91 protein-coding genes, 4 tRNA genes, 1 rRNA gene and 2 pseudogenes are annotated in these 101,070 nt (G+C 37.0%); 33 read left to right on the forward strand and 65 right to left on the reverse strand.

Features of this window, described 5'->3' with window-relative positions:
* Nucleotides 1-827 precede the first annotated feature (827 nt).
* A pseudogene (locus LRP83_RS13570) lies at nt 828-1,457 on the forward strand (YitT family protein); the annotation flags it as partial.
* 322 nt (nt 1,458-1,779) lie between these two features.
* Here the strand turns inward: LRP83_RS13570 and LRP83_RS13575 are convergent.
* Entirely contained in the window at nt 1,780-2,946 is a 1,167-nt protein-coding gene (locus LRP83_RS13575; RefSeq protein WP_230497242.1) for a TraB/GumN family protein, read from the reverse strand.
* 369 nt (nt 2,947-3,315) lie between these two features.
* Between LRP83_RS13575 and LRP83_RS13580 the strand changes: the two genes are divergently transcribed.
* From LRP83_RS13580 to LRP83_RS13590, 3 genes are all read left to right on the forward strand, one after another.
* Nucleotides 3,316-4,578, forward strand: a complete 1,263-nt coding sequence (locus tag LRP83_RS13580; protein ID WP_230497243.1) for an MDR family MFS transporter — start codon at nt 3,316-3,318, stop codon at nt 4,576-4,578.
* Between the two features lie 123 nt (nt 4,579-4,701).
* Nucleotides 4,702-6,297, forward strand: coding sequence for a serine hydrolase domain-containing protein (locus LRP83_RS13585; protein ID WP_230497244.1), 1,596 nt, complete (start codon nt 4,702-4,704; stop codon nt 6,295-6,297).
* 198 nt (nt 6,298-6,495) lie between these two features.
* Entirely contained in the window at nt 6,496-7,110 is a 615-nt protein-coding gene (locus tag LRP83_RS13590; protein WP_230497245.1) for a LysE family translocator, read from the forward strand.
* Between the two features lie 441 nt (nt 7,111-7,551).
* On the opposite strand, the gene LRP83_RS13595 is transcribed toward LRP83_RS13590, so the two are convergent.
* Nucleotides 7,552-8,601, reverse strand: a complete 1,050-nt coding sequence (locus tag LRP83_RS13595; protein WP_230497246.1) for an LLM class flavin-dependent oxidoreductase — start codon at nt 8,599-8,601, stop codon at nt 7,552-7,554.
* A gap of 208 nt (nt 8,602-8,809) precedes the next feature.
* On the opposite strand from LRP83_RS13595, the gene sleB reads away from it, so the two are divergent.
* Nucleotides 8,810-9,529 (forward strand): spore cortex-lytic enzyme, encoded by a 720-nt coding sequence (sleB, locus tag LRP83_RS13600; RefSeq protein ID WP_230497247.1) that lies wholly within the window; start codon nt 8,810-8,812, stop codon nt 9,527-9,529.
* A 411-nt stretch (nt 9,530-9,940) separates the two neighbouring features.
* On the opposite strand, the gene LRP83_RS13605 is transcribed toward sleB, so the two are convergent.
* On the reverse strand, nt 9,941-11,200 hold the full coding sequence (locus LRP83_RS13605; RefSeq protein WP_230497248.1) for a DUF445 domain-containing protein: 1,260 nt from the start codon (nt 11,198-11,200) through the stop codon (nt 9,941-9,943).
* A gap of 74 nt (nt 11,201-11,274) precedes the next feature.
* Complete coding sequence (locus LRP83_RS13610; RefSeq protein WP_230497249.1) at nt 11,275-12,303, reverse strand: acyltransferase; 1,029 nt, start codon at nt 12,301-12,303, stop codon at nt 11,275-11,277.
* Nucleotides 12,304-12,839: 536 nt separating this feature from the next.
* Here LRP83_RS13610 and LRP83_RS13615 point away from each other — a divergent pair.
* The 4 genes from LRP83_RS13615 (at nt 12,840) to ahpF (ending at nt 16,533) form a co-directional block, all read left to right on the forward strand.
* Nucleotides 12,840-13,571, forward strand: a complete 732-nt coding sequence (locus LRP83_RS13615) for a LysM peptidoglycan-binding and 3D domain-containing protein (RefSeq protein ID WP_230497250.1) — start codon at nt 12,840-12,842, stop codon at nt 13,569-13,571.
* Nucleotides 13,572-13,771: 200 nt separating this feature from the next.
* Nucleotides 13,772-14,191, forward strand: a complete 420-nt coding sequence (locus LRP83_RS13620; protein WP_230497251.1) for a cupredoxin domain-containing protein — start codon at nt 13,772-13,774, stop codon at nt 14,189-14,191.
* A 234-nt stretch (nt 14,192-14,425) separates the two neighbouring features.
* A complete protein-coding gene (gene ahpC, locus LRP83_RS13625; protein ID WP_230497252.1) occupies nt 14,426-14,989 on the forward strand; it encodes an alkyl hydroperoxide reductase subunit C in 564 nt (187 codons plus the stop codon).
* A 14-nt stretch (nt 14,990-15,003) separates the two neighbouring features.
* The gene (gene ahpF, locus LRP83_RS13630) at nt 15,004-16,533 is read left to right on the forward strand and encodes an alkyl hydroperoxide reductase subunit F (protein ID WP_230497253.1); all 1,530 of its coding nucleotides are present in this window, start codon (nt 15,004-15,006) and stop codon (nt 16,531-16,533) included.
* A 73-nt stretch (nt 16,534-16,606) separates the two neighbouring features.
* On the opposite strand, the gene LRP83_RS13635 is transcribed toward ahpF, so the two are convergent.
* Nucleotides 16,607-17,086, reverse strand: coding sequence for a methylated-DNA--[protein]-cysteine S-methyltransferase (locus LRP83_RS13635; protein WP_230497254.1), 480 nt, complete (start codon nt 17,084-17,086; stop codon nt 16,607-16,609).
* 233 nt (nt 17,087-17,319) lie between these two features.
* Between LRP83_RS13635 and LRP83_RS13640 the strand changes: the two genes are divergently transcribed.
* A complete protein-coding gene (locus LRP83_RS13640) occupies nt 17,320-18,363 on the forward strand; it encodes a F0F1 ATP synthase subunit beta (RefSeq protein ID WP_230497255.1) in 1,044 nt (347 codons plus the stop codon).
* A 70-nt stretch (nt 18,364-18,433) separates the two neighbouring features.
* Here the strand turns inward: LRP83_RS13640 and LRP83_RS13645 are convergent, their stop codons facing one another.
* The 12 genes from LRP83_RS13645 to LRP83_RS13700 form a co-directional block, all read right to left on the reverse strand.
* Nucleotides 18,434-19,903, reverse strand: a complete 1,470-nt coding sequence (locus LRP83_RS13645) for a multicopper oxidase family protein (protein ID WP_230497256.1) — start codon at nt 19,901-19,903, stop codon at nt 18,434-18,436.
* 199 nt (nt 19,904-20,102) lie between these two features.
* Nucleotides 20,103-20,810 carry an ABC transporter ATP-binding protein gene (locus tag LRP83_RS13650; RefSeq protein WP_230497327.1) on the reverse strand — a complete coding sequence of 236 codons (708 nt, stop codon included), beginning with the start codon at nt 20,808-20,810 and terminating at the stop codon, nt 20,103-20,105.
* Entirely contained in the window at nt 20,803-21,591 is a 789-nt protein-coding gene (locus LRP83_RS13655) for an ABC transporter ATP-binding protein (protein ID WP_230497257.1), read from the reverse strand. Before LRP83_RS13655 ends, LRP83_RS13650 begins: the two co-directional genes overlap by 8 nt.
* A gap of 1 nt (nt 21,592) precedes the next feature.
* Complete coding sequence (locus tag LRP83_RS13660) at nt 21,593-22,537, reverse strand: branched-chain amino acid ABC transporter permease (RefSeq protein ID WP_230497258.1); 945 nt, start codon at nt 22,535-22,537, stop codon at nt 21,593-21,595.
* 12 nt (nt 22,538-22,549) lie between these two features.
* Nucleotides 22,550-23,425, reverse strand: a complete 876-nt coding sequence (locus LRP83_RS13665; RefSeq protein ID WP_230497259.1) for a branched-chain amino acid ABC transporter permease — start codon at nt 23,423-23,425, stop codon at nt 22,550-22,552.
* Between the two features lie 79 nt (nt 23,426-23,504).
* Nucleotides 23,505-24,680 carry an ABC transporter substrate-binding protein gene (locus tag LRP83_RS13670; protein ID WP_230497260.1) on the reverse strand — a complete coding sequence of 392 codons (1,176 nt, stop codon included), beginning with the start codon at nt 24,678-24,680 and terminating at the stop codon, nt 23,505-23,507.
* Between the two features lie 481 nt (nt 24,681-25,161).
* The gene (locus tag LRP83_RS13675) at nt 25,162-26,268 is read right to left on the reverse strand and encodes an alanine racemase (RefSeq protein WP_230497261.1); all 1,107 of its coding nucleotides are present in this window, start codon (nt 26,266-26,268) and stop codon (nt 25,162-25,164) included.
* 31 nt (nt 26,269-26,299) lie between these two features.
* The gene (locus LRP83_RS13680; RefSeq protein WP_230497262.1) at nt 26,300-27,406 is read right to left on the reverse strand and encodes a threonine synthase; all 1,107 of its coding nucleotides are present in this window, start codon (nt 27,404-27,406) and stop codon (nt 26,300-26,302) included.
* 1 nt (nt 27,407) lies between these two features.
* Nucleotides 27,408-27,800, reverse strand: coding sequence for a RidA family protein (locus tag LRP83_RS13685; RefSeq protein ID WP_230497263.1), 393 nt, complete (start codon nt 27,798-27,800; stop codon nt 27,408-27,410).
* Between the two features lie 35 nt (nt 27,801-27,835).
* Nucleotides 27,836-28,876, reverse strand: coding sequence for a threonine aldolase family protein (locus LRP83_RS13690; protein ID WP_230497264.1), 1,041 nt, complete (start codon nt 28,874-28,876; stop codon nt 27,836-27,838).
* 76 nt (nt 28,877-28,952) lie between these two features.
* Complete coding sequence (locus LRP83_RS13695) at nt 28,953-30,014, reverse strand: alanine racemase (RefSeq protein WP_230497265.1); 1,062 nt, start codon at nt 30,012-30,014, stop codon at nt 28,953-28,955.
* 28 nt (nt 30,015-30,042) lie between these two features.
* Complete coding sequence (locus tag LRP83_RS13700; RefSeq protein WP_230497266.1) at nt 30,043-31,296, reverse strand: dicarboxylate/amino acid:cation symporter; 1,254 nt, start codon at nt 31,294-31,296, stop codon at nt 30,043-30,045.
* Nucleotides 31,297-31,650: 354 nt separating this feature from the next.
* Here LRP83_RS13700 and LRP83_RS13705 point away from each other — a divergent pair, with 354 nt between their 5' ends.
* Nucleotides 31,651-33,549 carry a sigma 54-interacting transcriptional regulator gene (locus LRP83_RS13705; RefSeq protein ID WP_230497267.1) on the forward strand — a complete coding sequence of 633 codons (1,899 nt, stop codon included), beginning with the start codon at nt 31,651-31,653 and terminating at the stop codon, nt 33,547-33,549.
* Between the two features lie 76 nt (nt 33,550-33,625).
* Here LRP83_RS13705 and LRP83_RS13710 read toward each other — a convergent pair whose 3' ends face one another.
* The 5 genes from LRP83_RS13710 to LRP83_RS13730 all read right to left on the reverse strand — a co-directional run bounded on the left by LRP83_RS13710 (nt 33,626) and on the right by LRP83_RS13730 (nt 39,328).
* The gene (locus LRP83_RS13710; protein WP_230497268.1) at nt 33,626-34,423 is read right to left on the reverse strand and encodes a fumarylacetoacetate hydrolase family protein; all 798 of its coding nucleotides are present in this window, start codon (nt 34,421-34,423) and stop codon (nt 33,626-33,628) included.
* Between the two features lie 137 nt (nt 34,424-34,560).
* Nucleotides 34,561-35,853, reverse strand: coding sequence for a CitMHS family transporter (locus LRP83_RS13715; protein ID WP_230497269.1), 1,293 nt, complete (start codon nt 35,851-35,853; stop codon nt 34,561-34,563).
* A gap of 162 nt (nt 35,854-36,015) precedes the next feature.
* Nucleotides 36,016-36,699 carry a response regulator gene (locus LRP83_RS13720; RefSeq protein ID WP_290369556.1) on the reverse strand — a complete coding sequence of 228 codons (684 nt, stop codon included), beginning with the start codon at nt 36,697-36,699 and terminating at the stop codon, nt 36,016-36,018.
* Complete coding sequence (locus LRP83_RS13725) at nt 36,692-38,299, reverse strand: ATP-binding protein (protein ID WP_230497270.1); 1,608 nt, start codon at nt 38,297-38,299, stop codon at nt 36,692-36,694. The genes LRP83_RS13720 and LRP83_RS13725 overlap by 8 nt, the downstream gene beginning before the upstream one ends.
* Before the next feature lie 135 nt (nt 38,300-38,434).
* Nucleotides 38,435-39,328 carry a LysR family transcriptional regulator gene (locus tag LRP83_RS13730; RefSeq protein WP_230497271.1) on the reverse strand — a complete coding sequence of 298 codons (894 nt, stop codon included), beginning with the start codon at nt 39,326-39,328 and terminating at the stop codon, nt 38,435-38,437.
* Between the two features lie 218 nt (nt 39,329-39,546).
* Here LRP83_RS13730 and LRP83_RS13735 point away from each other — a divergent pair, with 218 nt between their 5' ends.
* Nucleotides 39,547-39,705: a hypothetical protein gene (locus tag LRP83_RS13735; RefSeq protein ID WP_230497272.1), complete on the forward strand. Its 159-nt coding sequence runs from the start codon at nt 39,547-39,549 to the stop codon at nt 39,703-39,705.
* 146 nt (nt 39,706-39,851) lie between these two features.
* Here LRP83_RS13735 and LRP83_RS13740 read toward each other — a convergent pair whose 3' ends face one another.
* From LRP83_RS13740 to LRP83_RS13755, 4 genes are read right to left on the reverse strand one after another with little or no spacing between them, the layout of a single operon-like run.
* Entirely contained in the window at nt 39,852-40,844 is a 993-nt protein-coding gene (locus LRP83_RS13740; RefSeq protein ID WP_230497273.1) for an SPFH domain-containing protein, read from the reverse strand.
* 20 nt (nt 40,845-40,864) lie between these two features.
* Entirely contained in the window at nt 40,865-41,737 is an 873-nt protein-coding gene (locus LRP83_RS13745) for a TPM domain-containing protein (RefSeq protein ID WP_230497274.1), read from the reverse strand.
* The gene (locus LRP83_RS13750) at nt 41,734-42,762 is read right to left on the reverse strand and encodes a TFIIB-type zinc ribbon-containing protein (protein ID WP_230497329.1); all 1,029 of its coding nucleotides are present in this window, start codon (nt 42,760-42,762) and stop codon (nt 41,734-41,736) included. The genes LRP83_RS13745 and LRP83_RS13750 overlap by 4 nt, the downstream gene beginning before the upstream one ends.
* 44 nt (nt 42,763-42,806) lie before the next feature.
* Nucleotides 42,807-43,229, reverse strand: a complete 423-nt coding sequence (locus LRP83_RS13755; protein ID WP_230497275.1) for a PspA/IM30 family protein — start codon at nt 43,227-43,229, stop codon at nt 42,807-42,809.
* A gap of 402 nt (nt 43,230-43,631) precedes the next feature.
* Between LRP83_RS13755 and LRP83_RS13760 the strand changes: the two genes are divergently transcribed.
* Nucleotides 43,632-44,123 (forward strand): hypothetical protein, encoded by a 492-nt coding sequence (locus LRP83_RS13760; protein ID WP_230497276.1) that lies wholly within the window; start codon nt 43,632-43,634, stop codon nt 44,121-44,123.
* A gap of 87 nt (nt 44,124-44,210) precedes the next feature.
* The gene (locus tag LRP83_RS13765; protein WP_230497277.1) at nt 44,211-44,519 is read left to right on the forward strand and encodes a hypothetical protein; all 309 of its coding nucleotides are present in this window, start codon (nt 44,211-44,213) and stop codon (nt 44,517-44,519) included.
* Nucleotides 44,520-44,633: 114 nt separating this feature from the next.
* On the opposite strand, the gene LRP83_RS13770 is transcribed toward LRP83_RS13765, so the two are convergent.
* Together LRP83_RS13770 and LRP83_RS13775 are read right to left on the reverse strand one after the other, a co-directional pair.
* Nucleotides 44,634-45,830, reverse strand: coding sequence for a class I SAM-dependent rRNA methyltransferase (locus tag LRP83_RS13770; protein WP_230497278.1), 1,197 nt, complete (start codon nt 45,828-45,830; stop codon nt 44,634-44,636).
* Between the two features lie 423 nt (nt 45,831-46,253).
* Nucleotides 46,254-47,183, reverse strand: coding sequence for a selenium metabolism-associated LysR family transcriptional regulator (locus LRP83_RS13775; protein ID WP_230497279.1), 930 nt, complete (start codon nt 47,181-47,183; stop codon nt 46,254-46,256).
* A 113-nt stretch (nt 47,184-47,296) separates the two neighbouring features.
* Here LRP83_RS13775 and LRP83_RS13780 point away from each other — a divergent pair, with 113 nt between their 5' ends.
* From LRP83_RS13780 to LRP83_RS13800, 5 genes are read left to right on the forward strand one after another with little or no spacing between them, the layout of a single operon-like run.
* Complete coding sequence (locus LRP83_RS13780) at nt 47,297-47,533, forward strand: sulfurtransferase TusA family protein (protein ID WP_230497280.1); 237 nt, start codon at nt 47,297-47,299, stop codon at nt 47,531-47,533.
* A gap of 34 nt (nt 47,534-47,567) precedes the next feature.
* Nucleotides 47,568-47,930, forward strand: a complete 363-nt coding sequence (locus tag LRP83_RS13785) for a DsrE family protein (RefSeq protein ID WP_230497281.1) — start codon at nt 47,568-47,570, stop codon at nt 47,928-47,930.
* 14 nt (nt 47,931-47,944) lie between these two features.
* Nucleotides 47,945-48,658, forward strand: a complete 714-nt coding sequence (locus LRP83_RS13790) for a sulfurtransferase TusA family protein (RefSeq protein ID WP_230497282.1) — start codon at nt 47,945-47,947, stop codon at nt 48,656-48,658.
* 17 nt (nt 48,659-48,675) lie between these two features.
* Complete coding sequence (locus tag LRP83_RS13795; RefSeq protein WP_230497283.1) at nt 48,676-49,848, forward strand: cobalamin-independent methionine synthase II family protein; 1,173 nt, start codon at nt 48,676-48,678, stop codon at nt 49,846-49,848.
* Between the two features lie 23 nt (nt 49,849-49,871).
* On the forward strand, nt 49,872-50,324 hold the full coding sequence (locus LRP83_RS13800; RefSeq protein WP_230497284.1) for an OsmC family protein: 453 nt from the start codon (nt 49,872-49,874) through the stop codon (nt 50,322-50,324).
* A 136-nt stretch (nt 50,325-50,460) separates the two neighbouring features.
* On the opposite strand, the gene LRP83_RS13805 is transcribed toward LRP83_RS13800, so the two are convergent.
* Entirely contained in the window at nt 50,461-50,994 is a 534-nt protein-coding gene (locus LRP83_RS13805; RefSeq protein WP_230497285.1) for an NUDIX hydrolase, read from the reverse strand.
* Nucleotides 50,995-51,206: 212 nt separating this feature from the next.
* Here LRP83_RS13805 and LRP83_RS13810 point away from each other — a divergent pair, with 212 nt between their 5' ends.
* The 4 genes from LRP83_RS13810 to LRP83_RS13825 all read left to right on the forward strand — a co-directional run bounded on the left by LRP83_RS13810 (nt 51,207) and on the right by LRP83_RS13825 (nt 54,262).
* Nucleotides 51,207-51,686 (forward strand): PAS domain-containing protein, encoded by a 480-nt coding sequence (locus LRP83_RS13810; RefSeq protein WP_230497286.1) that lies wholly within the window; start codon nt 51,207-51,209, stop codon nt 51,684-51,686.
* 441 nt (nt 51,687-52,127) lie between these two features.
* Complete coding sequence (locus LRP83_RS13815; RefSeq protein WP_230497287.1) at nt 52,128-52,625, forward strand: RNA polymerase sigma factor; 498 nt, start codon at nt 52,128-52,130, stop codon at nt 52,623-52,625.
* A complete protein-coding gene (locus LRP83_RS13820; RefSeq protein ID WP_230497288.1) occupies nt 52,618-53,574 on the forward strand; it encodes an anti sigma factor C-terminal domain-containing protein in 957 nt (318 codons plus the stop codon). Before LRP83_RS13815 ends, LRP83_RS13820 begins: the two co-directional genes overlap by 8 nt.
* A gap of 118 nt (nt 53,575-53,692) precedes the next feature.
* Nucleotides 53,693-54,262, forward strand: a complete 570-nt coding sequence (locus LRP83_RS13825; protein ID WP_230497289.1) for an acetylglutamate kinase — start codon at nt 53,693-53,695, stop codon at nt 54,260-54,262.
* A gap of 163 nt (nt 54,263-54,425) precedes the next feature.
* Here LRP83_RS13825 and rlmH read toward each other — a convergent pair whose 3' ends face one another.
* From rlmH to LRP83_RS13950, 25 genes are all read right to left on the reverse strand, one after another.
* The gene (gene rlmH, locus LRP83_RS13830; RefSeq protein WP_230497290.1) at nt 54,426-54,905 is read right to left on the reverse strand and encodes a 23S rRNA (pseudouridine(1915)-N(3))-methyltransferase RlmH; all 480 of its coding nucleotides are present in this window, start codon (nt 54,903-54,905) and stop codon (nt 54,426-54,428) included.
* Between the two features lie 97 nt (nt 54,906-55,002).
* Nucleotides 55,003-55,158 (reverse strand): CxxH/CxxC protein, encoded by a 156-nt coding sequence (locus tag LRP83_RS13835; RefSeq protein WP_230497291.1) that lies wholly within the window; start codon nt 55,156-55,158, stop codon nt 55,003-55,005.
* 176 nt (nt 55,159-55,334) lie between these two features.
* The gene (locus tag LRP83_RS13840) at nt 55,335-56,558 is read right to left on the reverse strand and encodes a S1C family serine protease (protein ID WP_230497292.1); all 1,224 of its coding nucleotides are present in this window, start codon (nt 56,556-56,558) and stop codon (nt 55,335-55,337) included.
* Nucleotides 56,559-56,814: 256 nt separating this feature from the next.
* Entirely contained in the window at nt 56,815-57,609 is a 795-nt protein-coding gene (locus LRP83_RS13845; RefSeq protein WP_230497293.1) for an MBL fold metallo-hydrolase, read from the reverse strand.
* A 9-nt stretch (nt 57,610-57,618) separates the two neighbouring features.
* Nucleotides 57,619-58,413: a two-component system regulatory protein YycI gene (locus LRP83_RS13850; RefSeq protein WP_230497294.1), complete on the reverse strand. Its 795-nt coding sequence runs from the start codon at nt 58,411-58,413 to the stop codon at nt 57,619-57,621.
* A complete protein-coding gene (locus LRP83_RS13855) occupies nt 58,400-59,722 on the reverse strand; it encodes a YycH family regulatory protein (protein WP_230497295.1) in 1,323 nt (440 codons plus the stop codon). The genes LRP83_RS13850 and LRP83_RS13855 overlap by 14 nt, the downstream gene beginning before the upstream one ends.
* Nucleotides 59,719-61,545, reverse strand: a complete 1,827-nt coding sequence (walK, locus tag LRP83_RS13860) for a cell wall metabolism sensor histidine kinase WalK (protein ID WP_230497296.1) — start codon at nt 61,543-61,545, stop codon at nt 59,719-59,721. Before walK ends, LRP83_RS13855 begins: the two co-directional genes overlap by 4 nt.
* Before the next feature lie 8 nt (nt 61,546-61,553).
* A complete protein-coding gene (gene yycF / locus LRP83_RS13865) occupies nt 61,554-62,261 on the reverse strand; it encodes a response regulator YycF (RefSeq protein ID WP_230497297.1) in 708 nt (235 codons plus the stop codon).
* Nucleotides 62,262-62,445: 184 nt separating this feature from the next.
* Nucleotides 62,446-63,909 (reverse strand): M23 family metallopeptidase, encoded by a 1,464-nt coding sequence (locus LRP83_RS13870; protein WP_230497298.1) that lies wholly within the window; start codon nt 63,907-63,909, stop codon nt 62,446-62,448.
* Between the two features lie 492 nt (nt 63,910-64,401).
* A tRNA-Phe gene (locus LRP83_RS13875) sits at nt 64,402-64,474 on the reverse strand.
* A 318-nt stretch (nt 64,475-64,792) separates the two neighbouring features.
* Nucleotides 64,793-64,869 (reverse strand) — tRNA-Asp (locus LRP83_RS13880).
* 21 nt (nt 64,870-64,890) lie between these two features.
* Nucleotides 64,891-64,965: transfer RNA gene (locus LRP83_RS13885), tRNA-Glu, on the reverse strand.
* Between the two features lie 14 nt (nt 64,966-64,979).
* Nucleotides 64,980-65,052 (reverse strand) — tRNA-Lys (locus LRP83_RS13890).
* A 167-nt stretch (nt 65,053-65,219) separates the two neighbouring features.
* Entirely contained in the window at nt 65,220-66,512 is a 1,293-nt protein-coding gene (purA, locus tag LRP83_RS13895) for an adenylosuccinate synthase (protein WP_230497299.1), read from the reverse strand.
* Nucleotides 66,513-66,915: 403 nt separating this feature from the next.
* Entirely contained in the window at nt 66,916-68,268 is a 1,353-nt protein-coding gene (dnaB, locus tag LRP83_RS13900) for a replicative DNA helicase (protein ID WP_230497300.1), read from the reverse strand.
* 181 nt (nt 68,269-68,449) lie between these two features.
* The gene (gene rplI / locus LRP83_RS13905) at nt 68,450-68,899 is read right to left on the reverse strand and encodes a 50S ribosomal protein L9 (RefSeq protein WP_230497301.1); all 450 of its coding nucleotides are present in this window, start codon (nt 68,897-68,899) and stop codon (nt 68,450-68,452) included.
* Nucleotides 68,896-70,869 carry a DHH family phosphoesterase gene (locus tag LRP83_RS13910; protein WP_230497302.1) on the reverse strand — a complete coding sequence of 658 codons (1,974 nt, stop codon included), beginning with the start codon at nt 70,867-70,869 and terminating at the stop codon, nt 68,896-68,898. The genes rplI and LRP83_RS13910 overlap by 4 nt, the downstream gene beginning before the upstream one ends.
* A gap of 11 nt (nt 70,870-70,880) precedes the next feature.
* Complete coding sequence (locus tag LRP83_RS13915) at nt 70,881-71,825, reverse strand: YybS family protein (RefSeq protein WP_230497303.1); 945 nt, start codon at nt 71,823-71,825, stop codon at nt 70,881-70,883.
* A 125-nt stretch (nt 71,826-71,950) separates the two neighbouring features.
* On the reverse strand, nt 71,951-72,193 hold the full coding sequence (gene rpsR, locus LRP83_RS13920) for a 30S ribosomal protein S18 (protein WP_230497304.1): 243 nt from the start codon (nt 72,191-72,193) through the stop codon (nt 71,951-71,953).
* Nucleotides 72,194-72,241: 48 nt separating this feature from the next.
* The gene (ssb, locus tag LRP83_RS13925; protein ID WP_230497305.1) at nt 72,242-72,754 is read right to left on the reverse strand and encodes a single-stranded DNA-binding protein; all 513 of its coding nucleotides are present in this window, start codon (nt 72,752-72,754) and stop codon (nt 72,242-72,244) included.
* Between the two features lie 71 nt (nt 72,755-72,825).
* Entirely contained in the window at nt 72,826-73,113 is a 288-nt protein-coding gene (rpsF, locus tag LRP83_RS13930; protein ID WP_230497306.1) for a 30S ribosomal protein S6, read from the reverse strand.
* Nucleotides 73,114-73,318: 205 nt separating this feature from the next.
* Nucleotides 73,319-74,419, reverse strand: coding sequence for a redox-regulated ATPase YchF (gene ychF, locus LRP83_RS13935; RefSeq protein ID WP_230497307.1), 1,101 nt, complete (start codon nt 74,417-74,419; stop codon nt 73,319-73,321).
* Between the two features lie 259 nt (nt 74,420-74,678).
* Nucleotides 74,679-76,667, reverse strand: coding sequence for a molybdopterin-dependent oxidoreductase (locus LRP83_RS13940; protein ID WP_230497308.1), 1,989 nt, complete (start codon nt 76,665-76,667; stop codon nt 74,679-74,681).
* 74 nt (nt 76,668-76,741) lie between these two features.
* Nucleotides 76,742-76,939, reverse strand: coding sequence for a DUF951 domain-containing protein (locus tag LRP83_RS13945; RefSeq protein WP_230497309.1), 198 nt, complete (start codon nt 76,937-76,939; stop codon nt 76,742-76,744).
* Between the two features lie 226 nt (nt 76,940-77,165).
* The gene (locus LRP83_RS13950; protein WP_435531357.1) at nt 77,166-77,999 is read right to left on the reverse strand and encodes a mechanosensitive ion channel family protein; all 834 of its coding nucleotides are present in this window, start codon (nt 77,997-77,999) and stop codon (nt 77,166-77,168) included.
* A gap of 216 nt (nt 78,000-78,215) precedes the next feature.
* On the opposite strand from LRP83_RS13950, the gene yyaC reads away from it, so the two are divergent.
* Nucleotides 78,216-78,833 (forward strand): spore protease YyaC, encoded by a 618-nt coding sequence (gene yyaC, locus LRP83_RS13955; RefSeq protein WP_230497310.1) that lies wholly within the window; start codon nt 78,216-78,218, stop codon nt 78,831-78,833.
* A gap of 121 nt (nt 78,834-78,954) precedes the next feature.
* Nucleotides 78,955-80,136, forward strand: coding sequence for a NupC/NupG family nucleoside CNT transporter (locus LRP83_RS13960; protein ID WP_230497311.1), 1,182 nt, complete (start codon nt 78,955-78,957; stop codon nt 80,134-80,136).
* 67 nt (nt 80,137-80,203) lie between these two features.
* On the opposite strand, the gene LRP83_RS13965 is transcribed toward LRP83_RS13960, so the two are convergent.
* From LRP83_RS13965 to rpmH, 11 genes are all read right to left on the reverse strand, one after another.
* Nucleotides 80,204-80,911, reverse strand: a complete 708-nt coding sequence (locus LRP83_RS13965; protein WP_230497312.1) for a DUF554 domain-containing protein — start codon at nt 80,909-80,911, stop codon at nt 80,204-80,206.
* A 154-nt stretch (nt 80,912-81,065) separates the two neighbouring features.
* Nucleotides 81,066-81,920 carry a ParB/RepB/Spo0J family partition protein gene (locus LRP83_RS13970; RefSeq protein ID WP_230497313.1) on the reverse strand — a complete coding sequence of 285 codons (855 nt, stop codon included), beginning with the start codon at nt 81,918-81,920 and terminating at the stop codon, nt 81,066-81,068.
* Entirely contained in the window at nt 81,913-82,674 is a 762-nt protein-coding gene (locus tag LRP83_RS13975; protein WP_230497314.1) for a ParA family protein, read from the reverse strand. The genes LRP83_RS13970 and LRP83_RS13975 overlap by 8 nt, the downstream gene beginning before the upstream one ends.
* A 235-nt stretch (nt 82,675-82,909) precedes the next feature.
* Nucleotides 82,910-83,821, reverse strand: coding sequence for a nucleoid occlusion protein (gene noc / locus LRP83_RS13980; protein WP_230497315.1), 912 nt, complete (start codon nt 83,819-83,821; stop codon nt 82,910-82,912).
* Nucleotides 83,822-83,976: 155 nt separating this feature from the next.
* On the reverse strand, nt 83,977-84,693 hold the full coding sequence (rsmG, locus tag LRP83_RS13985; RefSeq protein ID WP_230497316.1) for a 16S rRNA (guanine(527)-N(7))-methyltransferase RsmG: 717 nt from the start codon (nt 84,691-84,693) through the stop codon (nt 83,977-83,979).
* 24 nt (nt 84,694-84,717) lie between these two features.
* Nucleotides 84,718-86,601: a tRNA uridine-5-carboxymethylaminomethyl(34) synthesis enzyme MnmG gene (gene mnmG, locus LRP83_RS13990; RefSeq protein WP_230497317.1), complete on the reverse strand. Its 1,884-nt coding sequence runs from the start codon at nt 86,599-86,601 to the stop codon at nt 84,718-84,720.
* 18 nt (nt 86,602-86,619) lie between these two features.
* Nucleotides 86,620-88,005 (reverse strand): tRNA uridine-5-carboxymethylaminomethyl(34) synthesis GTPase MnmE, encoded by a 1,386-nt coding sequence (mnmE, locus tag LRP83_RS13995; protein ID WP_230497318.1) that lies wholly within the window; start codon nt 88,003-88,005, stop codon nt 86,620-86,622.
* Between the two features lie 258 nt (nt 88,006-88,263).
* Entirely contained in the window at nt 88,264-88,884 is a 621-nt protein-coding gene (gene jag, locus LRP83_RS14000; RefSeq protein ID WP_230497319.1) for an RNA-binding cell elongation regulator Jag/EloR, read from the reverse strand.
* Nucleotides 88,881-89,660, reverse strand: coding sequence for a YidC family membrane integrase SpoIIIJ (gene spoIIIJ, locus LRP83_RS14005; protein WP_230497320.1), 780 nt, complete (start codon nt 89,658-89,660; stop codon nt 88,881-88,883). The genes jag and spoIIIJ overlap by 4 nt, the downstream gene beginning before the upstream one ends.
* A 124-nt stretch (nt 89,661-89,784) precedes the next feature.
* A complete protein-coding gene (gene rnpA, locus LRP83_RS14010) occupies nt 89,785-90,174 on the reverse strand; it encodes a ribonuclease P protein component (protein ID WP_230497321.1) in 390 nt (129 codons plus the stop codon).
* Nucleotides 90,175-90,376: 202 nt separating this feature from the next.
* A complete protein-coding gene (gene rpmH, locus LRP83_RS14015; RefSeq protein ID WP_007084526.1) occupies nt 90,377-90,511 on the reverse strand; it encodes a 50S ribosomal protein L34 in 135 nt (44 codons plus the stop codon).
* 858 nt (nt 90,512-91,369) lie between these two features.
* On the opposite strand from rpmH, the gene dnaA reads away from it, so the two are divergent.
* From dnaA to LRP83_RS14055, 8 genes and pseudogenes are all read left to right on the forward strand, one after another.
* Nucleotides 91,370-92,716 (forward strand): chromosomal replication initiator protein DnaA, encoded by a 1,347-nt coding sequence (gene dnaA / locus LRP83_RS14020; RefSeq protein ID WP_230497322.1) that lies wholly within the window; start codon nt 91,370-91,372, stop codon nt 92,714-92,716.
* A 233-nt stretch (nt 92,717-92,949) separates the two neighbouring features.
* A complete protein-coding gene (gene dnaN / locus LRP83_RS14025; protein WP_230497323.1) occupies nt 92,950-94,086 on the forward strand; it encodes a DNA polymerase III subunit beta in 1,137 nt (378 codons plus the stop codon).
* Nucleotides 94,087-94,256: 170 nt separating this feature from the next.
* Nucleotides 94,257-94,472, forward strand: coding sequence for a S4 domain-containing protein YaaA (gene yaaA, locus LRP83_RS14030; RefSeq protein WP_230497324.1), 216 nt, complete (start codon nt 94,257-94,259; stop codon nt 94,470-94,472).
* A gap of 14 nt (nt 94,473-94,486) precedes the next feature.
* Nucleotides 94,487-95,589: pseudogene (gene recF, locus LRP83_RS14035) on the forward strand (DNA replication/repair protein RecF).
* A 12-nt stretch (nt 95,590-95,601) separates the two neighbouring features.
* On the forward strand, nt 95,602-95,847 hold the full coding sequence (gene remB, locus LRP83_RS14040; protein ID WP_230497325.1) for an extracellular matrix regulator RemB: 246 nt from the start codon (nt 95,602-95,604) through the stop codon (nt 95,845-95,847).
* Nucleotides 95,848-95,917: 70 nt separating this feature from the next.
* Nucleotides 95,918-97,846: a DNA topoisomerase (ATP-hydrolyzing) subunit B gene (gene gyrB / locus LRP83_RS14045; protein WP_435531358.1), complete on the forward strand. Its 1,929-nt coding sequence runs from the start codon at nt 95,918-95,920 to the stop codon at nt 97,844-97,846.
* Nucleotides 97,847-98,176: 330 nt separating this feature from the next.
* Entirely contained in the window at nt 98,177-100,702 is a 2,526-nt protein-coding gene (gyrA, locus tag LRP83_RS14050; protein WP_230497326.1) for a DNA gyrase subunit A, read from the forward strand.
* Nucleotides 100,703-101,001: 299 nt separating this feature from the next.
* Nucleotides 101,002-101,070, forward strand: a 16S ribosomal RNA gene (locus LRP83_RS14055); the annotation flags it as partial.

The following is a 101,070-nucleotide window of genomic DNA, read 5'->3' on the forward strand; positions in this document are numbered from 1 at the left end:
TCATCAACTGTTTCACATTGACTAGCTAATTCCCTAATTGTCATATCCCAAAATTTTTGCATAATTGATCATCTCCTTAATTGGCAAGTATAACCATTTACACAAAATTTTAGACGTTCTCGCGATATGCGCGGAAAAGGCAGGGATATGTGCGGGATAATCAGCGATATGCGCGGAAAAGGCAGGGATATGTGCGGGATAATCAGCGATATGCGCGGAAAAGGCAGAGATATGTGCGGGATAGGCGGCGATCATCAATTGTTCACTATAATTACCCGCCACATTTCCAATATTAATCCCATCACCGTAAAGGTAACCACATGATATCCCGCATTAGTAAAAATCCTCTATTTATCTCATCTTACCCAGAAATCAATGCCAATAGGAGTTCTCAAATGGTACGTATATCACATAGCCAAATAACGAGTTCATATATTTTCATCACGCCTTGTATTAATATTGAAATTCAATTCATACAATTGTAACAACCTGTCCATTTAAGAAAGGGAAGCGATTGGATGCCTTCAATACTAAGTAGAAATGAAAAGTTTTATGTTTTTACCAATTTTATATTTTTATATATCAATGTCCTAATCACATTCAGTTTGATCTACCTGTTATTAGATATCTTTCAGTTAGGTCCGTTAATCAATCGCTTTTCAATAAATGACCCTACCATATTACTTTCTGATAAATTACTAAATTCCTTACATTTAAGTGCAAAAACCTTATTTTCAGATAGCTATAGTTACATTATTCCATTTGGCTGGTCTCGCGTGGTTGCCTTTATTGAAGGAACAGTAGGGTTTATTCTGCCCGCTTTTATGATGCTTAAGTTCCTCCCGTTAGGAAATGTAAAACTAGAGCGAAACAAGCCATCGAGCTTGATCTTCAAGCTTCTTTTACGTTCCCTTTTTGTAACTATAGGTGCTCTATTTGTTTCTCTAGCGTTAGAGATTTTCTTAGTGCCAAATAAGATTATTGATGGGGGAATTGTTGGGATCTCGATAATGATGTCATTTTTAACAGGCATAAAATTAGAATTATTTCTATTGATCTTAAATCTGCCATTCCTTTATCTTGGATATAAGCAAATCGGTAAGAACTTCGTGGTGACAACGTTATTTGGGATCAGCATGTTATCGGTAGGGACACTAATTCTTTATAATGTACCTGTACCCACAGATAATCCGCTTCTTGCCTCACTGTTTGGAGGAATCTTTTTAGGAGTTGGGGTAGGAATGGTCATTCGACATGGTGGGTCGTTAGATGGGACAGAAATTTTAGGGATTTTAATTAATAAAAGATCCCCTTTTTCAGTCGGAACGATTGTCATGTTTTTAAATGTATTTATCTTTAGTACAGCAGGGTTTGTGTTCGGTTGGGATAAAGCTCTTTATTCCTTATTTGCCTACTACATTGCTTCTGTGATGATGGATATCACGATAAAAAGGTTTCATTAAAATTCAACTTCCCATTGGAGGATGCAAATGCTATGAAGGACAGTTTCGTTTAATTCCCACACGAGTCCGTCCTTCATCAAGCTTATGAAGGACAGTTTACTTCTTTCTCACACGACTTTTGTCCTTCATCGAGCTTGTGAAGGACATTTTACTCTTTCCCACATGAGTTTTGTCCTTCATCAAGCTTGTGAAGGACAGTTTGTTTGCTGGTACACCCTTTTTTGACCCTTATAATAGGAATCTTCCACCTTACCTAAATAAAAATGCACACGAGAACTTCTCTCGTGTGCATTACATTACCCATGTGTAATCTCGTTTACAAATTATGGAAGAACAAACGAATCACGTCAGCGCCACCTATCAACGTACCAAGTGATCCCCCTATGTTTGTCAGTACGACCATTAACAGAACCCGCGTCACTTTATTACGCCAAAAGCCTTTAATGGAAAAAACATCTTCAGATAACGTTTCAAAGTCACGCACGCTCGGACGATCAAAATAAGCTTGAACAATCCCCGATACCCAACCGGCTGCAAGCAGTGGATGTAAGGCCGTAATCGGTGCCGCTAATAGGGCAGACAAAATTGCAAGTGGATGACCAAAGGCTAGTGCAGCTCCAATTGCTGCCGATATTCCAGTCCAGAGTATCCAGCTAATCGCTTGATCCATCCCTGCAGATGGATTAAGGAAAAAGGTAGCCACTATAATGGCAACGATAAGCCCTGGAATCACCCAACCAAGGACTTTCGGTGCCTTAGACTTTGGCTTCGTTTTATTTAAAGCTTGTAAATCATGTTCCTTGTGTATTTCTTTTGTGATCCCTGGTACATGCGCTGCACCAAGTACTGCTACAATCTTCTCACCAGGAGCTTCTTTAATTTTTTGAGCTAAGTATTGGTCTCGTTCATCAATTAATGGTTTCTTAAGTTTTGGAAATGCCTCAGAAATTTCAGCAAGCATTGCATTTAGCGTATCCTTTGATTTCATTTTCTCAAGCTCTTCTTCTGAAATCGATTCTTTATTGAAAATACTATAAATAATCGATGTCAGAAGCTGACCTTTCCCCCATAAACCAACATTACTCCATATCCGGGAAAAAGTTATTTGGATATTTCGGTCAGCTAACACAAGCTCAGCACCCGTTTCTTTCGCCGACTCAATACCTTGAATCATTTCTTGACCCGGCTTTGTATCAAGCTGCTTCGCTAAACGGTTTTGAAACGAAGAAATCGCCAAATTCATTAATAGCAAGCTTGCCTTTTTATCTTTTATGACCTTAAAAATATCCTGTTCCTTCCACTTGTTGCCTTCCATAATCGACTTATAGCGTTGTTCATCCAATTCGATGCAAACCGAATCAGGACGCTCCCGTTCAATAACTTCTTTTACCTGCTCAGCACTTTGTTTCGAAACGTGAGCGGTACCAATTAAGATGAATTCCTTACCATCCAAATGAATTCTTGTTATATTCTCTTCTGTCATAATCTACTTCCTTTAGAAAACATATTTTCAATTACATTCTTTATAAAAAAAGGCAATACTGAAAAATCAGCTTGCCTCTTTTTTTGTCTATTTAAAATTATACACTTTTAGTCGTTCATTTTCAGTCTTTTTCTTTTCGAATAATTCATGTATTTCCACTTAATTACAATAAATGATTATTTTCAAACAAAAAAAGACACATTCAGTGTCACATACAAAAAAAGTCATCGTTCAAACAAGGGGTAGCATTTCCCGCCCCTCATATTATTAGTATAAAACAAAGAATATTATAAGTCTATTTATTTTTTGAATTATCTTATAATATTACATTACTTGGCCGAGAAACTAATAAAAGGAGGATTTTCAAGCTTGAAAATTCTATCATGGGATCTTAATCTTAAAGTCAGACTAGTTGGTGAGGCGCTCTACAATACATTATTTTGGATGTACTTTCCGTTTTTGACCTTGTACTTTAGCAAAACATTTGGAATAACCATTGCAGGTTTACTGATGTCCATTCCACCACTGATTGGAATCGTCGGAAGTCTTCTTGGAGGCTACCTTTCCGATCACTTAGGCCGCCGTGCAACTATGTTATATGGCGCACTTATGCAAACAGGAATGTTCGCCTTATTTGCCTTATCGATATCAGATTGGGTCGATTATGTTGCCTATATCGGGATTAGCCTAGGAGGAGCTATTTATCATCCTGCCAGCAATGCTATGGTAGCAGACCTTACACCGGAGAAGGATCGAAGAAAGGTTTTCGCCACCTTTGTTACTGCGATGAATATTGGATGTGTATTTGGGCCCTTGCTTGGCTCTGTTTTTTTCTTTCAATATCGGAGTGAACTGCTTTGGACTTGTACATTTGTTACCCTGATCTATTTCATTGCTATCCTACTTTTGATTCGGGAGACTGTACCCGAATCAGCTAGAAAACCAGACCACTCTACTAGATTAAGCTCCATCTTTAAGGAACAATGGAAAAACTATCGGGTTATCTTTTTCGATAAAGTCTTTGCTCTATATATCCTAGCTGGTATTTTTGTCACGATAGCGTTCCGTCAATTGAATATGTATTTGGCCATTTATGTGGAAGATTATGTCCCTGCCCAAACACTATTCTCTTGGAAGGATTGGTCCTTTGAGCTTAGCAGTATGGAGGTGTTCGGCTGGATTATGGGCTTGAATGGGCTTATGTTCGTTCTTTGTGTTATCCCTGTAACCAAATGGTTTGAACATTGGAGTGACCGTAATAGTCTCATTCTTTCTTCCTTCCTCTTTGGACTTGGCATGTTTTTAGTCGGACTAACGACGAATGTGTGGTTATTATTTGGATTCGTGATCATTTTCACGATTGGAGAGATTTTGAATGGGCCGGTTTCAAGTAGCTTTGTAAGCAAGTATGCACCTGAGGATGCTAGAGGCCAGTATATGGGAGCGTCAAATCTGCAGTTCTCAATCGGACGTTTCTTTTCACCATTGACCCTTATTCTTTCTACTTGGTTACCAGCAGTAGGAGTATTCGGATTCATCTTTCTATGTACTTTAATCAGTATCCTTATTTATCTGAAATTATTCCAAAACATCCCTAATATGAAACAGCTTGAGAAAAAAGCCATTCAGTGAACATTCCCCCATTATTAAAATGGAAAAATATGTGTATAATATAAAAAGTAGAAGTTATAGTATTACTTCTACTCTTTCCAAGGTTTAGTAACTACGAACATTTATAGAAGGAGCTCTAGTTATATGAAAGGTTTATTAGAAAATATTAATCAGATAATCCATCAATCTATGAAAATAAATAACATTCCTGGAGCAGCAGTTGCTGTTATTAAAAACAATGAGGTTATTTTATCTAAAGGGTATGGTCGTACTACTGTTGAGGAATGGGGAGTTCCAATTCGTTCTAATACACTTTTCCGTATTGCATCTGTAAGTAAACTTCTTACTGGGACTGTTTTGATGATGTTAGTGGAAAAAGATCTTATCGATTTGGATAAACCCGTTCAATATTATGTTCCTTGGTTTACAGCAGAGGACCAAAGGCTTTCTAAGTTTATTACGATTCGTATGCTATTGTCTCATTCATCTGGTCTACCAACCGGCGGTGACATAAGCATCCATTACATGGAATCTGGATTGGATCATTACATGAAGGAAGTTGTACCAACATTACCTATACTTTTTCACCCAGGTACTGCTTATTCCTATGGCAACCATGCGCTAAATATCGCGGGGTACATTGCAGAGCATGTAACCAATAAGTCATTTTCTTCACTTATGCAGGAAATGCTTTTCGACCCTTTAGGAATGTCTCAAACAACTTATAATCCGTTAAGAGCTATGACCTATCCATTGGCTTTACCTCATGATAAAGACATTAATGGCAATCTAACCGTATCACATCAATTCTATGATCACTCGGCAAGTTATCCGTCTTATTATGCCTTTTCTTCGATACAGGATCTTATCCATTTCGCAAAGATCCATCTCCAAGAAGGCTTTTATTCAAACAAACAAATTCTTAGTTCATCTTTGGTTAAAGAGATGAGAAATCAGCAGAGTAGATGGTACACCTTAAATGACGCTGGTTGCGGGATCACTTTTTTTCAAGAAAAAAAAGATGGTGTCGAACGTTTCTGGCATTATGGGCAATATAGCCATCAGTATTCAAGTCAGTTTATTCTTGTTCCAGAAAAGGGAATTGCCGTTATTGCATTGGCGAATGGGGAAAATATCTTCCAAGCTGGATATGAGATTATTGACGAGTTACTAAAGGAAGAAAGTAATGATGAGATGGGTTTAATAGACGTAACCCATTCAGACAAACTTTATTATCCTATATTTGAAGGCTCATATTTACATAGCTATTACGGACTGTTTGAACTCTATGAATGTTCAGGAAAAGCATATATGAAGCACAATGAACAGTCATTTGAATTAATACAGCATAGCAAAGATACTTATATTGCTAAGGACGATAGCGATAAAGCCCAATTCACTGTTGGTTTTCCAACCTATGAGGCAGATCAAACCATTAAATCTATCGTTGTAAACAGCAAGGCATGCCCGGAATTCAAACAGGGATACATACAGAACCCCACTGATTGGCAAAATTGGGTTGGCATTTTCAGTGATGGAAGAGAAACATATGAAACTTTTATACAAGGTGAGTCTTTCATCATCAGGGACCATCAAATGAGTACCAATTTGATTGCTCGGGCAATTGAAAAGAATTTATTTCTAACCAAGGAGTTCGGTCTAATCCGTTTTATAGAGATAAAAGGAATTGTTAACTTAGAATTTGACTATGCATGGCGTTACCCTAAAAAAATTCAGTAAGAAGTCTAAAGTACACAGGTTTCTCTTGATTAATTGTGCACTTTAGCTATTACTTATGTTAAAGGGATTGAAGCCCTCTTTACAATTGCTGTATGGTTGCAACGTGAGCACGAATTTTTATTATCATTCATTTAGTGACAGTGGTTGAAAATGATAGTGTTAAAGCAGCTTTTTTTAGTAGGAAAGGAAGTGTTGTTCGTGGGAACTTTTATTGTCGTTGTACTTCTGTTATTCCTAATCCCAGGTCCTGCTGTTTTTTTAACCATTTCTCAAACTATTAAAGGTGGCAAGAAGAATGGAATTGTAACAGGATTGGGAATAGCAGTTGGGGACTTGCTACATACTTGTGCTTCCGTTCTTGGACTATCGGCTATTTTAATGACATCGGCCCTTGCTTTTGAAATCGTTAAATATCTAGGGGCAGCCTACTTAATTTATTTAGGCATTAGTACTTTAATTGATAAATCTAAAAAGGTTGAGAAGCCAATTGGGAAGAATGTAAAGACCAATGGTTCATTTCATCAGGCTTTGTTGATTGAATTACTAAACCCTAAAACTTCATTATTTTTCTTAGCTTTTCTACCCCAATTTGTACAGAATAACAGCACTCCCGTGACCATTCAGCTTTTATTACTTGGGTTAACATTTGTATTAATGAGTATAATCTATACTACCATCCTAGTATTTCTAACCAGCACACTAGGTAACAAGTTAATCATTAAATCTACCCAAAGTACAAAATGGCTTGAGAAAGTAGTCGGTATCGTGTACATTGGTTTGGGATTAAAGTTAGCTTTACAAACACAAGAATAACCTTAATTGGGATGTCAATTATTAGGACATTTCTTAGTAACCAGGGGTATTTAAAATAAGCGGAGGTTTTTCGGTTAAACTGCCAAATAGGGCTTGGTTCGGGGATATAAGCGGAGTTTTTCCGGTTAAGCAAAGCGAAATGATCCATTATGACGTTTTTTGAGTAAATAGCCGGAATCCTTCCGTCTATATAAGCTATTTTTCAGTGTTATTTCGTAATTAAGGGAAATTTCTCCGCTTATTTATCACCACGTGCTGACTCCCTTCTCTTGTTCCTTGAGGATTCGCTCTTTAGTGTCAAAAGAACCCATCATAACTAAAAAAGGCGTGTCAAATCTGTTGTCAGATTGCACGCCTTTTTCATTGCCATTTATAAGATATGCGCCTCAAAACGGAACGGTTTACGCCATTAGATGGGAGGGTTCTTCGTATTAAAAGTCCTTACTGTTCCGCTTCCCACCGTGCAATTTCCTCGCGAACCCGTGGAGCTACTTCTTTACCCAACAGTTCAATGGCTTTCATAACATCTTCATGAGGCATGGAACCCACTGGTACATGCAGCATAAAGCGTGTAATTCCAACATTCTTACGAAGATGGATGATCTTCTCAGCAACATATTCTGAATCACCTACATACAGCGCTCCTTCAAAACTACGTGCTTGATCGAAGCTAGCACGGTCATACGGACCCCATCCACGTTCTTTACCAAGTACATTCATGACTTGTTGGGTAGGGGGGAAAAATTTATCTGCTGCTGTTTGGCTGTCTTCTGCAATAAAACCGTGAGAATGTGAGGCAATCGGCAGTTTGGAAATATCATGGCCTGCTTGAGCTGCGGCTCTCTTATAAAGCTGAACTAACGGTGCAAACTGGACCGGACGTCCACCGATAATCGCCAACACAAGCGGTAGTCCCAGCATACCTGCCCGAATGACAGATTGTGTGTTACCTCCGCTTCCAATCCATACAGGTAAAGGGTCCTGAACGGGACGCGGATAGACGCCTAGATTGTGAATCGCTGGACGATGCTTACCACTCCAAGTCACTTTTTCGGATTTTTGTAATGTTAATAATAAGTCGAGCTTCTCATCGAAAAGTTCATCATAATCTCTCAAATCATACCCAAATAACGGAAACGATTCGATAAAAGAACCTCGACCAGCCATGATTTCTGCCCTTCCATTTGAAATTCCATCAAGTGTAGCAAAATCTTGAAATACTCGTACTGGATCAGCAGAAGACAGCACTGTTACAGCACTTGTTAGCCGAATTCGTTTCGTTTGGGATGCAGCAGCAGCCAATACTAGTGCTGGAGAAGAGGCTGCAAAATCCTCACGATGGTGTTCTCCGACACCAAAAACATCTAACCCAACTTGATCAGCTAGAACAATTTCTTCCACTACCTCACGAAGTCGCTGTGCATGACTAATTACTTCACCTGTTTGAACATCTGGTGTAGTTTCTACAAACGTACTTATACCTATTTCCACTAAGTATTCCTCCTATCTCACATCCATTTTTAACACGACAGACGTAATCTTTTGAAAGTTAATATCTCTATATTGAAGCTTCCTACAATCTTTTTCAAGTTTCCAGTACTTTAGTCACCAGTTAAATATATGGCCTTGTTTTTCACATAATTAGTTAATAAATAGAAGATTATAAAAGAATACTATCATTTTCATAGGGAGGTACTTCATGAAGAGGAAAGCACTTTCAATGATTATCCTCATTACTATTACCCTTTCTGTTTTGTTTGTAGCCAACGGCGGACAAAATACAGAAGTACAAGCATTTTCAAATCAAGTGCTTCGCCAAGGCTCTGTAGGGGAAGATGTCATTGAGCTGCAATCACGTCTAACTTATAATGGCTACTTTAAAAGTAAGATTGACGGTGTATTTGGCTGGAATACATATTGGGCTGTACGAAATTTCCAATATCAATTTGGACTTCCTGTCGATGGAATTGTAGGTGCTAAAACAAAGGCCATGCTTGTGAGAGCAACAAAATATGTAAAGCCAGGTACATCAGGTAGTACCGGTACCACTGTACCAAGCGGATACTCTCAAAATGATATCCAACTAATGGCAAGAGCTGTATACGGTGAAGCGCGTGGTGAATCCTATACAGGTCAAGTGGCGATTGCCGCAGTTATTTTAAACCGTATTCAAAGTGCTTCATTTCCAAATACGATTGCAGGCGTTATTTATGAACCAGGTGCATTTACAGCAGTTGCAGATGGTCAGATTAATTTGACACCAAACGAAACGGCAAAGAAAGCCGTGATAGATGCCATAAATGGATGGGATCCTACCGGTAATGCTATTTATTATTTCAACCCTGCTACCGCCACTAATAAGTGGATATGGAGTCGACCACAGATTAAACAAATCGGAAAACATATATTTTGCAAATAAAAGGAAAGGACTAAGGCGATTTGCTCTTTCCAAATCACCTCAGTCCTTCCTAGTAAGAAAATATTCCTAGAGTTATATTTCATTAAGGATAATCATGATAATACTAGAATAAGCTAGAAATCTCCTCTATAATCAGGTAATTTGACCTTCTAACCAATTTCCTTCTTATATTATAATTAGGTAAAATACCAATGTTTCCGAAGGTGAGGGGTCAAAAATCATCAATGAAGAAGTAATTTATGAAGGTAAACTCTATACTGTCTATTATAAATACGATTCTGGATACTTGGAAATAAAGGAAAACGAAGGACTATTTTCAATAAAATTAGTGCATCAAAGAGAGGTCACATTCAAATAAAAGCCCTTCTAATTGAGAAGGGCTTTTATTATTTTCTTATTTAAGCCATTACCTTACACAATTGCTTGGAAAATCGTTAAGACTATTCCAATAAAGAAACCACAAATCGCTCCATTTACTCGTATCCACTGTAAATCCTTACCGATATTGTTTTCCATTAAATCGATAAGCGTTTCGTTATCTAATTTTTCCAGGTTTTCTTTAACTAGAATACCAATTTTGGCATGGTTATGATCGATAAAATGGAAAATTTGTTTTTGAATCCAATTTTCAATGCTGTCGATTTTTTCAGGCGTCTCTTCCATTTTATCTAAAAGATTTCTAATAAATGAAAGCACATACCTATCAATAAATTCTGCATCTTCGGTAAGAAGAAGTAGTTTACTTTGAAGCTGCTCTAAAATCCTTGTAATTTGTTCGGCAGGGCTCCAATTATTAATTAGCGACTCTTTCCAATCATTGATTGCCGCTAACAGCTCTTCTCTATCTTGCACACTTACTAACTCTTTGCGAATTCGCGTAAGAATCAGATGGCGATAGGGATTATCACTTTCTTGTAAGAGGACGATTCTTTTCAGGATAAAGGGTTGAAGGAGATTACCAAGCTTTTCAGCGTTTATTAAATTGCTGAAGGAATTAATCGCCATCTTTAAAAAGCCATCTGCTTCTGTATTATCTAGCAATTGTTTCGCCATAATACCGATTTTCACCTTTGTTTCTTCTTTTTCCATCCACTTTTCAGTCTCTACTAGAACATAATCCAAAGCTTTTTCATCTAATTTTTTATTGATAACTTGATGAACCATCGACTCCAGAAAACCTGTCACGTTTATAGAACGTATATTTCTCTTTAACTCTTTTTCTATAAATGGGGTTAACTTTTCTAGATTAGCCTGGCTTACTGCCTCAAATAACAGCGAACCTATTGCCTTATTTAGACTATTTGTCGATAATTCCTTCTTAGCGATTTGCAATAATTTGTCCGTAAATTTTATCTGTTTAATTTTTCCCTGAATGCTCTCTTTCGTCAGCCAATCATTTTCAAGCATCGAAATTAAAGCCCGAATCATACGATTTCGATTTTTTGGAAGTAATGCCGTATGAGGAATTGGAATACCAAGAGGGTGGCGAAATAGGGCTGTAACAGCAAACCAGTCTGCCAGTCCACCTACAAGTCCAGCCTCAAAACCTCCTTGTAATAGTCGGCCAATGAAATGGTCCTGAAAAAAAGTAGTGATGAGAAATCCTGCACCCATAACCACTAATGAAATCTTTGCAAAATACTTTGATTTTCTTTCTCGTTTTTTCATCATAACTTCCCTCAAATAGTAATTTTGGATAACTTTACCTTAACATAACAGAATACAAGGCTACCTGCAATTAAGCGCTATATGACCTTCTTAATTATCGGTATGATGGAAATGATATATGACAGAATAAGGCAAATTACAAAAACCGTCATCCCTATAAGTGGTATTGTAATAAGTAAATGATCATTGTATAAAAAGTTAAAATGAGTGTTTCTCATAGAGATACCTAAAAAATACGGATGGATTAAATAAACGCCAAAGGTTAATGAACTGATTTTTGTTAGTACCTTTGTATTTTTCATTTTGAAATTACAATTGTATTTAAAAAATATAAAAATCGCGATGGACATCAATAATACATTAGGAGAATTATACGTATAAAAGATGGGAAAGAAAGTACCACCTTGCTCTTGGGTATAATAATAAGTCCCATAGAAGGTAATAAAATAGCTTAACAAGCCTAAAACATAAATCAGCAGCCTTTCCATCCTTGAAAAATCTTTAGTGAATAGCACATAGCCTAGTAAAAAATATCCTAAATAAATTCCAAATGGGCCAAAAAAGTTAATTTTTAATAACGGAATTATACCATTCAAAAAGGGAAATAAAGAACAAAAGAAAAACCATACGAGAAGAACAAATAGATTAATCTTTTGGGAAGAATGTTTCACAAATAAAATTAATACGGGCGAAAATAGATAAACCGCAATCATGGCATAAAAAAACCACAAATGCCCAGCAATCGCATTGTTGGCAAATTTAAGGATAAATTGCGTAATATCAAAGCCTTTATTATTAATATAAAAATAAATGACACTAAACACCAAAAAGGGAATTAGTATTTTATCAAATCTCTTTTTCAGAAAAAAGGTTAAATCAAATTCCCTTTTCGAATTCAAGAGAAGTGCACCACTGATCATAAAGAAAATAGGCACACACCATCTTGTAGCGCTATCAATTAAGTTTCCATGCATAAATAGAGTCATTTCACCCTCAGCCATTTTTTTGAGTAGTGGTGCAGCAGCATGCAGGACGATGACAGCAAAGGCAGCAAAAACCCTTAAAAAATCCATATAAATGATTTGTTCCTTTACATTCTCTTTCATAAAAAACCCCTCAAATTGGGATTCAATCTGTATATTCTACATTGTCTTCCTTTTAGAAATACTATACCGACTGAATCCATTTATAAATAATAATCTACTTATATTCTACCATAAATTTCTATTTTAACTCCATGTTGATAATGTACGTATTTTTATTATATTTCAAGTTCGTAAAGAGAGAAATATGCGTCAAGGACCGAAAAGTTCTTAGACATATTTGTTATTGAAAAAAAGGCAAACATTTAATTCTTAAAAAATACTGGTAACAATGTTAGAAATTACAATTTTAAAAGCATAAGATTCTTATTTAGTAACATTCATGTAATGTATAGGTGTTACACTTCAAAGGTCATACTACTGGACTTCAGGCGTTTTAAGTAGGATTACTAGGACGATATTCTTCAATAGATTAGAAATATTATCGCAATATAATTGCCATTAATGTAACCGAACTAACATCTCCCTGTTCTTTGTTTCACAAAATTCCATGTTACGATTATGAAAATTAGCAACCAAAGAACATGGAGGGTAAAAGAATGCTTAAGAAAATACAAACATTACTAGCAGTTGCTGTACTCTCAGGAACTGTAAGTGCTAATGCACAGGCTGCAACTGTCACAGTAAAAGAAGGGGATACCTTATCTGAACTATCTAGCCTACATAATACTTCTGTAACAGAGATTAAGAAATTAAATCAGCTTACTTCTGATGTGATTAAGCCTGGTGAAGTTTTAGAGCTTGAACAGAAAAAGGTTTATACGGTTAAACAAGGTGACACTATCTGGAACATCGCCAAAGATCACCAAGTTAGCGTAAAACAAATGAAGAAGTGGAATAAATTAAACTCCAACATTATTCGTCCAGGAAAAAAACTATTAATCTTTGATGATATTTCGAAAGAAACTTTAACAATAAAGCCATCCTCTACAACGGTTAAAAAAGTATCAACGCCAAAAGTGCAAACACCTAAGAAAAGCACAAAGGTGATAACTGTAAAAGCCACAGCGTATACAGCATCGTGTAAGGGCTGTACAGGTATAACGAAAACGGGATTTAACCTAAAAGCGAATCCGAATAAAAAGATTATCGCGGTTGATCCGTCTGTCATACCGCTTGGTACTATAGTGCATGTAGAAGGCTATGGAAAAGCTATCGCGGCAGATATAGGTGGAGCAATTAAAGGCAAACGAATTGATGTCTTTATTCCCACAAAAAAAGCTGCCATTAATTTTGGTGTAAAACGTTTGAAAGTAACTATATTAAACTAGATTATCAATCTGAGAAACACTGTAATCCTTATGAATCATGGGTTGCGGTGTTTTTTTATTTTTTTACGCAATCACCAATTACACAAACTTTTCATTACTTTCCTTGATTTGGGTCAAGGAAAGTAATGATGGATATCTTTAAGATAAAGGAGCAGAAGAAATTTTCAAATAAAATATTCAATATAAAGGAGATTAATACAATGAAAAAATTTGGCTTTCTTTTATTAACAGGTGCTTTAACATTAGGCTTAGCAGCTTGTGGAGGAGCAGAGGAAGAAGCAACTACAAAAGAAGTTAGTGAAGAAACATCTGCCGGGCAAAATGAAGCAGTTGAAGCAACAGGGGATGTACAAGAATTCACAATCAATGCATCTAACTGGGAATTCTCTTCAGATAAAGAATTGGTTGTAAAAAAGGGAACAGCGGTCAAAATTAATTTAGTGAATAAAGAAGGCATGCATACAATTAGTAATGAAGATTTAGGAATTAACTTAACTGCAGACGCTCCAGCTGAATTCACAGCTGATACAACAGGTGAATACGAATTAATTTGTTCAACCATTTGTGGCGCTATGGAAGACCATGAAGCAATGAAAGTGACACTAAAAATAGTAGACTAGTAAACTAGGGGTTAAACCAATCAACTTCAGCTAGCCATTTCCTTCCTAAAATTGATCCATTTCTCTAGGAAGGAAATTGCTAGTTTTTTTTGTCTTGATAGAGTTTGTGCAAAACCGTTGACAAAACAATTGGTTTTATATAATAATAAACATTGTATTAGAATTATTATAATTTAATTATTAATATTTGTTGTGATTCATTCTCACAACCTACTTTTAAGGAGGAAATTACTAATGTCATTAATAGGAAAAGAAATTAAACCATTCACTGCAAAAGCGTATCAAAACGGAGATTTCATCACTGTTTCAGACGAAAACCTCAAAGGTAAATGGAGTGTAGTTTGCTTCTACCCAGCAGACTTTACATTTGTTTGCCCTACTGAATTAGAAGATTTACAAAACGAGTATGCAACGCTAAAGGATCTTGGTGTTGAAGTATATTCGGTTTCTACCGATACTCATTTCACACACAAAGCATGGCATGACACTTCAGAAACAATCGGTAAAATTGAATATATTATGATTGGCGATCCTTCACAAAAGATTTCTCGTAACTTTGATGTACTTGATGAAGAAGAAGGTCTTGCACAACGCGGTACTTTCATCATTGACCCAGACGGTGTCGTTCAAGCGATGGAAATCAATGCAGACGGTATCGGCCGTGATGCAAGCATAATTGTAAATAAAATTAAAGCAGCACAATATGTTCGCAACAATCCAGGTGAAGTTTGCCCAGCTAAATGGCAAGAAGGTTCTGCAACACTTAAGCCAAGTCTTGACCTTGTAGGAAAAATTTAAGGAGTAGGATAAAAATGTTACTAGATGCAGATATAAAAGCACAATTATCCCAGTATCTTCAATTGATGGAGGGCGATGTCCTTCTCAAAGTTAGTGCAGGAACCGATAGCGTATCTCGTGAAATGTTGCTTTTAGTAGACGAACTAGCGAGTATGTCATCTAACATTAAGGTTGAGAAAACAGAGCTAGAAAGAACACCAAGCTTTAGTGTGAATCGTATCGGCGAAGACACTGGAGTAACGTTTGCTGGTATTCCTCTAGGACACGAATTCACTTCATTAGTATTAGCTCTCTTGCAGGTTAGCGGAAGAGCGCCAAAGGTAGAGCAAAAGGTAATCGATCAAATTAAAGCGATTAAAGGTGAATATCACTTTGAATCTTATATCAGCTTAAGCTGCCATAACTGCCCTGATGTTGTACAAGCTCTGAACTTAATGAGCATTCTTAATCCTGGTATTTCTCATACAATGATTGATGGGGCTGCTTTTAAAGACGAGGTTGAAAGCAAGAACATCTTGGCAGTCCCAACTGTTTTTCTAAATGGAGAAAGCTTTGGCAGTGGTCGGATGACAATTGAGGAAATCCTTACAAAAATGGGTTCTGGTACAGATGCATCCGAGCTTTCTGATAAAGAACCATTCGATGTGCTTGTTGTAGGTGGCGGACCAGCTGGTGCAAGTGCAGCCATTTATGCTGCACGTAAAGGCATTCGTACAGGTATTGTTGCTGAACGCTTTGGCGGCCAAGTGATGGATACTATGGGTATCGAGAACTTTATTAGTATGAAATATACAGAAGGTCCGAAGCTTGTAGCAAGTCTTGAAGAACATGTAAAAGAATATGGCGTTGATGTAATGAATTTACAGCGTGCCAATCGTTTAGAAAAAAAGGAATTCATCGAGCTTGAACTTGAAAACGGTGCTGTTTTAAAGAGTAAAACTGTTATTCTTTCAACAGGTGCCCGCTGGCGTAATGTTGGCGTCCCAGGCGAAGCGGAGTTCAAGAACAAAGGTGTGGCATACTGCCCACATTGTGATGGTCCACTGTTTTCTGGAAAACACGTAGCCGTTATTGGCGGCGGTAATTCTGGTGTTGAAGCAGCCATTGATCTTGCTGGTATTGTGAAACATGTAACGGTTCTTGAATTTATGCCTGAACTGAAGGCTGATGCTGTACTTCAAGATCGTCTAAACAGTCTTCCTAATGTAACAGTCCTAAAGAACGTTCAAACAAAAGAAATCACTGGCACTGACAAAGTAAATGGTATTTCTTACATTGACCGTCAAACTGAGGAGGTTCACCACATTGAACTGCAGGGTGTATTTGTTCAAATCGGCCTTGTACCAAACACAGATTGGTTAGGCGACACACTTGAACGTACTCGATTTGGTGAAATCATAGTAGACAAGCATGGTGCTACGAACATTCCTGGAGTGTTTGCTGCAGGAGACTGTACAGATAGTGCTTATAAGCAAATCATTATTTCTATGGGATCAGGTGCTACTGCTGCCTTAGGTGCCTTTGATTATCTAATTAGAAATTAATGGACAATGGACATACAGTTATAAAAATGAAAGCTGAAACGATTTCTCATCGTTTCAGCTTTTTACATTCCTTTTAGCTATCTTTTTTTAGATGTGATCTTTCGTGCTGAAGCAGCCATTCTTTTCTCCAAAGTCCTCCTGCATAGCCTGTTAATTTTCCATTTGAACCAATAATTCGGTGACAAGGAATAACGATACTTAACTTGTTTTTACCGTTTGCACTTCCTACTGCTCTAATCGCTTTTTCATTCCCAATAGAAACAGCAATATCTTTATAGGATCCCGTTTTCGCATACGGTACTTTTGTTAAAGCGTTCCATACCTCTTTTTGAAAAGCTGTTCCTTCAAAGAAAAAAGGAAATGAAAATTCATGTCGAACCCCTTTAAAATATTCATCCAACTGATTATAGCAATCCACTAATACCTGATCCGTTTTATCATTCCTACTATTTACTGGTTTATCATGTTCAGCGAACATAATGGAATAAATGGCTTTATTTGTACCCACAATTTCCAAAACTCCAATTGGTGAATCGTAATCTAATTTTTGCATATCAGTAGCTCCCTATTTAGGTTTTTATTCACTTCTGTTTAAAGTTTTCTAAACCATCTCTATTTTCATTATAAGGTTCTAAGCTGTGAATGGAAATATGTTTTAAAAGTAGCCATTTCGTTACTTGCGATAACAAAAAATGTACATACGTAAAAATAATTACTCTATAGAGTAACAAATTATTGCTTTCTAGCGTAACATATATTACCATATAGAGTAAGGAGGCGGAAATATTGGAAAATTTGAGATTAAATGTTTCGCTTTTACGAAGAAGAGTACCCAATCTTACAAGTGCAGCTAAATCCATTGGCTTACGTCCTGCAACTGTTTCCAATCTTTGTACAGGAAAAATTCCAATCGGTCGTTCTGAAGTCCGAACTTTAGTTGCTCTTGCATCATTAGCCCAATGTAGTTTAGATGAGTTGATTTTGAAAGGAGAGACGGTGGAGATGATTGAAACAAAAGTAAAAACATTAGACTTATTTGCACCCATTGCAAAAGGGGGAACAGTTGGTTTAGTAGCTCGTCCTGGAATGGGCCAGCTCGTCGTGCTAGGTGAGATGTTCTACAGACTTAAGCAAGAAGGCTATTCCATCCTTTTACTAAAGCCAGAGGCTAATCATCCTGAATTGAATGACATCATTGATCATGTAGATGTAGTGGTAGATTCTATCGAAAAGGCATTAGAACAAACGGTTGTTTTAGGAAAGAAGACTGACGTTATTTTCACAGCTGATCGTTCTCATGTTTTAACAGGTGAAATTTATAAACTTCAAGAGCAATTACAAGATGAAGCTATTAAACCAGTCACTACCTTCCTTCTTGATTTAAAAGGGGAAGTGGTCGATGAAGACCTTCCATATGGGCCATTAGAAACATTATGGCATTTTGACATGGATCTCGCAGCAAGACACCGTTACCCTGCCGTAAACCCAATCTATTCGACTTCCTCCGTATTGGAAGGCGCTCATCTAGATCAAAACCATTTATTTATTCAACAGAGAGCCCAAAAACTGTTACGCCGCTATCGAGAACTTCGCTCTTTAGTCAATGTGAGAGGGTTAGATGCGATTCCTTCAACTGAATTAGAAACTTATAACAGAGGAGAACGGTTAGAAGCCTATCTCACTCAGCCGTTTTATGTCGCAGAGCCTTACACCGGAAAAAAGGGTGAATCAGTAGAACTAAAAGATACCTTACATGATGTTCGAAAAATATTAGACGGAGTCATGGATTCTGAGGATATAAAAGTACTAGATTTTATCGGTAAGCTTTGATAAAGATTTAGAGGCATACTATGGGACAAATTTTAGGTGACTATCTCTCGAGATAGTCACCTAAATGTTATTAATGATGATTATGAGTTCCAGAACTATCTTTAGGCAGTTCCATTGGTACTTGTGATTCTGTACCAGGTTCAACAAGTAAAAATTGCCCCATCATACCATCATCTTCATGCCTTAAAAGATGACAGTGATACATGAGCGGGTGATTAGGGTCCGAATAGTCCCCAAATTCGACTGCAATTCTAACTCTTCCTCCATTAGGAATAAATACTGTATCCTTTCTTCCTCTTTCATACTCTGAAGGCTCCTTACCGTTTATGTCCAATATGCGAAATGCCGCATTATGAATATGGAAGTTATGAGACCAGCCAAAATTATTAATTTCCCATATCTCTCGGGTACCCGCTGGCACAACTTCATCAATTCGATACATATCCATCTTTTTTCCATTAATATCGGACTCCATCGATAGCTTAAACTGACGTACCATAGCATCCTTTGGTGCATCTATTGGTGGTACAGTAGAAAGTTGCCCGTCTATTGCAGTTGAAGCTGTCAATTTAGAGGCTGCAACTATTTTCAACAGATCGAATTCACCATTCTCAATACCAGCTCCACCATTGAAACTGTGAAGGATCGTTTCCTCTCCTGGCTTAAATTCAACAACAATCTCTGCACGTTCTCCAGGACTCAACATAACACGATCTAATGTGACTGGCTCTTGCAGGATTCCAGCATCATTTGCTACAAGCTGAAACGAACGATCATCCGTAAATCCAAAATGGTAAGCCCTTGCATTTGAACCATTAAGCAAACGAAAGCGAATTTGGCTAGCTGTTACTTTTAGAAAAGGGTCATACGTTCCGTTAACAAGGATCTCATCGCCAAGCGTACCAAAGGTCGTCTGATTGTCCTCTGATAACTGACCATCTCTAGTAAACAACTTATCTTGTACTATAAGAGGGATATCATTTACACCATAATCAGAAGGTAATTTTTTCGAATCTTCATCATCAATAATAAACATCCCTGCAAGACCACGATAAACATGTCGTACTGTGCTACCGTGTAGGTGAGGGTGATACCAGGTAGTTGCAGAAGGTTGGTTTATGGTCCAATTGGGTTTCCACGTTTCTCCTGCTTCAATCATTTGATGCGGTCCTCCATCCATCACTGCTGGTAATAACATTCCATGCCAGTGTAGGGTTGAGACTTCAGATAAATGATTTACGACATTAAAGGCTACTTGGTCGCCTTTTGAAACCCTGACTGTTGGACCGAGGTAGGAGCCATTAATTCCCCAAGTATCCGTCTTTTTCCCAGGTAAAAATTCAGTTTCTCCTGATTGCATCGTTAATGTAAACTGTTTCGCTCCATCACTTCCAATAGTAGGTTCTAGAAGTTCTGGGATGTTTAATGGATTTTCAAAATCTAACTTCCCTACATTTGTTACGGTTTTATCCCCACAACCTGTCAATCCTAAAATGAGTAATAAAAATAGCATCAGAATAAATTTATTATATGATTTCAATTCCTGACCATCTCTCTTTTATATGAAATATACGCCTTAACCAGTTTAAATCCTACAAATCAATGATAAACACAATATACTAAAATATCAATAAAGCAAACTTTGGTAACTTGGTTTGAGGCATTTACTCTTAAACATGCACTTTAATCAAAAAATAAAAAAACCCCGCTAGAGATTGATTACTCTAACGGGATTTTTACTAATGCCCTCCAAGGTAGGCCTTTTTGATTTGTTCACTTGATTGAAGCTCTGAAGCTGACCCAGAAACTACTACTTTTCCTGTTTCAATCACGTATGCCCGGTCAGCAATGGATAAGGCCATATTAGCATTTTGTTCAACAAGCAAAATGGTCGTTCCTTCACGATTGATTTTTTCAATAATTTGAAAAATATTTTTAACCATAAGAGGGGCTAAGCCCATTGATGGTTCATCCAACAAAAGAAGCTTTGGTTTTGCCATAATCGCTCTTCCCATCGCTAGCATTTGTTGTTCTCCACCAGAAAGCGTACCAGATATTTGCTTCCTACGTTCTTGAAGTCTAGGAAAAAGCTCATATACATGTTCCATATCTTTTCGAATTTCTTTTGTGTTTTTTCTTAAATAGGCACCTAACTCTAAATTTTCTTCTACTGACATGTTCGCGAACACTCTGCGTCCCTCAGGAACATGAGAAATTCCGGTTTTAACAATGGATTGAGGAGCCTTACCTGAAATAGAACCATCCAAATAGTGTATCGTTCCTGACTTTGGCTTTAGTAAACCGGAGAGGGTTTTAAGAAGCGTGCTTTTCCCAGCCCCATTTGCTCCAATCAAGGTGACGATTTCCCCTTCCTTAACTTCGAGAGAAACCCCTTTTAAAGCTTGTATATTACCGTAATAAACATTAATATCATCTACTTTAAGCATGGTCACTATGAACCTCCTCTCCTAAGTATGCTTCGATTACTTTAGGATTATTTCGGATTTCTTCCGGTGTACCGTTCGCAATCTGTTGTCCATGGTCTAAAACATAAATTCTTTCACAAATTCCCATAACCAATTGCATATCATGTTCAATTAATAATATCGTTAAATTGAATTGATTCCGGATAAAGGCGATTAACTCCATCAATTCGTGTGTTTCTTGAGGATTCATCCCCGCTGCCGGTTCATCAAGTAATAATAACTTCGGCCCAGCTGCCAAGGCACGAGCAATTTCTAACCTTCTCTGTTGACCATACGGTAAGTTTTTTGCCTTTTCATCTTTAAACCGATCTAATTGGAAAATTTTCAAAAACTCAAGCGATTTTTCTTCCATCTCCTTTTCCCCAGCGAAATGGGAAGGAAGCCGTAAAATCGAACTGATAATCGAATGTTTAGCTAAGGAATGATAGGCCACTTTTACATTATCCAACACAGATAATTCGTTAAAAAGTCGTATGTTTTGAAAGGTACGGCTAATACCTTTCCGGGTAACTTGGTAGGGTGCAAGTCCATTTAACCGCTCACCATTAAAGGAAATATCTCCCTCTGTAGGAACATAAACTCCTGTTAATAGATTAAAACTAGTCGTTTTTCCAGCCCCGTTTGGCCCAATCAGACCAATGAGCTCTCCCTGATTGATTTCCATATTAAAGCCAGAAACAGCTTTTAGTCCCCCAAATTGGATTCCGGCATTTTTAATTTGAAGTAAAGATTGACCTGCCACCTTAATTACCTCCTTTCGAGGATTTCCACTTACCTAGACCAAAAAACTCTGTAATTTCACGAGTTCCCATTAATCCTTTAGGTCTAAAAATCATGACGAACACTAAAACAAGGCTATAAATGATCATCCTAGTTTCTGGATAATCCTGCAAGAATGTTGAAATGACCGTTAAAAGAATCGCAGCAATAACTGAACCTGATAGACTTCCAAGTCCACCTAAAACAACAATAATTAAAATATCAAAGCTTTTTAAGAACCCAAAGTTTGTCGGTTGAATGATGTAAAAGTTATGAGAATATAAACCGCCAGCAATGCCTGCTAGCAATGAACCGATGGCAAAAGCAATTACCTTATAATAGGTAGTATTAATTCCCATCGCATCTGCCGCTATTTCATTTTCTCGAATCGCAATACAAGCACGCCCATGTCTAGAATTCGTGAAATTAACAACAATCAAAATCGTTAAGACTAACATTATAAACGTACTTGTCCAAGTTGTAAGATGGGAAACCTGTAATCCGGCAGCTCCACCTACATATTCAATATTCAAAAATACAATACGAATAATTTCAGCAAAACCTAATGTAGCAATGGCTAAGTAATCACCTTTTAATCGTAAACTAGGTATCCCTACAATTAGACCTGCTAGTGCTGCCACTACCCCACCAGCTAGTAAGGCTATTGGAAAAGGTAATCCTAGTTTCATGGTAAAAATAGCTGATACGTAAGCTCCCACAGCTAAAAATCCGGCATGACCAATCGAGAATTGACCAGTAATCCCAATGACTAAGTGTAAACTAACTGCCAACATAATATTAATGGCCATAACAATAAACATATTTTGATAGTATGGATTTAATACTTCAGAGGTTAATAGAAATTGGATAAGTCCATAAACAAAAACGGCTAGAATAATAAAAAGCCAAAAACTTTTTGCCTTCTTCATAGTCTGTTTCACCTACACTTTCTCTCTTGTATTTTTACCAAAAATACCAGAAGGTCTGAAGATTAGAATTAAGATTAAGATGACGAAAGCTGCTGCGTCTCTCCAAAGTGAAAATCCTGCCGCACTAACAATGGATTCAATCACGCCAAGTAAGAGCCCTCCAACCATAGCCCCAGGAATGATACCAATTCCCCCCAATACAGCGGCAACAAATGCCTTTAACCCAGGAATAACACCCATTAACGGTTCAATTTTTGTATAGTACACCCCAAAAATCACTCCTGCAGCCCCTGCTAATCCAGATCCAATAGCAAATGTAGCTGAAATCGTATTATCAACATTGATTCCCATTAACCTTGCCGCATCCATGTCATGAGAAACGGCGCGCATGGCCTTCCCAATTTTCGTTTTATGAACAATAAATTGTAAAATAATCATAAGTGCAACTGAAATCCCAAGGATAAATAGTGACTGACTACTAATTTGAGCGCCAAAAACATTAATAGTAGTGTTTGGTAAAACATTCGGATAAGCTTCTGGTTGTGCTCCACGAACATAAATAACTCCGTATTCAATAAGAAGGGACATACCGATTGCCGTAATTAATGCAGCTATTCTCGTTGCATTTCTTAGTGGCTTATAAGCAATTCGTTCAATTAGCACTCCAAATATAGCGCAAATGACCATTGATAATATAAGTGCTGGGAAGAAACCTAATCCAAAGCCTGTAATAGCATAAAATCCCACAAAGGCACCAACCATAAAAACATCACCATGAGCAAAATTAATTAATTTAATGATTCCATAAACCATGGTGTAACCAAGTGCTATAAGGGCATAAATGCTACCAAGTGAAATACCGTTTATGATTTGCTGTAGCCATTCCATCCATTCTCACTCCTCTATATACAAAGTAAACTGATTAAAAAAGTGAAATGGAAATAATCCCATCTCACCTTTAAATTTTTTAAGGATTAACTTTTGTGAAAAACACTTGCTTTCCATCTTTATATTCTAAAACGATTGCTGATTTTATTGGATGATGGTTTTTATCTATACTAACAACACCCGTTACAAGGGACAAATCAGTAGTTTTAGCTAATTCGTCCTTGATCTTAGTTGAATCTGTACTTCCAGCGCGTTTAATCGCATCTGCTAATAGATAAACTGTGTCATAGCCAAGGGCATTGAAGGCATTTGGTGCTGCGCCCTTATTTTTATCTTTAAATTTCGTTACAAATTCTTGGATTTTCTTATCTGGATCTTCAGAAGAGTAATGGTTTGTAATATAAGTGTTATTTAAAGCATCCGCACCAGCTAACTCTACTAATGTTGGTGAATCCCAGCCATCAGCACCCATGAATGGAACGTTAAGTCCTAATTCACGTGCTTGTTTAATGATTAATCCAACTTCTTCATAGTAACCAGGGATAAATACGAATTCTGGATTCTTTGATTTAATTCGAGTTAACGTAGCACGGAAATCGGTATCCTTCCCTACATACGCTTCTTCTGATACGACGCTTCCTCCTGCCGCTTCAAATGTTTCTTTAAATGATGCAGCAAGTCCTTTTGAATAATCACTACCGCTGTCTGCATAAATAGCAGCATTTTTTACTTTTAAATCATTAGCAGCAAAATTGGCTGCAACTGTTCCTTGAAATGGGTCAATGTAAGAAGTACGGAAAACAAATTCATTAACCTTCCCGTCCTTTCCAACTGTTACACTTGGGCTTGTTCCTGACGGAGTTAATACGACCGTTTTTGTATTATCGGCAATTTGAGCTTGAGCAACGGTATTTCCACTAGTAGCTGCCCCAATAATGGCTGTTACCTGATCTTTGCTCGTTAATTTTATAGCAGCATTTGCAGCCTCAGCTGAATCGGATTTATTATCTACCTTAATTAGCTTAATTTCCTTGCCATCAATTCCACCATTTGCATTAATCTCATCAGTAGCAAGATCAATTCCCTTTTCTAGTGATTCACCATAGGAAGCAACATTACCAGAAAGCTCTAAGTTGACTCCAATTTTTATCTTATCACTAGCTCCTCCACCTGAACTTTCCTTTGCTCCACAACCAGCAAGTATACCAGCTACTAAAGTAGAAGCCATCGCAATTTTAGCAAACTTATTCTTCATCCTATTCTTCTCCCTTGTTTTCAAATTTTTCTGATTAATTAAAACATACAATCTCGTAAAATAACTTTGTATATTTATTAAACTATTAATAAATAGTATTTTAAAACAATAATTTCTTTTCGTCTAGTATAATATTTAATATTTCTGAACTATTAAAAAATTAAAGCGTTTTCATTGCTTTAACCATCACTTAAATAGGAATAAAGTACCAAACTATTGTTTCTTGGGTTTCTTAATCCAATTAAACCTATCTAAACAATTTTATATTTTTATTAATAATAGTTAGTAAATAATTTTAATAGTAATCCACTTCGTAAAAATGTTTTTTTGAAATAATGTTATGTAACTAGAGTTTGAAAAACTAGAGAAGAGGGGGAAGAAAAATACGAGCATGAATTAGAGGCATTATACTTTAATTAAAACCTAAATAAGCGAGCCATACCCCATGTAAGAAGGACAGGCTCGCTTATTTAGATATCTCCTACTGCAATTTACCCCTACCTAGGATCGGGATGTCCTCAACCACTTCATCACCGGAAACTAAGTATGCGTAGTCATATAGATTGCAGACTGGGCAGATGTGGTTGGGGATGATTTCAACTTTGTCCCCAATGGAGACTTCATTTCTGAATTTTTCATTATAGATAATGGCATGCTCATCAAATACTTGGTTTATGTAGACACCATCAGAATTTTTAATATAACCTAAGCCGGTTGTGGCACAAATGCCTTGGCTTCGCGATTGCATCGTAAGTCCCTTGGCCCCGACATCGGTAATTACGCGTTCATGTGTTGGTTTACTGATGACAGTTGTTAACACAGTTGCCGCACAGCGGTCATACGTTCCGATCGCATTTCCTTGTGATACATCCATCAGAATATAGGTGCCAATGCGCAGTTCCGTCACACCCTCCATCACTCCAAAATCATGCATCAATGGTGGTGTCGATCCGATACTTACCGTATCTAACTGGGCTCCTAAGTCCTTGGCCAATTTTGCAAAATGGAGGGTACGAGTTTGAGCAATATTGTAAAGCTCTCGACATTCCTCAAGGTCTTTCGCTTTATACGTATGACCGTCATGTGAGAAGATTCCCTTTAAATTCACATGCGAGCAATCCATAATATAGTTTACTAGACGAATATAATCAGCTTCTTCAATAACCCCAGACCGATTTTCACCCACTTCAATTTCAATAAGGACCTGGGCTGCCTTTTCACTATCACTAAAAACCTTTTCAATCATTTCACATTGTTCAATACTATCTACCCCAAAGGAAATATCAATTGTTTCAGCCAGCTTTTTAATGCGATTTAATTTATCTTCGCCAACGATTTCATTGGCGATAAAAATATCAGTTAGACCGTTCTCCGCCATGACTTCGGCCTCGCCAACCTTAGCAACGGTAATTCCCTTTGCGCCAGCTTCTTCCTGCAATTTGGCAAGTCTAGGCGACTTGTGCGTTTTCGTATGTGGTCGGAGGGCAACTTGATACCTGTTAGCGTATGCTTGCATCCGCTTAATATTTTCCATCATAATTTCTCGATTAATAAGTAAGCTTGGGGTCGCTAAATCTTGGACCTTCATCTACGTTCTCCCCCTAAAATTTAAAGTTCATTTAATTGCTTTTAATGCCAGCCCCACATAAAGGGAAGACGACTTTTTGTTCGCTTAGTTCCGGGTATTTCTCGATATATTGTAAATAGGCGGCATAATTTGCCCCAGTAGTAATTTCCACATAAACTCCTTTTGAAGCAAGCTCATTTCTTGCTTGAAGGATGCTTTCTTCAGAAACGGCAATGATATCGCCGCCGGTAGCCCGAATCGCCTCTAGTATTTCCGAACCTCGTGCTGGAGCAGCAATGGCAATTCCTTCAGCAATCGTCCCTTTATTTTCAACAGGCTCCACCGTGGTTTTTCCTTCTTCAAACGCTTTTGAAATCGGGGCACACGCACCCGCTTGAACCGCAAGAATTTTCGGCATTTCTTGTATCTGCCCACTGCTCATTAGTTCTTGGAAGGCAATATAGGCACCTATTAACAACGTTCCATTTCCGACAGGAATAATAAAAGCTTCCGGCAGTATCCCCTTTAATTGCTCGTATATTTCATATACATACGTCTTGGTTCCTTCCCAAAACAGCGGATTATAAATATGACTCGCATAAAACGAATTGGTTTCCTCGACCATCGCCATGGCAGCGCGCGCGGTATCCTCCCGATTTCCCGGTATTTTATGTACGGTTGCCCCATGTGCTGCAATCTGTTTTAGTTTCTTTTCAGAGGTAGACTCCGGAACGAAAATATCACATTGGATGCCAGCTCTCGCTCCGAAAGCGGCAATCGAAGTTCCTGCATTTCCACTACTATCAGCAACAACTCGGTCGATCCCAAGCTTTTTAGCCATCGCAACAAGGATCACGGAACCTCTATCTTTAAACGATAGAGTTGGCATATAATATTCAGCTTTGGCAAGAAGATTTTCAGAGATTTTAATGAGTGGCGTATTTCCCTCCCCTAAGGTAATCTCCCGCCAAACATCGTCTTCTTCAAAAGGTAAGGAATCGATATACTTCCAAAGAGACCATTCCTGCGATTGAGCTGTTTTCGAAAAATCGACTTGCTTCTTCTCGTACTCCAAATGCAACAAGCCGCCACACTCACATTTCCATTTATTACTTTCCAGCGTATAGCTAGACGTACAATTAGAACAAATATATTTCATCTCAATCTTCCTTTACATCATCGATGAATGCGATTGCTTCAAGCTCAATCTTAAATCCATAGTGCAGTTCATTCGTAGGCACCACAGACCTTGCTGGCTTATGCTCACCAAAGTATTGGCTATAGATGGAATTAACCGTTCCCCACAATTCAATATCGGAAATGAACACCGTAACCTTCATCACATCGTCTTTTTTGGCACCCGCTGCTTCTAAAATCGTGCTTAAATTTTCAAGGACTTGGTTCGTTTGCTCGGTAATATCCCCCTGAACACCTTCACCAGTAAATGGGTTTACCGGAAGCTGGCCAGAGATAAACAGTAGATTCCCCTTTTGAACAGCCGGAGAATAATGTCCAGGATTAGGCTTTGCACCTTCAATAGAAATAAATTTCATTTGTTTTTCCTCCTTTTTGAAACTTGCGGACGGTTCTAAATCCTTTTATCAAGATCTATTAGTATTTCTGCTGCCGCTTCTGCCGCTGATGAATCGATTCCTTTATAAAATACAAGCCGAACCGAATCCTTTGAGATTGGACCAATCAATAGCCCTGCCTCTCGCGCCATTTGACAGAACTCCACTGACGAAACCTCGGTGTTAGTCAGTTGTAAATTTAGAATATTTGTTTGAACTTCCTTCTGCGGTACGATTTTTAAAAGCCTGCCCTTCAACTTTTCAAACACAATCTTGGTATTCTCAATATCTTCGTCTAATCGCTCAACTTGGTGTTGTAAAGCATAGATGCCTGGCGCCGCAATGATACCGGCCTGCCTCATGCCTCCACCTAATAACTTCCGCAATTCTCTTGCCTTGCTGATCAATTCATGAGTTCCGCAAATCAACGAACCGACCGGAGCTCCCAATCCCTTGGAAAGACAGAACATCACAGCGTCCACGTATTGCGTAATCTCAGAAACAGCAACCTTCAATCCTGCAGCTGCATGAAAAACTCTTGCCCCATCGAGAAAAATTTGGGCCCCATGGCGATCAGCGACCATCCTAATCTTCTTCATTTCCTCCACCGGAATCCAATAACCACCTGCAAAATTATGAGTGTTTTCAAGACAAATTAATTTTGCCCCACTTTCACTCAATAGCCGATCAATCATGTCAACATCCGGAGTCATGTTCTCATTCATACGATATTTGATAGGCTGACAACGGCCATATTTTTCATCAAATAAAATCTTTTCCGTGATTAAAATGTGTTGATTTTCTTCAACAAGGATGGAATCTCCTGGGTCAATCAGACTGAGAATCGCTAGATTGTTACCAAATGTCCCCGTTGGTGCCAGCAGTGCCGCTTCCTTCCCAGTCAGGTGTGCGGCAAGGTCCTCCAACTCATTAACAGTCTCATCCTCGCCTCTTCCACTTGTCCCGATTCTACCGTCATCACCTAATTTGGCCGAAAGAATCGTATCCAACATTTTTTTATCGGGTAAAGTTAGAGTATCACTTCTTAAATCAATCATTCTATCTCCCCCTTAAAGCATGGGGACGGTTCCGATGTTTCCGAATGAAGCACAAGAACCGTCTCCATGTTTCAATTTAGCTACTTCTTCCTCGGCTTGTTATATCAACACGGTCGATGATTTTGTCCCCTCTGACAAGGTAGAGATAATCATGAAGGTTCATTGTTGTACAACAATGACCAGGAATCATTGGTATCTTGTCTCCGACTTCTGCCTTTAACACATCGATTGGTAATTTTGTATGCTCTTCACTGACACTAATTTGCTCGCAATTGCATCCCGGTATCTCCGTCATAGCCTGATCGACAGCAACGGATTTTCGTCCAGTATCCATAATCACAAATTTCTCATTTACTTCCATTACTGTTGAAAGAACGAATAAGGAATGTTCATATTCGAGCTCGAGTTTCCCATAGGCTGCGTCCATAAAGGCGTAACTACCGACTTGTACATCGGTAAATACCGTATTAGCATCTCTAAATTGTACGGAACCCGTGCTCACTCCAGTAACTCGATGAACTGCAATCTCGTTTTCTTTTAAAAAGGCTATGACACTCTTTAAATAGTTTTCCTTTTCCATCGAAACGGTTTCGCGAATTTTATAATTTATCTCATGAGAAATCTGTCCCGCATAAGCTTGAATTCCTTCGAACGTTAACCCTGGGCTTTCGATAATCTTTTTCGCTAAAGTAAGAACTTCCTCCCTACTATTGACACCACAGCGATCTGCGCCAACATTACACTCAACAAGGCAATGAATGACCGTTCCATGAAGAGAGGCTGCAGCCGATAGATCCTTAATGTTTTTTGCATCATCAACGCAAACAGTAAGATGACAGCATCCCGCCAAACTAGCGACGCGAGATATTTTTTCCAAGCTAATGACTTGATTCGCTATTAAAATATTTTCTACACCGGAATGTGCGAGATCCCAAGCTTCATCGGTTTTGGCACAGCTAATCCCCTTTGCCCCAGCCGCTATTTGCATATGAGCAATCGTTGTGCATTTAGCTGATTTATAATGCGGAAACATATCAAGATTATATTTTTTTAATCGATCCATCATCTTTTCTTGATTTCGGTCGAAGGCATCTAAATCAAGATATAAAGCTGGTGTTTCAAGTTGTGATAGCTTCATAGTTTTTGTAACTCCTATCTAAATGATGCTAACTAGCAAGATTGCTTGCTTTTGCTTTATTATTGGCAATCGTACGTTCTTCCCACTTGGAAACGCAAATTGTACCAACTAGGTCACCAAGAACATTGGAAGTCGTGGTTCCCATATCTATGAAACGATAGAAACCTGCAATAATCCCAACAACTTCAACTGGCATTCCAAATGTCTCAACGATAACAAGCATCATTACTATTCCTCCGCCTGGAACCCCACCACTTGTTGTACAAAGTAAGGTTGCCACAATGGCCATTGAAATAAATGTACTGAATTCAAGCTCGATACCGTAAAGCTGACTGATAAAAATCAACACAGCCGGATAGAGTATTGCACTACCACCAGAGTTAATCTGACTTCCAAGCGTAAGACCAAACTTTGCAATCCCATCGGGAACATTAAAGTCTTCCTTTGCCGATTTAATGACGACAGGAACACTAGCCGAACTTGAGCAGGATGCCAAGGTAAACATCCAAACAGGCATCGACTTTTTAAGAAATGTAAAAACATTCATTCTTGCGAACATCCAAAGCGAACTTCCGTAAACTAATAACATAAGTAAAATAATACCGACCCAGAATGTTCCAATAAAGCCTGCTACCGAAGTGAAAATTGAAAATCCGTATAAGCCAAATGTATCTGCCAAAAGGAAGAAAACTCCCACAGGGGCAAGCTTGATAACCATATTAATATAAAGAAAGATGACATCATTAATCGAACGGAACCCTTTTAGGACAAATTCCTTATGCTCTTTATTTTTCATTTTCAGAACAGCCACACCTAATAAAATGGCAATAACCAATGTTTGAATAACGTTTCCACTAGAGAACGTACCAAAAATATTATTGGAGAAAAGGCTGGTAATAAAGGTTTGAGCGGTTAGTTCAGCGGGCTTTGAAACATCAACTGCTGTAAGACCTTCTAAACTTATCCCTAACCCTGGTTTTAATATCATGGCAGCAGAGATACCAATAATCGTTGCAAACAGAGTTGTAATCACATAAAAAACTAAGGTACGAATCGAAATACGGCCAAGACTTACGGCATCTTCTTGATCAGCAATAGCCGTAATCATTAAACAAAAAACAAGTGGTATGATGATCATCTTGATGAGGTCGAGCCAAATGTTTCCAATAAATTTGAATTCGCCCATTGTTTCCCCAAAGATAATTCCAAAAATAGCCCCTAATACCATCGCAACAAGCGTCATTACCGTCGTGTTGACCAATATTTTTTTTACTTTCTCCATCCATCATGCCCCCATTTTTATTAATTCGTACCCTCTGTAACGATAAGTGCTTACTTCCAACTTCGCCTTTTGCACCTCCATTTTTAATATTAATTAGTAATAATGCAAGTATTGTGCCAATTCTAATTTTTTCCTAAAATATTTATTAAGAACACTACCTAAAGTGCCATTGATAAGAATCAAACTAGCATATTAAATGAATCCGCTTACATTTTTAGCAACCAACCTTTTATAATAATAGTAACATAAAATTATTAGAAAATTATAAAAACGTTAAATACCAGTGAAACATAATGTTTCAAAATAGTACACTACGATATATAATTTACTTATTAATGTAATGGAGGCCGTTCTATGCAAGAAAAATTTATGGTGATTTCACCCTATAAAGAATTTGAAGAAAAAGTGAACGAAATTGCAGCCGAATTCACCTATGAACCTTTCATTATCGATGGAGAGAAACTAGATGAAGATTTTAAAAACAACCTAGATCATTTACTACATAATCATTTCAATCCCGATGTCATTATTGGCAGAGGAGTCGCGACAACCTACGCTAGCAAAATCTTTACAAGTGCTGCAGTTGTTAGGATGGAACCTAATTTTACTGATATTCTATATGCATTGAAGAAGGCTCGGAATCATGGAAATAAAGTTGGCATCATTGCCTATTCATCCCATGGAATTAAAGAAAATATTAGCATTCTCAAAGAAATTTTCGACTTTAAGGAAATTAGCATTTACTTATTTGAGAATAGTATAGATATGGAAAGTCAAGTCATAAAAGCCAAAAAGGACGGAATGAATTCAATCATTGGCGGAGGAACGATTGCTTATGAACTCGCATTGTCTCATCATATTCCTGCGACATTTATTGAAATAAGTCGTTCTGGTATAGAAAGTGCGATTGAACAATCCATCTCGATTATTGAATCTAGAAAGAAAGATCGAGAGCTGTTAGACAATATCCTTTCGTTAATCAATTGCATGAATGAGGGATTATTAGCAACCAAGGATAATAAGGTGTTGGTATCCAATTTAAAGCTCGATGACATCATCAACATTCCGGTCAGGGAATACTTTAATCAATCCATTACCTTATTAAATGAGAACATTGGAAATTTCATTGCTCAAGAGGGATTAACAAAAGACATTATCAAGATAAATGGTAAAAATTATTTAGTAGAGAAGTTAAATAACACAGTTAGTTTTGCAGATAACATCATTATTTTTCATAATGTCAGTGAATTACAGGATAAAGAGGTCAATGTTCGAAGAAAGCTACATGCCAATAAGTTCATAGCGAAGAAGATCTTTAAAGATATTATTGGAAGTGATCCTAAAATAGTAAATATCATCAACAACGCATCGATTTATGCCAAAACAGATGCAGAAGTTTTAATAGAAGGTGAAACAGGTACCGGAAAAGAATTCTTTGCTCAAAGCATTCATAATGATAGTTCGAGAAGGGATAATCCCTTTATTGCAGTGAATTGCGGCGCGATTCCAGAGCAGCTTCTAGAAAGTGAATTATTTGGGTATGTAGATGGTGCCTTTTCAGGAGCAAAAAAAGGCGGAAAAACTGGCCTGTTCGAGTTAGCTCACAAAGGAACATTATTTCTAGATGAGATTAATTCATTACCAATCATGTTACAAGGTAAACTATTGAGAGTTATTCAGGAAAAAACATTGAGACGAATAGGATCGGAGACTGAAACCTTTATCGACGTTAGAATTTTATCGGCTTCAAATAAGGGCATTGATTTACTCATTCAAAAAAATGAGTTTAGATCGGATTTATTTCATAGAATTAATACTCTAACTCTTCAAATACCTAGTTTAAAGGAAAGAATAGAAGATATAGAGATCCTTGCCAATTATTTTATCAATATTTACTCTAAAAAGTATGATAAAAGAATTCCAAGATTAAAACCAAATGAGATAAATTTACTAAAAAGTTATCATTGGCCTGGTAATGTAAGAGAATTAGAGAATGTTATTCACAGATATGTTATTCTCTACCATCAAGCTAATAGTAATAGTCTTACAAGTGATTTTATTACTAATTACAACGGGAATGTTACTAGAAGTGCAGAAGATCATTCTAGTATCATAATTAAGAAGGACAATTTAGAAAACATGGAACGTGAAATTATCGTTTCCTTTTTAAATGAACATAAGTGGAATCGAAAAGAAGTGGCGGAAAAATTAGGAATTTCAAGAAGTACATTATGGAGAAAGTTTAATAATTAGTAAAATATTTTACAACCAACAAGCGAGAAGAACTTCCATCACAAAGATAGGGGCCCTTCTCGCTTGTTGGCGTTTACTATTTTACATAATTACGCAGTTTGCCGATATTCTCAACTTCAACAGATACAATATCCCCTGACTGCATTGGGCAACTGCCAGAAGGTGAACCAGTAGCTAAAACATCCCCTGGCTCCAATGTCATAACCTGTGAAATCCAACTAATTAGGTAAGGAATGGAAAGGGACATCTGATTCGTATTACCATCTTGCACGACTTTACCGTTTAGAGTTGTAACAATTCTTAAATTAGTAGGATCTATACCTTTCACAATCCAAGGACCTAACGGACCAAATGTATCAAATCCTTTGCCGCGTGTAAATTGAGGATCCGTTTTTGTCAGATCTCTTGCCGTTACATCATTAAATATGGTACAGCCAAAGACATAATCCAATGCGTCTTCTTCCTTGATATTCTTCCCGCGTTTCCCAATAATGAGGGCCACTTCCCCCTCCATTTCCACCTGACCTGTTAAACTAGGTGAAGGAAGAATGATTTCCCCCTCGTTAGGAATTAAGGATGATGTTGGTTTTAAAAACAAAAAAGGTTCTTTAAGATTTGCCTGCCCACCAGTCTCTTTAGCGTGTTCAGCATAAGTCCAGCCAAAATTAATCACTTTTTGGGGTTTTACAGGCTCCAATATCTTTACGTCTTCAACTTTAACTCTTACACCATCAAATTTTAGCTCATTGTTTAAAATTTCATTAAAGTTACTGGATAGTTGTAAAATTTCCCCATCTTCAACAATTCCGTAGTAATCCTTACTAGTTTGATTCTGATAACGAACAATCATTTGTGTCCTTTGCAATACCTTCATTCTAATACTTTCTCCCTTTTTAAAAATAATATTGTAGATAACTATACAACAATAGTTACTCTAATTCATAATAAATTCTTACAAAAAACAAATTCCAAAAGCTCCAATAAAGGAGCTTCTGGAATTTTACTTTACTATTAAAATGGAATAATCGCAAAAATAACTGCAACCACTATCATCACTAACGTTGAACCACAGGCCCATTTCAAGACAAGTCGCTGCAGGTCACCAAAATCTTCCCCTACCATTCCCACTAATAAATAAGTGGAAGGCACAAGCGGACTTAATAGATGGACAGGTTGTCCCAAAAGTGATGCCCTTCCAATAAAGGCAGGATCAATTCCATATACACTTGCAGCTTTAGCAAGCAATGGTAACACTCCGTAATAGAATGCATCATTGGACATAAAGAATGTGAAAGGTGCACTGATAACCGCTGTAAAAATGGCAAAATGGGAACCTAAGAAATCAGGTATATGAGTAATCATGACATTTGACATGGCATCAACCATTTCCGTGCCGGTTAGAATACCTGTAAAAATTCCCGCTGCAAACACCATGGATACAACTGATAAGGCATTATCAGCATAGTGCATAACCCGTTCTTTCTGTTCCTTTAAATTCGGATAATTGATGGTAATCGCAATGGCAAAGCCAACCATAAACAATACAGTAGTAGGCAATAGCTCTTTAATTAATGCAACGAGTAGCATAATGGTTAAAAAATAGTTTACAAGAATTAATTTGGGACGTTTAAGACCATCATCCTCTGATGCTGCAGCTGTCATCGCCATCGTACTGTAATCAATTTCTAACACACCAATTCGTTTACGTTCCTTTCTTCCAAGGCAGTAGGCCATGAACAGCACAAACAATATTCCTCCCGCCATAGCAGGGATAACTGGTGTAAATATATCACCCATCTCGAGATTTAGTGCCGTCATTGCTCTAGCGGTAGGTCCTCCCCAAGGAAGAAGATTCATTACACCAGAAGCAGATACCGCTAATCCCGCTAGGACCAAGGGTCTCATTCCTATTCGTTTGTACAAAGGAAGCATTGCAGAAATCGTAATCATATAAGTAGTCGTTCCATCCCCGTCAAGAGAGATGAATAATGCAAGCGCGGCTGTTCCAATTGCAATTTTTACTGGGTCCCCTTTAACAACCTTGAGGATTGTACGGATGACCGGGTCAAATACGCCCGCATCAATCATAATCCCGAAGAAGAGAATTGCAAATAAAATCATAATGCCTGTTGGTGCCACACTTTTTATCCCATCTAATGCCATTGGGCCCATTTCCTTGCCAAATCCACCAATTAAGGCAAAAATAACTGGAACCACCATTAAAGCTATCATAGCAGATAATCGTTTTGTCATAATTAATATCATGAAACTAAGAATCATTAAAAATCCTAAAATTGCCAACATTGCCATCACCCCTTTTAGTAAATTAATAATAATCAAAATATTCTAGAATGAAAACGTTTCCAAAATAAAGTTATTATCGTACATTAATTAGTATTTTGTACATATTGTTCACGAGAGGGGGAGGTTTACAAAAAAAGGAGAGTTGCATTTTTTGCACCCCCCTTAAATGTAAAAATATTTCCTTTCAGGTCTTCCCACAATTCCATACACCACTTCGGTTTTTGCTTCATTTATCGATGATAGGTATTCCAAATATCTGCGTGCTGTAATCCTTGATGCGCCAATTTCCTTACCCACCTCTTCTGCGGAAAGTCCTTCTCTTTTTTCGAAAAGAACGGCTTTTACCTTTCCTAATGTGATTTCATCTATTCCCTTTGGCAATCCCAAACCATGCCCTTTTCTTTCTTGTTTTCCTTTTCCAAAAAGAAAATCAATATACGTTTGATTTACTTCTTGATTGGACATTAATAGCGAATGTTTTTTTACAAATTCCAAGATGACTTCTTCAAATCGCTCCCTATTAACCGGTTTAATTAAATAACTTTCAACTCCATAGCTTAGTGCCTTTTCAATGAATTCTTTATCGGTTGCCGCTGTAATCATGATAATTCCCATTTTCGGAAAACCTTCGCGAATGATGGGTAGAAGATCAGCCCCCATCATATCCGGCATGTAAATATCCAAAAGCAGTAAATCAGGCAGTTTTGCTTTAAGTAGCTGAAGAGTTTCTTCCCCATTTAATGCTTTTCCAACTACTTCAAATTCCTTAAATTCCATTAAAAACTTTTCATGTATATCCGCGATTCGAAAATCATCTTCTGCTATAACTACCTTAATTTTACTCACTATTTCCCCTCCTCTTAAGCTCCTTGGGAAGATAAACAGTAAATACCGTCCCGCTATCTGGTGCACTTTGAACTTCAATCATACCATTCATTTCCAAAGTAGCTTCTTCTGCATTCCAAAGGCCAAATCCTCTTGAAGCTGTCCCATTTTTTGTCGTATATCCCTTTTGGAAAAGAAGCGGTATTTCTTTATCACTAATCCCCTTCCCGTTGTCTGCAATTTCAAAGATGATGTCACTTCCAATATCTGTCGTAAAAAATTTTACCGTTCCGGATTCTACCCCATAAACAGCTTCAAATGCGTTATCAATTATATTGCCAAGGATGACAATTAAATTAGATAGTTTAATATGCGGGGGTAACGGTCCTAAATAACTGTCAGATGCAATTTCAAATTTAATCTTCTTTTCTGATGATTTCCCTAATTTCCCTAGAAGGATGGCCTGAATTTTCGTATCTTTAATCTGGTTAAAAACTACAGAATTCTGAAATTGAACGGTCTGCGTTTCTGTTTGAATCATTTCGATTGCTTGCTGATATTCACCAAGCTGGAGCAACCCTAATAGCACATATAATTTATTGGTAAATTCATGTGTTTGTGCTCGAAGATCTTCAGAATAACTTTTTACCTCGGATATCGTATTGACCATTTGTTCAATTTCAGTTTTATCACGAAATGAGACAACCACCCCGCTATTTTTATTTCCATCAAATAAAGGGGTACAGTTTACAATAACTGTTTTGTCATTCCAGACCATTTCTTTATCGATTTGAGGAGCTCCGGTCCTTAATACTTCATATAAATACTCAGAAGGAAACAGACCATCTACCTTCATATGGCGGACCGAACCTTGAAGGTTTAAAAGTTTCTTTGCAGGAATATTCATTGTGGTGATGTACCCATCTTGGTCAATCGCCAAAATTCCTTCTTTAACAGCATGCAAGATTGCATTTTTTTCTTTATATAGCCTAGCTATTTCATACGGCTCAAGCCCCATGGTATCCTTACGAATATTTCGTCCAAGGATGATACTTCCTGTCACTGATATGAATAGGGCAAAAAGGGCGACATATAGAACCTTAACGATATTTTTATTAATTTGTTCATGAATATCCTCTAGTAAAAATCCAACGGAAACAATTCCAATAATTTCTCCTTTTTGATTAAAAATGGGAGATTTTCCTCTTATGGATGGCCCAAGTGTTCCTATTGACTTGGAAATATAATACTCTCCATTTTGAAGAGCTCTATCGTTATCCCCGCCCTCCATTTCCCCCCCTATCTTTGATAGTAGTGGGTGGGAGTATCTAATTCCATTCTTATTTCCTATAACTATAAATTCAGCACCTGTTTCCTTACGTATCTTTTCGGCAAGGGGCTGAATCGTTTTAGCTGGATCATTTGTTTGAAACGCAGTAATAACGGTAGGTATGAATGATACCGTTTTAGATAACTCTAGTGCCATCCTTCCCTTATTTTCCTCTATTTGCTTACTTTCCTTATAGCTAAAAGAAACAGTTAGCAGCAAAATTAACAAAAGTCCAAGAAGCATAGCTAACACAAATATTTTTATCTGCAGTGATATTCTTTTCGTTTTCATTCCAGCATCCCCTCTTTACGGCGAAAAAGATGTCCCAAATTGGTAGACATCTCTTTTATATTACTTTTTGGGAATTAGTGAACCGTACTTGTCATCTTAGGAACCAAGAAAAAAACACTTATAAAAACTCCCATTCTATTTTTCAATGTGCTTACCTAATTCTAATGTTTCAATAAAATTCACAAAGGTCTTCACGACATTTCCTTCCATGGACTCCTTATGATAATACATCCATGTTCTGCGTTTTAAAGGTTTTTCATTTTGGTCAGTCAAATCATATTTTTCTAATTCCTCAATATCTTTAAGCATTCTGTTGGACATGATTCCATAGCCCAATCCATTTATAACCATTTCCTTACAAGTATCAACTTGGTCCACTTCAATGCTGATAAGCGGAGGCTGGGTATAGTTTTCAGCCCACCAATTATCAATTAAAGTATTTAATAAGTAATCTCCACTATAGTCAATTCTCGGGAGATTAGGCAAATCTGCTATATCTATTGCCCCCTTGGACATAATAGAAATACTTTCTTCAAATAATAAATGTTTCTTAAGTCCTCTACCGCTATAGTCGCCTCGAATGAAGCCAATATGAACATCTTTATTGTGTATATATTGAGTTACGTCTTTACTCCAACCAGTAATCACTTTAAATTCCACATGAGGATATTGGTCTTTAAATACTTTTAATATATGGGGCAGTTCATAGTTTGCGAAAAATTTGGATACACCCAATTTTAATGTTCCTGTAATTTCATTTCCTGCATCGTTATTCATATTCCGAATATGCTCTTTTATATTATTAAATTGAGCAATGATACCATCGGCACAATGAACTAAATATTCTCCCTGCGGGGTAAAGTGGACCCCTCTGCTTTCTCTTGTTATGATTTTGACACCCAGTTCTTCCTGCAGGTTTTTTATACGATTAGTTAGTGCCGGCTGAGTAATAAACAAAAGCCTTGCTGCTTTTGATATGTTCTTCTGACTATAGAGGACCTTCAGTATTTCCCAATCACGGTATTCCACCACTTACCCCCAAAATATGCCATATAAAAATTTCTTATATCATCCTATATTTTTTTTGGATTATATTTATTTCCATTATTGCATTATGATTGGTCTGTAGCAATTGATAATTACTTCCTTAAACTTGGATTTGGATCTTATGAAAGCAAGATTTAAAGGAGATTATTTATAAATTCTCTGCAAGAAAGAATTAGCTTAAAAATAAGGAGAGGAATTTTATGTGGATTATAACTTGTTATTTAGACTCAAATATTTCTATGTTTGAATTTAGTACAGAGCAAGAGGCAAGGGAGCAATTCAAAAAAATGAAGGGATCTAAAATCCTTTCTGAAGTTGTATATTTCAATGATGCTTGTTTTCAGCAGGAATCTGCTTAAAATACCGTAACGAAAAAGCCAATGTTTTTGGACCATTGGCTCTTTCGTTATAAAGGTACCAGTCACCACTGGGATTTTATAAAAGGGCAACCGCGATACAACTAAAAGAGGTTATTTTATATTCCCCCCCTTTACAGGCACCGATATTAAACAAGCTTTTGTCCACAGTTTGAGCAGAAGTTGGCCCCTTCTGTTTTGTTGCCGCAATTTGGGCAAAAGTTCGGTCCCTTTTGACCATCTGTCCTTGGCAAAGACGGTTCGGCTTTTTCCACGGAGACAGGCTGATTAGGAGCTTGTTGATTCATCTGATTCATCATTTTACCTGCGATATTCATTCCCATCACCATTCCCGCCATATCGGAGGCTGCTCCTCCGCCGCTCATCCTGCCGGTGGCCATGCCCTCTGTGAGTGAAATTTGCTGATAGCGATTAACGTCACTAACCATCCCATGTGATGCATTTTTAGTAATCATGTCTTGAATCTCTTTTGGATAACTAAAGCTCATAACATTAAACCCAGTAATCGATATCCCACTCTTCATCATCTGCATATCTAAATCCTCTTTAATGCCTTTAGAAATGTCGAAGGAGTTGGCTTGCAGATTGAACATATCCTTTCCTTCTCTAGGTATCCATTTCATCAAAAGCTGATCAAGAACCGCTGTAATCCGAATTTTGACATCCTCAACTAAATATTGCTCGCGAACACCGGCAATTTCATCAATTAAGGCAATATAATCATTCACTTTAAAATGAAAAGTTCCATTCGCACGTATCGGGAGACCGCCTGGAAGTCCTAGTGAAGGGATATTAATCGCATTTTGCGTTCCCCATTTCACTATAAACTCTTTCGTGTTCACAAACAGCACTTCTACCCGCATGCCGCTATTAAACCCGAACTTGAATCCCTTTAAGGTCGATAAGAAGGGGATAATTTGCGATTCGATATCATACTCACCTTCATCACGGAATATCCCCTCTATTTTCCCATTCTTAAAAAAAACCGCATCCTGACCAGGACGGATAATCAGTTTACTACCCTTTTTAATTTCGCGGTTGCTCCACTTATAAAAAATCATGTCATCTCTGAATTCCAGCCATTCTACTACATTTGCAAATTGGTTTTTAAAAAAAGACATTTACTATCTGCTCCTTCCAATTAAAACTTTCCTCTGCTGCCGCTATGCGAATGGCCGCCCCTTGTAACGCCGCCCCCACCGCCGCTATTTGTATTATTAGACGGTTTCTTCTGCTTTGTTACAGTTTGTCTGACAAAGTTATCGTACTGGTCAACCACCTTTGATCGCTGACTATCCATATAGGTCCGTGCATTTACCGTGACCCTTCCGCCAGCACGATAGGCCATTATCATTACAACAACCCCTGCCATGATCAGCGAAACAATTAATTGAAACCACGATTGAAAAAATATATTTTTAGACGGATGGCCCTTGATGTCATAACTAATATTCTCTTGCGGGCTCCCAATCGATCCATTGCCCGTGTAGCCAAGCTCTCCATTATCTGGCTCATTACCCATATATTCATAGGCCCTATTTATAAATACTGAGAATGCATCATAGTATTGACCGTCTGATAAATCTGGAGTCAGTTCCTCGCGAATGAGATCCAGCCGGCTATTATCCAAATACTGCTCAGCTTTTTTAAAGCCCGCCAAATATACATCACGTTCATTCATATCAATGGCTAGAATCACTGTATTTCCATGTGGCTGGTTGAATCCTGGGCCATGCTCATCATAGAAATCCTCTACATACTGGACAATATCCTTCCCATTTGTGTCATCTAAGGTGATGATGATAAAAGCAGTCTCTCTCTCTTTTCCCCGTTCACTAGCTACATGTTGGAGTTCCACCGACTCTCCATCTGTTAATAAATGGGCATAGTCATATATATAATGATTTCGATCAAAGGTTTCCGCCTTCGCTGTTGGCATTCCCCATGGCAAAACCAACAGCGTCATCATCAATAAGACTAGAAGACTTCGTTTTTGTATATGACTTTCCCTCACCAAAGCTCGCCTCCCATCACAAAAGAGACTATTTTTAAAGCAAAGAAGGTTCCCACAGCGATGCCGCTAAACCACGCAGTTACTTTACCTGTGCTGATTGGAGGTTTGCCGACAACTTTACCTGTCTGCCCATTCATCGCAAAAGTATAGTCTAAATTTTTATAATCATAGCTGACCATCCAGACTGGTAATAAAACATAATTACTTTTTACATTTCTCGTATCAATGTGCTTATTTTTAATACGAGTTGAATGATAGCCTGAAAAAGTAGATGAAATATAGGAATCTATATAGCCACTGATTTTTTCCTTCGCCCTTGGGAACAGCTCTTCATCTGTAAAATTGTATTTTTCCGCCATATACCCTGCCAAATAAGGTGTCTTAAAATCCTTTAATAGATCATACGGATAGGGCTCCAGTTTATCCATTAATTCATCATTCATTTTGACAGATGCATCAACTGGAATCTTGAGGTAATCTAAATTGATATCACGGAAGGCATCATAGTATTTTGTTTCTGTATAAATATAATCTCCTTGTGTATAGGTTCTAACCCTTGTACATTCTGCGTTTACCTGCACTTTACTATTTAAATCGAACAACCAAAACGGCACATATATGCCCGTAATACTTTTTATCCTGTCTGCTGTCATAAAGTCTTTTGGAGTAAGCAGTCCTTTTCGGCACCATTTTTGAAATGCCGCCATCGCTTCTTCCTTGCTAATCGTAAAAGGAATGACTTTTGCAGGGGCAAGCTGGCCTGATAGGCGATCGGCAATGACGACAGCTGCTCCGCAATAACTGCAACTTGTTGCTGCTGTCTCGGCGGTGGTAATAAGAATAGCTCCACAATTTTCACAATGGTATTCACTTGCTTCATCCGCTGAAAATCTCGTTGTCACCAGCTCTTCCGGATAATTTTCAATATTTTCATGTCTGCCGCAGCTTTGACAGCTCAGGTCTCCTGATTCAGCATCAAAACTCATATCACTCCCACAGCTAGGGCATTTATAATGAAGAATCACGTTCATATCACCTCTTTAATATCAATAAAAAGCATAGGAATCTATTAAAACTTGTTCCTTTTAATAGATTCCAATTCACGGATATCAGCAACAAGGTTATCAAGTATTGGGTTCATCTCCTGGGATTTCGATGAAGCAAACTGATAGGCTGCTTGCAAATCAGATAAATTTGCCGTCATAACTGACTTTTTCTCTTGGAACCTTCTTACATCTTCTTCATTACCCTCATCCAGAGCCTTACTGGAATATCGATCCATTTTCTCAATACCCTCTTGGCATTCATATAATTCCCGCTTCAAGCGTTGCTCCTCAGCCAACAAGGATGCCTTTTCCGCCTTTACCTTCCCTAAATCCCTATTAAGGTTTCGCAAATTCTGTTCAACCATTTTTTCCAGATCATCGGTCTTATCCCACAAATCATCCATTTTGTTTTCCATCATTTCCTTAATCCTCGAAAACATGCTCATTGTCTTCAGTCCTTCCTATAAAAGAAACAACACTACATTATACTGTCTATTTTTAGTAAAAGTTTCATTTCCTTTAAACAATTTCCATAAACAATATAAAAGCAGTGGATTTCACAATTGAAATCGCACTGCTGTTAGGGAATAACAAACGGCTTTATTTATACAAATAATAACTACATCTTGGCGTTTTATCCTTTACATAATACCTATAATTATCATTTTCCCACGTTTTAGAAGAATTCTAGCTACAGTTTAATAGTATTTATTAAGTAATATCTATTTATTAAAAACATAAAATTGATAAGGCTAAGAGAAATTTCTTTCAAGACATTGTAGAACTCCTTAGTTCCAGTTTCTAAAGAATTCAATTTTGTTAATTATTCACCAAAATGGAGGGATTATATGAAAAAGTTCAGTTCTATATATGGTACGGTTACCATGATTCAAGATTACTCAGTAAGTTCAGATGAGGAATTAAATGGGTGTTTTAAATTAATGTCCTTATTAAGAGAAGATGGTTCGATAGTAAATTTCGTTATTAGTCCAACAACTTATTTTCTTGACCATGTGATGGTTTCAATCGGGGACCGTGTAACTGGTTTTTATGATCTAAATCTACCTGTTATTCTTATTTACCCACCACAATATCAAGCTCTCATTATCGCAAAGGATAATCCCTATCAAAATGTAAAGGTAGACTATTTTAACGGTCAACTGGTGAGTAGCGATGGTCAGTTACAATTAAATATTACCAAGTATACCCCGCTATTATTACCGAACGATCAACCCTTCACCATAAATCCTGCAAACCGAAATTTACTTGTTGTATATGGCCCTACCACAATGAGCATACCAGCCCAAACCACTCCCTATAAAATTATTGTTATGTGTTGAAAATTTCTTAGTATCAAGGCATATGCCCAACCCAATAGGTTACTTAAGCATATCCTTTAGTGTATAAATAAAAAGGAGGGATTTGCTTTGACTAATGATTATCATTTTGCTTTACCAGGAGCATATAATCAGGAAATAATTGATGTCAATGATCAACGAATACGCCCTGGATTTGGTTTTGGATTTGGTAGACCAGGCTTTGGCTTTGGTTTTGGTAGACCAGGCTTTGGTTTTGGTTTTGGTAGACCTGGCTTTGGTTTAGGCTTTTTAGGAGGTCTTGCTACTGGTGCACTATTGTCCCCAGGACCTGGATTTGGTTATTATTACCCACCATACCCTTATTATCCACCATACTACCCATACTACCCGTACTATCCTTATTACCCTTATTATTAAATATCCAAATTATGATATTCCATTCACTCCATATAAAAACAGGAAAAACGGAGCGCCAATTCTTTGGCATTCCGTTTTTCCTTGCTTCACTGAATTGATATCATTTGCCTATTTCTATGGCAAACTCTTTATAAACACAACCTTTAGATAGATGCCCTCTGGAAATTCTTTTATTGTTTTAAAGTCATTCGGAAGGGAAAATTCCTCAATTAGCTGGAATTTCCTATTTGTTTCTTTAAATGCCTGATCAATAAAACTTTTAAACTTTTTCATATTAAAAGAGCTAGAATTGGTGGACGCCACGATAATCCCCCCATCTTCTGTTATGGAAATAGCTTCCTTTAAAAGATTTTTATAGTCCTTTTCAGCGCTGAACACTATCTTTTTTGACCTTGCGAAGCTTGGAGGATCGAGTATGACCATATCAAACGTTAGCTGTTTTTTCACCGCATATTTAAAGTAATTGAATACATCCTCAACAATAATATCATGTGATTCAATATCTAACCCGTTCACACGAAACTGCTCTATGGTCTTGTTTAAGCTTCTATTTGCTAAATCCACACTTGTCGTTTTAACTGCATCTCCGACAGCAGCAAATACTGAAAATGCACCTGTGTAGGAAAAGGTGTTCAGTACGTTCTTTCCTTCCGCATAAGCATCCCGGATTGTTTTTCTTACATCTCTTTGATCTAAAAATACACCAACCATCGCACTTTCATTTAAGTAAACAGCGAGGTTCACTCCATTTTCTTTTACGATAATCGGGAAAGTTCCTCTTTCTCCCGCTACAAAATCATCTTCTTCAATATATTTACCGTCAACATCAAATCTTTTCTTTTGATAAATGGCCTTAAACTCAGCCAATTCTTTCAAAGCATTAATAATATACTCTCGAAAGCGATAAATTCCTTTGCTATACCAGTTGATTAAATAGTAGCCATCAAAATACTCTATGGTTAGTCCGCCTAAGCCATCGCCTTCTCCATTTACTATTCTAAAAGCATTGGTATCCAGGCTATTAAAAAACGGCTCTCGATAGTTGATCGCATCTCTCAATTTATTCATAAAAAACCTTTGGTCAATCTGTTCATTCTCGTTTCTACTAAGAACCCAGCCAAAACCTTTGTTTTGTTTGCCAAAATAGCCTTTTGCTATGAACTTATTCTTTTCATCAACTAGACGGATAATAGTTCCTTCTTTAGTATCTTCATTCAAATTAATTATGGCTTCCTTTGATATGAGCGGATAACCGCTTTTATATAGATTTACATACTTAGCCTTTACCGTTAAAGTGACATCTTTTTTCATCTTGTCATCCTATCAAAAATTAATTTATCGCTCTCAATATTGTATACAATCATTTCGTGAATCAAACATACTAGATTATTATATCATTTACAGTATACTGATACTCCATACGCATAAATACGGTGGGTTCTACTAACTATAAGCTTCTCGTGTTCGTACACACACTTTTCCCAAAGGGAAAACGGTTTGGAAACAGAAACTGACTTATAGAAAAAATAACATTCACAGCCAAGGCTACCTCTGTCGTCATTACCAGCTGTTTCTTTTGGACCTATGGCCCCGGTCGTATTATACCTCAATTATTTTCAATTAAGCTACCGCTTTGGAAGCCTTTTTACTTTTACCTCTGAATTATTCAGGTATAAGAAGTTACAACCCAAAAAAGGACCACTCTCAAACAACGGGTGGTCCTCCGCACACTACCTAAGAAGTCTTCTGGTAAGCAATCTCCTCGATAAACATTTTTGAAATGATAGATTGCGTTTTCATCTTATTAAAAACTAAATAAAAATATCGCTCCTCATTAAAATCTTCAATCTCGTGAATCTTAATCAACTTACTTTTACTATATTCTTTTGCAGCGATCTCCGAAATAATAGAGATACCGATGTCCTCTTTTACAAATTGGATTAGACTCTGCAAGCAATCAGTATAACTAGTGATGTTCACCTGATCCTTAGTGATGTTGTTTCTCTTTAGAAAACGCTCGATTATTGAATTTGTTCCAGAGTCAGAGCTTCTCATCACAAAAGGATAATCTAACATGGTTCTAATATTAACTGGCCCCTTTAATCTATGATTACTTGCTGTGATTAGCATTAATTTCTCTTTTAAAAGAGGAATATATTGAAGTTTTTCATTTTCGTATTTCTCCCCTAATACACCTAAATCCACTGAACCATTTAATACTTTCTCTGCGACAATCTTGGAGGGGGATTGATTAATATGGAACATTGCCTGTGGGTATGCATTCCTAAACTTCTTAACCATCTTAGGTACTAAGAATTGCCCCGGGACTGAACTTGCAGACATTCTAATTATGCCACGAAACTCGGTCATTCCATTGTTAATATCTAGCAAGGCTTGGTCTTTTAAAAGTAAGATTTTTAACGCCCATTGATATAGACGTTCCCCACTTGGAGTCAGGATATTTTCCCTTCCAACACGATCAAATAAATGAACATTTAATTGCTTCTCTAGGGTTTGAATATGTGAACTTACCGTGGATTGACTTAAGAATATTACCTCAGCTGCCTTTGAAAAGCTTCTATGCTCTACTACCTTTGTAAAAACATATAGTTGGTGAAGGTCCATCATTACAACTCCAATCCATTCAAAAAGTCGATTATTCACGATTCATACAATCGATAAGTTAGATTTATCTAAGCTTATCATTCTTTTATAATGAAATTGACACTAAGATTTGTATAGTTCATGACAAGTATGCTTCAAGGGAGAGGAAAGAAATGCTACAAAATAGGCCAGATCTAACGTATGATGCAGGGCCAACTGGATGTGGTGAGTTAATCATGAACCTGTTTCTAACGATGAAAAAATTAGAAAAGGGAAACATAGTTGAGGTTATTTCCTATGATCCAGGGGCTCGTGAAGATCTCCCTGCATGGTGTCGAATGCAAAAGCACATACTTCTTCATCAACATAGTAATGGCAAAGTGAGGCACTATTTTATTGAAAAAGGCTAGTCCTGTTTCATAATACGATAACGGAGGATTGAACATGTCAAATAAATTTTTGGTTAGCTTAACGAATGCAATGAATAATCCCGATAAGGCTACGGTAGGCTTTGTTGTCGCAAATGCAGCCGTTGCATCAGGGCAAGAAACAGTTGTGTTTCTAAATGTTGAAGGTGCCTACTTAGGTGCTAAGGGCTTTGCAGAGGAAATTCACGAGGAAGGATTTGCACCATTAAAACAGTTAATGGATCAGTTTGTTGAAGCTGGTGGAACACTTTGGGTATGCAGTCCTTGTTATAAGAAACGTAATTTAGACGAAGAAAACTTAGTAGAAGGCGCAACCATTGTAGGTGGGGCAAAGCTTGTTGAGTTCCTAAGTATGGGTGCAGCGTCTATCACTTATTAATAAGGGTGATAACTATGTATATACCACATGCAGTATGTGATGGTGGAGACTTAGATTGTGGCTCAGGCTTACTTCTAATTATAAAAAAGGCAATGGACCCTTTAAACAAAAATGAAATCCTAGAGGTCCGAAGTCGTGAAAAAACAGTGGCTGAGGACCTCCCTGCATGGTGTCGAATGGTTAAACATAAGTTCCTTGGGTTTCAACCTGGAGATAACACGACAAGATATTTTATTCAAAAAGGCTCCAATCAAACAGAGCTAAATCATGATTTAGAGGCTGCCAGAGGCTATAAGTGGAGTATTCGAGTACAAGCGGAAAAGGATTTATCTGCAAAAGTCCATAGCCGTAACCATACCTTTTTCGTTGGACAACCGGCAGATTTCAGTCCAAAGGTGAATGCACCAAGTTCAATAGATTATTTACTAACAGCGCTTGCTTCCTGTTTGGTCGTCGGCTACAAGGCACAAGCTTCTAAAAGAAATGTTGTGATAGACCATATGGAATTCTCCTTAAAGGGAGGGTTAGATAATGTGCTCTATCATTTAGAACTCGAGGATGAAGGTAGTCCGAAAGTTAATCAAATTATAGGCACTTTCTATATTTCATCCCCAGATGCTGAAGAAACATTGGAGGAAATTTGGAGGAGTACTTTAGTAAGATCACCTATCTATCAAACTTTAACTCAATCAATAGATATTAATATTAATCTAGCCATTGTAATTTAATTTGGAGGCCTGACAATATGACATTACCGACATTTCCAACTACAGTAATTGGAAGCTGGCCGCGTTCAAAAGAAGTGCAAAGAGCAATGCGTGATAAACGCTCAGGACGTATTACTGAAGAAGAGTTTCAAGCTGTAGCCGATAACGCTATATTAAAGTGTTTACAATGGCAAGAGGAAGCGGGAATTGATATCGTCTCGGATGGAGAACAGCGGAGAGATAATTTTATCAGCTTTGTTGCAGAGCACTTAAATAATGTTCGAATGCTGATGGTGTCTGAGTTACTAGATTATGTAGAGGATAAAGCAAGCTTTGAAGAAATACTTGGTACACTTGATGTACCAGCCTTCTCGATGTCAAACCCAGCAGCAACCGGGAAAATAAGTAGAAAAAAGCCATTAGCCTTAAATGATTTTCTATTTCTAAAAAAACATACTAGTAAAGCCATTAAAGTGGCACTCCCCGGACCGTATCTGTTAACTCGGGCCATGTGGGTAGAGGGACTCTCAAAGGATGCATACCCAACAAAAGAAGATTTGTCCATCGATATTATAAAAGTGTTACGTGAAGAACTAGAAGAACTAATCCAAGCGGGTGTAGATTTTGTTCAGTTTGATGAACCTGTATTAACGGAACTCGTTTTTACACAAAAGAATGCTAACCGTACCTTTATGTGTGGTGCTCTAACCGCAAAAGCAGATGCGGAGGAAGAAATTGCATTTGCCCTGGAATTAATGAACCAAGTGACAAATGGATTGCTTGGCAATGGAACAAGAATAGGGGTACATATTTGCCGCGGTAACTGGAGTAAACAGGAACAAGTTCTCTTGCGTGGACCTTATTATCCCTTAATTCCATACTTATCAAATGTAAATGTCGATCAGCTAATCCTGGAATATGCCACACCTCGCGCAGGAGAGTTAGATGCCATTGGAGACTTTGGAGGAAAAGAAATCGGTTTTGGCATTGTCAATCCCCGGACGGAGAAGGTTGAAACGTTGGAGGAGATTGTCTCCCGTTTAGAAGAAGTACGAACCTACTTGCCAGATACTAAAATATTCTTAAATCCCGACTGTGGCTTCGGCACCTTTGCGCAAAGACCAATGAATAGCGATGAAATTGCATTTGAAAAGTTAAAGGTTATGTCGGAAGCGGCAAAGAGGCTCAGAGAAATGGCATTAACAAAGTAACCTAAATTCGGAGGTACTAGCATATGAGCCAACTTATTCAGTTTAAAGTAGAAGGTAAAGGAAACGGAATGCGTACGGACGCAATGGCCGGAAAACATCAAATAGCCATTGATGAGCCCGAATCCTTTGGTGGAAAGGACTCGGCCATCGATCCACTATCAGCATTTTTATCATCACTGATGGCCTGTGAAAATGTAATGGCACAGATCATTGCACAAGAAATGAAGTTTGATCTTAAAGGAATCTCATTTGAAGTGGAAGGTAATCTAGATATCAGGGGTCTAATGGGGGATTTAGAGGTAAAACCTTATTTTAAAAATGTAAGAGTACTAGCATATGTTGAAACCTCTGAATCTCAAGAAAGAATTGATGAATTGCAAAAAAACGTTGACATAAGATGCCCTATCTTTAGAACCTTAAAAGATGCAGGGATTCCAATTGAAAATTGTTGGGTTAAGGCCACTGTAACAGTTTAATAAGGCAAAGTAATTCGGAGAACAGTGATGTTCTCCTTTTATTTATATATTAATAGAGGATCTGCTAAACAGGTCTGTTGATTTCCACCCTAGGCACTCGCTTTTAGTTGGCGTCAGGTGAGACACCGAATATCGTCTAAGAGCGGTTTTCAATCCTAGAAATAGTGCCACGTTGTTTTCGACTATCAAATAGTAAGTGAATCAAACTTTCATAATAAGGTATAAATTCTTCCTTTTTAATTAGAGTTAAAATTTCCTCTTTGCTTGCCCATTTCACATTTTGTACTTCCTCATACTGTAAGCTTAGCGTATGTAACTGTACGTCTTCTTCAATTAAATAAAAGTCATCAAAGCCTCTCTGAAAATGAATCGTTAAATGAGGTCGTTTATTTTGAAAATCAAATTTCAACCCGATTTCTTCATACAATTCTCTTTGTGCAGCAGTTTGACTTGTATCCCCAACTGTTGCGCTTCCACCAACAGTAAGATCCCACAGATTGGGCCAACCCGCTTTGAAGGGCTGTCTTTGTTGAATAAGCATGTCTCCATTTGAATTAAAAATGCATACATGAACCACTAAATGAAAATCACCAGGTTGAAGCTCTTCTCCACGTACCCAGGTACGATTTGTTTTATTTCGATCTAAATCATACACATCCCATAACTCCATGTTGTACCTCCATTAATTAGTGGTAAGCATAAAAATTCGGCACTATCCTAAACCATTTTCGTGAGATAAATCACAATTAGCTATCCTTATAAGTGCTATCATTACTAATGAGCTTAGAAAAAATCACCTAGAAGTGGCCAACTTTTTTCTCACTAATTTTGTACTATTTTATTCTTATTATAAACAGAAAATATATATAGGAGGGTTATTAAATGTCTAACGAAAAATTGTCTGAATTAATTAGTCCTGAAGCTGTCATTAATTTTGAAACTGGTGCCATTAAAGCAAGTACCTTGGATTCAATTATTAACCTTTTACCATTTGAAATGGGCTTTTGCGATGCCGACGATATTTTCCGCTGGTATTCAAATAATCCTAACCGCGTACATGGTCGTCGTAATGAAGCAATTGGCCGCCATGTGCTTGAACTTCACCCAAAAGTGGCTCACCACGTTCAAAAGTTATTGAATGATTTCCGAACAGGAACACGCGATGAATGGGAATTTTGGTTTCCAAAACGATCTGGTGAAGAAACCGGTCAAATCTACCAAAAATTCATGGCAGTACGTGATAAAAACGGAAAATATCTTGGATGCATGGATGTGACAGTTAATATCGACCTTTTCCAAGGAAAAGAAGGTAAACAAACCCCTGAAACGATTGACGAATTTATAGCTATTAAACCTGAGTAAATAAACCTTTTCAATTGCAAAATTTGCTGAAAAAACACACTGATTCCCTTCATTCAGTGTGTTTTTCTTTATGATAGAAGTTTTGGTGGATCCTTATGCTTAGGCACTTTCGATGCAATTTACAAATTAAGAGAAATTTTCCCGCCTATTTTTATCATCAGATGCTTAACTACCATTTCATTAGGATCTATTATAATTTTAGATTCGTCATAAAATCTACACCTAGAATAACTGTAATTGAAACGAACTTTAGCAGTTTAGCAGTTGAAGAAGGCGTATAATATTTAGTGAAGAAAAACTAGAATTCTTATTAAAATTCAGCTTTGCTCCCAATAGGAAGTAAAGCTTTTATTATTTAATTATTAACTGTAAAAAAATAATTATTATTTTTGTATACATAATGACCTTTAATTCGTTTTAGTTGTGAAAGGAGATGAAAAATTGAGTAAGCCCTCAAATGAAGAAATAACTAAATTAACTAACAATATATATCAAAAGCTTTGCTCGATGGGGGCTAATCCAGAAGATGCAAAAGACATTGTTCAAGAATCTCTATATCGAGGATTTCTAAATATTGAAGGTATTAATGCTAAGGCTTTTAGATCATGGCTTTACAAGGTTTCTATAAATCAATATTACGATTTGTGTAGAAAAAATAACAAACGTCCAATTATTGAGTTCGAGGATGTTCTGCTGGAACTTGAAGAAAATCATGTGGAAGCTACCGTAATTAAACAAGAGGAAAAAGAAGAGTATGAACATGTTTTACAACAATTAAAACCGCTTGAACGACAGTTAATAAAAATGAAGTATGAAGATGAATATTCGTATAGAGAAATTTCGGAAAAACTAAATTTAAAAGAAAGTAATGTGAAAACCTACTTATATCGTGCTAGGAAAAAGCTTACAAGTCTATTTGGGAGGGACCATAATGAATAATGAACCATTTCAGTCTAATGATATTGAAGGAATTGTTAAAAAAGCAAAAAGGAAAAGTGTGCTGCGAAATATATTAATCTCTACTATTTCGCTACTTTTTGTAGGGACACTTTTTATATTTATTAACGGGTTGATTGTCGGTAATGCCTATAACAAAGCAGTTGAGGCTAATAGATTACTATTTCAAATTTCGGAACCCAATATTAATATTGGAGGAGGAACATTCGATTATAGAATTCTATCGGGAACGTATAGCTACAATAAATATAAAGTAATTGGAAATAGAGTAGTCCCATGGGGTAATGATACACGAGAGTTTAATGCATTAGGACATAATAATAAGGGCTCAGCTATATCTGTTTATGATGATGTTAGCGTCGGTAAGACAGAAGAAGATAAACAGTATTACAACACCACAAATGGACAAAGGACGATGCAATTTTATCATCCATGGTTTGAATATACAAAGATTCATAATGATTTAGACTTAATACAAAATGCCCCTGACAATGCGATAATGGAAGTGGCCATCTCTTTTGACCAATCTTATTCAGTAAGTGAAGTACAGGAATTTTTTAATCTAAAAGATAAAATAACATGGTATAGAATTAATGATTATAACCAGGATGCTAAAGAACAATTAAAAGGTCTTCATAGTTCTGGGGATTCTGCATCATTTGTTTACGGTTTTAATGTCACAATGTTAAAAGGCGAAGGAGATATTGTAGCACAGAATGAAGAGGATTTTATAGGTACATTGGAAGAACTAAAAGACACAGGAAATTATAATTATTTTATTGAACCACTTCTAGAAAGTGTGAACCAAAATATGAAAGATGGGATCATCCTTGGTGTTGTAGTAACAGGAACCAAGGAAGAACTACTAAAGATAAAGCAAAACAACAACATTAGAGCCATATCATTAGGGGCTGTTGCAACAGAATATTAGTATTTAATAAGAATCTACTTATTGAGACGAACCAATCAACGATTGCAAATAAGTAGGTGGAAACACTTTCCCCTTGCCTGAATATACTGGAATGATTAAAGATTGCGGGGGGGGAACCATGAAAAAGGCTTGGTCTAACGGTTCTTGTATTAGTGAACAGGAAGTTCATTTAAGTAATGCTATGCGTTTAGCCTGGGAACAACATGTGTATTGGACAAGAATGATAATCAATAGCATAGCCTTTAATTTACCTGATTTAGACGCTGTGACCGCACGTCTTCTCCGAAACGCTACAGATATGAGGAATATACTAGCGCCTTTCTATGGATATATAATTGCTGATACGTTCGGCAAATTAATCAGGGCACATCTGGTCATTGCTGCTGAACTTGTCACTGCTGCAAAAGCAGGCAATCAAAAGGCAGTAGCAGACACAGAGAAACGTTGGTACGCAAATGGAGCAGAAATTTCTAAATTCCTAAGTAGAATAAATCCTTTTATCTCAGAAAAAGAATTCAGAGACATGTTTTTTGAACATCTAGCACTTACTAAACATGAGGCAGTATTAATACTCCAAAAGGATTTTAAAGCTAGTATCGATGTATTTGATAAAATTGAGGCGGAAGCCTTAGAAATGGCAGACACAACAACGATTGCAATTGTGAGACAATTCCTTAGAAGGTTATAAATTTAAAGATAAGAAGACAGTGCCTGCTCCCAACAATGTAAATCTTTAACGCATTCGGGTCAGACACTGTTTTTTCAAAGACCATTAATAGCAGTTGTAACGGATTACTGCTTTCATAGAAACCTATTTTACCTTCAGGGAGAGTAATGTAAAAGGACTGACCCTATTTATGGTACGGTTCACCACGATTTATCCGAAACGCTCGATACACTTGTTCAAGTAAAATCAGCTTCATCATTTGATGGGGAAAGGTCATTTTTGAAAAAGACAGCTTCTCATCAGCCCGCTGCAGAACTTCTTTACTTAATCCAAGTGATCCACCTATGACAAAAGCGATTTTACTCTTTCCATATGTAGCGAGTTTATCTATTGAATCCGCCAGTTCTTCTGAGGATTTCATCTTTCCATCTATCGCTAAGGCAATAACATATGTATCTGGAGAAATTTTCGCAAGAATTTTTTCCCCTTCCTTTTGCTTCACCTGCTCCATTTCTAACTCACTTAATTGTTCAGGAGCTTTTTCATCAGGTACTTCTACTAATTCGATTTTGGCATATACCGTTAATCGTTTCGTGAATTCGTCTATCCCCAGCTTTAAATACTTTTCCTTTAACTTGCCAACAGAAACAATTAAAATATTCACAATCCACAACCCCATCTATGTTACAAACAGTTTACAAACAACTTATCCACAAAAGTTATACACATATCCACAATTGTTATCCACATCTTGTATGGGATCACCCGTTCCCTACAATATATACGGCTTCCTTTTGACAATATTCACAGGTTGTTGATAACTTATTTTCCACTTTATTTAACTCTGGGAATGATCCAGATTCATCTACTGCAACATCTAATGCCAGCTCAACATGATCTTCACAACTATAAATCATATGTTTTCCTCCCATTCCTTTTAGCTTATTATTCCCTAAAATTATAAAATATTTTATCCACAAATCATATTAACACTCAAGAAAAAAACAGGAAAGTAAATCTTTCCTGTTTTTAAGTTGGTTATGCTATTTATTTTTCAGATGTGGATAACTGCTGCGCGCTTCCGCCTTTTGCATTACATTGTTTCTCCACCTAATTTTAATGTAGCTTGTTTTAGTTTTCCATCTCGGTAGAATTTGATTTGCATTTGATCTCCAATTTGCTTTTTATTATAAAGATGTTTTCGCAGGTCGATTACATTTCTTATCTCAACACCGTCCATATCAACGATTACATCAAGTTCTTGTAAACCAGCCTGGGCAGCTGGTGAATTCGGTTCAACATTACGAATAGCTACTCCAAAGTTCACATTTCTTGGAAGCTTTAAAGCTTCTTGTTGGTAGTAAGAAGGTATTTCCTCCACTGATTTTAGCTCAACACCCATATATGGTCTACGTACTTCACCAAACTTCTCTAAATCCTCAATAATCGGTCGTGCATAGTCAACAGGAATAGCCAAACCAATCCCTTCAACCTCTTGTTGGGCAATCTTCATCGAGTTAATTCCAATTAGCTGACCATCAAGATTAACGAGGGCACCACCGCTATTACCCGGATTTATAGCAGCATCAGTTTGAATTACATCTGCTTGCCAGTCTTCAATTCCATCCTGGTTTATATCGACTGGAATTGTCCGCTCAACCCCTGAGATAATACCTTGCGTTACAGAGCCTGAAAAGGTAGGACCTAATGGATTTCCTATCGCAATGGCGGGTTCTCCACGTTTCAAAATTTCAGAGCTGCCAAATTCTATAATTTTTTTAACATCCTTAGCTGGAATTTCTAGAACAGCTAAATCCGTCCAAATGTCACTCCCAAGTAATCTAGCAGGTAACTTTGTTCCATCATCAAGGGAAACTTCAAGCTCATTTGCCCCCTCGATAACATGGTGGTTGGTCACTACATAAGCTTTACCGTCAGCTTTTTTATAAATAACCCCAGACCCTGTTCCTGCTGCAACAGATTCATCATCTGACCAAAAGCTAGATGTTTGAATATTAGTGATACCTACTACTGCATCTCCCGCTTTATCAACCGCTTTTATTATTTGAGTATTAATATCTACATTAATACTTTTAGCAGCTGTTACTTGCCCTTCATGTGCTTTTTCATCTGTTTCTTGTAGATAATTATTAGGCTCAACCTTATAAGGTAACACATCAAAGTTGGCTAATGTAGGTATCGCGATAATGACTAAGATGGCACCTAATATCGCCCCGACAAGGCTTGCGATGAAAAAGCCACTTCGATTACCCTTTTGCCGATAACGCCCTTCATAATCCTGATCGTAATAACCCAATTGACACCAATCCTTTCTAAACTTCGCACTTCGCTTGCGATTATTTTGCCTTCATACCCATAATTATACTCTAACTAATCGGAATTTCTAAAAAAATGCACTGTAAACAGCTGACTTTTTTGCGCCATAATTTGTTTTAAAGATGGTTAAAATTAGTTCGGAATGGTATTAAAGTATCTCTATTTTTCACTTGTTCTGTCCGATAAAATCCATAAAAAAGAAGAACAGATTATTTCTGCTCTTCTCAATCATTCTCTTATACAGCTACCAACTTAGTAGGTGTTTTCGGATCCGTATCGTAAAGCTGGAAGGAGTCACCTACTAAAATGCCTGTGCTTTCAAGCGTTTGCGAAACAGACATTCTTGCCAGTTCCTTCATGTTATTATCTAAGCTTAAATGCGCTAAGTAAATACTTTTTGTATTATCACCAATTACTTCACTCATAGCTAGAGCGGCATCTTCATTCGACACATGTCCGACATCGCTTAGAATTCTCCGTTTAATACTCCACGGATAACGACCCATTCTTAACATTTGAACATCATGATTACTTTCAAATACATAAGCATTTGCATTCTCAATGATTTTCTTCATCCGATCACTAACATAGCCTGTATCAGTAATTAAGACAATCTTCTGCCCACTATGATGAAAGACGTAGAACATTGGTTCAACGGCATCATGTGATACTCCAAAAGATTGTACGTCCACGGAACCAAAAGATTTTACTGTTTCCATTGGAAATGTGAATTTCTGATCTATGGCAACCTCACCAATTAATGGATCCATTGCCTTCCACGTTCTTTCATTCGCATAAACTGGTATTCGATACTTTCGGGCTAATACTCCAATCCCTTTAATATGGTCACTATGCTCATGGGTTACAAAAATAGCAGATAAGTCATCAATTTTCCGATCAATTTGACTAAAGAGACCTTCCATTTGCTTCCCACTTAAACCGGCATCTATTAAAAATGATTGTCCTTCTGCTTCCACATAAATGGCATTCCCCGTGCTTCCACTTGCAAGAACACTCAACTTTAAAGACATGTTTCTCACTCACTCCACGTTATTATTTTCTTCGTTGCTTAATTGAATAATTTGCCCTTCAAAAGCGTTGACATATAAGTGTTCTTTATCTTCTACAACTAAATGCCAAGTAGGGGTTAGTACTTGTGAGGCGGCCAACTGAACTAAAGTAGAATAACCTAACTCAACTTTAGTTATTTTACTTTTTGGCTTTAATACGCCTTTTTGATAAACCGTTTCAATTGCCTTAATAGCAGGGAGAACTTCTTCTTTCTCTGTTAAATTCTCAATTCCATCTAAAAGGGTTTGTTTATAGGAGATAATTTGAAAGTTTTCATTTAAATATAATGTGACCTTCCCATTCATATTTTCATAGAACATCTTATTATCAAACTTTTGATAGAAGGTTATTGTTTTTAATTGCTCATCCAATTCCCAAAAACCATATTGGTCCCCTAAATAAACATAGGAATTAAGGAAACTTTGTGCCTCAAGAGGATCAAAAGTAGTACTTAATGGAACTGGATTTGATAATACACTTTGTATTAATGTTCCATCTACAATAGAAACCATTTGTTCCTTTAATAATTTTAATTCATCTTTATTAAATTCTTTCGGCTTTGCACTTAAATACTTATCCTTGACCAATTCCCTTGGTAATTCATCAAAGTCTATTTCATCTGTCTTTAGCTTGTCCTCGATAGAGACCTCTGAGAGAAACTTATACTTATTGGCGTCGCGAATTAGCATGAATTGATACATTAAATAAATATCTAGGATGAGGAAGCAGATAATGAAGATTGTTTTAATCTTACTCCAATCCATTACGTCCCCCCCCTAAATAATCGAGTCGAACTTGTCCCCACAATCCATTATATCTATAAAACCATGCTGGCTCCAAGACAATGAGTCTGGGTTCTTTGGGGTCTTTTCCCATTTTATACCCCAAGGATAAATCCTCTAACAGTTCCAATTGAAAGTCTTTTTGTTTTTCTAAAAAATCAACAATCTGCCATCCAGAAGGAGTTGAAAGTTCTACCATTTCTGTTCGTAATGGCAAATCAAGGGCGAAGTTTGGTCGTAAATATTTTGTAATTTCACTACGGCCTAAAACTTCAATGATTTCAGACATCCCATTCTCATTAAAAACTGGATACCCATCCGTTGTATATAAACGGAAGGTTAGTTGTTGATTCCATTCATCAATCTGGGCAAACCGATATGGGTCAGTCCAACCTCCGTGTTCATTAATGAAGTCGATTCCCCTCTGGAGAATTTCAACGGAATTTCCGACGAATTCACTTTCTTCCATTGGATTCACATAAAATAGTAAATTTTTATTATAAAAAATATTCATCTTACTAGAACCGTCTGTATATTCTTCTCCTTCGTCAATAGGGGATTTTTGCACAAAGGTTGGATCACTAAATAAAGCATCTTTAAATTTTTCTGATTCGAGATAATCTGGGTAATATTTATACATTACCATCGATGTCTCTGCCTCAGGAAGGAAAAGAATTCTATCCTTTCTCGGTTCATAAGAGAAATAACGGGGGTATTTGTAAGATCCTTTATAAAAATTTCGATTAAAGGTATTTAAATCTGTACCACTTACATGACTACTATAAATCTCTTTTTTATCATATGAAACAAAATAAATCGATCCTGTCTCCTTTTGGAGATTTTCCATATTAATAACTATTCGGTCAAAATGAAACTTAGGTACGGATTTATCCTCAAAACTTAAAACATTTTTATACAATTCTAGTGGTACTTCCTCGGGAAATAATATTTCGACATTCCCATTACCATGTACGAGACTTTTGAAATTTTCAACCTTGTTTGTATAATTTTTGACATCATAAATATTCCACTGACTCATTTCATGGATGACTTTATCTAATTCACTAGTAGTTTCTGTTCCATAATGTGTATCTTGATAGTGAAAAATCATTTGGTCCGGCTTTATAATCGATTTAATTTCTCTTTTTTCACCAATTGAAACCTCTTGAACATATTTAGCATTTTCCATTGTTTCGTAATTAGGCTGATAGGTCCAAAGATTCCACGTTAAAAATGCACTACCAAATACAAGAAGTGTTAAGATTACTGACTTAATGTTTTCGTATGTCATGACCAATCATCCTCTTCCGAACGCTCGTAAGGAAGACTGAAGGAGATAACTGTTCCTTTACCTTCTTCACTAGTAGCCCAAATACCACCGCCATGAGCATTCACCATTTCCTTCGCGATGGCAAGCCCTAAACCAGTTCCACCAAGCTTCCTCGTTCTTGCTTTATCCACACGGAAAAAACGTTCAAAAATATTATCTATATTTTCGCTTGGAATTCCCACACCTTCATCTGCAATACTAACAATAATAAAATTAAATTCCTCTTCCACACTAAAGGTTACTTGCCCACCTTCTGGAGAGTACTTCAATGCATTTGAAATAATATTATCTAATACTTGAGTCATTTTATCTACATCAATATCAACAAATATAGGATATTCAGGTAGTTTCCTGTTAAAGCTAACATTTTGATTTTTTGTTAATTCGAAACGATCAATAATTCTGTGGAAATACGGTATGAAATTGATCCATTCCTTAGATAACAGATAATCCCTACTATCGAGTTTGGATAGTTGTAGTAAATCTGTCACAAGACGAATCATTCGTTCTGTTTCCGTTTGAGTTACCTCTAGGAATTTTGGAGCAATTTCCTCGTCCTTCCAAGCTCCTTCAGCCAATGCTTCTAAATAACTTCTCATTGTTGTTAAAGGCGTCCTTAATTCATGAGAAACATTTGCTACGAATTCACGTCTTTCCATATCAATCTTTTCTTGCTCGGTAATATCATGTAAAACGGTAATTAATCCATTTACAAATCCCGTCTCCTTTTGAATGACAGAAAAATTTGCTCGGAGAATATAATGTTTACTTTTTGTACTGTAATCTAATATCACTGAATCCTGTTCTTCTAACAAATCCTCAAACGTATAATTTTCTTCAAGACCAAGTAATGTAACAATCGATTGAGACAGCACTGTTTCACGTGAAACATTTAAGAGTTTTGCAGCTGGTTCGTTGATTAAGATGACTCGTCCTTTTCGATCTGTTGCAATAACACCATCTGTCATATACGAGAGAACAGAGGATAGCTTTCTTCTTTCGCCCTCCGTGGTAGCTTGTGCTTCCTGAAGTTTTTTCGTTAAGTTATTAAAGGTTATTGCCAATTGGCCAATTTCATCATATCCATAAACCTTTACTTTCCTTGAAAAATTACCTTTTGTCATCGCAAGTGCCTGTTTCTTCATATCAGCAATAGGTCTAGTAATCGTTTGAGCTAACAAAACGCCAAGTATGGCAGTAATTGCTAAGGCAATTGCTGTACCAGAAGCCAAAATATTATTAATGGTTTTCATTTGACCAAAGATATGTTCAATCTTTGCTACTAAATAAATCGAACCAATGACTTCTCGATTGGATTCAATTGGCCTTGCCAATACCCAAGTGCGATGCCCCCATTGCTTGTCAATTAGAATTTCACTTTCTTCTTCCTCAAGAACAATAGACCTTTTCACTTTTAGTTCGGTAGTTCTTTGTCCCACAATTCCTTGATTATCCGCTTCAGAGGTACCAATAATCTTTAAGGTTCTCGCATCAATCACACGAATTTCTGTAATATCAACTGCATCATAATCTCTTAAAATATTTCTAATCGCTTCTTCCATCGTTACATCATCTTTGTCCCGTTCCTTTACCATTTCTTCCTCTATATCATAAGCAAGAAGGTTCACTCTTTCTTTAAAAGATTGAATGGTATTGGTCAACAATGTTTCCTCTAATTGCCTCACAAAATAAACACCAATAATCTGCATAGCAATGAGGATAAGTAAAACATAAATTAACACAAATTTTAAATGGATAGACCGAAAAAAACCAACCTTTTTCATGTTTCTTGTTACTCCTGTTCAGGATTTCTAAGGTAGTAACCGACTCCTCTTCTGGTTACAATCCAAGTCGGATGACTAGGGCTATCTTCAATCTTTTCACGTAATCTTCGAACGGTTACATCTACCGTTCGAACATCTCCATAGTAGTCATAACCCCAGACTGTCTGAAGTAAATGTTCTCTTGTCATAACTTGACCAATATGCTTAGCCAAATAATGGAGGAGCTCAAATTCACGATGTGTTAGTTCAATGGTTTCTCCTCTTTTTGACACAGCATACGCATCTGGATGAATGACTAATGAGCCAACAGCAATTTCATTTGATTCTTGTTCCATGTCCATTATGTTAATTACATGTTGATGTCGGCGTAAATTGGCTTTAACACGAGCAATTAATTCCCGTGTACTAAAAGGTTTTGTGACGTAATCATCTGCCCCTAATTCTAAACCTAACACCTTATCGATTTCTGAATCCTTGGCCGTTAACATAATAATGGGAATTTCGTATTTCTTACGAACTTCGCGGCAAACCTCCATACCATCTCGTTGCGGTAGCATAATATCAAGAAGAATTAGGTCAGGTTGGAATTCTTCCACCTTTCTTAACGCTTCATTTCCGTCATGTGCACAAACAACCTCATAGCCTTCCTTTTTTAAATTAAATTGTAATATATCAGCAATCGGCTTTTCATCATCTACAACTAGAATTTTTTTCATCGTATACATTCACCCTTTTCAATAGGTTTCTTATCATTACTTTATCATTTCTCTACTTTGAATTCATCTTTTACCATAAAATAAAGAACAATGTGCGTAAACAAAGATTTAATAGCATAAAGGATATACTTTACTTTTAAATAAAAAAAGTCTCTAGATAAACTTCTAGAGACTGTAGTTTCTATTACCTTAATAGTGTCAGTGGATTCACTAATGCACCATTCTTATATACTTCAAAATGTAAATGTACACCTGTTGAATCTCCAGTAGATCCCATTAAAGCAATTTGTGATCCTTTTGGAACGGTTTGGCCAACACTTACTTCAATAGAAGAGAGGTGGGCATACACAGTACGGTATCCATTTTGATGATCGACAACAATTTTATTTCCATATCCGCCATCCCAACCTGCAGATACGACAACTCCATTATCTACGGTTTTGATTGAACGGTCACTCGGCCTTGCGATATCAATTCCTTTATGCATACGGCTCCAACGGTAACCCATTTGGCTTGATACATATCCGCCTGAAGTTGGCCAACTGAAATTACCTTCTCCACGTGAAGGAATTACCTTTGTTCCTCTTAAAACGACTTTCTTAACAGGATTAACTAAAATATCCGCTTTAACTGTTTCCTTGTTAATAGTATGGCCATTTTGCTGGGAAATCACATACGTAACAGCACGCAAGCCTTCTTTACCTTCTTGCTTTACCTTTATGTCACCTTTAAACATAGAATCTGTCTCAGTAACCTCTTTTTGATAGGCAATTTTTTCTCGCTTATTTACTTCTTTATCTACAAACACACTAACCAACGGTTTTGGTACCGTAACATTCACTTCTTGTTCAATCTGTAGTAAGGAATCTTCTGTTAAACCTGGATTTAATTTTATAATTTGTTCAAGAGTTAAATTATGATCATTAGCAATAGAACCTAAAACATCGCCTTCTTGAACCAAGTATTTCTTTTCCTCTAAAGTGCCTTTTCGAATTAACTTAACTGCTTCTACAACAGTAAGAATTTTAGTTGGCTCAATTTTTTCCGTTTTAGTTGTAACGTTTTCAGAAAAATAAACGTCTAATATACGAGATTCATTTTTCTCCAATGGTGGTAAAGCAATATTAGGTGACTTTTGTCTAAACTCAAGTTCAGCCAATTGTTCTTTCGTTACATATCTTAATTTAAGGCTCTGAATTACATGCTTTGCCTGCTCTTCATTCTCAAGATAAACAGCTGGGCTTTCCCCAATAACAATTGCCGTTGATTCAACCTGAGGCTTCAATTCACTTTCTAATGTCTGAATGACTGATTGATCATTAGCAGTAGAGCGGAAAACCTGTTCGGGAATATATGATAATTGTGTTCCTAATGATAGGTCATGGTTTTTATATTCTTTTTGTAACTTTTCTAACTTTTCTTCGACCACTTCATTAACAACATTTATATTAGAAACTGTACCTATGTATTCGTTATGTAAATATACATAATAGACTGTTGTTAAACTTTCACTTGCGATTGGGCTTGAAGCTACCCCAAAAACTAAGGTTGTAGCAAATAGAGATGTTAATGCTACCTTTTTCAATTTAGGTGCTATTACATCTTTAATACGCCTGGGAAGTTTATTTATAAATTTATTATTTGTCATCGTTACTTTCCTCCTAAACTACGAAACCATAAATTTCGCTCGTAATCTAGTGCTATATAACTACATGTTAATAAATACTGCGATTTTAGCACTTCTTAACTTTATCATAAAAATAGTAAAAAAGTTTAATAGTCTCTATAATGTAACAAAAATGTATAAAAACTGACATTTTGTTACGGATTCTGGTAATTATTTGGAACTATATTTATTTGAAAATTTACAATATAAAGATAGTAATAATATCCTAGAACCGCATAAAACCTGAATGTATGTGTTTATCTACCTTTTCATTATGAAATAGGACAAGTTTCATAGTCAAACCTATTAGGCTTGGCCATATATTACATTTATGTTACAAAAGTAACAGAAATAGAAGGTTTACGATGCAATGAAGTTAGTTTTTCCGAAGAGTCTTAAAAGGAACTAGAAAGAAATGGTTGTAGCTTAATAGAAAAAAGAGGTGGATTCGCTAGGAATCCACCTCTTTTTTGATGGCTCAGGACGGAATCGAACCGCCGACACAAGGATTTTCAGTCCTTTGCTCTACCGACTGAGCTACTGAGCCATAATTAAATTGTACCGGCTTTTTAGTTCCTGCTTGAACCTTCGTCCCGATTTCAGAAGGTTTATTCAAGATGTGGTTCAATCGGTACGCTGATGCTTTTTCATGGAAGCTTATTCGAGCGTGCTCTACCGACTGAGCTACTGAGCCATAATTAAATTGTACCGGCTTTTTAGTTCCTGCTTAAACCTTCGTCCCGATTTCAGAAAGCTTATTCAAGATGTGATTCAATCGGTACGCTGATGCTTTTTCATAGAAGCTTATTCGGACGTGCTCTACCGACTGAGCTACTGAGCCATATGTACATTGTGTAGAAAAAAATGGCGGTCCGGACGGGACTCGAACCCGCGACCTCCTGCGTGACAGGCAGGCATTCTAACCAACTGAACTACCGGACCATTTGAAAAGTAATATGTAAATGGTGACCCCTACGGGATTCGAACCCGTGTTACCTCCGTGAAAGGGAGGTGTCTTAACCACTTGACCAAGGGGCCATCAATTTAGAGAGTGAGCCATGAAGGACTCGAACCTTCGACCCTCTGATTAAAAGTCAGATGCTCTACCAACTGAGCTAATGGCTCGTAATTAAAAGTTAATCTTTCGATGCGACGCTTTTTATAATAGCATAATAGTTTTATAAATAGCAATGTTTTTTTAAAATAAAAATACTATCAAAATTCAACTGCCCTTATTCGAACAACTATAAAAAGAAGTTGAGGTTCTTACACCTCAACATCCTATAATTTTTTTAGCTTTGTCTCCATGGACTTCTTACCACATTTGTTTGAGCACGATCAGGTCCGACAGAGAAAATAGAAAGTGGAATACCTGTTAACTGGCTTATTCTTTCTAAATAATGGCGAGCATTCTCTGGTAATTCATCTAATGATTTACAAGAAGTAATGTCTTCCGTCCAACCAGGGAATGCCTCATAAACTGGCTCACATTCAGACAATACCTTTAAGCTTGCTGGGAATTCCTCAATGATTTCCCCTTTATAGCGGTAAGCAACACAAATCTTTAACTCCTCAATTCCTGTTAACACATCAATTGAATTTAAAGATAAATCGGTAATACCACTAACTCGACGAGCATGACGAACAACAACGCTGTCAAACCAACCAACACGACGTGGACGGCCAGTTGTTGTACCGTACTCTCGTCCAACCTCACGAATTTGATGTCCAATTTCATTATCTAATTCAGTAGGGAAGGGACCATCACCAACACGAGTTGTATAAGCCTTAGAAACTCCCACAACATGTTTGATTTTCGTTGGACCTACACCAGAACCAATTGTTACACCACCCGCTACAGGGTTAGATGAGGTAACAAATGGGTAAGTACCTTGATCGATATCTAACATAACCCCTTGTGCACCTTCAAATAGAACTCTACGTCCTTCATCAAGAGCATCATTAAGTACTACAGATGTATCCACAACATAATGTTTAATTTGTTGCCCATATTCATAATATTCATCAAGGATATCTTCTAATTTGAAGCCTGTTGTTTCATAAATACGTTCAAACAAACGATTTTTTTCTACAAGATTTCGAATAAGCTTTTCTTCAAAAGCTTCTCGATCTAATAAGTCTGCAATTCGAATACCGATACGAGCTGCTTTATCCATATAAGCTGGGCCAATACCTTTTTTGGTTGTCCCAATCTTATTTGCACCTTTACTCTCTTCTTCGACCTCATCTAATTTTAGATGATAAGGTAAAATAACATGAGCACGATTACTAATTCGTAGGTTATCGGTTGAAACATTTCGTTCATGTAAATAAGCCAATTCTTTTACAAGTGCTTTTGGATCAACTACCATTCCATTTCCAATTACACAAGTTTTATCTTTATAAAAAATACCAGATGGAATTAAGTGAAGCTTGTACGTCACACCGTCAAAGCGAATCGTATGCCCTGCGTTATTTCCACCTTGATAACGTGCGATAACCTCTGCATTTTCCGAAAGAAAATCGGTAATTTTTCCTTTTCCTTCGTCTCCCCACTGTGTACCTACCACTACTACTGATGACAACGTCATACACCTCCAAAAAAATTGGCAAAGTTATATAATTCGTTTAAAACCATTGCTAGTTTAACAATAAGTATCCATATAAGTCAACCAAAACACGAACGTTTAATATGTTTTTTTTATATATGTTCGTGAAATCTATGTATTTTTCTTTCACTCTAGAATTTTGAAAATAAATTATCCAGTCTTTACATTAGTTTTCCGTTCCCTATTAAATTTATCCACCGAAATCATTCCTTTTTACGCTTGAATTGTTCTTGATTGCTCCATTTCTGCCGTTTATGAGCAATATAAATACACTTTATGCGCCTTTTTACCCTTTTCGACACATTCGTCAAAAATCCAACCACACTGCGATGTCTCAAAACTACAAAAAAGAGACTAGCACTCTGCTAATCTCTCAATCTTAACCCGCATCATCAAACCGCCGTTCTAAGTTTACGAATTTATTATACTCTTTAACGAAGGCAAGTGAAACGGTGCCTGTTGGACCATTACGCTGCTTTGCAATAATAATTTCAATGATATTTTTATTCTCAGATTCCTTATCGTAGTAATCATCACGGTACAAGAAGGCAACAATATCGGCATCCTGCTCAATTGAACCTGATTCACGAATATCAGACATCATTGGACGTTTATCTTGACGTTGCTCCACTCCACGAGAAAGCTGGGAAAGAGCAATGACAGGGACTTGAAGTTCACGCGCTAGTTGCTTTAAAGAACGGGAAATTTCCGAGACTTCTTGTTGACGGTTTTCTCCACCTCGGCCGCTTCCTAAAATAAGCTGTAAGTAATCAATTAGAATCATCCCTAGGCCATGCTCTTGCTTTAGACGTCTGCACTTAGCTAGTAGATCACTTATTCTTACCCCCGGAGTATCATCAATAAATATTCCAGCATCGGACAAGCTACCCATTGCCATCGTTAATTTACCCCAGTCTTCGTCTGTTAAAGAGCCTGTACGTAGACGTTGAGCATCAATATTTCCTTCAGCGCAAAGCATACGCATAACTAGCTGCTCCGCACCCATCTCTAAACTGAAGATTGCAACATTTTCGCGTGACTTAACAGCTACGTTTTGCGCAATATTCAAGGCAAAGGCTGTTTTACCTACGGAAGGACGAGCACCAACGATAATTAAGTCATTTCGTTGGAAGCCAGCAGTCATTCGGTCTAATTCAGCAAATCCAGTTGGAATACCTGTAACATCACCTGTTCGTTGGTGAAGGGTTTCAATATTGTCATAGGTCCGAACAAGAACATCTTTAATATTATGGAAGGCACCTGCATTTCTCCTCTGTGCGACTTCCATAATGCTTTTTTCTGCTTCGCTTAAGAGGGATTCAACTTCATCCTCACGTGTATATCCATCCTGGGCAATTCCAGTAGCCGTACGTATTAATTTCCTTAAGAGGGCTTTCTCTCCAACGATATTAGCGTAATATTCAATATTGGCTGCAGTAGGTACAGATCCAGCTACTTCACTTAAATAGCTTACACCGCCAATATCCTCTAAAATTCGCGTTGCTGCCAATTCCTCAGTAACTGTTATCAGATCGACCGCTTTACCCGTATCATTTAGCTTTAACATTGCATTAAAGATTTTTTGATGGGCTGCTCGGTAAAAATCCTCAGGTATCAAAATTTCAGATGCTAAAGTTAATGCAGTAGGTTCAAGGAAAATAGCCCCAATCACCGCTTGCTCCGCTTCAATATTTTGTGGTGGAAGACGATCTGCCATCAATAATTCGCTCATATATTAAAACCTCCTTAAATAGAGGAACTTTTATTTTAAAAAATGCCTGTCCTACGTTAAATGGGAAATATCAACGCAAGATATATTACAATCTACGAAAAAAATGTGACCAGTCAGGACCGATCACATTTGTGTTAACGTTTATTATTCTATCATGATTTTGCTTGTTGTGGATAATAAATTAATTTCCTTCTTTTACATGAACGTTTAATGTTGCTGTTACTTCTGTGTGTAATTTCACTGGAATCTTAGTAAAACCAAGAGTTCGGATAGCATCATTTAGTTCCATTTTACGCTTATCAATTTTAATGTTAAATTTCTTTAATAATTCATCGGAAATTTGCTTTGTCGTGATAGAGCCGAATAAACGACCACCTTCACCTGACTTAGCGGTTAATTCTACCGTAACTTTTTCAAGCTCTTCTTTTAATTTTTTCGCTTCAATAAGTTCTTGCTCAGCCATTTTTTCTTCCTTTTTCTTTTGAGCATTTAAGGATGAAACAGCTGCTTGATTGGCTTCTACCGCTAAACCTTGTTTAATTAAGAAGTTTTGAGCATAGCCATCAGCTACGTTTTTCACTTCGCCTTTTTTACCTTTACCCTTTACATCCTTTAAAAATATTACCTTCATTCTTTTGTTCCCCCTTCAATATAATCTAAAATTGCTGTTTTCAATAATTGTTCTGCTTCTTCCACTGAAATGTCAGTTAATTGAACGGCTGCATTGGTCAAATGACCACCACCTCCGAGATTCTCCATGATCACCTGAACATTGACACCACCAAGAGATCTGGCACTTATACCTACAGTCATGTCACTTCGTTTAGAAATGACGAAGGAGGCCTGAACACCATCCATTGTTAACAGAGTATCAGCTGCTTGTGCGATAACAATTTGTTCAAAAATATCAGTGCTTTTTCCTACAGCAATGGCTATACCATCATGTAAAAATTCAACAGATTCAATCAATTTTGCTTTTCTTACGTATGTTTGTACATCTTCCTTAAGGAATTTTTGTACTAAAACAGTATCCGCACCTTGTGCTCGTAAATAAGAGGCAGCATCAAAGGTTCTAGAACCTGTTCGAAGTGTAAAGCTTTTTGTATCGACGATGATACCAGCCAACAAGGCCGTTGCCTCCAGCATGTCAATCTTTAAACGCTTCGGCTGGTATTCTAATAGCTCCGTTACTAATTCCGCTGTCGACGATGCATACGGCTCCATATAGACGAGAAGAGGGTTATCGATAAATTCTTCACCACGACGATGATGGTCGATAACAACTTTCCTTTCAATTTTATTTAAAATTCGTTCGTCAATAACGAGTGTAGGTTTATGAGTATCAACAATAACTAATAACGTATCCTCTGTTGCTGATTCTAACGCTTGTTCAGGAGTAATAAATCTTGAAAATAATTTTTCATGATTTTTTATTTCCTCCATTAAGCGTTTAACCCCAGTATCGATTTCCTGAAAGTTCATGACGATATATCCATCTTTTTGATTCATTTGTGCTACTTTTTGGATGCCAATTGCTGCCCCGATAGCGTCCATATCTGGGTTTTTATGTCCCATGACGATGACTTTATCGCTTTCTAAAATCAATTCCTTTAAGGCATGTGAGATAACCCTAGCACGGACTCTTGTCCGTTTTTCCATCGGATTCGTTTTCCCACCAAAAAACTTTACCTTACCATTTTGTAGCTTAATCGCTACTTGATCTCCGCCACGTCCCAGTGCTAAGTCTAGGCTTGATTGTGCTAGAGTACCTAATTCTGGCAATGATGTTACCCCAGCCCCAACGCCAATACTCAGCGTTAATGCGACATTTTGTTTTGCTGTCGTTTCTCTAACCTCATCTAAAATCGAAAATTTATTTTTTTCGAGCTGAAGCAAAATATGCTCGTTAAAGACACCAATAAATCGTTCAGATGACACTCTTTTTAAAAATACACCATTATCATTTGCCCACTTGTTCAAAATAGAGGTAACCATACTATTTAGGCTACTTCTCATTTGATCATCCATACCTTGCGTTAATTCATCATAATTATCTAGGAAAATAATAGCAATAACCGTCCGCTCATCATGATACATTTTTTCAATTTCTGATTGCTCAGTTACATCGAAAAAGTATAATAAACGCTCATCACGTTTAAGAATTACACGAAACTTTCGATCATGTAGCGTAATATTCTCTGCTTCTACTTCTTGTTTAATAAGAGGAATAAGAGCATCAGCAACATCGTATAACGATCTTCCAACTAACGTTTCTTCATCAAAGCTAGAGGCTAAGAAGGGATTCGCCCACTCAATAAAAAACTCATCATTAATTAACATGATCCCAATGGGCATTTCCAATAAAGCTTCTTCGCCAACCTTTTTGACTCGGTAGGATAAAGTGGCAATATATTCTTCAACTTCCTTACGCTGTTTACGATCTAAATCAAATATATAATAGTAAGGAATAAACATCAAAATAAAACCAATCAGCCCAATAATCCAATTATAAAAGGTTAGAAAACTTAGCATAACAAATGTTAATCCCATTAACCCATACAATAGGTAGCGGAATAAACGCTTTTCTAAGTATTGAGGCATTTTTTCAGCTCCTATTTTTTGACCAATCTTTTTCTCAAATCAAAACCTAAATCAATTATACCTAATATCCTAATAATATAAAGTATCAATGGGATAAGAACTAGTAACACCGTTGCCATAATAGGAATTACCTTTGGCCAACCCTTTAAATGACTAGCAAAATAAATAAAAGATAGTCCTTGAACAACTAAAAGAATTTGTAAAATATAAGAAAGATTCCATAAGGCTGTATGTATATAGCTTCCATCTTCTGGCCTTAAAACCATTGATAATAATGCAGTAATTAGATAATACCAAAGGATACTTTTAGGCAGTGATAGTTCACGAAATGGCTTCCATTGTGAAATTTTAAATCCAAATCTTTTTAAAATAGGAAAGTTAATTAATTGTAGGAAAAATACCATTCCAAATGAACCCATTACAAGCATACTTGGTAATAAGGTTTGGATACTTTTTAACATCGTATCCATTTGTTCTTTTAATTTTTCAACTTCAGTAGTGCTTTGACCAGCAGCACCTAACATTTTAAAGGAGGTTTCGAAGGACTGTTGCATCATCTGTGTTGTTTCTTTAACAAAATTGAAATCAAATAATACAACTGCTGCACCATATTGTATTAATACATTTATAATAAACACGAGCGTTGCTACCATTAAAATGGTCGTTCGACTTTTATTTTTCTGAGATAAATACCCTAAAGTAATTCCAGTTGTACCAAATAGAAGGGTAAAAGGGACAGCAAGAACAGTTCCAACAATTAATGAAATAATTGTCGCCGCAACTAAAAAGACAATAATCCCTTTCCATTCATTTTTCCAAGCGAAATAAATAAATGGTAGGACTAAGAATAAATTTGTTACAAAACCTAATAATGGTACATTTAAGGTAATGAGAAGTAGGACAGCGAAGATGGCTAATAAAACTGACCCCTCTGTAAGTCTATGTACGTTTTTCACTTTTTCACCCCAAGTTTTTTTCAGTCCTTATCTCCTCATTTTACTGACTAATGAGCTCGTATTCAACTTTATTAGCATACAAAAATAAAAGCAGTAAGGATTTCTCCCTACTGCTAAAAAATGGATTATTCACCAGTTACGTATGGTAGTAATGCCATTTGACGAGCGCGTTTAATAGCAATCGTTAATTTACGTTGGTATTTAGCGCTTGTACCTGTTACACGACGTGGTAAAATTTTCCCACGTTCAGAAATGAATTTCTTAAGAAGATCTACTTCTTTGTAATCGATGCGTGTGATTCCATGAGAAGTGAAATAGCACACTTTACGACGTTTTGCACGTCCGCCTCTGCGTCCTCCGCCTGCCATAATAATTCCCTCCTTTACTTAGTTATTAACCGTTTCATTTAATACAGCTTAGAATGGTAAATCATCGTCTGAAATGTCAATTTGTCCACTATTTGCAAACGGATCTTTATCTAAATCTGTAGAATACCCTTGGTTATTGGATCTAGGTGGTTGATTCTGATAGTTGTTGCCGCCACTATAAGAGGCCTTTTGTTCTCTAGGAGGATTATTATATCCACCTTCACCGCGATCACCTGATGCACTTCTTGGTTCTAAGAATTGAACACTTTCAGCCAAAACTTCTGTCACGTATACACGCTTTCCATCTTGTCCATCATAAGTGCGAGTTTGTACACGTCCATCTACACCAGCTAAGCTACCTTTTTTGAGGTAATTAGCTACATTTTCTGCAGGTTTACGCCAAACTACACAGTTAATAAAGTCCGCTTCACGTTCCCCTTGCTGATTCGAAAAAGGTCTACTAACAGCAAGTGTAAAAGAAGCAACAGGAACTCCACTAGGAGTAATTCTTAGTTCAGGGTCTTTTGTTAATCGTCCTACTAGAACAACGCGATTCATCATCAGAACCAACTCCTTCCCTCTATTTTGTTCCACGTGGAACATGTATAGAAGTATCTATTATCAATTTAATCTTATTCTTCTTCTTTAATTACAATGTGGCGAATGATATCTTCGCTGATCTTAGCAAGACGGGAGAATTCTTCTACCGCTGCAGGAACTGCGTTGACTTTCACTAATTGGTAGTAGCCGTCACGGAAATCATTGATTTCATATGCAAGACGACGCTTACCCCAATCCTTCGCTTCTGCGATTTCCGCACCATTGTCAGTTAAGATCCCACTGAAACGCTCTACAAGAGCCTTTTTAGCTTCATCTTCAATGTTTGGGCGGATGATGTACATTACTTCGTACTTTCTCATCACTGTCACCTCCTTTTGGTCTAAACGGCCCATATGGGCAAGGAATAATTTACATTACTCACAAGGAGAAAGTATATCATAAAGGTTATACATTTGCAAGAGTTGGAGAAACATGCGCTGATGTAGTGACACTTTTAAAAAATTCACCACTTTGGAAAAGTGCAATCTAAAAAGAAAAACCCCTAAAATAAGAGGCTCCTAAAGTTTATACATTAAAACGGAAATGAATTATATCTCCGTCCTTCACTTCGTATTCTTTACCTTCTAAACGAACTTTTCCAGCTTCTTTAGCAGCAGTCATACTCCCATTTGCTAATAAATCATCATACGCAACCGTTTCTGCACGGATAAAGCCTCTTTCAAAGTCAGAGTGAATAACACCTGCACATTGAGGTGCCTTCATTCCTTTACGGAACGTCCAAGCACGAACCTCCTGAACACCAGCTGTAAAGTAAGTTGCTAGGCCTAATAGGTGATATGCAGCACGAATTAATTGATCAAGACCAGACTCTTCAATTCCCAATTCTTGTAGGAACATCGTCTTTTCTTCGCCTTCTAGCTCAGCAATTTCTTCTTCAATTTTTGCACAAATAACAATGACTTCAGCATTTTCTTTTGCTGCGAAATCACGAACCTTTTGAACGTATTCGTTGTCCGAAGGGTTAGCAATATCCTCTTCACTAACGTTTGCCACATAAAGAACTGGCTTAATCGTTAAAAGGTGAAGACCTTTAGCAATTTTTAATTGTTCATCTGTGAATTCCACTGAACGTGCTGGCTTTTCTGCTTCAAAAGCCTCTCTTAATAGGTTTAATACTTCTATTTCAACCACTGCATCTTTATCTTTTTGACGGGCTAATTTTTCGACACGACCGATTCTTTTTTCTACAGATTCCATATCAGCTAAAATTAACTCAAGATTGATTACTTCAATATCATCAATTGGATTTACTTTACCTGACACATGTGTAATATTTTCATCTTCAAAACAGCGAACTACTTGGCAAATAGCATCTACTTGGCGAATATTTGCTAGAAACTTATTCCCTAGACCTTCACCCTTACTAGCACCTTTAACAATCCCTGCAATATCAGTGAATTCAAATGCTGTTGGAACTGTTTTTTTCGGTTGAACTAGTTCTGTTAATTTATTTAAACGGTAATCTGGAACTTCTACAATCCCTACATTTGGATCAATTGTACAGAAAGGATAGTTTGCAGATTCAGCTCCCGCTTGTGTAATTGCATTAAATAATGTTGATTTACCAACGTTAGGCAAACCAACTATACCAGCTGTTAAAGCCATTGGGCCACTCCTCATTTCGTAAAATAATTATATGTCTAGCTGCAGCGCCTAGCCCCTCGAGGTCATAAGCCACTCCATGAATGAAGGCAAAGAACGCCTTCTTTCATGGAGCGTCTTATGCTTGTCGGGGCTGATCAAGGCGCTTCCGCTTTTTGTCTAAACCTCTCACAATTATAGTGATATGACCCCAAAAAGACAAGTCTTAATAGAAGGGAGAGGGAGTAGGACAAAAAAAGCTGCCCAAATGAGCAGCTTTTAATTATAATGATGTTTTTTCAATATTAACAAGGCAATCATATAAAGTACTACCTAATCCATTATCAGATACTCGATTGGATGTTAGTTGATTGACCGAACCACCGAACTGACTCCAAATCCCTTCATCAATATTAATGGTATGGGGGTGAGCTTGCTTCATTATTTGAATAGAACCTGTGACCTTACCTCTGTCATTCCAAACCTTTACTTCATCCCCATCTTTTAATCCTTTAAGTTCAGCAATATCAATTGATATCTCTACCTTTACTTTTGGTAAAGGATTAAATAGCTGATAATGCTGTGAGTGATTAGAACGTAGTGGGTGAATGGTCAAAAGTGTAAATGGATAATTTTCAGCTAACTCCTGGTTCTTCCATTTCGTTTCATTCGGTAGAGTTAAGCCTAATTCTCCTCTGGCTGAAGTGAATTCATATTTACCGCTTGGCGTTTTAAATTGGTGGTTTTCCCAGGGAATTTTCTCAACAGGTAGTTCCAAAAATCCCTCTTGTTTTAATTTTTCCAGAGTGAAGCCGTGCACCTTCAATGACTGTATTCCTAAATCAATCCATTGCTCTGATGTAAAATCAAATTCATGACCAAAGCCTAATCGCTTTGCTAGCTCAGTCCATATCCATAAATCAGACTTTGCTTCACCTGGGGCATCCACAAGCTTTGGTCCATAATTTACATATTGATGGTACATGGAAGAGTAATAGATATCTTCTTCTTCAAATACAGTTGTTACAGGTAATAAATAATCAGCCAACTGAGCCGTATCAGTCATAAACTGATCCATCACGACTAAAGTATCTAGAGCTTCAAATGCCTTTTTAACCAGAGATGTATCAGGGACTTGTGTTAATGGATTTCCACACGTTACAAAAGCCATTTTTACAGGTGGATCCGTTGCTTCAAGTATTCCTTCTGCTTGTTTCATCATGGTAAAGGATCGAGATTGCTGTTTTCGGTCACCAAGTGTAAAAGCATTAGAATGGAATTTTTGGCCCACCTGAAGGTTTCCATAATTAGCGCCACCTCCAGCAATTCCAACATTTCCACTTATTGCAACTAATGCATCGATCAAACGTATAGTATTTCCACCATTTTCATACCGTTGCATCCCTAAACCCAGGTAGGTTGAGGTTGGACGATCACAATAAATCTTAGCAAGCAATTGAATATTTTCTAGGGAAACTTCCGCTTTCTCAATTATCTCTTCGAAAGTAATACTTGCTAGAAGGTTTTCAAGATCTTTAAATCCAACGGAATGGTTTTCAATAAAGTCACGATCCTCCCCATTGACACGAAGGATTTCCTTCATGATTCCAGCTGCTAAAATCCCATCCATTCCAGGTTTAACAGAAAGATATTGATCAGCGAGTTTGGCTGTAGCGTTATAAATAGGATCAATTACAATAATTTCTGCACCATTTTTCTTTGCTTGCTGAAGCCTTTGGTAAAAATGCATATTGGTCCGTGCGACATTTCGTCCCCAAATAATAATATGCTTACTATTAAAAACATCCTCAGGGTCATGGCTATAGGCATCTCCAAAGTCCCACTTTTGAGCCTCAATGCCAGCACCCCAACAAAGAGAACCTGTTAACTCTGTTACACCGCCGAAAAGATTAAAAAAACGTTGATCAAGATTTTTTAGCAAGCCGCCATTAGCATAATCATGGCTATGAAGAATCGAAGTCGATCCATAATTTTCTTTATAGTGGCTCATTTTAGCGGCAATTTCATCTAGAGCCAATTCCCAAGTAGTTTGTTCAAATACGCCATTAATCTTTTTTAATGGATATAAGAGGCGTTGTGAAGAATTGGTCCTCGTCTCAAGCATACGTCCACGACCACAGATTTTCCCCTTTGTAACTGGATGATGAACAGACCCATCCACTTTAACAACCTTGCCATCTTCCACAGTGACTTCAAAACCGCAATTATCCCAACAGTTTAAAGAACAAGAAGATTGATAAACCTTTGCCAATTCCTTCACACCTCTCCTTCGTAACTCGTTTTCTATTAGATTAATACATTTACGATAAAAAAAGAAGCATGAAGTTAGCCTTCATGCTTCACCAATATTTTCTTGAGCTTTCGTGTAAATTCCCTTCGTGGGATTAATACACTATGACCACAGCCTTCACACTTAATCCGTATATCCATTCCCAACCTAATAATTTTCCAGCGGTTAGCCCCACATGGATGGGATTTTTTCATTTCAACGACATCATTTAAACCAAATTCTTTTTGTTCCATGCCTATTTCCCTCCTTTTCCTGAGATCATTATTAAAAAGATAAAAATGTATAAATTTTTTAGACTTTAAAAACTGTCCAGCGCAAGCGGCCCAGCGTCTAGTGGACTTCACTCTCCCTCCCTACGATAAGTCAACATCGAATCGCAAAAAACGCGATTCGTGTTTCCTTTATCTCAGTCAAGAGAGCTCCAGTCCATACGCCGCTAAACGGGCGCTTCCGCTTTTCTTATTGAAATTGTGCTTCCAATCCATGTTGGTCTAACCAGAGCTTTAGATCTCTTCTGATCATTCTACCAACCGTAGTTTGTCGTAAAGGTTTTGTTTCTACAGCTATTCTTAAGATAATCTCGGAAGGACCAAAGTTTTGAACACCTAAAACTTCAGGCACTTTTACAAGATCATCATACTTTTCAGGTAATGTAACTAATAATTCCTGAATGAGTTGTTCTGCTCTTATAATGTCTGTTCCATACGCTAAGCTAATATCAATGGATGCTTTGCTATTATGTATTGAAAAATTCGTGACTTGTATGATACTTCCATTTGGTAGGATATGAAGTTCGCCAGATCCACTTTTCAATTTTGTCGTTCGAAGGCCAATTTCTTGTACAACACCTTCAAGTGTACCAATCCGTACTTGGTCACCTACAGAAAATTGATCTTCAAAAATAATAAAAAATCCAGTAATAATATCCTTCACTAAATTTTGAGCCCCAAAACCAACTGCTAAGCCTACAATGCCAGCACCAGCCAACAACGCTTTAACATCAATAGTTAATGTGGAAAGAATCATCAAAAACGCCATAAACGAAATGACATACGTAAGGATATTTTCCAATAGCTTCATCAATGTGGTTTCTCGGCGTTCGGAGGTTCTAATGGGTGACTTTAGACGCACTTTGAAAATATTGTTAATTGCTACCTTGCCAATTCGAATAATGATATTTGATAAAATAAGTATAGCAATAATTTTCATTGCCATTTCACCAAGAGAAAGCCAATTTTCCTCATTTAATAATTCTAACTTCATTTTACTATAAAGCCTCGATATATAATCCACTTCATCACCTGCTATTTCTTATCTACTACCATCATAACCATATTTAAATATGCCACAACCAATCCATGTTATTTTAACAATATTTTTGCCAACTTTGTAGTTCCATCGATAATAAAAGTGAATCTGAATGTATAGATTTCCGGAATAGTCCGTATACTGTAACATTAAGCTTTTTCATGAAAATGCCGTGGGAGCTAATTTACAAGGAGTGGACCTATGAATCTCAAATCTGGATTTTTTGATAGACGAGGTGGAATAAAGGTTTTTCATGATGATGGGGAAGCTGTCACTTTATTATCTAATCAAATTTTAGAAATGATTCCACCCCATACCATTCGACCAATCGTTTTTGTTTGTATAGGTACAGACCGTTCGACTGGTGATTCACTTGGCCCATTAGTTGGATCCCTTTTAGAAGAAAAAGGTCCACATCCATTTTACATTTATGGAACGTTAGACGATCCTATTCATGCCGTTAATCTTGAAGATAGATTAAAAGAAATCAAGCAAAAGCATTTTTATCCCTTCATCATCGGCATTGATGCTTGCCTCGGAAAACTGAAAAGTGTTGGAGCCATTCAAGTTGCAAATGGCCCAGTTAAGCCAGGTGCAGGTGTTAATAAAGAGCTCCCCCCAGTAGGAGACATTCACCTTACAGGAATTGTAAATGTGAGTGGTTTTATGGAATTTTTTGTTTTACAAAATACACGTCTAAATCTCGTTTTAAAAATGGCTAAAACCATTTCAAATGGGATTTATCAAGCAAGTATAAAATATCGAATTAAAAAAGCAGAGTGGAGTCCACTTCAATTAAATAATGAAGAAACGGTATAGCTTAAAGATGGATGATACTAATCCATCTTTTTTATTTTTCACTTTTTTTTTTCTCTACCTGCAATAATTTATCCTCTATTTGCTCAGCATAAGTAATATGAAATCTGAGGGAGGAACGAATTTGAAGTTTATTCTATTTTTAGCTGCATTAATCATTATATTTCTACTTGCCTATATTGTTTCTAACAATAAAAGGGAGATTAAGCTTAAGCCGATTATTATCATGCTCGTTTTACAGCTACTCCTATCTTTTTTACTGCTAAATACCGAATTTGGCCTTGTCATTATTAGAGGAATCTCGACTCTTTTTGATCATCTCTTATCCTACGCTGCAGAAGGAATAAACTTTGTATTCGGTGGGATTGCAAACGAGGGAGCAGGTCCATTCTTCTTAAATGTCTTATTACCGATTGTATTTATTTCGGTATTAATTGGGATTGCTCAATACATAAAGGTACTTCCCATCATCATCCGATATTTAGGATTAGTATTAAGCAAAATCAATGGCCTTGGAAAATTAGAATCATACAATGCTGTCGCTTCTGCTGTTTTTGGACAATCTGAGGTTTTTATTTCAGTAAAAAAGCAGCTACCATATATTCCTGAACATCGCCTCTACACATTGTGTACCTCAGCGATGTCAACCGTATCAGCATCCATATTAGGTGCCTATATGACGATGATCGAACCCAAGTATGTCATTACGGCACTTGTCCTGAATTTATTCGGTGGATTTATCATTGCGAATATCATTAATCCGTATACGGTATCCCCAGAGGAAGATATCATTGAAGTTCAAGAAGGGGGTAAACAAACCTTTTTTGAAATGCTAGGAGAGTATATTCTAGATGGTTTTAAAGTAGCTATCATAGTTGCAGCGATGCTTATTGGGTTTGTTGCCCTAATTGGAATGATTAACCAAGTGTTTGCTTCTATTTTCGGCATCAGTTTTCAGGTTGCACTTGGTTATGTTTTCGCCCCACTTGCCTTTGTTATTGGCGTTCCCGCATCAGAGGTCGTTAAAGCGGGAACCATCATGGCAACCAAATTATTATCGAATGAATTTGTCGCTATGATCGATTTAGGTAAAATTTCTACATCGTTATCAAACCGAACCGTTGGTATCATTTCAGTCTTTCTTGTTTCCTTCGCCAATTTTTCATCCATTGGCATTATCGCAGGGGCAGTAAAGGGACTAAATGAAAAACAAGGGAATGTAGTAGCAAGATTTGGAATTAAATTACTTTATGGAGCTACACTTGTTAGCTTATTAACAGCTGCCGTAACTGGAATTATGTTATAGAAGGAATAAAAAAATCCGCTTATAAATCTAATCGATTTACCAGGCGGATTTTTTCATTCAATCGCGTTTATTTTGCAAAAAAATACATCAGAGTCACAATCACACCTGTTATGACAATCCCTGGCAAGAGGTTTGCCACTTTTACTTTCATTAATCCAGTTAAATTTAACCCAATAGCGAAAATCATCACTCCGCCTGTTGCAGTCATTTCCAAAATAAAGCTATCCATTAGTGCTTGTGGAACAAACCGGTCAATTTGTGTTGCAAATAGAGCAATCGCTCCTTGGTAGAGAACAACCGGAATAGCAGAAAAAAGGACACCGATACCTAATGTTGTCGTTAATATAATGGAGGTAAAGCCATCAATAATGGCCTTTGTATAAAGAACATCATGATCCCCGCGGATTCCACTATCTAAAGCTCCAATGATGGCCATCGCGCCAATCAAAAAGATAAGTGTCGCTGTAACAAATCCTTCTGAAATGCTACCTTTACCACTTTTGCCAATCTTCGACTCTAACCAATCACCGAGTTTATTCAATTTATCATCTAAGGCAAAATGCTCCCCAATAACAGCTCCAACAACTAAACTGATAATCACAATTAAAAAATTATTACTTTTGAATCCCATTTGAAGACCTAATACCATGACAGCTAGTCCAATGGCTTGCATAACCGTTGACTTCATACCCTCTGGAATTCGATGAAAAAGCTTTCCGAGCAAGGTTCCAATGACAATTAATAAGCCATTAATAAGTGTTCCTAATAAAACCATCTTACATCCACCTATCCATTTACTTCGAAAAGCGAAATAAATTCAACTTGAAATATACATATCAATAAAGAGAGTGAATAGAAATGAAACTTAGAATAAATGAAAAAAGAAAAGGCCGGCACCTTAAGAAATACTCATTCTTAGGGCAAGACCTTTATATTGATTGCTCCTGTTCGAGAAGTTCTAAAATTCGATTTAAATCTTCTTTTGAGAAAAACTCAATTTCTATTTTTCCTTTATTTTTCGTTTGTTTAATATGAACAGATGTTCCGAAGCGGTCACGCAGAACACTTTCTTGTTCCCTAATAAAGATATCTTTATCTATTTTCGGTTTCTTTGTTTCACGTGGAACATTTTCATTCAATTGTTGAATAAATTGCTCAAGTTGGCGGACATTTAAGCCTTCTTTTATCACTTTATCAACTAAAGCCGGTAGCTTATCCTTTTGCTTTAATCCTAATAAAGCTCGCCCATGCCCCATTGAAATTTCACTATTTGAAATTAATTCTTGAATTTTTGCTGGTAAAGATAATAAGCGGATATGGTTTGCAATGTGTGGGCGACTTTTTCCAAGACGCTTTGCTAAAACCTCTTGTGTGACATTTAGCTTATCCAGTAGAGTTTGATAGGCTATCGCTTCTTCAATAGGTGTTAAATCTTCACGCTGTAAATTTTCTAGAACGGCTAATTCCATCATTTGCTGTTCTGTAAATTCACGTACAACTACTGGAACCTTCTCGAGTTTTGCTTCTTTTGCAGCTCTAAATCTTCTCTCACCTGCAAGAATCTCAAATCCTTTAATACTCTTGCGAACAATGATTGGTTGTAAAATTCCATGTTCTAAAATGGAGTTTTTCAACTCTTCAATGGCTTCAGGTTGGAACACCTTCCTTGGCTGATAGGGATTGGGGCGAAGTTCTTTAACACTAATTTCTTGAATAGATTCATCTTTTGTCACTTCTACATTAGCAAAAAATGCATTAAGACCTTTACCTAAACCTTTAGCCATTTGAAACCACTTCCTTTGCCAAATCTAAATACACTTCCGCACCACGTGACTTTGGATCGTATATGATTATTGGTTCTCCATGACTTGGAGCTTCACTTAAACGTATATTACGAGGAATAATAGTCTTATACACTTTATCTTGGAAATACTTTTTCACTTCTTCGATTACTTGTAATCCAAGGTTTGTCCGAGCATCAAGCATCGTCAGTAAAACGCCCTCTATTTTCAAATCCTGATTAAGGTGCTTTTGAACTAATCTCACGGTATTAAGAAGCTGACTTAATCCTTCTAATGCATAATACTCACACTGAACAGGTATTAATACTGCATCTGAGGCTGTTAATGCATTAAGTGTTAATAGCCCTAATGATGGAGGGCAATCAATAATAATATAATCAAATTGATCTTTCACTTCTTCTAAAGCACGCTTTAATCGAACTTCCCTCGAAATAGTCGGAACAAGCTCAATTTCAGCACCCGCTAATTGAATCGTTGCAGGAATTACATAAAGATTTTCAACTGAAGTCGGTTTAATTACCTCACGAGCTTCTACGTCATCTACTAATACATCATAGATGCATTGATTCACTTCCGATTTTTCTACCCCAATACCACTTGAGGCATTTCCTTGAGGATCCACATCAACTAGCAATACCTTTTTTCCAATATAGGCTAAACAGGCTCCTAGGTTAACAGAGGTTGTAGTTTTACCTACCCCACCTTTTTGATTGGCAATCGCAATAATTTTCCCCACGATGTCACCTACCTTCATTGTAAGAACTTAAATCTTTTAAACATAAATACTATTTTATCATGAAACAATCTATTATTTTGTTTTTTTCTCTAAATAATCTCATATTCTTACAGATTCTTTTTCCAATTTAAATGTAACAAATTAATCTCATATTCTTATAGATTCTTTCCCCAGACAAGAAAAAAACAGTGAGAAACTTCCCTAGAAGATTAGCTTCTCACTGTAGTAATAATCATTATTTTTTCTTCGGAATACGTATTGTAAATTGATAGTACTCGTCAAATTCCTCTTCATCTGCATTTAAGTCAATACCACTATCAGATACCATTGATAATGATTGCCGAATGGTATTGACAGCAATACGCATATCTTTACTAAATGCTTTGCGCTTAGGCTTTGGTTTTGGATTACTTTGCTCAAGTAGTTTAACAACACGATCTTCCGTTTGCTTCACATTTAAATTTCTTGCGATAATTTCCGCTAATAACTTAACCTGAAGCTCAGGGTTTTTTAATGGAATAAGAGAACGGGCATGTCTTTCGGTAATTGACTTATTTAAAAGTGCATCCTGAACATCCTGAGGTAGCTTTAATAGACGAAGCTTATTGGCAACTGTAGATTGCCCTTTGCCAAGTCGCTGGGCTAATGCCTCTTGTGTCAAATTATGTAGCTCTAATAATTTACCATATGCGATGGCTTCTTCAATGGGAGAAAGTTCCTCACGTTGAAGATTTTCAATTAGGGCAACAGAGGCTGTTTCAGTATCACTTAAATTTTTAATAATTGCTGGAACTTCTCCCCAGCCAAGACGATTCATTGCTCGCCAACGACGTTCCCCCGCAATAATTTCAAATTGGTCATTCCCTAGCTCGCGTAAAACAATAGGTTGAATTATTCCATGTGTATGAATCGTTCGAGAAAGCTCTTCTATTCTCTCATCATCAAAAACCGTTCTTGGTTGAAAACGATTTGGAACAATATTTCCAATTGGGATTTTACGAATCTCTTCATGTTGCTCGTGTGGTTCTTGTTCCTGTTGATCCTGCACGTCTGTTATCAATTCTTGTTCATGAACCTCTTTTTTCTCTATAGTAGCTTGCTCTCCCTTTTCGCCGAGGCCAAAAAAGCGTGAAAAAGAATTTTTCATCACCCTACACCACCTTTACGAAACTCCCGTTTTACATATTCTTTATATAAATGACAATTTCCTGCCTTCATATACATTTTAAAACAAAGTTGGCATGTCTGCTTAAAAATTGTCATCCTTTTTTCATCGTTTTTCGACAAGAAGTCCTTACTAGTCTACTCTATTGGTGTTTTATTCGGAGTACCAGGTTTTCTTGGGTATTGTTTTGGAGTGTTTTTCTCCTTTTGAATTAGAATAATATTTCTTTCACTATTTTCAATCGGCAGTAAAAAACTTTCCTTTTTGATAATACTTCCACCTAGAGTATGAATTGCTTTTCCCGCAATTTTCACTTCATCCTCAGCACTTGCTGCTTTCATAGCGAGGAAAAACCCACCTTTTTTTACAAGTGGAAGGCATAACTCACTTAAAACGGAAAGCCTGGCGACAGCTCTTGCTGTTACGACATCAAATTGCTCACGATACTCCTTGTTTTGACCAAATGTTTCTGCACGGTCATGAACAAATCGAACGTTTTCTAACCTTAAAATAGTTGCTAAATGCTCTAGAAAGTTGATTCGCTTATTTAGAGAGTCCACAATGGTGACATGGATGTTAGGGAAGGCAATCTTGATAGGAATACTAGGGAAACCTGCGCCAGCTCCAACATCACAAATCGTCATCTCACCTTTAAAGTCAAAATAAAATGCTGCGCTAATGGAATCGAAAAAATGCTTTAAATAGACATCCCCTTTTTCGGTAATAGCAGTTAAATTCATTTTTTCATTCCATTCAACAAGTGTTTCATAATATTGTTCGTATTGCTGCAATTGGTTGGCGGAAAGAGTAACTCCTTTTTCCGCCAACGCAGACTGAAATTGATCTACCTTCATATTCTTTGTTCAACCCATTCCATTTTAGTTCGTTTTAGCAATCCGTCCTTGCTCCAAATAAATGAGCAAAATTGAAATATCAGCTGGATTTACCCCAGAAATACGAGATGCTTGAGCAAGTGAGAGTGGTCGTACTTGTTTTAAATTTTGTTTCGCCTCATTCGCTAGACTTGAAATTGCATCATAGTCAATATTCTCTGGAATCTTTTTATTTTCCATCTTTTGTAGTCGCTCTACCTGCTGTAGGGACTTTTCAATGTAACCTTCATATTTAAGTTGGATTTCCACTTGTTCTTTTACATCTTCATGAAGTTCAACTTCTGAAGGAGCTAACTTGTCTATATGGCTATAGTTCATTTCTGGCCGCTTTAATAAATCAGAAGCACGGATGCCGTCTTTTAATTCACTTCCACCCATTTGTTTGATTAACTCTTGAACCTCAGCAGTAGGTTTAATAAAGTGAGATTTTAATCGCATCATTTCCGCTTCAATTGCTTCTTTTTTAGCTATAAATCGCTGCATTCTTTCATCTGAAATCATTCCAACGCGATGACCAATTTCAGTTAATCTTAAATCAGCATTGTCATGACGAAGTAATAGTCTGTACTCGGCTCTAGAAGTTAATAGGCGATATGGCTCGTTTGTACCTTTTGTAACCAAATCATCAATTAATACCCCGATATATGCATCAGAACGTTTTAAAATGACCTCTTCTTTTCCTAATGCCTTTAATCCAGCGTTCATTCCAGCCATCAATCCTTGACCAGCCGCTTCTTCATAACCAGATGTTCCATTAATTTGTCCAGCTGTATAAAGGTTTGGAAGTTTTTTTGTTTCCAATGTTGGCCAAAGCTGTGTTGGAACAATAGCATCATATTCAATGGCATAACCTGCGCGCATCATTTGAACCTTTTCCAGTCCAGGAATGGTTTTTAAGAGTTGTTGCTGTACATCTTCGGGCAAGCTTGTGGAGAGACCTTGAACATACACTTCATGTGTATTTCTTCCTTCTGGTTCTAAGAAAATTTGATGACGAGGTTTATCATTAAATCGGACCACTTTATCCTCAATCGATGGACAATAACGAGGACCTGATCCCTTAATCATTCCAGAGTACATCGGTGAACGATGTAAATTTTGGTCAATCAATGTATGCGTATGTTCATTTGTGTAAGTTAACCAGCATGGGAGCTGATCGGTAATATACTTTGTTGTTTCATACGAAAAAGCTCTTGGTTTTTCATCACCAGGCTGAATTTCCGTTTTACTGTAATCAATCGAATGGCTATGAACGCGAGGAGGAGTTCCCGTCTTAAAACGGACAAGGTCAAACCCAAGCTCTTCTAAATGCTCCGATAATTTAATCGATGGCTGCTGATTATTTGGACCACTAGAATATTTTAATTCCCCTAAAATAATTTCACCACGTAAAAAAGTCCCTGTCGTAATGACAACCGTTTTGGAACGGTAAATGGCCCCAGTTTGCGTAATCACACCTTGGCACACTTCATCTTCCACAAGAAGTCGATCAACCATCCCCTGCAATAAGGTTAAATTAGGCTGGTTTTCAATTGTTTTTTTCATCTCATGTTGATAGGAAAATTTATCTGCCTGTGCCCGTAATGCCCGTACTGCTGGCCCTTTACCTGTATTTAACATTCTCATTTGGATATGAGTTTTATCAATATTTCGACCCATCTCTCCACCAAGAGCATCGATTTCCCTAACTACAATCCCTTTAGCTGGACCCCCAACTGATGGGTTACAGGGCATAAATGCTACCATGTCCAGATTGATTGTAATCATTAATGTTTTTGCACCAACTCGAGCTGCTGCAAGGCCTGCTTCACTCCCTGCATGACCAGCCCCAATGACGATGACGTCATAACTTCCTGCCTCGTATGGCATAATGTTTAAACCCCCTACCTATTTCCCTAAACAGAACTGCGAAAAAAGCTGGTCAATTAAACTTTCATGAACACTTTGTCCAATAATTTCCCCTAACAATTCCCACGTTCTTGTAAAATCTATTTGCACAATATCAATAGGTGTTCCTGATTCGACACCATCAATTGCATCTTCAATTGAATTTAAAGCTTGATTCAGTAAAGCAATATGACGACTATTTGAAACATACGTCATATCACCCGCTTCGATTGATCCAGCAAAAAAGAGAGCAGCTATCGCTTCCTCTAATTCATCAACCCCACGATCCTCCAGTAAGGACGTTCTAATAATTTTATGTCCCTTAGCTAATTGTTCCACGCGTTCCATATTGATTTTCTGTGGGAGGTCCATTTTATTAATAATGACAATAACATCCATACCTTCAACGGCTGCAAAGATATTTTCATCCTCAATCGTTAATTCATCTGAATGATTTAACACTAATAAAATTAAATCAGCGTCCTTTAAAACTTGACGCGATTTTTCTACACCAATTCTTTCCACAATATCTTCTGTTTCACGAATTCCCGCTGTATCTAATAATTTTAAAGGAACTCCGCGTACGTTCACATACTCCTCAATAACATCTCGGGTCGTCCCCGGGATATCTGTCACGATTGCCTTATTTTCATGGACAAGGCTATTTAGTAGTGAAGACTTCCCGACATTCGGTCGTCCAACAATAACAGTCGCCAAGCCTTCTCTTAATATTTTTCCTTGTTGTGAGGTTTGTAATACTTTTTCTATTTCAGCTTTGACATACCGAGCTTTATCTATTAATAAATGATGGGTCATTTCTTCAACATCATCGTATTCTGGGTAATCTATATTGACTTCAACATGTGCAAGTGTTTCTAAGATTTCTTGTCTTAGCTTTTGAATTAATCTTGATAAGCGCCCTTCCATTTGACCTAACGCAACATTCATCGCTCGATCCGTTTTTGCGCGGATTAAATCCATCACAGCCTCCGCTTGCGATAAATCAATTCGGCCATTTAAAAAAGCACGCTTTGTAAATTCCCCTGGATCTGCTAATCTTGCTCCATTATTCAAAACGAGCTGTAACACCCGATTAACGGAAACAAGCCCCCCATGGCAATTAATTTCAATAACGTCTTCTTTCGTAAACGTTTTTGGTCCCTTCATAACAGAAACCATGACTTCTTCCGCCACTATATCTGTTTTCGGATCGACTAGATGACCATAATGAATCGTATGGCTATGTACATCAACTAACCTCTTTCCTCCAACTCCTCGAAATAGCTTGTCTGATATATGAATGGCTTTTTCCCCACTTAGTCTGACAATAGCGATGGCTCCTTCTCCCATTGGAGTAGAAATCGCTGCAATAGTATCAAATTCCAAGTGTTACACCTACTTTCCAAAAAAAAACAAAAATTCCTCTATTTTTGATAACTGAAATCTATAATTCGATTTATCCACAACTATTCGATTTATATCATACTTTATTTTTTATCAACAAAAAAATAATTTATCTGCTCTATTTTAACTTATCCACATGTGAATAACAACAAACAACATGAAACTGCTTTTTTGCCTTTATTTACATGAAATTTCCAAATAAAAAAAGCTCCCGAGATACTCGGAAGCTTTCAGCAATTCTTATTTAACTGGAGTAATAACAATATGTCTATGCGGTTCAGACCCATCTGAGAAGGTTTTTACCTTTTTATTATCTACTAATGCAGTATGGATTACTTTACGCTCATATGAAGGCATAGGTTCCAAAGCTACATTTTGACCTGTCTTAACCGCTTTTATTGCTAAGCGACCTGCAAGTTGAATCAAGGTATCATTTCTGCGCTTCCGATAATCTTCAGCGTCAACCGTTACATTTAGATATTGCTCATGATAACGATTAATAACTAATTGGGTAAGATATTGCAGCGAATTCAATGTTTGCCCTCTTTTACCAATTAATAAAGCGATTTTTTCACCGGAAAGGTTAAAAAGTACATTTTTGCCTTCCTTCGTGATGTCAACTTTAACAGAAACACCCATTTGTTCACTTACATTAACAAGAAAAATCTTTGCCTCTTCAATTGGATCAGCCTTAACTGTCACTTGGACAATAGCTGGACGTGAACCAAAAATACCAAAAATACCTTTTTTACCTTCATCGATGATCAAAATTTCTGTGCGGTCTTTTGTTGTTTTAAGCTGAGCTAAAGCTGATTCCACTGCCTCGTTGACATTTTGTCCTGTAGCAGTTATTTGTTTCACTTTTTTGCTCCTCCCGCATCGCCGGTGGCCTTAGCTGCTCTTAAATCCGGCCCTTTAATAAAGTAAGTTTGTGCAATCATAAAACAGTTACCAACTACCCAATATAAGGATAATGCAGCCGGGAAATTGATTGCAAACACGATAATCATAATCGGCATCATCCAAAGCATCATAGCCATTTGTGGGTTTTGATTTGCTGTTCCAGCCATCATCATCTTCTGTTGAATAAAGGTAGTTGCACCTGCAACAAGTGGAAGAATGTAATATGGATCTGGAGCCCCAAGGTCAAACCATAAGAAGTTATGTTCTGCAATTTCCCTAGTTCTTGAAATAGCATGGTAAAAACCAATTAGAATTGGCATTTGGATTACCAACGGAAAACATCCAGCTAAAGGATTAACTCCATGCTTTTGAAATAAAGCCATTGTTTCCTGTTGAAGTTTTTGTTGTGTTTTTTGGTCTTTTGAGCTGTACTTTTCTTTTAGAGCTGCCATTTCTGGTTGTAATGCCTGCATAGCTTTAGAGCTTCTAGTCTGTTTAATCATTAATGGTAAAATAGCTAAACGAATAATTAAGGTAACCACAATTATGGATATTCCAAAGCTTCCCCAAGCAATCTCAGCCATTTTTATGATAAACAATGATAATGGGTACACAATGTACTCATTCCAAAAACCAGTACTTTCTTCTGTAATAGGCTTGTTTACTTCCGTACAGCCTGACAGAAATAAAACTAACGAGATGAGACCGATTATTAAAAATATTCTCTTCCTCAAATCTTTTTTCCTCCTTTTTTCTCGGGTATATCGTAAATAAAGAATAGCTAACCTTTATTACTTTTAATTTCATAATGGACACAAGAGTATTTTAACAGTTAGTACATGGAATAAAAAGAGAAATCTAGCTTTGTTTTAAATCGCTTTCACGATTTTTCTCCAAATTTCTTGGATTTTTTTCTAAAATCATTGCTAATCGTAGAACGTGAATCATACTGCTCTTTATTTCAGCAAAATTCATCGTCGCAGCAGGTTTTCGCGCAATAATAATAAATTCTACATCTTTATGTATTTGATCTGAAAGCTCTAATAGAGTTTGGCGTAAATATCTTTTGATTTGATTCCTTGTAACTGAATTTCCAACCTTCTTGCTAACAGAAAGGCCAAATTTAAAATTTTCAAGTTCAGTCCTTTTAAAGGAATATACGACAAATTGACGGTTTGCCACAGATTTTCCCTTTTTGAATACCTCTTGAAACTCTGCATTTTTTTTTATCCGAAATGTTTTTTTCATTTACTCACCCGCAAATTTAGCTTATTAAATCTACAATGACACGAGGGAAGCAATCCCCCATGCCACTAGTTTATTGCTTGTCCAGGTCAAAGACGCATCTTTATTTTTATCCAAAAACTAAATGATTAGAACAATTGTATTTATTTCTTGGAACAAAATCCACTAATGCTAGAAAAAAAGACCACTGAGACATTTCAGTGGCCTAGGCAGATAATACTTTTCTTCCCTTTAGACGACGACGTGCTAGAACTTTACGTCCGTTTGCACTGCTCATACGACTACGGAAACCGTGAACTTTACTATGTTTACGCTTATTTGGTTGATATGTTCTTTTCATTATATGACACCCCCTTCGAGGAATAACTGTTCAGACAGTCTTTAATATTATATAGACGAGATGGGAAAATTGTCAACCATCAGCTACGGTTTTATTTACAGATTCCAACAATTCCCGATTTGTTCTTTTAAGAATTGCCAAAGTTATGTTAAGGCATATTATCTTTTGAGAACTTCAAAAAACTAGGCAAGCCGCCTCCGCTTTTCGGTTTGTCTAGCTCCGGCGGCTAGACCCTCGAGGTCATAAGCCACTCCCAACATGAAGGCTAAGTTCGGCCTCCATGTTGGGAGCGTCTTATGCTTGTCGGGTCTGGGCAAGCCGCCTCCGCTTTTCTAGGCTGTGGATAGTTTTTCGACAATATTTTTATTATCCACAACCCCTATCGACAGGTTTTTCACAAGTAAGGATGTTGTGGACAATTTTTATCCTTATGAACGGAACTTGTGGATAAAGTATGAAAAACCATTGCAGAGCTTCGTTTTATTTGATATTATTATTTTGTTTTCACTCTGGATAAATAATTCTATAAATCTCGTTATCCACAGATTGTGGATAACATGTGGACAGGTTATTACGAGCCTTTGTAAAACGTTGTCCACATGTGGTGGATATTGTCGAAATACCTATTTACTTCCCTATTATATATTTTTCCACATTCATTGAGATGAATATTTATAAAAACAGCATTGTGCATGTTGTACAACTGATGAAAATAAGAAAAAATATAGTCAGCTTGCTCAAGGAAAAGGCATTAAATAATTTCCCTTGGGGTATTTTGATGAAAAAAAATTAAAATATTTAGGACTAGCTGTTACGACTGAACAAGACAAAAATGCGTTAAAAAGGGAGGGATACTGTTTGAAAAATATTGCTGATCTTTGGGATGCTGCATTAGGAAATATTGAAAAAAAAATCAGCAAACCAAGTTTTGATACATGGCTAAAATCTACAAAGGCTCATTCCCTTCAAGGCGATTTACTCGTGATAACTGCTCCAAATGAATTTGCACGCGATTGGCTTGAAGAGAGGTATTCCAATTTAATATCCTCCATATTAGCCGAAATTACTGGAGAAGAGCTCGAAGTGAAATTTATCATTCCTCAAAATCAAAACGAGGAAGAAGCTGACTTTCCAACACCTCAAAAGAAACCAAAAAGGGTGGAAGAGCATGTTGAACTTCAACAAAATGTATTAAATACGAAATACACATTTGATACGTTTGTTATTGGTTCCGGCAATCGCTTTGCACACGCAGCTTCTTTAGCAGTTGCCGAAGCACCAGCTAAAGCTTACAATCCATTATTCATTTATGGAGGCGTAGGACTAGGTAAAACCCATTTAATGCATGCAATAGGACATTATGTATTAGATCATAACCCTGCAGCCAAGGTTGTTTATTTATCTTCAGAGAAATTTACCAATGAATTCATTAATTCCATCCGGGATAATAAAGCCATTGAATTTCGAAATAAATATCGTAATGTGGATGTTTTACTTATTGATGATATTCAGTTTTTAGCTGGAAAAGAATCAACACAAGAGGAATTTTTCCATACCTTTAATACCCTTCATGAGGAAAGTAAACAAATTATTATCTCAAGTGATCGTCCACCAAGAGAAATCCCAACCCTAGAGGACAGACTGCGTTCTCGCTTTGAATGGGGCTTAATTACGGATATTACCCCACCTGATTTGGAAACAAGAATAGCCATTCTAAGGAAAAAGGCCAAAGCAGAAGGCTTAGATATTCCGAATGAAGTAATGCTGTACATTGCTAACCAAATCGATACAAATATTCGAGAATTAGAAGGAGCCTTAATTCGAGTAGTTGCTTATTCTTCTTTAATAAATAAAGATATCAATGCCGATCTAGCATCGGAAGCATTAAGGGATATTATCCCTAGTTCCAAACCTAAGATCGTTACAATCCTAGATATCCAAAAAATTGTTGGCCAAAACTATAGTATTAAACTTGAAGATTTTAAGGCTAAAAAACGGACAAAGTCAGTCGCTTTTCCAAGACAAATTGCTATGTATCTCTCAAGAGAACTAACCGACTATTCTTTACCGAAAATTGGGGAAGAATTTGGAGGAAGGGATCATACTACAGTCATACATGCTCACGAAAAAATTTCAAAGCTTTTGCAAACTGATTCTCAGCTTCAAAAACAAGTCAAAGAAATAAAAGAAATGTTAAAAGTATAGTTAAGGCCCTATTTTCACAAAAGGCATTCTTTTTTGCGAAAATATCTGTGCTAAATTGTGTATAACTGGTTACTACTTGCACACAGTCTGTCCACATGTGGATAGACTGTGTTTCCTTTCGTTTACTAGGGTTATCCACATACTAACAGGCCCTACTAGTACTTCTACTATTTTTTAAAACATATAATATATGTAATAGACCCTAAAAATATTCCATACGGAGGATTAAAAAAATGAGATTTATAATCCAACGCGATCGCCTTGTCCAAAGTGTTCAAGATGTGATGAAAGCTGTCTCAACTAGAACAACAATTCCGATTCTAACTGGCATTAAGATGGTTGCAACAAATGAAGGAGTTACCTTAACAGGGAGTGACTCTGATATTTCCATTGAATCTTTTATTCCAAATGAAGAAGCTGGAGATGAAATCGTAGAGATTAAACAACCAGGATCCATTGTCCTGCAAGCTAAATTCTTCAGCGAAATCGTTAAAAAGTTACCTAAAGACATTGTGGAAATTGAAGTGGAAAACCATTTACAAACGGTTATTCGTTCTGGCAAATCTGAATTTCACTTAAACGGTTTAGATGCAGAAGAATATCCATTACTTCCACAACTTTCGGAAGAAAATATTTTTAGAGTCCCAACCGACCTTTTAAAAGCGATGGTGCGTCAAACTGTATTTGCAGTGTCCACCTCAGAAACACGCCCTATCTTGACAGGTGTAAACTGGAAGGTAGAACAAGGTGAATTAACCTGTATTGCAACAGATAGTCATCGTTTAGCATTCCGCAAAGCGAAGGTAGAAACAGAAAATACGGATCATTACAATGTTGTTATTCCAGGAAAAAGTTTAAATGAATTAAGTAAAATTCTTGATGATCATGAAGAATTTGTCGAAATCGTAATAACTGCAAACCAAGTTCTATTTAAAGCTAAACATTTATTATTCTATTCAAGATTACTAGAAGGGAATTATCCTGATACTAGCCGTTTAATTCCAACAGATAGTAAAACGAATATCATTTTGAATACAAAGGAATTTTTACAAGCAATCGACCGCGCTTCCCTACTTGCAAGAGACGGACGAAATAATGTTGTTAAATTTTCAACATTAGAAAATGGAATTGTAGAAATTTCCTCCAATACTCCTGAAATCGGTAAAGTAGTAGATGAAGTTCAAAGTCAATCCATCGAGGGTGAGGATTTGAAAATCTCGTTTAGTGCAAAGTATATGATGGATGCACTAAAGGCCCTTGAAGGAACAGATGTTCAAATTAGCTTTACTGGAGCAATGAGACCGTTTTACATGAAACCACTTCATGACGAGTCGATTTTACAGCTTATTCTTCCTGTTAGAACATATTAATAAGCAACAAATAGGGGCTATCCAAATATGGTTAGCCCCTTTTACTTTTAATGAAAATGAGATTGGCTTTAAATTCTTTTAGCTTTTCTTTGTGTATTAACCATTTATTTAGTAAAATAAAGTATTGAGTATAATTAGAAACAATACTGATGAAATGAGTGAAGCCAACCGTGACACAGAAGGTAAAGATTGATACTGAATATATTGCTTTAGGTCAGTTTTTAAAATTAGCAGAGGTTATTCAATCTGGTGGTATGGCAAAGTTCTTTTTACAAGAATATGACGTGTTCATAAATGGTGAGCAGGACCAACGTAGAGGAAGAAAGCTCCGGAATGGAGATGAAATTAAAATTCCTGGATTTGGAGAATATGTCATTACTAACTAAAGGATGGCAATGTAATGTATATTGAGCATTTAGTTCTTCAAGATTACCGTAACTATGAAAATTTGAAAATAAGGTAAATGTCATTCTCGGTGAAAATGCCCAAGGGAAAACAAATGTGATGGAGTCTATTTATGTATTGGCAATGGCCAAATCTCATAGAACAACAAATGACAAAGATTTAATTCGTTGGGATCAAGAGTATGCTAAAATAGAAGGTAGACTGCAAAAAAACTATGGACCATTACCGATGCAACTTGTCATTTCTAAAAAAGGGAAAAAGGCTAAATGTAATCATATTGAACAACAAAGATTAAGCCAATATGTAGGAAACATGAATGTCGTTATGTTTGCACCAGAAGACCTTCATCTAGTAAAAGGGAGTCCACAAGTTCGGCGCCGTTTTATTGATATGGAAATTGGACAAGTGTCCCCTATTTATTTACATGATATGAGTCAAATGCAAAAAATACTACAACAACGCAATCATTATTTAAAAATGATGCAAATTCAAAAGAAAAGCGATGAGGCAATGCTTGAAATTTTGACAGACCAATTTATTCAGGTAGCTGCCAAAATTGTCCTTAAACGCTTTGAATTTATTCATTTACTTGAAAAATGGGCAAAACCAATTCATTCAGGGATCTCTAGAGGCCTTGAAACGTTGAAAATTGAGTATAAACCTTCAGTAGATGTATCAGAAGATCAGGAATTGTCGAAAATGGTAGAAAGATTTGAAAGTAAATTTGCTGAGGTGAGAAAAAGAGAAGTTGATCGTGGTGTTACCCTATTCGGTCCACATCGTGACGACTTGCTTTTCTATGTAAATGATCGGGATGTTCAAACCTTTGGTTCCCAGGGACAACAACGAACCACGGCTTTATCTATTAAGTTAGCCGAAATAGAATTAATCCATTCAGAGATTAAAGAATATCCCATTTTATTATTAGACGATGTTCTTTCCGAATTAGATGATTATCGACAATCCCATTTGTTAAATACGATACAAGGAAAGGTACAAACCTTTGTAACGACAACAAGTGTTGAAGGAATTGATCATCAAACACTAAAAGAGGCAGCAACATTTACTGTTGATGCAGGATCTATAGGCAGAGTTTAGCGAGGTGAAACAATGTATATCCATATTGGAGAAGAGATTTTAGTTAGAACAAAAGAGATTATAGCCATACTTGATAAAGACGTTCATTCTTCCCAGTATATTCAGGAATTTCTCCAACATAATGAAAAACATACAGAAAATCTCTCGAAAAATCCCTTTAAATCCATTGTTGTTACAAAAGAGAAAGTATACCTTTCACCTTTATCTTCAACAACATTAAAGAAAAGAACGCAACAGCTTATAGTAATGGATTTTTAAAATGCCTCAAGGTTTTTTAAAAAAATAATAGATGCAAAATTGAAGTAATAGAAAGTGTAGGTGACTGACTTTGACAACTGAACCAAAGGTAATCCAAGAGGAATCCTATGATGCTAGTCAAATACAGGTATTAGAAGGTCTTGAAGCTGTTAGAAAACGCCCAGGTATGTATATTGGTTCAACAAGCGCTAAAGGTCTTCACCACTTAGTGTGGGAAATTGTTGATAATAGTATCGACGAAGCTTTAGCAGGCTATTGTGATGAGATTAACGTTTTGATTGAACCTGATAACAGTATTACGGTAGTCGATAATGGTCGTGGAATTCCTGTAGGTATCCATGAAAAAACAGGTCGTCCGGCACTTGAAGTAATCATGACTGTTCTTCACGCTGGTGGAAAATTTGGTGGTGGAGGTTATAAGGTTTCCGGAGGTTTACATGGTGTAGGTGCCTCTGTAGTTAATGCTCTTTCATCTATCTTAGAAGTTCATGTCCACCGTGATGGCAAGATTCACTATCAAAAATTTGAACGTGGTATTCCAGCAGCTGACATCGCAATTGTTGGGGAAACGGATCATACAGGAACTACTACACATTTTAAGCCAGATGGTGAAATATTCACTGAAACATTAGAGTATGATTTCGAGACGCTTTCAACACGTTTGCGCGAACTAGCATTCTTAAATCGTGGACTAAAGATCACAATTGAGGATAAGCGGGAAGAAAATAAAAAGAACGAGTATTATTACGAGGGCGGAATTAAATCTTATGTAGAACATTTAAATCGGACAAAAGAAGTAATTCACGATGAACCGATTTATATGGAGGGACAAAGAGAGGGAATCTCTGTAGAGGTAGCTATACAGTATAATGATGGCTATACTAGTAATCTTTACTCCTTTGCAAATAATATCCACACTTATGAAGGTGGGACCCATGAATTTGGATTTAAAACAGCCTTAACCAGGGTAATTAATGACTATGCAAGAAAGCATGGGATTTTTAAAGAGGCTGATGCAAACCTTTCTGGTGAAGATGTACGAGAAGGGATTACTGCAATCGTCTCAATTAAGCATCCTGACCCACAATTTGAAGGTCAAACAAAAACGAAATTAGGTAACTCAGAAGTAAGAACGATTACAGATGCCGTTTTTGCAGATACATTTGAAAAGTTTTTACTCGAAAATCCTTCTGTTGCTAGAAAAATAGTGGATAAGGGCTTAATGGCTGCTCGAGCACGTTTAGCAGCTAAAAAAGCAAGAGAATTAACTCGCAGAAAAAGTGCATTAGAAGTTTCTAGCTTACCTGGTAAATTAGCGGATTGTTCCTCAAAGGACCCTTCAATTAGTGAAATATATATAGTTGAGGGTGACTCTGCAGGTGGATCAGCTAAACAGGGACGTGACCGTCATTTCCAAGCTATTCTCCCGTTGAGAGGGAAAATTCTTAATGTTGAGAAAGCACGTCTTGATAAAATCCTTTCTAACAACGAAGTTCGCGCAATGATTACTGCAATCGGAACCGGAATTGGTGAAGATTTTGACATTGCTAGAGCACGTTACCATAAAGTAGTTATTATGACAGATGCGGATGTCGATGGTGCCCATATTAGAACGCTTCTCTTAACGTTCTTCTATCGTTTTATGAGACAAATATTAGAAGCGGGATACGTATACATTGCTCAACCGCCATTATATAAAGTTCAACAAGGTAAACGAATTGAATATGCTTATAACGAAAAAGAGCTTGAGCGAATCTTTGCAGAGCTTCCAAGTGCACCTAAACCTAATATCCAACGTTATAAAGGATTAGGAGAGATGAATCCTGAACAGTTATGGGATACAACGATGAATCCTGACACTAGAACGATGCTTCAGGTTAGTCTCGAAGATGCAATTGAAGCAGATGAAACCTTTGAAATGCTCATGGGTGACAAAGTTGAACCACGACGTAACTTTATCGAGGCGAATGCTCAGTATGTGAAGAATCTCGATATTTAGTAAGAAAAGCGGAAGCGCCCGTTTAGCGGCGTATGGACTGGAGCTCCTCTGACTGAGATAAAGGAAACACGAATCGCGTTTGTTGCGATTCGATGTTGACTTATCGTAGGGAAGGGGAGTGAAGTCCACTAGACGCTGGGCCGCTTGCGCTGGACAACTTTCGAGGTCGAAATTGTTATATTATCTAAATTTATTTAAAAAAGGGGTAGAGGGCAACCACTATCCTCCTTTTTCTTTACAAAAGGCTTCTTTTACAAAATTTATTATTTTGAATACAGCCTTAAGTTTAAAATTTAGGCTAATCGTCACCTAAAATTGGAGGTGCCAAATATGGCTGAAACACCAAATTCCCAAATTAATGAGATTAATATAAGTCAAGAGATGAAGGCTTCCTTCCTTGACTACGCAATGAGTGTTATCGTTTCACGTGCATTGCCTGATGTTCGAGATGGTTTAAAGCCAGTTCATAGACGTATTTTGTATGCGATGCATGATCTTGGTATGCATTCGGACAAACCATATAAAAAGTCAGCTCGTATTGTCGGTGATGTTATTGGTAAATATCACCCACATGGCGATTCAGCTGTGTATGAAACTATGGTTCGTATGGCGCAGGACTTTAACTACCGTTATATGCTAGTAGATGGACATGGAAACTTTGGATCTGTAGACGGTGACTCAGCAGCTGCGATGCGTTATACAGAATCTAGGATGTCTAAAATCTCAATGGAATTATTGCGAGATATCAATAAAGACACAATTGATTATCAAGATAACTATGATGGCGAAGAAAGAGAGCCTGTTGTTTTACCAGCTAGATTCCCGAATCTTTTAGTCAACGGAACAACAGGTATTGCTGTTGGAATGGCTACTAATATTCCTCCACACCAGCTAGGTGAAGTCATTGATGGTGTACTTGCTGTCAGTCGTGACCCTGAAATAACGATTCCAGAGTTAATGGAAATTATCCCGGGTCCAGATTTCCCAACTGGAGGACTCATTCTTGGTAGAAGCGGTATTCGAAAGGCTTATGAAACAGGTAGAGGATCCATTACTTTACGAGCAAAGGTCGAAATTGAGCAAAAATCTAATGGAAAGGAAGCTATTATTGTTAATGAGCTTCCATACCAAGTCAATAAAGCAAAATTAGTAGAAAAAATTGCCGAATTAGTTCGTGATAAGAAAATTGATGGTATTACCGATCTTCGTGATGAATCAGACCGTAATGGTATGCGTATCTATATCGAAGTTAGAAAAGATGCTAACGCAAATGTTCTATTAAATAATTTATATAAACAAACATCTCTTCAAACTAGTTTCGGAATTAACACATTAGCCCTAGTTGGTGGACAACCAAAAGTATTAAATCTAAAGCAATGTCTTGTTCATTACTTAGACCATCAAGTCGTCGTTATACGTAGAAGAACAGAGTTTGAATTACGGAAAGCAGAAGCGCGTGCACATATTTTAGATGGCTTACGAATAGCTTTAGACCATTTAGATCAAGTAATTAGCTTAATTCGTGCATCAGCAACAACTGATATTGCGCGTGAAGGCTTAATGACAACCTTCCAATTATCTGAGAAACAAGCTCAAGCTATCCTAGACATGCGTTTACAACGATTAACAGGACTAGAGCGAGAGAAGATTGAAGAAGAATATCAAAGCTTGGTTAAACTTATCAGTGAATTGAAAGCAATTTTAGCAGATGAAGAGAAGGTACTTGAAATTATCCGTGAAGAGTTAATTGAAGTTAAAGAACGCTTTAACGATAAGCGTCGAACTGAACTTGTTTCTGGTGGCTTAGAGTTTATCGAAGATGAGGATTTAATACCTCAAGAAAACATCGTTATTACATTAAGTCATAATGGCTATATAAAACGCCTTCCAGTTTCTACTTATCGCTCACAAAGACGAGGTGGACGTGGAATTCAAGGTATGGGTACTAATGAAGATGATTTTGTTGAACATCTAATCACAACTTCAACTCATAACACCATCCTTTATTTCACAAACAAAGGGAAGGTTTATCGTAAAAAAGGCTATGAAATTCCAGAATTCAGTCGGACAGCTAAGGGAATCCCTATCATAAACTTATTAGAAGTAGAAAAAGGAGAAATGGTAACAGCCATTATTCCTATAGAAGAGTTTGTTGATGATTGGTATTTATTCTTTACAACTAAAGAAGGTATTTCCAAACGTTCACCATTATCATCGTTTGCTCATATCCGAAATAACGGTTTAATTGCCTTAAATTTAAGAGAAGAAGATGAATTAATTTCTGTTAAGCTTACTGATGGTACGAAGGAAATTATTATTGGTACTAAAGATGGAATGCTCATTCGTTTCCCAGAAACTGATGTCCGTTCTATGGGTAGGACGGCAACGGGTGTTAAAGGAATAACACTTAGACATAATGATGAAGTAGTAGGAATGGAAGTTCTAGAAGAAGATACTGAAATTCTAATCGTTACTAAAAACGGTTATGGTAAAAGAACTGCAGCAATGGAATATCGTGTTCAAAGCCGTGGTGGTAAAGGAATTAAAACATGTAATGTAACGGAGAAAAATGGAGATTTAGTTTCCATGAGAGTAGTTACAGGTGAAGAAGACTTAATGCTAATTACAACTGGTGGCGTTCTTATCCGTCTAGCAGTTGATGAGATTTCTAGCATGGGGCGTAACACACAAGGGGTAAGACTAATCCGTCTAGATGAAACTGAAGATGAATTTGTCGCTACAGTTGCAAAAGTTGAAAAAGAAGATGAAAAAGAAGATGAAGTCGTAACTGAATTAGAAGAATCTAGCGATTCAGAAATAGATGTAGTTACTGACTCAGATACTGAGACAGAATAATAAACTAGGGGGCCACAATATTTTGTGGTCCTTTTTTTATTTTTTTCTTGTCTAATAAAAATTATACTGATATAATAGATGAGGTCGACATGGACATGCGATAAAAACATGTACCAAATATTAAAAAAGTGTTGACGATTAAAACTAGAAATGCTATATTAATAAAGTCGCTTACGGGCGAATAAACAAATTTGCTCTTTGAAAACTAAACAACCAAACAATAATAAATGAAGTGAAAACTTTCTTTTAAAGGAAGTTGGAACTAAGCCAGAGTAAACTTTATGAGCTAATCAAACACTTTATTGGAGAGTTTGATCCTGGCTCAGGACGAACGCTGGCGGCGTGCCTAATACATGCAAGTCGAGCGA

The sequence above is a fragment of the Pseudoneobacillus rhizosphaerae genome (assembly GCF_917563885.1).
GTDB lineage: Bacteria > Bacillota > Bacilli > Bacillales > Cytobacillaceae > Pseudoneobacillus > Pseudoneobacillus rhizosphaerae.

Excerpts from the sequence above, each read along its gene's own strand:
- LRP83_RS13575 (WP_230497242.1), bottom strand. The coding sequence starts at position 2,946 with ATGACAGAAGAGAATATAACAAGAATTCATTTGGATGGTAAGGAATTC.
- LRP83_RS13585 (WP_230497244.1), top strand. The coding sequence starts at position 4,702 with ATGAAAGGTTTATTAGAAAATATTAATCAGATAATCCATCAATCTATG.
- sleB (WP_230497247.1), top strand. The coding sequence starts at position 8,810 with ATGAAGAGGAAAGCACTTTCAATGATTATCCTCATTACTATTACCCTT.
- LRP83_RS13605 (WP_230497248.1), bottom strand. The coding sequence starts at position 11,200 with ATGATGAAAAAACGAGAAAGAAAATCAAAGTATTTTGCAAAGATTTCA.
- LRP83_RS13610 (WP_230497249.1), bottom strand. The coding sequence starts at position 12,303 with ATGAAAGAGAATGTAAAGGAACAAATCATTTATATGGATTTTTTAAGG.
- LRP83_RS13615 (WP_230497250.1), top strand. The coding sequence starts at position 12,840 with ATGCTTAAGAAAATACAAACATTACTAGCAGTTGCTGTACTCTCAGGA.
- LRP83_RS13620 (WP_230497251.1), top strand. The coding sequence starts at position 13,772 with ATGAAAAAATTTGGCTTTCTTTTATTAACAGGTGCTTTAACATTAGGC.
- ahpC (WP_230497252.1), top strand. The coding sequence starts at position 14,426 with ATGTCATTAATAGGAAAAGAAATTAAACCATTCACTGCAAAAGCGTAT.
- ahpF (WP_230497253.1), top strand. The coding sequence starts at position 15,004 with ATGTTACTAGATGCAGATATAAAAGCACAATTATCCCAGTATCTTCAA.
- LRP83_RS13635 (WP_230497254.1), bottom strand. The coding sequence starts at position 17,086 with ATGCAAAAATTAGATTACGATTCACCAATTGGAGTTTTGGAAATTGTG.
- LRP83_RS13650 (WP_230497327.1), bottom strand. The coding sequence starts at position 20,810 with ATGCTTAAAGTAGATGATATTAATGTTTATTACGGTAATATACAAGCT.
- LRP83_RS13660 (WP_230497258.1), bottom strand. The coding sequence starts at position 22,537 with ATGAAGAAGGCAAAAAGTTTTTGGCTTTTTATTATTCTAGCCGTTTTT.
- LRP83_RS13665 (WP_230497259.1), bottom strand. The coding sequence starts at position 23,425 with ATGGAATGGCTACAGCAAATCATAAACGGTATTTCACTTGGTAGCATT.
- LRP83_RS13670 (WP_230497260.1), bottom strand. The coding sequence starts at position 24,680 with ATGAAGAATAAGTTTGCTAAAATTGCGATGGCTTCTACTTTAGTAGCT.
- LRP83_RS13675 (WP_230497261.1), bottom strand. The coding sequence starts at position 26,268 with ATGAAGGTCCAAGATTTAGCGACCCCAAGCTTACTTATTAATCGAGAA.
- LRP83_RS13680 (WP_230497262.1), bottom strand. The coding sequence starts at position 27,406 with ATGAAATATATTTGTTCTAATTGTACGTCTAGCTATACGCTGGAAAGT.
- LRP83_RS13685 (WP_230497263.1), bottom strand. The coding sequence starts at position 27,800 with ATGAAATTTATTTCTATTGAAGGTGCAAAGCCTAATCCTGGACATTAT.
- LRP83_RS13690 (WP_230497264.1), bottom strand. The coding sequence starts at position 28,876 with ATGATTGATTTAAGAAGTGATACTCTAACTTTACCCGATAAAAAAATG.
- LRP83_RS13695 (WP_230497265.1), bottom strand. The coding sequence starts at position 30,014 with ATGAAGCTATCACAACTTGAAACACCAGCTTTATATCTTGATTTAGAT.
- LRP83_RS13700 (WP_230497266.1), bottom strand. The coding sequence starts at position 31,296 with ATGGAGAAAGTAAAAAAAATATTGGTCAACACGACGGTAATGACGCTT.
- LRP83_RS13705 (WP_230497267.1), top strand. The coding sequence starts at position 31,651 with ATGCAAGAAAAATTTATGGTGATTTCACCCTATAAAGAATTTGAAGAA.
- LRP83_RS13710 (WP_230497268.1), bottom strand. The coding sequence starts at position 34,423 with ATGAAGGTATTGCAAAGGACACAAATGATTGTTCGTTATCAGAATCAA.
- LRP83_RS13715 (WP_230497269.1), bottom strand. The coding sequence starts at position 35,853 with ATGTTGGCAATTTTAGGATTTTTAATGATTCTTAGTTTCATGATATTA.
- LRP83_RS13725 (WP_230497270.1), bottom strand. The coding sequence starts at position 38,299 with ATGAAAACGAAAAGAATATCACTGCAGATAAAAATATTTGTGTTAGCT.
- LRP83_RS13735 (WP_230497272.1), top strand. The coding sequence starts at position 39,547 with ATGTGGATTATAACTTGTTATTTAGACTCAAATATTTCTATGTTTGAA.
- LRP83_RS13740 (WP_230497273.1), bottom strand. The coding sequence starts at position 40,844 with ATGTCTTTTTTTAAAAACCAATTTGCAAATGTAGTAGAATGGCTGGAA.
- LRP83_RS13755 (WP_230497275.1), bottom strand. The coding sequence starts at position 43,229 with ATGAGCATGTTTTCGAGGATTAAGGAAATGATGGAAAACAAAATGGAT.
- LRP83_RS13760 (WP_230497276.1), top strand. The coding sequence starts at position 43,632 with ATGAAAAAGTTCAGTTCTATATATGGTACGGTTACCATGATTCAAGAT.
- LRP83_RS13770 (WP_230497278.1), bottom strand. The coding sequence starts at position 45,830 with ATGAAAAAAGATGTCACTTTAACGGTAAAGGCTAAGTATGTAAATCTA.
- LRP83_RS13780 (WP_230497280.1), top strand. The coding sequence starts at position 47,297 with ATGCTACAAAATAGGCCAGATCTAACGTATGATGCAGGGCCAACTGGA.
- LRP83_RS13785 (WP_230497281.1), top strand. The coding sequence starts at position 47,568 with ATGTCAAATAAATTTTTGGTTAGCTTAACGAATGCAATGAATAATCCC.
- LRP83_RS13790 (WP_230497282.1), top strand. The coding sequence starts at position 47,945 with ATGTATATACCACATGCAGTATGTGATGGTGGAGACTTAGATTGTGGC.
- LRP83_RS13795 (WP_230497283.1), top strand. The coding sequence starts at position 48,676 with ATGACATTACCGACATTTCCAACTACAGTAATTGGAAGCTGGCCGCGT.
- LRP83_RS13800 (WP_230497284.1), top strand. The coding sequence starts at position 49,872 with ATGAGCCAACTTATTCAGTTTAAAGTAGAAGGTAAAGGAAACGGAATG.
- LRP83_RS13805 (WP_230497285.1), bottom strand. The coding sequence starts at position 50,994 with ATGGAGTTATGGGATGTGTATGATTTAGATCGAAATAAAACAAATCGT.
- LRP83_RS13810 (WP_230497286.1), top strand. The coding sequence starts at position 51,207 with ATGTCTAACGAAAAATTGTCTGAATTAATTAGTCCTGAAGCTGTCATT.
- LRP83_RS13820 (WP_230497288.1), top strand. The coding sequence starts at position 52,618 with ATGAATAATGAACCATTTCAGTCTAATGATATTGAAGGAATTGTTAAA.
- LRP83_RS13825 (WP_230497289.1), top strand. The coding sequence starts at position 53,693 with ATGAAAAAGGCTTGGTCTAACGGTTCTTGTATTAGTGAACAGGAAGTT.
- LRP83_RS13835 (WP_230497291.1), bottom strand. The coding sequence starts at position 55,158 with ATGATTTATAGTTGTGAAGATCATGTTGAGCTGGCATTAGATGTTGCA.
- LRP83_RS13845 (WP_230497293.1), bottom strand. The coding sequence starts at position 57,609 with ATGTCTTTAAAGTTGAGTGTTCTTGCAAGTGGAAGCACGGGGAATGCC.
- LRP83_RS13850 (WP_230497294.1), bottom strand. The coding sequence starts at position 58,413 with ATGGATTGGAGTAAGATTAAAACAATCTTCATTATCTGCTTCCTCATC.
- LRP83_RS13855 (WP_230497295.1), bottom strand. The coding sequence starts at position 59,722 with ATGACATACGAAAACATTAAGTCAGTAATCTTAACACTTCTTGTATTT.
- walK (WP_230497296.1), bottom strand. The coding sequence starts at position 61,545 with ATGAAAAAGGTTGGTTTTTTTCGGTCTATCCATTTAAAATTTGTGTTA.
- yycF (WP_230497297.1), bottom strand. The coding sequence starts at position 62,261 with ATGAAAAAAATTCTAGTTGTAGATGATGAAAAGCCGATTGCTGATATA.
- LRP83_RS13870 (WP_230497298.1), bottom strand. The coding sequence starts at position 63,909 with ATGACAAATAATAAATTTATAAATAAACTTCCCAGGCGTATTAAAGAT.
- dnaB (WP_230497300.1), bottom strand. The coding sequence starts at position 68,268 with ATGAGCGAATTATTGATGGCAGATCGTCTTCCACCACAAAATATTGAA.
- rplI (WP_230497301.1), bottom strand. The coding sequence starts at position 68,899 with ATGAAGGTAATATTTTTAAAGGATGTAAAGGGTAAAGGTAAAAAAGGC.
- LRP83_RS13910 (WP_230497302.1), bottom strand. The coding sequence starts at position 70,869 with ATGCCTCAATACTTAGAAAAGCGTTTATTCCGCTACCTATTGTATGGG.
- rpsR (WP_230497304.1), bottom strand. The coding sequence starts at position 72,193 with ATGGCAGGCGGAGGACGCAGAGGCGGACGTGCAAAACGTCGTAAAGTG.
- ssb (WP_230497305.1), bottom strand. The coding sequence starts at position 72,754 with ATGATGAATCGCGTTGTTCTAGTAGGACGATTAACAAAAGACCCTGAA.
- rpsF (WP_230497306.1), bottom strand. The coding sequence starts at position 73,113 with ATGAGAAAGTACGAAGTAATGTACATCATCCGCCCAAACATTGAAGAT.
- ychF (WP_230497307.1), bottom strand. The coding sequence starts at position 74,419 with ATGGCTTTAACAGCTGGTATAGTTGGTTTGCCTAACGTTGGTAAATCA.
- LRP83_RS13945 (WP_230497309.1), bottom strand. The coding sequence starts at position 76,939 with ATGGAACAAAAAGAATTTGGTTTAAATGATGTCGTTGAAATGAAAAAA.
- yyaC (WP_230497310.1), top strand. The coding sequence starts at position 78,216 with ATGAATCTCAAATCTGGATTTTTTGATAGACGAGGTGGAATAAAGGTT.
- LRP83_RS13965 (WP_230497312.1), bottom strand. The coding sequence starts at position 80,911 with ATGGTTTTATTAGGAACACTTATTAATGGCTTATTAATTGTCATTGGA.
- LRP83_RS13970 (WP_230497313.1), bottom strand. The coding sequence starts at position 81,920 with ATGGCTAAAGGTTTAGGTAAAGGTCTTAATGCATTTTTTGCTAATGTA.
- noc (WP_230497315.1), bottom strand. The coding sequence starts at position 83,821 with ATGAAAAATTCTTTTTCACGCTTTTTTGGCCTCGGCGAAAAGGGAGAG.
- rsmG (WP_230497316.1), bottom strand. The coding sequence starts at position 84,693 with ATGAAGGTAGATCAATTTCAGTCTGCGTTGGCGGAAAAAGGAGTTACT.
- mnmG (WP_230497317.1), bottom strand. The coding sequence starts at position 86,601 with ATGCCATACGAGGCAGGAAGTTATGACGTCATCGTCATTGGGGCTGGT.
- rnpA (WP_230497321.1), bottom strand. The coding sequence starts at position 90,174 with ATGAAAAAAACATTTCGGATAAAAAAAAATGCAGAGTTTCAAGAGGTA.
- rpmH (WP_007084526.1), bottom strand. The coding sequence starts at position 90,511 with ATGAAAAGAACATATCAACCAAATAAGCGTAAACATAGTAAAGTTCAC.
- dnaN (WP_230497323.1), top strand. The coding sequence starts at position 92,950 with ATGAGATTTATAATCCAACGCGATCGCCTTGTCCAAAGTGTTCAAGAT.
- remB (WP_230497325.1), top strand. The coding sequence starts at position 95,602 with ATGTATATCCATATTGGAGAAGAGATTTTAGTTAGAACAAAAGAGATT.
- gyrA (WP_230497326.1), top strand. The coding sequence starts at position 98,177 with ATGGCTGAAACACCAAATTCCCAAATTAATGAGATTAATATAAGTCAA.